Origin of the sequence: Candidatus Vicinibacter affinis, from assembly GCA_016714365.1 — a bacterium.
GTDB classification, from domain to species: domain Bacteria; phylum Bacteroidota; class Bacteroidia; order Chitinophagales; family Saprospiraceae; genus Vicinibacter; species Vicinibacter affinis.
The window spans coordinates 173,015-288,357 of the sequence record JADJNH010000007.1 but is presented as its reverse complement, the minus strand read 5'-3'; the positions used below and the strand labels follow the sequence as shown (position 1 = coordinate 288,357).

At 39.7% G+C, this 115,343-nt stretch carries 66 protein-coding genes (1 of these 66 cut by a window edge); 36 read left to right on the top strand and 30 right to left on the bottom strand.

Features of this window, described 5'->3' with window-relative positions; genetic code table 11:
* The 8 genes from IPJ53_16010 to IPJ53_15975 all read left to right on the top strand — a co-directional run.
* Positions 1-1,296: the final stretch of a T9SS type A sorting domain-containing protein gene (locus IPJ53_16010; protein ID MBK7800608.1), read on the top strand. Its footprint begins 3,129 nt before the window's first position; the window shows 1,296 of its 4,425 coding nt (coding positions 3,130-4,425); the start codon falls outside the window, past its left edge; its stop codon occupies positions 1,294-1,296.
* Between the two features lie 188 nt (positions 1,297-1,484).
* The gene (locus tag IPJ53_16005; GenBank protein ID MBK7800607.1) at positions 1,485-7,004 is read left to right on the top strand and encodes a DUF3494 domain-containing protein; all 5,520 of its coding nucleotides are present in this window, start codon (positions 1,485-1,487) and stop codon (positions 7,002-7,004) included.
* Positions 7,005-7,287: 283 nt separating this feature from the next.
* Complete coding sequence (locus IPJ53_16000) at positions 7,288-10,560, top strand: carboxypeptidase regulatory-like domain-containing protein (GenBank protein ID MBK7800606.1); 3,273 nt, start codon at positions 7,288-7,290, stop codon at positions 10,558-10,560.
* 171 nt (positions 10,561-10,731) lie between these two features.
* Positions 10,732-13,377, top strand: a complete 2,646-nt coding sequence (locus IPJ53_15995; GenBank protein ID MBK7800605.1) for a gliding motility-associated C-terminal domain-containing protein — start codon at positions 10,732-10,734, stop codon at positions 13,375-13,377.
* 73 nt (positions 13,378-13,450) lie between these two features.
* Entirely contained in the window at positions 13,451-17,800 is a 4,350-nt protein-coding gene (locus IPJ53_15990) for a gliding motility-associated C-terminal domain-containing protein (GenBank protein ID MBK7800604.1), read from the top strand.
* Positions 17,801-17,813: 13 nt separating this feature from the next.
* The gene (locus IPJ53_15985) at positions 17,814-18,035 is read left to right on the top strand and encodes a hypothetical protein (protein MBK7800603.1); all 222 of its coding nucleotides are present in this window, start codon (positions 17,814-17,816) and stop codon (positions 18,033-18,035) included.
* Positions 18,036-18,059: 24 nt separating this feature from the next.
* Entirely contained in the window at positions 18,060-21,152 is a 3,093-nt protein-coding gene (locus tag IPJ53_15980; protein ID MBK7800602.1) for a gliding motility-associated C-terminal domain-containing protein, read from the top strand.
* Between the two features lie 337 nt (positions 21,153-21,489).
* A complete protein-coding gene (locus IPJ53_15975; protein MBK7800601.1) occupies positions 21,490-22,644 on the top strand; it encodes an aminopeptidase in 1,155 nt (384 codons plus the stop codon).
* A gap of 39 nt (positions 22,645-22,683) precedes the next feature.
* Here IPJ53_15975 and IPJ53_15970 read toward each other — a convergent pair whose 3' ends face one another.
* Both IPJ53_15970 and kynU read right to left on the bottom strand, forming a co-directional pair.
* Positions 22,684-24,036 carry an FAD-dependent monooxygenase gene (locus IPJ53_15970; protein MBK7800600.1) on the bottom strand — a complete coding sequence of 451 codons (1,353 nt, stop codon included), beginning with the start codon at positions 24,034-24,036 and terminating at the stop codon, positions 22,684-22,686.
* Positions 24,037-24,072: 36 nt separating this feature from the next.
* Complete coding sequence (gene kynU, locus IPJ53_15965; GenBank protein ID MBK7800599.1) at positions 24,073-25,326, bottom strand: kynureninase; 1,254 nt, start codon at positions 25,324-25,326, stop codon at positions 24,073-24,075.
* Between the two features lie 114 nt (positions 25,327-25,440).
* Here kynU and IPJ53_15960 point away from each other — a divergent pair, with 114 nt between their 5' ends.
* Positions 25,441-26,373, top strand: coding sequence for a tyrosine recombinase XerD (locus IPJ53_15960; protein MBK7800598.1), 933 nt, complete (start codon positions 25,441-25,443; stop codon positions 26,371-26,373).
* 152 nt (positions 26,374-26,525) lie between these two features.
* On the top strand, positions 26,526-28,499 hold the full coding sequence (locus IPJ53_15955) for a KUP/HAK/KT family potassium transporter (protein MBK7800597.1): 1,974 nt from the start codon (positions 26,526-26,528) through the stop codon (positions 28,497-28,499).
* A 66-nt stretch (positions 28,500-28,565) separates the two neighbouring features.
* Here the strand turns inward: IPJ53_15955 and IPJ53_15950 are convergent, their stop codons facing one another.
* From IPJ53_15950 to IPJ53_15925, 6 genes are all read right to left on the bottom strand, one after another.
* Complete coding sequence (locus IPJ53_15950) at positions 28,566-29,339, bottom strand: AMP nucleosidase (protein MBK7800596.1); 774 nt, start codon at positions 29,337-29,339, stop codon at positions 28,566-28,568.
* A gap of 50 nt (positions 29,340-29,389) precedes the next feature.
* Positions 29,390-31,186 (bottom strand): tetratricopeptide repeat protein, encoded by a 1,797-nt coding sequence (locus IPJ53_15945; protein ID MBK7800595.1) that lies wholly within the window; start codon positions 31,184-31,186, stop codon positions 29,390-29,392.
* Between the two features lie 107 nt (positions 31,187-31,293).
* Positions 31,294-32,151 carry an energy transducer TonB gene (locus IPJ53_15940; GenBank protein MBK7800594.1) on the bottom strand — a complete coding sequence of 286 codons (858 nt, stop codon included), beginning with the start codon at positions 32,149-32,151 and terminating at the stop codon, positions 31,294-31,296.
* Between the two features lie 53 nt (positions 32,152-32,204).
* Positions 32,205-32,621 (bottom strand): VanZ family protein, encoded by a 417-nt coding sequence (locus tag IPJ53_15935; protein MBK7800593.1) that lies wholly within the window; start codon positions 32,619-32,621, stop codon positions 32,205-32,207.
* Between the two features lie 8 nt (positions 32,622-32,629).
* Positions 32,630-33,022: a glycine cleavage system protein GcvH gene (gcvH, locus tag IPJ53_15930; GenBank protein MBK7800592.1), complete on the bottom strand. Its 393-nt coding sequence runs from the start codon at positions 33,020-33,022 to the stop codon at positions 32,630-32,632.
* Positions 33,023-33,034: 12 nt separating this feature from the next.
* Positions 33,035-34,348, bottom strand: coding sequence for a citrate (Si)-synthase, eukaryotic (locus IPJ53_15925; GenBank protein MBK7800591.1), 1,314 nt, complete (start codon positions 34,346-34,348; stop codon positions 33,035-33,037).
* 240 nt (positions 34,349-34,588) lie between these two features.
* Here IPJ53_15925 and pckA point away from each other — a divergent pair, with 240 nt between their 5' ends.
* The 14 genes from pckA to IPJ53_15855 all read left to right on the top strand — a co-directional run bounded on the left by pckA (position 34,589) and on the right by IPJ53_15855 (position 64,602).
* Positions 34,589-36,190: a phosphoenolpyruvate carboxykinase (ATP) gene (gene pckA / locus IPJ53_15920; GenBank protein MBK7800590.1), complete on the top strand. Its 1,602-nt coding sequence runs from the start codon at positions 34,589-34,591 to the stop codon at positions 36,188-36,190.
* A gap of 206 nt (positions 36,191-36,396) precedes the next feature.
* Positions 36,397-36,693, top strand: a complete 297-nt coding sequence (locus tag IPJ53_15915) for a T9SS type A sorting domain-containing protein (GenBank protein MBK7800589.1) — start codon at positions 36,397-36,399, stop codon at positions 36,691-36,693.
* A 203-nt stretch (positions 36,694-36,896) separates the two neighbouring features.
* On the top strand, positions 36,897-40,190 hold the full coding sequence (locus tag IPJ53_15910; GenBank protein MBK7800588.1) for a VCBS repeat-containing protein: 3,294 nt from the start codon (positions 36,897-36,899) through the stop codon (positions 40,188-40,190).
* Between the two features lie 4 nt (positions 40,191-40,194).
* Entirely contained in the window at positions 40,195-43,497 is a 3,303-nt protein-coding gene (locus tag IPJ53_15905) for a VCBS repeat-containing protein (GenBank protein MBK7800587.1), read from the top strand.
* On the top strand, positions 43,498-46,881 hold the full coding sequence (locus IPJ53_15900) for a VCBS repeat-containing protein (protein ID MBK7800586.1): 3,384 nt from the start codon (positions 43,498-43,500) through the stop codon (positions 46,879-46,881).
* 194 nt (positions 46,882-47,075) lie between these two features.
* A complete protein-coding gene (locus IPJ53_15895; protein MBK7800585.1) occupies positions 47,076-47,984 on the top strand; it encodes an ABC transporter ATP-binding protein in 909 nt (302 codons plus the stop codon).
* A gap of 4 nt (positions 47,985-47,988) precedes the next feature.
* Complete coding sequence (locus IPJ53_15890) at positions 47,989-48,828, top strand: ABC transporter permease subunit (GenBank protein ID MBK7800584.1); 840 nt, start codon at positions 47,989-47,991, stop codon at positions 48,826-48,828.
* The gene (locus IPJ53_15885; GenBank protein ID MBK7800583.1) at positions 48,825-49,514 is read left to right on the top strand and encodes a hypothetical protein; all 690 of its coding nucleotides are present in this window, start codon (positions 48,825-48,827) and stop codon (positions 49,512-49,514) included. The genes IPJ53_15890 and IPJ53_15885 overlap by 4 nt, the downstream gene beginning before the upstream one ends.
* Before the next feature lie 384 nt (positions 49,515-49,898).
* A complete protein-coding gene (locus IPJ53_15880) occupies positions 49,899-50,336 on the top strand; it encodes a hypothetical protein (GenBank protein ID MBK7800582.1) in 438 nt (145 codons plus the stop codon).
* 33 nt (positions 50,337-50,369) lie between these two features.
* The gene (locus tag IPJ53_15875; protein MBK7800581.1) at positions 50,370-50,750 is read left to right on the top strand and encodes a hypothetical protein; all 381 of its coding nucleotides are present in this window, start codon (positions 50,370-50,372) and stop codon (positions 50,748-50,750) included.
* Between the two features lie 33 nt (positions 50,751-50,783).
* Positions 50,784-57,197: an HYR domain-containing protein gene (locus IPJ53_15870; GenBank protein ID MBK7800580.1), complete on the top strand. Its 6,414-nt coding sequence runs from the start codon at positions 50,784-50,786 to the stop codon at positions 57,195-57,197.
* 539 nt (positions 57,198-57,736) lie between these two features.
* Positions 57,737-58,174: a hypothetical protein gene (locus tag IPJ53_15865; GenBank protein MBK7800579.1), complete on the top strand. Its 438-nt coding sequence runs from the start codon at positions 57,737-57,739 to the stop codon at positions 58,172-58,174.
* A gap of 39 nt (positions 58,175-58,213) precedes the next feature.
* Entirely contained in the window at positions 58,214-58,783 is a 570-nt protein-coding gene (locus tag IPJ53_15860) for a hypothetical protein (GenBank protein MBK7800578.1), read from the top strand.
* The gene (locus IPJ53_15855; GenBank protein MBK7800577.1) at positions 58,747-64,602 is read left to right on the top strand and encodes an HYR domain-containing protein; all 5,856 of its coding nucleotides are present in this window, start codon (positions 58,747-58,749) and stop codon (positions 64,600-64,602) included. The genes IPJ53_15860 and IPJ53_15855 overlap by 37 nt, the downstream gene beginning before the upstream one ends.
* 473 nt (positions 64,603-65,075) lie before the next feature.
* On the opposite strand, the gene IPJ53_15850 is transcribed toward IPJ53_15855, so the two are convergent.
* The 4 genes from IPJ53_15850 to IPJ53_15835 form a co-directional block, all read right to left on the bottom strand.
* Positions 65,076-66,050, bottom strand: a complete 975-nt coding sequence (locus tag IPJ53_15850; GenBank protein ID MBK7800576.1) for a deoxyhypusine synthase family protein — start codon at positions 66,048-66,050, stop codon at positions 65,076-65,078.
* 1 nt (position 66,051) lies between these two features.
* Positions 66,052-66,933, bottom strand: coding sequence for an agmatinase (speB, locus tag IPJ53_15845; protein ID MBK7800575.1), 882 nt, complete (start codon positions 66,931-66,933; stop codon positions 66,052-66,054).
* Between the two features lie 32 nt (positions 66,934-66,965).
* The gene (locus IPJ53_15840; protein ID MBK7800574.1) at positions 66,966-68,369 is read right to left on the bottom strand and encodes an arginine decarboxylase; all 1,404 of its coding nucleotides are present in this window, start codon (positions 68,367-68,369) and stop codon (positions 66,966-66,968) included.
* A 128-nt stretch (positions 68,370-68,497) separates the two neighbouring features.
* The gene (locus IPJ53_15835) at positions 68,498-68,860 is read right to left on the bottom strand and encodes a hypothetical protein (GenBank protein MBK7800573.1); all 363 of its coding nucleotides are present in this window, start codon (positions 68,858-68,860) and stop codon (positions 68,498-68,500) included.
* Between the two features lie 143 nt (positions 68,861-69,003).
* Here IPJ53_15835 and IPJ53_15830 point away from each other — a divergent pair, with 143 nt between their 5' ends.
* Positions 69,004-70,899 (top strand): amino acid permease, encoded by a 1,896-nt coding sequence (locus IPJ53_15830; GenBank protein ID MBK7800572.1) that lies wholly within the window; start codon positions 69,004-69,006, stop codon positions 70,897-70,899.
* A 67-nt stretch (positions 70,900-70,966) separates the two neighbouring features.
* Here IPJ53_15830 and IPJ53_15825 read toward each other — a convergent pair whose 3' ends face one another.
* Positions 70,967-73,768 carry a T9SS type A sorting domain-containing protein gene (locus IPJ53_15825; GenBank protein ID MBK7800571.1) on the bottom strand — a complete coding sequence of 934 codons (2,802 nt, stop codon included), beginning with the start codon at positions 73,766-73,768 and terminating at the stop codon, positions 70,967-70,969.
* Positions 73,769-74,228: 460 nt separating this feature from the next.
* On the opposite strand from IPJ53_15825, the gene IPJ53_15820 reads away from it, so the two are divergent.
* On the top strand, positions 74,229-75,068 hold the full coding sequence (locus IPJ53_15820) for a hypothetical protein (GenBank protein MBK7800570.1): 840 nt from the start codon (positions 74,229-74,231) through the stop codon (positions 75,066-75,068).
* Between the two features lie 81 nt (positions 75,069-75,149).
* Here IPJ53_15820 and IPJ53_15815 read toward each other — a convergent pair whose 3' ends face one another.
* The gene (locus IPJ53_15815) at positions 75,150-76,523 is read right to left on the bottom strand and encodes a polysaccharide deacetylase family protein (GenBank protein MBK7800569.1); all 1,374 of its coding nucleotides are present in this window, start codon (positions 76,521-76,523) and stop codon (positions 75,150-75,152) included.
* Between IPJ53_15815 and IPJ53_15810 the strand changes: the two genes are divergently transcribed.
* From IPJ53_15810 to IPJ53_15790, 5 genes are all read left to right on the top strand, one after another.
* Entirely contained in the window at positions 76,524-77,297 is a 774-nt protein-coding gene (locus IPJ53_15810) for a hypothetical protein (protein ID MBK7800568.1), read from the top strand.
* Positions 77,298-77,382: 85 nt separating this feature from the next.
* Positions 77,383-78,258 carry a lipoyl synthase gene (gene lipA, locus IPJ53_15805; protein ID MBK7800567.1) on the top strand — a complete coding sequence of 292 codons (876 nt, stop codon included), beginning with the start codon at positions 77,383-77,385 and terminating at the stop codon, positions 78,256-78,258.
* A gap of 191 nt (positions 78,259-78,449) precedes the next feature.
* Positions 78,450-81,920, top strand: coding sequence for a gliding motility-associated C-terminal domain-containing protein (locus IPJ53_15800; GenBank protein ID MBK7800566.1), 3,471 nt, complete (start codon positions 78,450-78,452; stop codon positions 81,918-81,920).
* A 196-nt stretch (positions 81,921-82,116) separates the two neighbouring features.
* A complete protein-coding gene (locus tag IPJ53_15795; protein MBK7800565.1) occupies positions 82,117-82,656 on the top strand; it encodes a heavy-metal-associated domain-containing protein in 540 nt (179 codons plus the stop codon).
* Positions 82,653-83,624 (top strand): hypothetical protein, encoded by a 972-nt coding sequence (locus IPJ53_15790; GenBank protein ID MBK7800564.1) that lies wholly within the window; start codon positions 82,653-82,655, stop codon positions 83,622-83,624. Before IPJ53_15795 ends, IPJ53_15790 begins: the two co-directional genes overlap by 4 nt.
* A gap of 41 nt (positions 83,625-83,665) precedes the next feature.
* Here the strand turns inward: IPJ53_15790 and IPJ53_15785 are convergent, their stop codons facing one another.
* From IPJ53_15785 to IPJ53_15735, 11 genes are all read right to left on the bottom strand, one after another.
* Positions 83,666-84,211 (bottom strand): hypothetical protein, encoded by a 546-nt coding sequence (locus tag IPJ53_15785; protein ID MBK7800563.1) that lies wholly within the window; start codon positions 84,209-84,211, stop codon positions 83,666-83,668.
* Positions 84,212-84,412: 201 nt separating this feature from the next.
* Positions 84,413-84,952, bottom strand: a complete 540-nt coding sequence (locus IPJ53_15780; GenBank protein MBK7800562.1) for a hypothetical protein — start codon at positions 84,950-84,952, stop codon at positions 84,413-84,415.
* Positions 84,953-85,261: 309 nt separating this feature from the next.
* Positions 85,262-87,982, bottom strand: a complete 2,721-nt coding sequence (locus IPJ53_15775; protein ID MBK7800561.1) for a T9SS type B sorting domain-containing protein — start codon at positions 87,980-87,982, stop codon at positions 85,262-85,264.
* Between the two features lies 1 nt (position 87,983).
* Positions 87,984-89,795: a T9SS type A sorting domain-containing protein gene (locus IPJ53_15770; protein MBK7800560.1), complete on the bottom strand. Its 1,812-nt coding sequence runs from the start codon at positions 89,793-89,795 to the stop codon at positions 87,984-87,986.
* Positions 89,796-89,982: 187 nt separating this feature from the next.
* The gene (locus IPJ53_15765; protein MBK7800559.1) at positions 89,983-92,919 is read right to left on the bottom strand and encodes a T9SS type B sorting domain-containing protein; all 2,937 of its coding nucleotides are present in this window, start codon (positions 92,917-92,919) and stop codon (positions 89,983-89,985) included.
* A 67-nt stretch (positions 92,920-92,986) separates the two neighbouring features.
* On the bottom strand, positions 92,987-94,480 hold the full coding sequence (locus tag IPJ53_15760) for a hypothetical protein (GenBank protein MBK7800558.1): 1,494 nt from the start codon (positions 94,478-94,480) through the stop codon (positions 92,987-92,989).
* 187 nt (positions 94,481-94,667) lie between these two features.
* Positions 94,668-95,165: a T9SS type B sorting domain-containing protein gene (locus tag IPJ53_15755; protein ID MBK7800557.1), complete on the bottom strand. Its 498-nt coding sequence runs from the start codon at positions 95,163-95,165 to the stop codon at positions 94,668-94,670.
* Between the two features lie 125 nt (positions 95,166-95,290).
* On the bottom strand, positions 95,291-97,636 hold the full coding sequence (locus IPJ53_15750; GenBank protein ID MBK7800556.1) for a hypothetical protein: 2,346 nt from the start codon (positions 97,634-97,636) through the stop codon (positions 95,291-95,293).
* 49 nt (positions 97,637-97,685) lie between these two features.
* Positions 97,686-99,200, bottom strand: a complete 1,515-nt coding sequence (locus IPJ53_15745) for a hypothetical protein (protein MBK7800555.1) — start codon at positions 99,198-99,200, stop codon at positions 97,686-97,688.
* A gap of 187 nt (positions 99,201-99,387) precedes the next feature.
* On the bottom strand, positions 99,388-102,111 hold the full coding sequence (locus IPJ53_15740) for a T9SS type B sorting domain-containing protein (protein ID MBK7800554.1): 2,724 nt from the start codon (positions 102,109-102,111) through the stop codon (positions 99,388-99,390).
* A 1-nt stretch (position 102,112) separates the two neighbouring features.
* Positions 102,113-102,415, bottom strand: a complete 303-nt coding sequence (locus IPJ53_15735) for a T9SS type A sorting domain-containing protein (GenBank protein ID MBK7800553.1) — start codon at positions 102,413-102,415, stop codon at positions 102,113-102,115.
* 414 nt (positions 102,416-102,829) lie between these two features.
* Between IPJ53_15735 and IPJ53_15730 the strand changes: the two genes are divergently transcribed.
* The 4 genes from IPJ53_15730 to IPJ53_15715 all read left to right on the top strand — a co-directional run bounded on the left by IPJ53_15730 (position 102,830) and on the right by IPJ53_15715 (position 109,621).
* Positions 102,830-105,262: a TonB-dependent receptor gene (locus IPJ53_15730; GenBank protein MBK7800552.1), complete on the top strand. Its 2,433-nt coding sequence runs from the start codon at positions 102,830-102,832 to the stop codon at positions 105,260-105,262.
* Positions 105,263-105,513: 251 nt separating this feature from the next.
* Complete coding sequence (locus tag IPJ53_15725) at positions 105,514-106,860, top strand: serine hydrolase (protein ID MBK7800551.1); 1,347 nt, start codon at positions 105,514-105,516, stop codon at positions 106,858-106,860.
* Positions 106,861-106,964: 104 nt separating this feature from the next.
* On the top strand, positions 106,965-107,999 hold the full coding sequence (locus IPJ53_15720; protein MBK7800550.1) for a hypothetical protein: 1,035 nt from the start codon (positions 106,965-106,967) through the stop codon (positions 107,997-107,999).
* A gap of 797 nt (positions 108,000-108,796) precedes the next feature.
* Positions 108,797-109,621 (top strand): formate/nitrite transporter family protein, encoded by an 825-nt coding sequence (locus tag IPJ53_15715; protein ID MBK7800549.1) that lies wholly within the window; start codon positions 108,797-108,799, stop codon positions 109,619-109,621.
* A gap of 3 nt (positions 109,622-109,624) precedes the next feature.
* On the opposite strand, the gene IPJ53_15710 is transcribed toward IPJ53_15715, so the two are convergent.
* Entirely contained in the window at positions 109,625-110,707 is a 1,083-nt protein-coding gene (locus IPJ53_15710) for a ketoacyl-ACP synthase III (GenBank protein ID MBK7800548.1), read from the bottom strand.
* Positions 110,708-110,883: 176 nt separating this feature from the next.
* On the opposite strand from IPJ53_15710, the gene IPJ53_15705 reads away from it, so the two are divergent.
* On the top strand, positions 110,884-111,123 hold the full coding sequence (locus IPJ53_15705) for a hypothetical protein (protein ID MBK7800547.1): 240 nt from the start codon (positions 110,884-110,886) through the stop codon (positions 111,121-111,123).
* A gap of 58 nt (positions 111,124-111,181) precedes the next feature.
* On the opposite strand, the gene IPJ53_15700 is transcribed toward IPJ53_15705, so the two are convergent.
* From IPJ53_15700 to IPJ53_15685, 4 genes are all read right to left on the bottom strand, one after another.
* Positions 111,182-111,370, bottom strand: a complete 189-nt coding sequence (locus IPJ53_15700; protein MBK7800546.1) for a cold shock domain-containing protein — start codon at positions 111,368-111,370, stop codon at positions 111,182-111,184.
* A 61-nt stretch (positions 111,371-111,431) separates the two neighbouring features.
* Entirely contained in the window at positions 111,432-112,562 is a 1,131-nt protein-coding gene (locus tag IPJ53_15695) for a DEAD/DEAH box helicase (GenBank protein ID MBK7800545.1), read from the bottom strand.
* A gap of 355 nt (positions 112,563-112,917) precedes the next feature.
* A complete protein-coding gene (gene hppD, locus IPJ53_15690) occupies positions 112,918-114,069 on the bottom strand; it encodes a 4-hydroxyphenylpyruvate dioxygenase (protein ID MBK7800544.1) in 1,152 nt (383 codons plus the stop codon).
* A 39-nt stretch (positions 114,070-114,108) separates the two neighbouring features.
* The gene (locus IPJ53_15685; GenBank protein MBK7800543.1) at positions 114,109-115,284 is read right to left on the bottom strand and encodes a homogentisate 1,2-dioxygenase; all 1,176 of its coding nucleotides are present in this window, start codon (positions 115,282-115,284) and stop codon (positions 114,109-114,111) included.
* Between the last annotated feature and the right edge of the window lie 59 nt (positions 115,285-115,343).

Genomic DNA, 115,343 nt, shown 5'->3' with positions numbered 1-115,343 from the left:
AATACGTCAGTGTGTAAGACCGTGATCATCATCTGGGACAACCCGCAGAGTGAGCCACAATGTCCACAGACGTTGAATGTGAATGTAAACGGACAAATCAAAACAGAAGGAGGAAGTAAAGTAGAGAAAGTAGGAGTGTTGCTGGAACAATCCACGATGCCTGCCACGAGTACGAACTTTGAAGGGGAATATGCATTTGGTCCAATCGCAACAGGTGGATCGTATGCAGTAAAACCGGGTAAGAACGATGACTGGTTGAATGGCATCAGTACAGCGGACATTGTAAAAATACAGAAGCATATATTGGGTACAGAGCCGATCACCTCACCATACAAAATGGTAGCGGCAGATGTAAATAAAAGCAAGACTGTTACGGCGCGAGACATCGCAGATCTTAGGAAGTTGATATTAGGCTTGACACAAGAGATCAGTGGCAACACGAGCTGGAGATTTGTAGATGAGTATTACAGTTTTGGAAGTGCGGAGGGAGCGCTTACGGAGAATTTCCCGGAAGTGTACAACATACCGACGATGTCATCGAATACAGTAGGAAATTTCATCGGGATCAAAGTGGGAGATGTGAATGAATCAGCCAAGACGCGGGGATATCAAAACACAACGAGCCGAAGTGGCAAGGTGATGGATTTGAGTTACCGTGATGAGGAGATGAAGAAAGGAAATGTGTATGAGATAGAATTTAACTCAAGCAACATAGATCAGTTCAGAGGTTTCCAGATGACGTTGGAGTGGAATGCAGAGATGATGGAAGTGATGGAAGTGACCGGCAACAGAAGTAATCATTTTGGAGAAGAACATTACAGTATGCACAAGGCGAATGAAGGAAAAATCACCTTCAGCTGGGATGGCAGTTCAAAGAGTGGAGAGCGACTGTTTACGGTGAAAGTAAGAGCGAAAGCAGACGCACGTGTATCAGATATGATGCACATAGGCAGCAGCATCACACCGGCGCTGAGCATAGGAGAAGGATTGGAGGAAGGCAGGATAGAGTTGAGGTCACAGGGCAAACTGCAAAACGAGTTTGTGTTGTTGCAGAATGAGCCGAATCCATGGAACGGGACGACTGTGATCGGAATGTTACTTCCTGAGAAAGGAGAAGTAAAATTAACGATCTACGACATGACCGGAAAAGTATATTTCCGCAGTGCAAAGGAACTGAGCAAAGGATATCAGGAATGGATCATTGAAAAATCCATGTTGGGTACGTCAGGCGTGTATTATTATCAGGTAGATTTTGATACCAATACACAGACCAGAAAGATGGTTATACTAGAGTAATTCGAAGGAAGAATACATAAGAAAAGCTACAGAAGGCGGGAGATTTCTCCCGCCTTTTTTATGAACATAATATATTAAAATAAATATTAAATATTTTTTATATATTTGCTCAGTATTTCGACAGCCCTCAAATTCAGACTTCTCAAGAATTAAATCGGATTTAGATGTTAATCTAAATTTTGCATTTAATGAAAACCACAACTTTCTTGAACCAGGTCTTGCGATTTGGTACCAAACCAAGTCTTTTTATTAAAAGATTGCATGACCTTAAATTTCGATTGAAATTTTATAGTCAAAGTTTACTGACATTGATTTTGCTTTTAATTGGTACTCGTACTGGTTTTGGGCAAGCCCCCAACTTAGGTACTGCCTCCACTTTTGCTCTCTTTACTGCCGTTGGTGCTTTTAACGGGGATCCAGCATCTAATGTAATTGGTGATATTGGCACAAATGTTGGGGCCTTCAGCCCTCCAGGAACTCATATTGGTGCTGTACATGTGACAGACCCCGTCTCGGTTCAGACTGCAATTGATGTGGCGAATGCATATGCCTTTTTGGCGAGTCTTACCTGCGGGTCAGTTTTGACAACTCCATTGGGCAACGGTCAGATTCTTGGACCTAACATCTATTGCATATCCACTGCGGCCGTATTGAATGCAAATTTAACCTTAGATGGAGGAGGCAATCCGAACGCGATATTTATTTTTCAAATTGACGGTGCTTTGTCTACTAATCCAGGTTCAACTATTACGCTCATAAATGGTGCCGACTTGTGCAATGTGTATTGGCAAATCAATGGAGCGTTTAATCACAATGGCACAATTTTCCGAGGTACTGTTCTTGCAAATGGAGCAATTAACTTTGGCTTTGGAGCATCACTTCTAGGCAGAGGACTTTCCACTGCAGGAGCTATTTCCACCAATACAAACGTGGTAACTTTGTCCAATAATTGCCTGTGCCAGCTAGATGTTACATGCCCAAACCCTTCTGGCGGAACCTTTCAGTCCATCAGCAGCATTCCTGTCGGTGTTCCATCTGATGTAAGGGTGAATACTTCTTGTGGTACAACTTCTGTTGCTATCTCTCAAAGTTCTAGCGGCTCAGGTTGTGTTGCTTCAGCTTATGTCCTGACAAGAACCTATACTGTTTCTGATCAAGGCGGGCATTCAACGTCTTGTGTAGTAACTTATACGGTCATTGATCAGACAGCTCCTACCATCACCTGTCCACCTAATACTACTTTGTATCTGGACAGTATGGATTGTAATAGGGTGTATTGTTACAATGTGACTGCCACAGATAATAGTATACAGACCAGTTTGAATATTCCGGGTTTCCAATTCATCGGACTTTACAATGGGAATACTTATTTTATCTCACCTCCGGGAGCCGGCAATCATTTACATTGGCTTCAAGCCAATGAAATGGCTACTGCTTTAGGAGGACATTTAGTTACCATTGAAGATGGTGCAGAGAATTCTTTCCTCATGAATAATATTCCTTTTACGCCGGGCCTTGCCAACAATCAATATTGGATAGGCATGCGATATAGTCCATCTCAAGATAAATTCAAATGGGTTACTGAAGAACCGGTCAATTATACCAATTGGGGTCCAGGTCAACCGGGTATCATCCCCGGCGATTTTGTTTGGTATTGGGATCCTGTAGGTGGCAGATGGTTTGATTCTCCTTCCTTGTTATTTAGAAGATATGTCATAGAATTTGAAGGTGGACTTCAAGTTAGAAGACTCGCAGGAATTCCGAGTGGAAATCCATATCCTCCGGGTGTAACCACCAACGTTTATCAGGCCATGGATGCATGCGGAAGCATCGCTGAATGTTCTTTTACAGTCAATGTGCTTGGATCATCCAGCCTTTCCAGTAAAAATGTGAATGTATCACTTGATCAGAATTGTGAAGTGACCATTACACCGGAAATGCTGTTGACCGGTTATTACGCTTGTTATGATGTTTTTAAGATAGCATTAAGTTATAACAATCACCCAATTCCAAATCCAGTGGATTCGCATTATTTGGGAAAAACAATTATTGCAACTATAACAGATATCACGACCGGCAATTCTTGCTGGTCCTATATAACGATAGAAGATAAACTGGCCCCAGAGATTATCTGCAGGGATCAAGACATGAGTTGTATTCAATTCAATTTGAATGCAGCCAATCCGGCTGTGATAGAAGATTGCAGCAGATATACGGTGACCCTACTGGATGAATTGACCACGAAATTGGATTGTAATCCGGAATACATAAAAGAAGTAAGAAGAACGTGGATCTCTACAGATACCTATGGCAACATCAGCGATACTTGTGTGCAGCTGATCAGGGTAGAAAGACCGGACATCAATCTTATAGATTTTCCGGATCAGATAGTAGATTTGGAGTGCAGCAGAATCTCGAGATTTGACGCAAACGGGAATCCGCATCCAAGCATTACAGGGATACCTACCTTGGAAGGTTATCAGATATGGCCGAATATAGACTTCATCTGCAACATGTATGTAGATTATGAAGATCAGGATCTGGGAGACATCGGATGTGTGCATAAGATCATGCGAACCTGGCGCGCCAGAGAGTGGTGGTGCAATCAGGAGTTCACGGTTCTGGGCATACAATTTATCCAGATCAAAGACACCGAAGGTCCGATCATTACGCATCGCCCATACGATTTTGATGCGACCACAGGACACAGAGATTGTGAGGCAGATGTATTGTTGCCTGCGATTGATGCTTATGACAGATGTCATGATAAATTGCGAGTTGACATCAGTTATCCTGGAGGATCGTTGATAGGAAAAAATGGCGGAAAAGTAATCCTTCCAGTTGGACGAGATACAGTGATATACCGAATCTATGATGGTTGCTATAATGTAACGACCGATACATTGATAGTGACGGTAAAAGACGATACAGAACCTGTGGCGATATGCGACAGGAGAACAGTGGTGGCTTTGAATGATGCAGGAATCAATTGGGTGCCTGCAGAAGTATTTGACGATGGAAGTTTTGATGAGTGTCACTTACATCATTTTGAAGTGAGGAGGATGGATGCAGATGCGTGTGGCATAGTTGGAGAAGACGATTGGGGTCCGGAAGTTGGCTTTTGTTGTGAGGATGTTGGCAGGACGATCATGGTAGCCTTCAAAGCAATAGACGCAAGCGGAAACGAAAGTGTGTGCATGGTGAGCGTGGAGGTACAGGATAAAGATGTTCCATTGATCAGTTGTCCACCGGATATTCACGTGGATTGCAGATTTGACATAGATCTGAACAATTTGGGAACTTCATTTGGTAAAGTAGTGGACAATGAAGCGGATCGTGAGAAAATAGTAATTGATCCGATTTACTGGCATGAGATATACGGACATCCACAGGATGGAATCGCGTATGACAATTGTAGCCCAAGAGTGAGTGAGCGAATCGATACGAGTGGAATGAATCAGTGTGGGATGGGTTTGATCATCAGAGAATTTACGGTAACAGACGGACAAGGTAACAGCGCAAGCTGTGTACAGAAGATAGAAATATCCAATCATCATCCGATGAGTTATCTGTCGATTACCTGGCCTGCGGATCTGGATACAAATGGCATATGCAATCCTGATCTGTTGATACCGGAGCGATTAAGTGCGCCGTATAATTTCCCAACGTATGTGGATGATGAGTGCAGCCTGATAGGATTAAGCTATCATGATCATGTATTTTCACAGACGGTACCGGGGGATCCATGCTTTAAAATTTTCAGGGTATGGAAACTGATCGACTGGTGTCAGCGTGATGAGTTCAACAACATCGTAATATTCAGCGATACACAGATCATCAAAGTGAGCAATCTGGTAGATCCGATCATCACGAAATTATGTCGTGATACGACGATCTGCAGTTACGATGTACAATGCAGACCGATCCCGATCAGTCTGAGCATAGAAGCGATCGATGATTGTACAGATGTATCGGAATTGTTGTTCCGCTACAAAGTAGATTTGAACAGCGATGGCACGATCGATATAGAAAGAGCCACAATAGGCGACAATACAGCAAGTGGAACATGGCCATTAGGCAGACACATCATCAAATGGGAAGTGGAAGACCGCTGTGGCAATACTGCCAAATGTCAGTCTGAGGTTAATCTGCTGAATTGCAAATCACCGACGGCTTATTGTCACCGTGATTTGTCCATTGGATTGACAGGGATGGATACGGATGGAAACGGTACTCCGGACACGAAGATGGCGGTGGTATGGGCCAGCGACCTGAATGTAAACTCAGGCCACAGCTGCGGTTATCCGGTGACCTTTAGTTTCAGTGCGGATACGAATGATAAATCCAGAACGTATACCTGCGACAGCATAGGACCAAGAAATGTGGAACTGTGGGTAACAGATATCAATGGTAATACGTCCGTGTGCAAGACAGTGATCATCATCTGGGACAATCCTCAGAGTGAGCCACAATGTCCACAGACTTTGAATGTTCGAGTAAACGGACAAATCAAAACAGAGGGAGGAAGTAAAGTAGAGAAAGTAGGGGTGTTGTTAGAGCAATCGACGATGCCTGCGACGAGTACGAACTTTGAAGGGGAATATACATTTGGTCCAATCGCAACGGGCGGATCTTATGCAGTAAAACCGGGGAAGAACGATGACTGGTTGAATGGCATCAGTACAGCGGACATTGTAAAAATACAAAAGCACATACTTGGCACAGAGCCAATCACCTCACCATACAAAATGGTAGCAGCGGATGTAAACAGAAGCAAGACAGTGACAGCGCGTGACATCGCAGATCTTAGGAAGTTGATATTAGGCTTGACACAAGAGATCAGTGGCAATACGAGCTGGAGATTTGTGGATGAGTATTACAGTTTTGGAAGTGCGGAGAGTGCGTTAACGGAGAATTTCCCGGAAGTGTACAACATACCAACGATGTCATCGAATACAGTAGGAAATTTCATCGGGATCAAAGTGGGAGATGTGAATGAATCAGCCAAGACGCGCGGATATCAAAACACAACGAGCCGAAGTGGCAAGGTAATGGATCTGAGCTACAGAGATGAGGAGATGAAGAAAGGAAATGTGTATGAGATAGAATTCAACTCCAGCAACATAGACCAGTTCAGAGGCTTCCAGATGACGATGGAGTGGAATGCAGAGATGATGGAAGTGATGGAAGTGAGCGGCAACAGAAGTAATCATTTTGGAGAAGAACATTACAGCATGCACAAGGCGAATGAAGGAAAAATCACCTTCAGCTGGGATGGCAGTTCAAAGAGCGGAGAGAAATTATTTACGGTGAAAGTGAGAGCCAAAGCAGATGCACGGGTATCAGATGTGATGCACATAGGCAGCAGCATCACACCGGCGTTGAGTATAGGAGAAGGATTGGAGGAAGGCAGGATAGAGTTGAGGTCACAGGGCAAACTTCAAAACGAGTTTGTGTTGTTGCAGAATGAGCCGAATCCATGGAACGGAACGACCGTGATCGGAATGTTACTTCCTGAGAAGGGAGAAGTAAAATTAACGATCTACGACATGACGGGAAAAGTATATTTCCGCAGTGCAAAGGAACTGGGTAAAGGATATCAAGAATGGATAATTGAAAAATCCATGTTGGGAACGTCAGGAGTGTATTATTATCAGGTAGATTTTGATACCAATACACAGACCAGAAAGATGGTTATTTTGGAATAAATTGATGGTAAAAATTAGATTTAAAAGGGGGTTGATTTCAACCCCCTTTTTTTTTGCATTTCCTGTTCTAGACTCATTTATTTATGGGTAAAATTTTATCAATTTGCGAAGAAATTTCAAATAAAATTCATGTAATCATGATGTTAATTAGGTGTTTTGTATAGGTTAAAGTACAGATATTCAATTGATTAATATATTTATAATAATTTTATAATAACTTAATAGATAAGTAATTAGGCAAGGTTACCTTTGTAAACCATATTTTAAAAACTAAACCTTTATTATGAAACGAAGCTTAATTACTCCATTGCTTAAAATCATACCCATGGTAATGATTTTGGGACTGATCACCAAAAACCAGATCCAGGCACAGAGTGTCACCAATGCTCAGATATTGGGTATTGTGACGGACGAAAAAGGAGAGCCTCTCGTGGCTGCTACCGTTCAAGCGAAACACATTCCATCCGGTACCATTTACGGAGTTTATACCCGGGAAGATGGTAGGTTTAACATTCCGAACATGAGAGTTGGAGGGCCTTATACGGTGACGGTAAATTACATTGGCTACAAAAATTATGAGGAAGCCAACATTTATTTGTCCTTGGGTCAGAATTTGAGATACAATGTGAAGATGACTCCTGAAGCCGTATCGTTGGATGAGGTCATCATCACAGCTAAAACAAACGACATCCTCAATTCAGATCGCACAGGTGCCGCTACCAACATTAAAAAAGAAGCCTTGGCGGCTCTTCCTACACTTAGTAGATCTTTAGATGATTTTACCAGACTTACCCCTCAGAGCAGGGCTTCATCCGTGGCTTCCACAACAGGTACTGGAACTTCATTTATAGGACAGGACAGTCGATATAACAATTTGACAATCGACGGCACTATTTTTAATAACAGTTTTGGTCTGGCGTCAACACCCGGAGGGCAGGCAAATTCCACGCCAATTGGTTTGGATGCGGTAGAGGAGATCCAAGTAAACTTAGCGCCTTACGATGTAAGACAAGGAGGATTTACAGGTGCCGGTGTAAATGCGGTAACTAAATCAGGTTCCAACAATTTATCAGGAACGGCTTATTACAATATGCGGAATGAAAGTTTTGTGGGTACAAAGGCTTCAGATAAATCAGTGGTTGTTCAAAACTTCGACATCAAACAATTTGGATTGAGTTTAGGAGGACCCATTATAAAAGATAAATTATTCTTTTTCATAAATGCGGAAGGAGAAAGAAGAGAAGATCCAGTACAATTCAGGGCCTTCAGAGATGGAGATGTAGTAGGTGGAAGTGTAACAAGAGTCAGGGCCTCTGCCTTAGATTCATTAAAGGATCTTTTGCTGAACAAATATGGTTATGATCCGGGTGAATATGACGGTTATACTTTACCAACATTTAGCAACAAGGCTTTAGCCAAATTAGATTACAACCTGGACAGTAAAAATAAAATCAGCCTACGGTATAATTATCTTAGATCATACAGAGATGTTTTGGCAAGCGGCAGTGGTGCACAAGGATTCAGAAACGGAAATACAAACGCTCTGAATTTTAGCTCAGCCAATTATACCATCAACAATGATATTCACTCTGCCATTATAGAATTGAACACCATCATAAATTCAGGCCTTTCAAATCAATTGCAAGTTGGTTATACAGCTAATAGAGATTACCGGAGCAGTCCATCTTCCAGACCATTTCCTTTAGTTGATATACGGGAAGCAGGGAATACTTTTACTTCATTTGGTTATGAAGCATTTACACCCAATAACAGATTAAATACCAATACAATCCAATTTCAGGACAATTTGACCTGGTATAGGAATAATCATACCTTCACTGCTGGAATAAATTTTGAATCATTCACATTTGAAAATACTTTTACCCCCAGATGGTATGGAAACTATACTTATAATTCTTTAAGTGATTTTTATAAGGCAACCAATGGGGATACGGTAACGCTCGCCATTTTTGAGCAACAATACTCTGTATTGCCGGGAAAGGAAATTCCTGTTGATAAAATAACGATACATCAGCCAGGAGTGTATGTGCAAGATCAGGTGAGTGCGTTGGATGATCGGCTTAATGTTACATTTGGCGTAAGAGTGGATGTGCCAATTTATGAAAGTGATGCAGCCTATTTGAACCAGCAAGCTGCAAATCTTAATTTCAGAGATGCAGATGGAAGTACTATTCAGTTAAGGACAGACAAGTTGCCAAAAACACAGGCAATGTTCTCTCCACGAGTTGGATTCAACTATGATGTAAAAGGTGACAGAACTTTTCAGTTGAGAGGAGGTGTAGGCGTATTTACCGGAAGAGTTCCATTTGTTTGGTTGGCCAATCAAATCAGTAACAATGGTGTGACCAAAGGTTCTGTCAGAGATCAAAATGCAGCGACCAGAAAATATATATTCTCTGATGATGTAGCTAAATATGTCCCTGAAAATCCAAAGCTTGCACCAAGTTATAATCTTGCAGTTACGGATGAAAACTTTAAGTTTCCACAATTACTCAGATTTAATTTTGCTGCTGATCATCAATTGATGTATAATGTGGTTGGATCCATTGAAGGTATTTTTAATAAAACCATTAACAATATTTATTACATAGATGCTAACCAGAAAGGTCCGGTTGGAAGTTATGCAGGAGCAGATGCAAGACAATTTTACAGTGGAGGAAGTGCAAATAGAATCAATACTACGGTGACCGATGCTATTTTGTTGAAAAACACCAATCAAGGTTACTCTTTCTCCATCACACCAAAATTGGAAAGACAATTTAAAAATGACTTTTATTTAATGATGGCATACAATTTTTCTGTAGCCAAAGATTTGTTGACAGGAGGATCTATAGCCAATTCTTCCTGGACAGACAATCTTAGTTATGCAGGAAACAATTATCCTGATTTGGCTTATTCCAATGATGATCAAAGACATCGTTTCATAACCGCATTATCCTACAAGTTTAAGTATTCTAAATATACTTCCACACAAGTTTCATTATTCTATCAATATTTCAATCAAGGCAGATTTAGTCTTACTGTAAATGGTGATATTAATCAGGATGGATTAACCCGTAACAACGACCTGATGTATGTTCCTAACGATGGAAGTGAAATTGAATTTAAAGATGCGGCAACTGCTGATGAGCAAAGGGCAGCTTTTATGAATTTTGTGAATAGTAATGAACAGCTTTCAAAATTTAAAGGAGGATATTTTCCTAGAAATGGAGGATTGCTTCCGAACATCCATGGTTTAGATTTTACAGTTATCCAGGAATTTAAATTAAATATCAACTCCAAAGCACATCGTTTGCAATTAAGGGCAGATGTATACAATTTACTCAACATGATCAATCAGAATTGGGGAGGAGGAAACCAAGTGGTGGTGAATACAACCCCTTTAAAGTTTGAAGGAAAATCTGCAGACAATAAACCGTTGTATTCATTTGCAAAAGACAACAACGGACAATACCGTACGAATTTATTAGAAAAGTCTGCGAGATTGGCGGATGTTTGGCAGCTGCAAGTTGGATTAAGATATATTTTTAATTAAGAAAACTTTCATTAAAGTGATGGTTAAATCCTCTCCAATTTTTTGGAGAGGATTTTTTTTTAATATGCAAATCCTTTTTAATATTAAGAGCGAATATTCCTAAAATAGCCAATCTTTTATTCGGTTTAAAAAGGGTAGAAGATCTAATTCATCTCTTGCCTGAGGGTAATAGTGGCAAATATAATTTGGATTAGCCTGGAGAATGCCTATATTTATGCAGAAATTTCAATCTGTAAGAAACTAATGAAAAGAGGGATTTTTCTTTTTATTCTGTTGATTTGTTTTAATTCCTGCCTGGCAAATAACTGTGTAAATTGTTGTGATGTTCCTCTTTTGGAAAAATATTTTAATGTAAATTCCAAATACAATCAGCATTCAGAATTTAAATCCGATCAATTTATCAGTCCTGCGCCCTCCTGTAACATTTTGTGTAATACCGATTTTGAGGATGACAAATTAGTAGCCTTGGGTAGATTTGGATTTTTTCATGAAGATTTGGTTTCTTGCTGGGCAACTACAGCTACTGACAGACAGATCGAGATCTGGGGTAGTGGATTTAATGGTGTGCCTGCCTATTCCGGCAACCAATTTGCAGAATTAAATGCAAACATGGTGTCCACACTTTATCAGGAATTCGATGCCTCACCCGGGAGTTCTGTAACAATTTCATTCGCTCACCGGGGAAGAGCCGGTATAGATGCTTTGCAAGTAGAGGTGGGACCCTTAGGAGGACCTTATATTAATTTGGGAGAGTTTTCTGCAGGTACCACTGCCTGGGTTTACAACACCGTGAGTTATACCTTCCCTCAAAACATTCAAAGTAAGTATACCATTAGATTTAAGTCAGTAAGAGCAGCAGGAGGTGCTACTGTTGGTAATTTTCTGGATGCCATTTCGATAACACTCTCAAAACCTGTAACTGAATTTAAAATTATTTCCCCTCTATGCCCTTTTGACAGTAGTGGTTCTATTGAAGTGAATGTTCAGGGAGGATTACCTCCTTATACATTTAAATGGTTGCCACCCTTAAATTCTTCCGACTCCATAGTGTCCGGATTAGCTGCGGGTATTTATAAAATGGAGCTTAGGGACTTTTATGGATGTGGAGAAGAAATAACGTTTAACCTTACCTCAAAATATAATGTAGATTCTGTAGTTGTGAAGGAGCAAGTTTGCGGTTCCTATTATTGGCCGCTTAGTGATGAAACTTATGATTCAAGCGGAAATTATTCAGTTCATCTAACAAGTGAATTTGGTTGTGATTCAATCGTGATATTGGATCTTAAAGTGTTGCCTACCCATAGATCGGAGTATAAAACTAAATCTTGCGGTTCCTATTATTGGGAAGTGAGTGGAAACCTTTATAGCAAAACTGGCATCTATACGGTATCAAAGCCAAGTGCGAATGGTTGTGACTCGGTTTTTAAACTTGATTTGGAAATCCTTCCTGTTTATACCGAAAAAGTAATCGTAAGTGTATGTGATTTTTATACATCACCTATAAATGGAAAAATTTATACTTCAAGTGGTATATATTTTGATTCCTTACAGACTTCTGAAGGTTGTGATTCTATTATCCAATTAGACCTAATGGTATCCAATAGTTTCCATAAATTAGAGAAAGAAGTTCATTGTGAATTTTATACATGGAATGTGAATCAAGTTACCTATCAGCAGAGTGGAATTTATACGGCCACTTTTAATACAACTTCAGGTTGTGATTCAATATATACGCTTGACTTAACGATATACCCAAAAGTTAATACCATTGAATCCCGCAAATCATGTAATTCATATACCTGGCCAGTAAATGGAATTACTTATGTTGAAACTGGTACATATTCATATACTTTGAGTAGCTCCAATGGTTGTGATTCTGTGATACTACTTGAATTGGAAATTTATGCAAATTATCAGAGGGTGGATACTGTAAAAGTTTGTGAAGAATATCTTTGGCCGGTGAATGGAAAAAGTTATACTACAAGTGGATTATACCATGTTGATTATAATAATCAGTTTGGATGTGACTCAAATTTTACACTTTTCTTAACTGTTCACAATAGAAATTTTGAAAAGCAAATTGTAAAATCTTGTCAATCTTTTAAATGGTTTGTGACCGGATTGAACTATCAAACGAGTGGTATTTATGAAGCAAAATTCATAAACAAATATGGTTGTGACTCCACCATATTATTGGACTTAACCATTTATCCGGAATATTTTCTGGAAGAACAGGTGAGGGTATGCGATGAATATTTCTGGCCTGTGAATGGAAGGAAATATACACAAAGTGGAATATACAAATCACACAATGCTACTAAAGAAGGATGTGATTCAATTTATATTTTGAATTTATCAGTAGATAAATCTTTTATCATTTATGACACAATACAAGCAATAGAAAGTTACACCTGGCCTGTAAATGGCGAAGTTTATAACGAATCTGGTACATACGAATTAAATTTTCAAACAGAAGAAGGATGTGATTCCTTGCATATACTAATACTTGAAATTAAATTGCGGGGAGATATTTTTGTCCCTAATGTTTTTTCACCAAATGGAGATGGAGTAAATGATCACTTTACAATTTATTCAAGTCCGGAAATCAGAATTATTGATAGATTGCGATTATATAACAGGTGGGGTGAATTGATGTTTGATCGATCTAAATTTGAACCCAATGTAGACCACAATGGTTGGGGTGGAAATTTCAAAGAGCAACCGGTAGCGCCCGGTGTTTTTATTTATGTTGTGGAGTGGACAGACCTTAAGAATGATCGACATGTAAAATCGGGTGATGCAACTTTAGTAAGATAATTTGTAGAAAATTAAGTCTTTTAAAACTGGTAATTTATGAAGGAATATTTAGCAAATTCATGACATGCACATAATGAAAAATTTGATTGTGTTGATCGTATTTCTTGTTTTTACAACAGGAAATCCATTTGAAATGAATGCGGTGTATAGTCATGGTTCTGAAGGATACAGAACAAATTTTCTACGAACTAAAGTTGCATGTGATTTAAGAATAAGTAAAGTTGTTGTAGGAGATTGCGAATATGGAATACATACAGGAAATCGCTCAAAAGTTTTGGTGGCAGTTTTTCTTGAGTGGACAGAGCCTATAGCAGGTTCAAAGATTCAAGTTAGTTTAAAAGGTCAGACAAAATTGTACAACCCTTTCATGAAAGGGTGTCCACCTTATGTACAATTTATTCTAGACCCTGATGGAGGTACTTATGTTGTGGATGCTGAGTTTGTTTCCGGAAATTGCAAAGCTGTAGGAGTAAATGCTATTCTTCCTGTTTCTTGTGATCCACCCATCTGCTCAGGGGTGCAATCAATCGGGGGAAAAGTTTATTCAGATTATAATAACAATGGAGTACAGGATATTTCAGAAAATGGTAAGTCTGGGATTGAAATAAGGTTGTACAACGACAATAAGCAACTCGTTGCAATTACGAAAACCATGACAGAAGGGAAATGGTCTGTTAACGGAATCCCACCAGGTACAAAACTAAGGGTGGAATTCCAGGTGCCAATAGGACTTTTTGATGCAATTCCGGGACCTGACAACCATACACGGACTCAGATATCCACAGTAGGTAATTGTAATGTTAGTCTTGGTGTTTTTAATGTTTACGATTTGATAGACGAGAATCCATGGATTGTTACTTCCCGATTTACAAAAGGCAATTCTTTAGATACTACCAGTCCGGCATTTATTGAGCCAGCCATCATTGCAAATAGATATAATACTACTGAAGGCGGACCACGCATAGGACCTAATGGCAATTATCATCCGGCAAGTGCAGGTGAGGTAGGTGCAGTTTGGGGACTTGCCTATCAAAAGCAAACCGGGTTACTTTATTCCAGTGCATTTCTTAAAAGACAATCAGCAGTTGGACCTGCGGGATTGGGTGCCATTTATTATACCGATTTAAACGGTTTTTTGCCGAACCCACCAAACAGCCCAGGATATAAATATTATGGGAACAGTAAATTATTGTTGAACCTCGATGATTTTGGAATCGAAACCGGGGATGAGAACTTAATGGTACGTAATCTGCCGTTAAGTCCAAATCAGGCAACACATGATTCCATTGCATTTGATCTAGTAGGAAAATGGGGAATGGGGGATCTCGACATCAATGACAATGGCGATACGCTTTATGCTGTGAATTTGCATAACAGATCTCTGATTGTTATTGCCATAGGTAATCCATTAAATCTTCCCATTACAGTGGACAGAGTCAAAGAAATTCCAATTCCGGATCCCGGATGTTCAACCGCAGGTGACTGGCGTCCATGGGGATTAAAATTCAAGTATGGTAAACTGTATGTTGGCGGAGTATGTTCAGCAGAGTCTTCACAAAAGAGAGATGATCTAAAAGCAATTGTTTACACCTATGAAAATGGAGCGTTTACAGAAATTGTTTCATTTGATTTGAATTACATAAAAGGGAGTTTATATGATGTCCATTGTAATTATTTCAGACCCTGGACCTTTGACTTTTATGGTGCACATTTGAATGGCGAGGTAGTATGTGGTCCGGTACCAATATTGTCTGATATTGAATTTGATTCAGATGGTAATATGATTTTAGCTCTTGGTGATCGCTATGGTTATCAAACAGGAGGAAGAGATTACGGGACAAAGTCAAATGATAATTTTCGATATTTAACTTTTGCCGGAGGAGATGTTTTAAGACTTTTTCAACTGAAAGGAAATTATTTATTGGAGCAAAATGCAACCTCAGGATTTTATACCACTCTCGGGGCCAACAATAGCCAGGGAATTTGCGATGGAGAATTTTATTATCAGGATGGATTCTCCGGTCATCAGGAAGGTGCCTTGGGAGCCCTTGCAGTGCATCCAAGTTACAACACTGTGTTGTCTACACTAATGGATCCAAGTAGCGTGTGGTCAAATGGCTGGAGTCAACTGGATAATTCCAATGGTACAAAAAAGGTGAACTATAATATTTTTTCCGGAGAGAATGGAACATTTGGAAAATCATCCGGATTGGGAGATATTGAATTACTCATTGGTTCTTCTCAATCAAAAGGCATTGGAGTTTCTGTTGGAAATTATATTTGGAGTGATGCAGATCAGGATGGAGTGCAGGATCCAGGTGAGTTGCCTCTGGAAAAAATTCCTGTGCAACTTTATGACAGTTTGGGGCAATGGGTTAAAGGCACATTTACTGATGCAAAAGGGCTTTATTATTTTTACAACCTCGAGCCATCCACTTTATATTACATCCAGCTTGGAGCAGATACAAATTATGTGAAGAATGTATTAGTCATTGACAGTGTACAATATGTATCAACCACATATAGGTCAAGAATTAATTTTGGAAATTCAGAAAATGATTCCGACGCTTCAAAATCTTTACCAAAACCAGTTTCCTTTGGAGGCAAGATTGTTCTTGATTATAAAACCGGACAGGAAGGAGAGAATGACTTTTCGCTCGATTTTGGATTGCATTCATGCTATCCTGGTATTGTTCACAAGATAAATTTAAAAATATGCATGGCGGACTCCATTCTTGTTGGGAATGTTTGGTTCTCCAAAGACAGAACTTTAGATACTGTAGTCATTCGTGGAATTTTACCAAATGTTTGCGATTCCATTCTTGAAGTGAATGTTGAGTTGTTATCCTCAGTTAATTCTAATTTCGACACGGTGATTTGTGCAGGAGAAAATTTGACCATTGGCAACATGATTTTTGATGAAGCGAATAGCAACGGCTCAGTAACATTGTTTGGTGCAAATCAATATGGATGTGATTCAATTATTTCTGTTCATGTTGGATTTCATCCGATCCCAATGTCTGTTTTTGATACTTCCATTTGCAAGGGGGGTAAACTTATCATTGGGAACATCACTTTCGATGAATTGAACACAAAGGGTTTGGTTAGACTCCCTGGGACAAATCAATATGGATGTGATTCTCTTGTATTGGTACAACTTTTATTTTACGATACACCCTCTTCAATTTTTGATACCACTATATGCTCAGGAGAAAGCTTTAAAATGGGTTCTGAAACATTTGATGAAAAAAACAGAAAGGGAATTGTCATGTTTTCAGGAGCAGGTCAATATGGCTGCGATTCAACAGTTTTGGTCAATGTGTCTTTTTATCCTATACCAGTTGATCAGGTTGATACTGTTATTTGTCGGGGGAAAAGTATCATGATTGGGAACACCCTCTTTGATGAAAAAAATCAAACAGGAAGAGTTGTTTTTCCAGGCGTAAGCCAATATGGATGTGATTCCGTCGCCAATATAAATCTGAGCTTCTATCCTATTCCGGCAGGAGTGCTGGATACGACCATTTGTTACGGTCAAAGTATATCGATAGGGAATACTACTTTTAATGATTCAAAAAGGAGTGGCACGGTTACTTTAAACAGTGCAAGCAGCAATGGTTGCGATTCAGTACTTTCAGTAAATCTAAAATTTTATCCGGAGCCAATTTCAATTTTGGATACGGCAGTTTGCCCTGGAGAAAAAATAATTATTGCAGGAAAGATATTTGATGAAAACACAGGATCTGGTAAGGTTATATTTTCCGGTGCCGGCAGCAGAGGTTGTGATTCTTTATTGCAAGTAAATTTAAAGATTCGTGCAGGTTTTCTAAAAAGCGAAACGGTCGAAAATTGTAAAGAATACACCTGGCCGGTAAATGGGATTACTTATAGAAAAAGTGAGGAGGTGGCTTTGGATTACAAAACTAAATTTGGCTGCGATTCAGTGTATAGATTGAAATTGACTATTTTACCTGAATATACTTTTTACGATACACTTTGTGTGTTTGAAAAATATTTTTGGCCTGCTACCAATGAATTTTATGAAGAAAGCGGTTCTTACATTTCCAATTTAAGCTCCTCCCAAGGCTGCGATTCCCTTCATTTTCTTTATCTGCTGATTCGTAGAAGTGATGATGTGTGGGTACCCAATGTTTTTTCCCCAAATGGAGATGGGGTGAATGACAAACTTTCAGTATTCTCAAGCCCCGAAGTAAAGATGATAGATAATTTTATGATTTTTGACAGGTGGGGAGAGAACGTGTTTAGTTTGAAAAATTTTCTTCCCAATGATCCTCAGCTTGGATGGGATGGAAATTTCCGAGGTCGTGAGTCTAGCCCGGCGGTATATGTTTATTTGGTGGAATGGCGTGACAAAGCAAATGAAAGTCATAAAATTTCTGGCGATGCCACCTTGGTTCGTTAAATAACTGAAACGCATGATCAGTAGAATTTTTGAAACAACTGTGACCAATGTGGAAGAAGGGTTTTGGGGTTGTTTGAAATTTATTCTGACTGATTCATTTAAAAAATTTCATCCAATTTTATTTTTACTGATTGGCACAACTGGAACATTCGCACAAACGGATACTATTTTTTGGTTTGCAGCACCGGATGTTTCTTATGGTTACGCCAATTTTGATAAACCTATATTACTTTGAATCGCAAACCCGGGAAAGACTTCCTTGGTAACTGTAACACAACCTGCAAATCCTGGATTTAATCCCATTGTAGTTTCTGTGGCAGCAGGATCTTCAACCACCATAGATTTGACCCCGTGGCTTGGGCAAATCGAAAATGCACCTCCAGATAAAATACTCAATTATGGTTTGATGATCAAGGCAACCAATCCTGTAACGATCTATTATGAAGTGATGAGTACACAGTGTGCCTGCAATCCTGAAATTTTTGCGTTAAAGGGAAACAATGCTTTGGGAAATGATTTTTTTATCCCCATGCAGAATTTTTTGGATAATGCAAATTACAATCCCACCCCATATTCTTCATTTGATATTGTGGCGACTGAAGACGGGACCAAAATTTCCATTTTTCCTTCCAATGATGTGGTTGGACACCAGGCAAAAAATCCCTTTGTTATTTTTTTAAACAAAGGGCAAACCTATTCTGCCACCGCAGTTTCACAATCTGCAAGCAAACATTTGGATGGTTCACGGGTGAGTTCAGACAAACCGATTGCAATAACCATTAAGGATGATTTGATGTTCGGCGCTCCTTTTGGCGGTGGCTGCGCTGATTTGGGAGGAGATCAACTTATTCCCCTTACAATCCTGGGATCAGAATACATAGCTGTCAGAGGCTTTCTAAATGCGCCTTATGATAAAGTATTTATTCTTGCCACTCAAAATAATACGGTAGTAAATGTCAATCAAAATCCTGTTGCAGTTTTAAATGCAGGAGAGACCTACGTGCACAATATAGGGAATAATATTTCTGCCTACATTAGGGCAAGTTTGCCGGTTTACGCGCTGCAGATGTCCGGATTTGGATGTGAAGTTGGATTAAGTGTATTGCCCCCAATTTTTTGTACCGGTTCCAGAACGGTGGCATTTACCCGATCGCTCAATGAACCAATTTTTATTACACTTTTGGTTAAGTCAGGAGGAGAAGGAAGTTTTTTGTTGAATGGAAAAGTTGGTGAGATCAATGCCAGTCAATTTAGCCTAGTTCCGGGAACCAATGGCAAATGGATGAGTGCACAGATACCACTCACCTCCGCACAGGCCCCTGTTGCAGTCTCTTCCGTGATCAGCAATGATCGTGAACTTTTTCATCTGGGAGTAATTCACGGAACGGTGGGAGGAGGTTGCAGGTTTGGTTATTTCTCTAACTTTAATAAAGTGACAGCAGACTTTGCTGTGAAGGATACGGTCTGTCAGGGTGAGACCGTAAGTTTGTATTATAATGGACAATTTGGGTCAGCCGCAGAAATTGAATGGAAATATCCTGATGGAGAATTGGTTGAACAGCTCGATGAAAGCCATATAAAAATAAAATGGAATACTCCTGGATTGCATTTTGTTACACTGACCATCAATGATGCGGAATGTTTAGACATGATTACAAAACCTGTCTACGTAACTTCTGGTACAACCAATTCTCAAATAGTGTCAGCATGTGATTCTTATACCTGGCCTGTTAATGGATTCAATTATTTCAAATCCGGATTTTACACAGACACCTTCAGTACTATTTATGGTTGCGATTCAGTTGAATTGTTGGACCTCACAATAAGTCCATCTTATTTCATTTCAGAAAATGTGATGGCCTGTGATTCCTTTATTTGGCCGAAAGATGGAAAAATGTACAAAACCGGTGGGGTGTATATTAAAAATCTCCCATCTGCCAATGGATGTGATTCCATCTTGCGTTTGGATCTTAAAATTCTTACATCAACAAAAATAATTGAATCCAAAACTTCTTGTAATTCTTGGTATTGGCCTGTTACAGGATTGGTATATGTGAACAGCGGAACCTATACTGCAACATTAAAAAATCAAGAGGGATGTGATTCCAATATTACACTAGACTTACACATAAACCCAAGCTATAAATTTACTGAGAAGGTAAGCATATGCGATTCATATTTGTGGAAGGTAACTGGTAAAATGTATACAAAAAGTGGAAGGTACATCGATACGTTGTTTACTTCAACCGGTTGCGATTCTATTCACATACTTGATCTTGAAATCCTGTCTTCAGAAAAAACAAAGGAGTACCAAACATCCTGTGATTCCTGGTATTGGCCGGTCAACCAAAAAATTTATAACTCAAGTGGTACCTATACCGAATCATTTACAACATTATCCGGTTGTGATTCCATTCATGTACTTGAATTAATCATCAAACCTTCTGATCAAATTACAGACACGCTGAGTAAGTGTGGATCTTACCTATGGCCAGTGGATGGTGTAGTTTATACAAAAAGTGGCGAGTATAAAAAGTTGTTCATGAATGCAGATGGCTGCGATTCTATTTTTGTTTTAAACCTTACCATTCTGAACAATTCTTCTTCAAGAGCTTCAGTTTCTGCCTGTTCACGATATAAATGGGAGGTGAATGGTCAAACCTTTGAGAAGAGTGGGACCTACTCATGGTCGACGGTGAATACGCAAGGCTGCGATTCTACCATTTATCTAGATTTGGCTATTTATCCTGAATACAAAAATGAAGATACTGCTAGAGCTTGCGGAAACTTTTTTTGGCCGGTGAGTGGAATGAATTATGAACAAAGTGGAACTTATTACAAAAAATTACAAAGCCTTTATGGTTGCGATTCAACTTACATAATTAATTTGAAAGTAGATCCGGAGTTTATCCTCTACGATACAGTCACCAATCTTGAAAACTACTTCTGGCCGGTAAATAATGAATACTACCATGAATCAGGCCAATATCAAGAATGGTTTCATACCGTGGAGGGTTGTGATTCACTTAGAATTTTGATCTTAACGATTGTACGCAGAGGAAATGTCTACTTGCCGAATGTGTTTTCGCCAAACGGAGATGGTATAAATGACCGGGTGACGGTTTTTTCAAGTCCTGAGGTCAAGAAGATTGACAGGTTTAGGATTTATGACCGATGGGGAGAATTGCTGTTTCAACAGTCTGTATTTCCTCCCAATGATGAGTTTTTTGGTTGGGACGGAACCTTGTTGAGGAAATTGGTAAACCCTGGTGTTTTTGTATATCATGTAGAATGGACTGATCAGGCAGGGGACAAGCATATGGAAAAGGGCGACCTGATACTGCTAAGATGAATTTAATTTAGTCGATTAAATAAGCAGGAAAATCATTTAAATGAGTTAAAATGTATCATTCCATATAATTATAACAAAATCATTTACTGAGACTTTGAATTTGCCATTATTGGTATTCCTATATGATTATAATATTTTTTCCCTTATTGTAGAAGGCATGCTTTTCCAGATGATCTTTTTGTTTCAGTAGAATTGGCAGCTGTTTTTATTAACCAAGTTGCCAATGAGGTTGGTCTATTTTAATTCAAACTATATTGAGAAGAGATTTGAAATTTATTTTTAAAATTATTACCAAGTACGAAGAGATTCGTATTACATTTGTAAAAAAATAAATCAAATGCACAAAATTGTTTGTTCAGTATTCCTTATTGTAATGGTCAATTTCATTATTGCCCAGGAATTACCCAATAAAATCAACAACTATAATTTCCAGACGGTCAAACTAGTAGACCGTACAGGAGTTAAAAATCAAAACAAAAGTGGCACCTGCTGGATTTTTTCGACTCATTCTTTTCTGGAATCTGAGCTGATGCGAATGGGTAAAGGAGAGTTTAATTTAAGTGAGATGTACATTGCCCGTGCCGGGTATTTGGAAAGGGGAGAGAATTACATACGCAGGCAGGGATCCACTGCATTCGGTCAAGGTGCGGAAAATCACGATGTCATGAGAATTATTGATGAATATGGTTTGGTGCCTGAAGAAGCTTATGCAGGTTATCCTGATGGGCAGGACAAACCTATCCATGGAGAGATGGAATCGGTGTTGAAAGCTATGGTGGAAGCAATGGTTAAGCTTCCGGATGGTAAACTTTCTCCAAATTGGAAGAAAGTCTATCAGGGCGCTGTGGATGGATATTTTGGAACACCTCCTGCCAATTTTACATTCAAAGGTAAAAGTTATACTCCTCAAACATTTGCCGGCAGTCTGGGAATAAACTCCGGAGATTACATAGCATTGACTTCCTTTACTCATCATCCGATGAACAAACCATTTATTCTTGAGGTGGCGGATAATTGGTCAAATGGTATGTTTTATAATATTGCCATTGATGAATTAATTAATTCTGTGGATCAGGCAATTAAAAGTGGATATTCTGTCTTGTGGGCAACGGATGTAAGTGAAAAAACATTTTCAGCAAAGAATGGACTGGCCATTAATCCATATATGGCATGGGAAGATATGTCCGACACTGAAAGGGACAGTCTTTGGAAAGCGCCGCATCCTGAAAAGTTTGTAACGCAGGAGGAGCGTCAATTGGGATTTGAAAATCTCAGTACCACCGATGATCATGGTATGCACATAGTTGGAATTATGAAAGATCAGAATGGGACGGAATACTATGTCGTAAAAAATTCTTGGGGATCAGCAATTAATAAAACTACCGGCGGATATATTTATGTGTCTAAGGCCTATTTCAGGAATAAGACCATGTCTGTAATGGTAAACAAAAATGCCTTGAACAAGGATCTGAAGGCAAAGCTGGGGTTGTAGTTTATTTTCTTATTTATTGATATTTGAATTTAACCTTCATCATTTTTCTTGAAGTTGCTGGAGCTTGTGGTAGATGGAAGGTAATTCATCATCAGAAATGGATGTATTGTTTTTACAAAGTTCAATGAGCAGATCATCTTGCTTTCTGCCGAGGGTCATGGCTTGATGATAACTGACATCCGGTCTGAAGGTTACCAGTGCATATTTTGAATAATAATTAGGAAACAATTTTTCAAGTCGGGATTCAAGCGATTTCTTTTTTTGAAAAATCGGATCGCCTACTTTATCTCTCATTTCAATAAAATTGTCTTCAGCAAGATCTGAGATGGCATCAGAATTTATTTTTCTAAGTTCGGTAAACTTTGCAAATAATTCTTCGCCTTCCAAATTCTGATCCAGCAATTTGTCCAGCACTACTACATCTTCAAAACCGCAGTTCATACCTTGTCCATAAAACGGAATGATCGCATGAGCGGCATCCCCCAACAACAACAACTTATCTTCAAAATGCCAGGGATCGCATTTGACTGAATATAAATGCCCGGTTGGGTGATCAAAAAACTCTTTTTGTAATTCAGGAATCAGTGGAAGTGCATCGTTGAAATATTTTTCATAATAATTCTGAACATCTTGTTTTGTATTTAAATGCTCAAGGCTGTCTTCGCCTTTATAGGAAATAAACAAAGTGGCGGTAAAGGTTGCATCCGGATTTGGCAATGCAATCATCATAAAATGTCCCCTTGGCCAAATGTGTAAAGAATTTTCTTCTAATCTGAAAGAACCATCTGCAGCTGGTGGAATGGTTAGTTCTTTATATCCATAGTTCTGAAAAAATTGCTTGTAATTAAATCTGATTTGCGCACTTAGATTCATCAGTTCTTTTCGTGCAGCAGAATTCGCGCCGTCGGTTGCAAGTAAGGTGGCATTTTCTTTCAGAATCACTTTTCCATCATTGGTTTGAAACTGACAAGTTCCGGTCTGGTGATCCCAGCCAATTAATTTGGTATTAAAATGAATGGAAGATCCGGGAATTTTTTCCAGCGCGTCCATCAGATATACATTTAGAGTTCGCCTGCTGATTGAATTGATGAATTCTCCCGGACGTTCACTGTAACTTTGGAAAAGTAACTGACCTTCCAAATCATGAATCATCCTGCCATTCATTTGCACTGCATGAGCGAGAATTTCTTTTTCCATTCCCACAATCTTGAGCCCGCCAATCCCACGATCAGACAAGGCAAGGTTGATCGATCTGCCGGCGGAAATATCACTTTTTCGCATGTCCGAACGGGATTCGTAAATGGAAACTTTAAATCCTCTCTGTGCCAATCTTAATCCTAAAAGACTTCCTACCAATCCGGCACCTGCAATGATGATTTCTTTATTTTTCATGGATGATTACTTAAATATATTAAATGCGCTACAAATCTAAACAGCCAATATTTTTTTTAAGGATTGATAAAGCTGCCAGGCATCCTCAAAGGAATTGTAGAGGGGTACAGGTGCAACCCGAATCACATCGGGCTCTCGCCAGTCTGCAATGATTTGTTGCTCGGACAGCTGCTTGTAAATACGCTTATCCCCATTCTTAATTTGAATAGAAAGTTGACATCCTCTTTCTTCTTCACTTAGTGGAGTAAGTATCCGAATAGAGGGATGTTCCAATGATTCAATTAACTGACGCAGGTAGTTGTGCAGACTAATGGATTTCTTTCGCATGGCAACCATTCCGGCTCGCTGAAAAATTTCCAGTGATGCCATTAAACTTGCCATTGGCAGAATGGGTGGATTGCTAAGTTGCCAACCTTCTGCACCGCTCATTAATTTAAGTTGCGGAGACATTTTAAACCGGTTGGCTTTGTCATGCCCCCACCAACCAGCAAATCGAGGGAGTTCAAATGATTCACCATGTCTTTCATGTACAAAACAACCTGCAAGTCCACCAGGTCCTGAGTTTAAATATTTATAACTGCACCAGACCGCAAAGTCAGGTCCGTCATTATGCAAATTCAATAACAGATTCCCGGCACCATGCGCCAGGTCAAAACCCACTTTACAACCATGAGCATGCCCTAATTCCGTAATGTAACGGATAGGATAGGCTTGTCCTGTGTAATAGTTTACGGAACCAATGAGGATGAGTGCAATCTCGTCCCCATGTTTACGGATGGTTTGTTCGATTTTTTCTTTTGTAATATAGACTTCTCCTTCATTCGGGGTAAGAATGATCAAACAATCTTCCGGATTATAACCATGGAACTTTATTTGGGAATCTACCGCATAGCGGTCTGAAGGAAAGGCACTGTATTCAATTAATATTTTATTTCTTTTGGGAGTTGGGTTGTAAAATGATACCATCATTAAATGCAGATTGACTGAAAGGGTATTCATCACAACCACTTCAGAAGGTCTTGCTCCTATTATGTGGGCCATGGGCTCAGTTAAAAATTCATGGTATCTCACCCAGGGAAAATGGGCCATCTCATGGCCATGTACCCCATGTTTGGCCCAATCATCCAATTCCCGATTAATGTATGCCCTGGCTTTGACGGGCTGTAAACCAAGCGAGTTGCCACAGAAATAACTATAAGGAACGCCTTCTTCATCTGAAGGGAAGCAAAATTCTGCACGAAATTGCTGGAGAGGATCATTTTGATCAAGGAATTTATAATCGTTGAGCATGCAAAGAAAAAATTGGGTTACAAATGCAAATGTACTGAAATGAAATCTTTATGAACCACAGTAATATATTATAATAAAATATAATATGTTGTCATAAGATTGTATTTTTGATTCATGGATTGGGTCAGCGCAATTAAAGGTTTTCAAGCTTACTTAAAGCTTGAAAGGTCATTATCTTCTCATTCTTTGGATGCTTATTCAAGAGACGTAGCCAAGCTTTCCAGGTTTGTTGCGGAGGAGTTGGACCATAAAAGTCCGCTTAAAATCGAATTGCAGGATTTGATACAATTTATCTCTTGGCTTAATAAAGTTCAGTTGGACAGCAGATCACAGGCCAGAATCTTGTCCGGCGTCAGGGCTTTCTACAAATTTCTGTTGGTGGAGGATTTACTGAATGAGGATCCTACGGAATTATTGGAAGGTCCCCGTCAGGCTAAATATTTACCTGACTTTTTAAGTGTTGAAGAGATTGATATGGTCCTGCAGGCTGTAGATCTGAGTGTGGAAAGGGGGCACAGGGATCGGGCCATTCTGGAGACCCTTTATGCCTGCGGTTTGAGGGTAAGCGAATTGGTTAATTCAAAATGGTCAGACCTGATGGAAGACCTTGGTATCCTTAAGGTAATTGGAAAAGGCAATAAGGAAAGGCTGGTCCCAATCGGTGAACAGGCCTTGCATCAATTGATCCTCTACAGAGATTCTTACAGAAATAAACTTCCTGTTGTAAAAGGCTATGAGGACTTTATTTTTTTGAATAAATTTGGAAAGAAGTTATCCAGGATATCTGTATTTAATCTTGTGAAAGAATATGTATCCAAAGCTGGTATCCACAAAACGGTCAGTCCGCATACTTTCAGACATTCTTTTGCTACTCATCTTGTGGAAGGAGGCGCTGGCCTCCGGCTTGTGCAAGAAATGTTAGGGCACGAGTCGATCACCACTACAGAGATTTACACGCATCTTGACCTTCATTATCTCAGAGATACCATCATGCGGTTTCACCCAATGAATCAGAGAACAAAATTGGAAACAACATCTGCTGACTGATATATTATACCTGTTAAAAATTGAGCTACAGGCTTAATATGAATTGATCATTACCCACAACTCAATAAATAATACTTTTTATTACATGCAATTTTAACGATCGGCCTATCTTTGAGCCTAGTTTGACTGCACATAATTAATAATTACTTAAAATGAGCGATCCTTCGCATGGTGTCCAAAGGCTAAGTTTAGCGGGCGTTTTAATCACACTGGGGATTATTTTTGGGGATATTGGAACTTCGCCTCTTTATGTAATTCAGGCTATTTTGGATGATAGAGAGGTATCCAAGGAACTGATTTACGGGGGGATGTCTTGTGTTTTCTGGACCTTAATTTTAATCACCACCGGCAAGTATGTTATCCTGGCATTGAATGCGGATAATAAAGGAGAAGGAGGAATATTTGCACTTTACGCTCTTGTCAGAAGATATAAATCAAAATATGTTATTTACCCTGCTATTATTGGTTGTGCAACCTTGATAGCAGACGGATTCATCACACCGCCAATATCCATTTCTTCTGCAGTGGAGGGTATCAAAATGATATACCCCAATGCCCATATAAATACAGTGCCTATAGTTATAGGAATTATCATTGGACTCTTTGCCTTCCAACAAGTGGGAACACAGTTGGTCGGAAAGTTTTTCGGCCCAATAATGTTTACTTGGTTTAGTATGATTGGTTTCTTGGGTCTGCTCCAGATTATAGAGCATCCTCAAGTGCTGCAGGCGCTCAATCCTGTTTATGCAATAGAGCTTTTGGCTAAATATCCGGGTGGATTCTGGATTTTGGGTGCAGTCTTTTTATGTACCACCGGAGGTGAAGCTCTTTACTCTGATCTTGGGCATTGTGGCAAACAAAATGTTAGGATGAGTTGGAGCTTTGTTTTAATTGCTTTGTTATTAAGTTATTTTGGACAATCGGCTTATCTGATTTCTAATCATGAAGGACAAGTTATTGTAGACGCAGCAGGTCATCCAAATTTTAGGGTTTTCTTCGCGCTGATGCCACAATGGTTTTTACCATTTGGAGTAGGAATCGCTACACTTTCTACTGTTATAGCAAGTCAGGCATTAATTTCCGGAGTATTCACTTTAACAAATGAAGCAATGAAACTTCATTTGTGGTTTAGAATGAAAGTAAACTATCCTACCGATTTAAAGGGTCAGGTTTATATTCCCAGCATCAATTGGTTTCTGATGGTGGGATGTATTGTGGTGGTTTTAATTTTTAAAAAATCGGAGAATATGGAAGCGGCCTATGGTCTGGCCATAACGGTCGATATGATTATGACCACTTTATTGCTCGGATTTTTTTACAGAATAAAGTTCCATGCTTTTTATATTCCATTGGTGATAACCTTTCTCGTACTTTGTATAGAGTCAACTTTCCTGATTGCAAATCTGGATAAATTTGCACATGGTGGTTGGTTTTCTTTTTTAATTGCAGCAGGAGTTGCTACCATGGTTTTTGTTTTATACAATGCGCAAAAGATAAGGCAGAAACATACCATGTTTGTAGAGTTGAAAGACTATATACCTGTGTTGCAAGACTTGCAACACGATCTAACAATTCCCAAGGAATCCAGTCATTTGGTTTATCTCGCATTGGCTGATGACAAACGATTGATTGATTCAAACATCATGTATTCCATACTGCGAAAAAGACCTAAGCGAGCCGATGTTTACTGGTTTGTACATGTGGAAATCGGAGATGAACCTTATAGAAAATCATTCCACGTAGATACAATTGTTCCAAAAGAAATCTTTTTTATCCATTTGAAATTTGGATTCAAAGTTCCGCATAAGGTGAATGCGATGTTTTATGAAATTGTTGATCAAATGGTAGCCTCCGGAGAAGTAGATACGGTGAGCACTTATCCTTCTCTTAGGAAGCATCATTTACCTGCAGATTTTAAATTTTTATTACTTCGCACCAGAGTTTCAGCTGATACAGAACTCAATGCTTTTGAACGCTGGGTTGTGCAGAGTTATCGCATGATTAAGAAATTCAGCTTACCTGCGTTTGAAGATTTTGGTTTGGAAGTTTCCAATGTTGAAGAGGAAGTAGTTCCAATTCTCGTTGGTCCAAAAGCCGAGATGAAATTGAAAAGAGAAAACAGTTAATTTTTAGAATTTACTTTTGTTCGGTTTGAAATGGAGGGCATCTAATGACCATCTCCATTGCCAACACTAGAATTTCAAATGTCTTACCGTCTGGGCATTGGTGATGAGTTTCTTCAATGAATCAATTCCAATTTTTAGATGGGTGACTAAAAATTCTTCGGTAACTTTTTTATCGCTTTCTTCCGTTTTTACACCTTCCGGAACCATGGGCATATCGGAGACCAATAAAAGAGCTCCGGCCGGAATTCTGTTTTTAAAAGAGGCAATAAATATGGTGGCAGTTTCCATGTCGATGGCGAGTGCACGAAGTTCTGCTAAATATTTTTTAAAATCTTTACGATGTTCCCACACTCGTTTATTGGTCGTGTATACTGTTCCGGTCCAATAATCTTTTTCATATTCTCGAATCGTAGTGGAAATGGCTTTTTGCAAAGCGAATGCAGGCAAAGCAGGAACCTCTGGGGGTAAATAGTCATTGGATGTTCCTTCCCCACGAATAGCTGCAATGGGTAGTATGAGATCACCAATTTTATTTTTTTTAATTTTCAGGCCACCGCATTTACCCAGAAATAAAACGGCCTTGGGCATGATGGCTGTAAGCAGATCCACAACCGTTCCTGCATTAGGGCTTCCCATTCCAAAATTGATAATGGTGATATTATCTGCTGTGGCATTTTGCATCGGGCGGTCTTTTCCATTGATCTTAACCTTATGCCATTTTGCAAAAAGGTCAACATAATGACTGAAATTGACCAGGATGATGTAGGCTCCAAAATCCTTTAATGGGGTACCGGTATAACGGGGTAGCCAGTTTTCTACAATTTCCTGCTTGGTCTTCATTTGATAAAGATACTTATCAATTGGATTAAAAATAAATCCAGAAGAATTTATTACTGAACGGCATCCCCGCGAAGTTTGCGGAATCGTTGTCTTGCTTCAATGGCGAGTACGCTGCCGCTGTAGTCCAGGAATAATTTTTCATAAAGAGACATGGCTTTCTCCTTTTGGGACAATTGGTAATCATAAATTTTGGCAAGTTCAAACAAGGCATTGTCTGCCCTGATTTCCTCTTTATGATTTTCTATAATCTTATTGTATTTTTGGATGGCCTCTTCTGTTTTTTTCTGCTTGTTCAAGATGTTGGCCTGAAGATATAGTACATCATCCAGCAAACTGTTTTCCTTGTATTCAGAAAGTATACTGTCCAACATCACCATTGCTTCATCATATTTATTCTGAAACACTTTAAGCTCCGTCTGGGCGTAGTCAGATAAAGCCAATCCGAGGGTATCCTGATTGAGATTGTCCAGAATAAAGACTGACATATCAATGGCATCGTTGCTGATCAATCGGGTAGTGGCTTGTTTGAGAATGTCAAATTGCTCTTGTGCCCAATTGAAGTCACCGGCAAAATAGGAAAGTCTGGCATTCTTGAATCTCGCCAATTCACCGAGCTGATCCTCCTGAAAATCTTTATCTACTTGAGAATACAATAAGGTTGATTCCCATCGCTCTCCCTGAATCAAATAATAATCTGCCAAATCAAGTTTGGCCATTGCCTTTGTGTGTGGTTCTATTACCGGGTTTTTTACAATGGACAATAGAATTTCAATGGCTTTGTCTACATTGTTGAGATATCTTGCTTCGAGTTCCGCAAATTCAATCAATATGGGGGCAGCCAACCGACTCCCGCTGTATTCAAGGCTGAATTGTTGGTAATCTGCTTCCAGCGCTTTTAGATCAGTAACAGTGTAGTTATTTTGTTCTACAATTTGCTTGCGGCGGTTGATCAATAATTGTCTGTAGGCTTCCAAATAATAACCACCGGACTGACCTAGATTTTTTATATAACCATAACCATCAATGGCTGTTTTGTAATCGCCTTCGTTTGCGGCAATGTTGGCAATGTACATAACCCTGGAACCATTTTCGCCGGTCCTTTTGTCAAGGGCTTTTGCCTGCCTTAAAGCGTTCAAAAAATCTTTAGACTGGATAAAGGTCCACTGAAGTATTTCAATGATTGGAATAAAGTCGGGTTTGGATTCTAATTTTTCATAAAGAAGGGCTTGTAAATCTTTATGTTTATCCGGTTCCAGATAGGCTGCCAGAACATTTTGCAGGCTCATGGAATTAATACTTCCGTCTTCCAACCCATCAACATAGTACTTTAACATAGTCAGGGTCTCACCTTTCCTTCGATATAAATCTGCAAGGTTGTAGGTAAAATGAAACTGACCTTTCATCAGTTTTTCACCTTTTTCATAGGTGGCAATTGCCAGATCAAATTCAGATTGTTCGATAAATGCATTGGCAATCCGGTGGATACCGATTACATCTGCAGGAAGGTTGTCAATGGCATTTTTATACTGTTTTTCTGATTTTCCTGCTTCACCCCGCTTACTTAACATTTTGCCGTAAACGAAATACAAGTAGGAATCCTTTGGTCTACGGTTCAATTCTTTTTTTACCAGAGTTTCGGACTCTTCAGTTTTTCCCATCGCTTCCATGCAACTCAACAGATTGGAAAAATAAGATTCACTTTCCGGAAATTTCTGATAAAGAGTCTGGTACAGCACCGCTGCTTTCTCAAACTCACCGTCATTAAAATACTGTAAGGCAAGTCTTGGATCCTGAGCATCCATCATGCATGGAGACAGAAGTATAGCCAGACCAATTAAAAATCTCATGGTGTATAAACTGATTTATTGTAAAAATAGTTTTTGGAGCGGTATAAATTTGAACGGTAAAGATAAATACAAGAATCGGCTAATAAATAGCAAAGCTTTGCACAACTCTAACGTGCTGTAAAAACAACGGGCAATGTGTATTGAACCCTCACGGCTGATTGACCCTGAAGGCCAGGTGTCCATTTACGATTCATACCATTCATCAGTTCGATCACCCGCCGGGCTTCCTGACCGCAACCATCACCGATATCCTGTAGGATTTTAACATTGCTTACCGTCCCATTTTTCTCTACTATAAATTGCACCATGACGGTTCCTTCTGTTTTATTTTGGACAGCGAGATTGGGATATCTCAGGTTGGTTTTGAGGAAATCTCTCAGACTTTTTTCTGCACATTTTCTTCGTTCCGCATAACTGATATCCAGTTGCTCACATCCCGGGAATAAAGGCATGTGACTGACATATCGAAAGACTTCTTCAGATCCTGTTCCCGCCCCAACGGGCCCCGGTGATTCTTCCTTTCCAGCACTCTGGCCAGTTTCATTGCTGCTTTCTTCCACAGGTGGGGTTTCTTCTTTGACAACTTTTGGAGTTGAAGAAATACTTTTAGTTGGGTTCTTTTTTAAGGGAGATTTTGGTGGTTGAGATTTGGGTTTTTCGGATGGATTGGATTTTGTTCCTGAGGGTTCCGGTAAATTAAAATTTGGGGTTCCTATGGAGACTTCCCTCATCACTAAATCGGATTCTTTCAGCGGTTCTTCGTTGTCCCAAAGCTGTGCAATCTGTGGCCAATACAGGAAAAAAGCAATGAACAAGATGGCTATCAATATAGCTTTGGTCATGTGGCGGTTGTACCGGCGTCTCAGCAAATAGGCACCATATTGTTTGTTGCGATGTGCAAATACAATGTCGTCCATTTCGAGATTCGAGATCCTGGGTGAAATTTTATGCTCAAAATGGTTCATTACAAGGACTTAACGCAAAATAGAAGGGCTTCTTACCTAAAAATATTAATTTCTTATAATTGTTTCGGGTTCTCTTGATTTTCAGGAAAGCTGGAATTATAAAACCTAAAAAGCGCGATGGCAAGAATTACACCCAAAGTATTGGCCAACATGTCAAAATAATCAAAATTTCTCCCCAGCAGCATGGCTGCCTGAAATAACTCCATCAGCAACCCCAGACCAACCAAAGGAATACAGGTGCTGAGAAATAAATGCACCCCATAAATTTTGGAAGATCTTCCCAGTAAAAAGAAAAAGCAGGCATTTCCATAAAAGAATAGATGACCCAATTTATCTATTCCGACAAGGTCTTTGAAATTCAATTTGGGTAAACTATTGCTGGGAATCAGCGACAAAATCACAATGGCCACAGTAAATGACCATGCAATTTTTAATGAATATTTTCTGATTTTTAAAAAATGAACAAGCAAGGCAAAGTTTATTTGCCCAACAAGGATTTATAGGCCGCGGCATCCATTAAATCATCCATTTCTGATGGATTGGTTAATTGAATTTTTACAATCCATCCTTTTCCGAATGCATCTGAATTAATCAAAGTGGGATCGTTTCCTGCTTTCTCGTCCAGGTCTGGATTGAATTCAAGTATTTTACCACTTACCGGCATAAAAAGGTCTGAGGTAGTTTTTACGGCCTCTACAGTTCCAAAAATTTCATCCTTTGGAATTTCTTCACCAACGGTATCCACCTCGACATAAACGATGTCTCCTAATTCGGATTGGGCAAAATCAGATATGCCTACATAAGCAGCATCGCCTTCGACTCTGACCCATTCGTGTTCTTTGGTATAGCGGACATTTTCAGGAAATTGCATGATGGTTTTGTTTTAGTTTGAAGAATTTTGAATAAACTTTTGAATTTCCTCAGTGGTGAGGGATTTTGGTCTTTCCAGTGGTAAGTTAAGGGCTCTGTCCCAGCACAATTGTGCAAGTACACCCAGTGCACGGGATACGCCGAACATTACCGTATAGAAATTGTGTTCCTTGATGTTAAAATGCTCTAACAAAGCGCCTGAATGGGCATCCACATTTGGCCAAGGGTTTTTAATTTTACCAATGCTGCCGAGTATGGGTGGTACCACTTCGAAAACATTCCAGACAATTTTTACCATGGGATCATCCGCGCAGTATTCTGCAGCAAATTCTTTCTGTGCAGTAAATCTTGGATCCGGCATTCGCAACACGGCGTGGCCATAACCTGGAACTACGATTCCCTGGGCAAGTGTTTTCTTAACGTAGTCTGCAATTTGTTCTTTGGTAGGCTCATTGGTTCCCAAATCCCGGATCATGTCATAGATCCAATCCATCACTTCCTGATTGGCAAGACCATGCAGGGGACCTGCAAGAGCATTCATACCTGCTGATAGCGAAAGGTAAGGATCGCTCAAGGTGGAACCTACCAGGTGAACTGTATGAGCAGAGGCATTCCCGCCTTCATGGTCAGCATGAATGGTAAGGTATAACCTCATCAGATCTTTAAAAACAGGAGATTCAACTCCCATCATGTGGGCAAAATTCGCACTCCAGTCCATACTTCTGTCCGGATATAGGAATTCGCCTTTAAAAAATACTTTCCTGTAAATGTAGGCCGCCACAATAGGAACCCTGGAGATCAGGTTCATGGCATCCTCATACATATATTCCCAGTAGGAAGATTTGGATACACCCTCCTCATATTTATGAGCAAAAATACTGTCGCATTGCATGGCCATAATGGCGATGCTGAATTGAGTCATTGGGTGAATGCTGTTGTCCAGATGATCGATCGAGTGGATCACATGATCGGGAACCTCAGACCTTCTCATCCATTCACGGCTGAGCCATCTCACGTCGTCGTCTGTGGGAATCTCTCCTGTCATCATCAGCCAGAACAAACCTTCGGGAAGGGGTTCTTTAGCGCCATCAATGCATGGAAGCTTTTCTCTTAACTCAGGAATGGAATATCCCCTAAATCGGATGCCCTCCTGGGCGTCCAATGAAGAAGTCTCCCAAATCATGGATTTTATACCACGCATCCCTCCGTAAACCTGTTCGATTTGAACCTGGTCTATCACTTTGGTGCCGTGCTCCTTTAAAAGTGTCTTAATCTCTTCGGATGCAACGGTAAACTTTGCCTTAAATAACTCTTTTAGCCTGTCCATAGGACTCAATAATTCTGGTAAATCTATTTTCAAAAAAACGTCTGCAAAACTATAATTTTTTATTCCAAACCAAATAAATTTTGGTTCATTAACAAGATGTTAGCTCAGAGAGTTTAAAAAATCGCTAATTGGACTCATTTTTACCCGAAAGTCATATGTAGGTTAATGATTATTTAATCCCAGGTAGGAATCCATAAAAAAGCTAACTTTGCCCACCATTTAATATCAAAATCAGGTATTATGAACCTTCAAGGTATCTTACCCAAGCAGGCTTCAGTAGAGTCTTCCGGGGTTCAATGCAAGAAAACAGTCTTTGCCAACCTCAGCCCGGCCGAGTTAGTGCAAATCAGTTTGGACCGCCAGTTGGCAGTTTTAAGTGATCAGGGAGCGCTGGTGGTGAAAACCGGAAAATTTACAGGACGTTCACCGGAAGATAAGTTTACCGTTGACAATGAGATAACCCACCACAGTGTTGACTGGAACAAGTTCAACAAAGCCTTTCCGGAAGACAAATTTAACTTTCTCTATACAGACCTGGTTTCTTACCTGGAAGACAGAGATATCTTCGTTCAGGATAATTTTGCCTGTGCAGATCCTGAATATCGCATTGGGGTACGCGTCATCGCAGAGATCCCCTGGAGCGCGCAGTTTGCCGGCAACATGTTCATCAGACCCAAGGCAGGGGAATTAGATCATTTTGTACCGGATTGGACCATATATTGTGCGCCAGGATTTCACGCTGAGGTAGAACTTCACGGCACACGTCAGGAAAATTTCAGTATCATTGATTTCAAATCCAAAAGAATACTCATCGGGGGATCTGCTTATACCGGAGAAATCAAAAAATCCATTTTCACCATCCTTAATTTCATACTCCCTCATGACAAGGGTGTTTTGTCCATGCACTGTTCAGCCAACAAAGGCAAGGAAGGAGACACCACTATTTTCTTTGGCTTGAGTGGTACGGGGAAGACGACCTTGTCTGCAGATCCTGAGCGAAGTCTGATCGGCGATGATGAACATGGATGGAGTGACAAAGGCGTTTTTAATTTTGAAGGAGGATGTTATGCTAAATGCATAGACCTAACCGAAGAAAAAGAGCCGGATATCTACCGGGCCATTAAGCCCGAAGCCATACTGGAGAATATTGTATTTCACGAAGGCACCAACATACCCGATTTCAGCAAGGCACACATCACAGAAAATACCAGAGTATCCTATCCTCTGGGGCATATCAGAAATTCTTTGATCCCCTCCATAGGTGGCCATCCCAAAAACATCTTTTTTCTGACCTGTGATGCTTATGGCATTTTGCCTCCGATCTCCAGGCTTACCAAGGCTCAGGCCATGTACCATTTCATTTCCGGCTATACTGCAAAGGTAGCCGGGACTGAAGCCGGAGTTACGGAACCAAAGGCAACTTTCTCTGCCTGTTTTGGCGCTCCGTTTTTACCCCTTCATCCTACTTTTTATGCAGAGATGTTGGGAAATAAAATAGAAAAACACAATCCGCATATTTGGTTGATCAATACCGGTTGGACCGGTGGGCCCTATGGCGTTGGATCTAGAATGAAACTTTCCTATACCCGTGCCATGATCACCGCGGCACTGAAGGGTGAGTTGGATCATTTGTCCTACGACACCCACGGAATTTTTGGCTTGCATTATCCAAGCCATTGTCCGGGAGTGCCTGCAGAAGTTTTAAATCCACGAAACACCTGGACCGATCCTGCAGAGTATGACAGGAAAGCTACAGACCTTGCCAGAATGTTTGTGGAAAATTTCAGCAAATACAGCAGCAAGGCATCAGAAGAAATTCTAAATGCGGCTCCGAAGGTTTGATTAAGTCCTTTGATTCATTAATTGGGAATATTGCTTGTCCCGTGCAACTTACATTTATTCACTTTGATTACAGTGAGGTGGATTTAAGTTTTATTTGAGTTTTTATCAACTAGGATTTTTTTCAAATAAAATATTTTTTTTGTCCATTTAGGAAATTGATTTCACTCTTTAGGAAATGCAATATTTGCTAATTTTTATTAGGCCCTTTGATAGGTTCCTCCTGCGACAGTTTGTACAGAGTGGACCTCGGTAAATCATTTTTGGTAAGCCCGAATCCGGTACGGGAATATTTGCACATTGAATTTTTATATGAGTATCCATTCAGGATTGATTATGAGTTTGAATTGTTTAATCTGCAAGGTGTCCGCACATTCTACAAAGAGTTGGACAATTCCACCAGAACACATCAAGTACCCACAGAACAATTACCTGATGGCATGTATCTGTATCGGATTGTTTCGGAAGGCGTGACTTACCAGTCCGGCAAGATATTCAAAGGCTGAGTATTTTCTGTTTGGGTGCAAAGGAAGGAATCTTCTATCCCCAACAGTTTGCTTTAGTCAACTGGAAAAAATTACATTAGGCAAAGTACTCATGTATAAAGGCGCTGTCCCTCAATCATAATGTTGAAAATCAGGAGATTGTATTGTTTTGGTCATGATTTTTGATGCTTTCTAAGTATTTTTGCTTTTTAAGACAACCATCCATGAAATCCGGCCATAGCCTAAGTCACTGCTTGTTTTTTTTATTTTTGTTGATTTCCTGCAAACAAGGGAATCAATCCGGCCCTGCCGGCATTCGATTTACCAAATTGGAAGCGGGGCAGACGGGCATTTTGTTCAACAACAGCATTCAAGAAACCATAAACGAGAACATTTACTATTCTACTTATATGTTTAATGGTGGTGGAGTTGCCATAGCAGATTTCAACAACGATGGTAAGCAGGATTTGTACTTCACAGGAAATCAAGTGGCCGATAAACTCTACCTCAACAAGGGGGATTTTAGATTTGAAGATATTTCTGAGTCTTCAGGAATTTCAAAATTTAAAGGTTGGAAAAATGGCGTGAGTGTGGTAGATATCAATGCAGATGGATGGATGGACATTTATGTGTGCAGGGGAAATCATTTTCAGGACCCGATAGAAAATACAAATTTATTGTTCATCAATCAGGGCGATTTAACTTTTATCGAAAGCGCCGCAAGCTACGGGATAGAAAACAATGGTTACGCCATTGCCTCTGTTTTTTTTGACATGGACAACGATCATGATTTGGACCTGTATGTCACCAATCGTCCGGAGCGATTCAATAAAACTTTTGCACAGTTTGAAGCAGAGAAAAGTGTGAACAGTCCGCTTTCCCGACACCGTCTTTACCGCAATGAGGGGAATGGTAAATTTTCTGACATTTCATCTGCCGCAGGAATTCATCCCAATTTTGGTTACGGACTGAATGTAATTGCCGGAGATTTTAATCAGGATGGATTTCAGGATCTTTATGTCTGCAATGATTTCCGCTGGCCGGATTTTTATTTTGTCAATCAGAAAAACGGAACCTTTAAAGAATCCATCAATGAATTTTCCAATCACATTTCTTTCAGTTCGATGGGCGCCGATGCTGGTGATGTGAACAACGATGGACTGGAAGATCTCATGGTCCTGGAGATGAGACCGGAGGATTATAAACGGTCCAAGACTTCCATGCCGGCCATGAATCCTGCGGTGTACGATACGATGAGTCGGATGAACATGCATGTACAATACATGCACAACACCTTGCAATTAAATCGTGGCAACGGATTTTTCTCCGACATCGCACAGATGACGGGACTTGATAAGACAGATTGGTCCTGGTCACCTTTGATTGTTGATTTTGACCATGATGGTCTGCGCGACATTTACATCACCAATGGTTTCCGGCGAGACTTGAACGATCAGGATGGTGATAAAATCGTGGATGCACTTATTCAAAAGGGTGAAAAATTTAATACGGTGGAAGAATTGTTCAGTCACTTTCCTACGGTTAAAATTGTGAATTATATGTTTCACAATGATGGCAATCTACATTTCAAAAAAGTGATGAAGGAATGGGGAATGGATGAACCATCCTACTCCAACGGAGCAGCAGCCGGGGATCTGGACAACGATGGGGATGTGGATTTGGTGGTCAATAATCTGGATGGCACTCCTTTTGTTTATCGCAATGATTTGAAAGGTGATCAACATTATCTGAGGATTCAATGCGAAGGGCCCTCCACAAATGCACAAGGAATTGGCGCAAAAATAAATCTTCATATAAAAGAAAAAGTATTCGGTGCGGAAATGCGCACTACACGTGGATATCTCTCCAGCAGTGAAGCCTTTGTACATTTTGGTTTGGGAAATGAAAATTCTGTAGATCAGTTGGAGATCATTTGGCCTGATGGGCGGATGGAAAAATTGAAAAATGTTAAAGTGGACCAGGTATTAAAACTGAAGTATAAAAATGCCAAAGAAAAATTTACTTTCAATCATAATATTAAAAGTCTTTTTAAAGAAAAAACCATGGAGCTCATCCAACCTGTTTTTAAGCATCAGGAGAACGAGTTTAATGACTACCGCACACAAATACTCTTGCCACAACGCATGAGCAGACTGGGGCCATTTATGGCCGTCGGGGATGTAAATGCAGACGGTCGCGAAGATTTTTTTATTGGCGGTGCAAAAGGCCAGGCAGGAGCCTTGTATGTGCAGTCTGTTGATGGAAACTTTTCCCAAAGTTCTCAGCCGGCATTAGCAGCCGATCAGGCGTTTGAAGACATGGCTGCTTTATTTTTTGATGCCGATGGCGACATGGATCTGGATCTTTATGTAGTGTCAGGCGGTAGTGAATCTCCGGAAGGAAATGCTTATCAGGATAGATTGTATTTGAATAATGGAAAAGGGAACTTCAATGCCTCCAAAAATCTTCCTGCCATTTCATCCTCTGGTTCCTGTGTGGTGGCCGGAGATTTTGATGGGGACGGTGATCTGGATTTATTCAGGGCGGGGCGATTGGTACCCAACCAATATCCTATGGCTCCTGAAAGTTACATCCTGATCAATTCCGGAAATGGAAACTTCATGAATCGTACCCAGGAATTTGCACCCGGATTAAAAAAAGCAGGGATGATTACCAGTGCCGTGTGGTGTGATGTGAACGGTGATAAAAAAAATGAATTAGTGATTGCCGGTGAATGGATGCCCATACAGATATGGGAATTTTCAAATGGACAATTTCAATTGGCATCCGCTGAAAAATATCAGTTACAAAATACGGAAGGTTGGTGGAATAAGTTGGTGGCAGAAGACATAGATGGCGATGGTGATGTGGATTTGTTGTGTGGAAATCTGGGTGAAAATTATAAGTTTCATGCCTCACAGAAAAAACCTTTTTCTGTCTATGCAATGGATTTTGATGGAAATAAAACCATGGACATTGTGTTGGCAAAATTTGATGGTGACCGTATGGTACCTGTTCGAGGAAAGCAGTGCAGTTCTGAGCAAATGCCTTTCATCTCAAAAAAATTTCCCAGCTTTCATCAATATGCTGATGCAACTTTGGAGGAAATCTACGGAGACAATCTAAAAAAAGCCATGCATTTTCAGGCAAAGGAATTTAGTTCCATAATACTCATGAATCAAGGAGGAAAATTTGAGCGACTGCCATTGCCTGTGGAGGCACAATTTTCCGCGGTAAATGGCATAGTGACAGGAGATTTTGATGGGGACGGAAAGCAGGATGTGCTGCTTGCGGGAAATCAGTTTGATACAGAGGTAGAAACCACCCCGGCAGATGCGTCCATCGGATTGCTGCTGTTGCAAAAAAGTGGAAAATTTATACCACAGACGGTTTTGAATTCAGGTGTATTTCTAAAAAACAACGTACGCGATGTACAAAAAATTAAAGTGAATGGACAGGATATGATATTGGTTGCCAACAACCATGGTAACCTTCAGGTACTGGCTAAAAAAAATTAGAAAAATGATCAGGTTAAATACATTAATTATTTGTGCTTTGGTTACAGCTTTTGCAATGAGCATCTTCTCTTGCAACCAGAAAAAAAGCAGTTCCTCAGGCCCCTTATTTGAATTGGTGGATCCTCAAAAATCAGGTGTGTTGTTTGAGAATAAATTATTTGAATATGCAGAAGAGCATATTTTCAATTTCAATTATTTGTACAATGGCGCTGGAGTAGGATTGGGAGATATCAACAATGATGGTTTGCTGGATATTTATTTTACGGCCAATCGTGCCAAAGACAAACTTTATCTAAATAAAGGAAATTTTAAATTTGAGGACATCTCGGAATCTTCCGGTATTTCGGCTTTCAGTGGATGGCGAAGCGGGGTGGCCATGGCGGATGTAAACGGAGATGGCTTGCTGGATATTTATGTCTGTCGTGGAGGTTTTAAAAATGAACCAACCAATAATGCCAATCTGCTTTTTATAAATAAAGGCAACAATAAATTTTCTGAAGAAGGTTCGCGATATGGAATTGCGGATATAGGATTTTCGATAGCGGCCTCTTTCTTTGATTACGACAAGGACAATGATTTGGATTTGATCGTGACCAATCGTCCTGAAAAATTCTACCTGAACATCGATCAGGTTATGGAGGGAAAGAAGAATGGAAGTTTGCTGAGCAGAAATAATTTGTACCGCAACAACGGTGACAATACCTTCAGCATGGTTACGGAAGAAGCCGGTCTTACAGGAGGATTCGGTTATGGACTCAGCGTGACCACAGGAGATCTTGATCAGGATGGAGATGAGGATATTTACATTTCGAATGACTTTGTCGAAAACGATTACTACTATCAGAACCAGGGGAATGGAACTTTTAAAGAAGCCATCAAAGACATCGTTAGGCATACTGCTTATTATGCGATGGGAACAGATTTTGGAGATGTAAACAACGATGGTTGGGAAGATATTTTCAATGTGGAGATGCGTCCGGAGGATTATAAAAGGTCCAAGACATCCATGCCGGTCATGAATGCAAAACTTTTTGATACCATGGCCCTCAATAATATTCACATGCAGTACATGCACAATTGTCTTCAGCTAAACAATGGCAACGGTTCGTTTTCTGAGATTGCACAACTTGCAGGCATTGATCGTACGGATTGGTCCTGGGCAACTTTATTGTGTGATCTCGACAACGATCAGTATAAAGATATTTATGTTGCAAATGGAATAAAAAGGGACTTGTACAACCGTGATGCATACGGAAGCCTGATGTACGATTTGCAGCACAACAATATGAAAAAAACCACAGAGGAAATTATGCGAAATCTTCCCTCTGTAAAATCCGTCAATTATACTTTTAGAAACAATCACGATCTGACTTTTAGTAAAGTAATGAACGATTGGGGACTTAATCAACCAAGTCATTCCAACGGCGCGGCGGTGGGAGATCTGGACAATGACGGCAACCTTGATCTGGTGGTCAATAACATCGATGACCCTGCATTTATTTATAAAAACAACGGATCCGGAAAAAACTACCTGAGGGTTTCATGTGTGGGTCCTGAGAAAAATATTTCCGGTTATGGAGCGAAAGTAAAAATTAAATATGGAGATCAGATTCAGTACAGTGAAGTAAGAACTTCGCGTGGATATTTGTCCAGTTCAGAAGCTGTTGTTCATTTTGGAATGGGCGATGCAAGCATCATTGACGAACTTGTAATCACCTGGCCGGATGGCAAGGTGAATAAAATGGAAAAAGTAAAAGTCAATAAAACCATAGAAATAAAATACAGTGATGCCACCGGAGCAAGTACTCAGGAATCAATTGCAGTTAAACCATTATTTGCAGATAAAACAGCATTAATATCACCTCCATTTGTTCACCGGGAAAACGAATTCGATGATTATAAAGTCCAGATTTTATTGCCACATAGGATGAGCAGATTGGGGCCATTCATTTCAGTGGCAGACGTAAATAAAGATGGATTAGAAGATTTTTTTGTCGGCGGAGCTAAAGGCCAGGCAGGAGCGCTGTATTTGCAAACCACTTCCGGTGAATTTAAACTTATTTCTACATCAGCATTTGAAGCCGATAAAAATTACGAAGACATGTCTTCTTGTTTTTTTGATGCAGATCAGGATGGAGATAATGATTTATATGTTGTGTCCGGTGGTAGTGAGAATCCGGAGGGAAGTAATTATCAGGACCGTTTGTATTTGAATGATGGGAATGGGAAATTTAATAGATCGGTGAATGCCTTACCAAAAATCACTTCAAGCGGTTCCTGTGTGGTGGCAGAAGATTTTGATGGAGATGGTGATGTGGATATATTTAGAGGAGGAAGACAAATTCCACAGAAATATCCATTTGCACCCAGGAGTTATTTACTTGAAAATAAATCCGGTGGAAAATTCTCAGATGTGACAGAAACCAAAGCGCCCGATTTAATGTCGCCGGGGATGGTTACTACAGCAGTTTTTGCGGACCTTGATAAGGACAATAAAAAAGAATTGCTTGTTGCAGGTGAATGGATGCCGATTCAGATTTATAAAATCGATGCCGGACAATATAAATTGCAAGCTTCAGAAGTTTATGGGCTTTCCAATACTGAAGGTTGGTGGAACAGAATTGTGCCTGCAGATGTAGATGGCGATGGAGATCTGGATTTTGTCTGCGGCAATCTGGGCGAGAATTATAAATTTCATGCAAATGCTGAAAAACCTTTTCAGGTTTTCTGCAATGATTTTGATCAGAATGGAAGTTATGACATTGTGTTGGCAAAATACAACGGAACGGATATGGTACCGGTAAGAGGTAAACAATGTTCGCAGGAGCAGATGCCATTTATCAATCAAAAATATCCAAGCTTCAATGCATTTGCGGATGCCAAACTTAAAGATATTTACGGAGAAGGTCTTGAGAAAGGGCTGCATTTGAACGCCAGATATTTTAAGACAATTATATGGATGAACAACAACGGCAAATTTGAAAAGAAGGAGTTGCCTCATCAGGCACAATTCAGCACCGTCCAATCTGCCATTGTACTGGATCTTAATCAGGATCAAAAACCGGATATTATGGTTGCAGGGAATTTTTTCAATACAGAAGTGGAGACTACACGTGCAGATGCAGGAATCGGCTATTTGTTTTTTCAAAATCCGGATGGCACATGGAAAAATTTAACTTGCAGAGAATCCGGAGTGTTTCTTCCCTATGATGTTAAAGACATCAAAGCCATTAAGTCTGGAAACAAAACAGGCGTTTTAGTGGCAAGCAATAATGGAAAATTAATTTATTTGGAAAAATCTGAATAGGTGAATTGGAAGAAGTATAATATTTATGGAGGAAAAGAATTCACTATGAAGAGAAGTTTATTAATCTTTTTTTTGCTGTTCATTTTTGTTTTTATTTCTTGTTCCAATAATAAAGAAGAAACAACAAAAGAAAATTCTAAGGACAAACAATTATTTAGTCTTCTCGACCCCAGGGAGACCGGTGTAGATTTTAACAATAAGATTCTTCAGACGGATGAAGAGTACATCATTAATTTTAATTATATCTTCAATGGTGGTGGTGTTGCCATTGCAGATTTTGATCAGGATGGTTTGCAGGATCTCTATTTTGCAGGAAATCAAGTTTCAGATAGACTTTATCACAACAAAGGGGAGATGAAGTTTGAGGATCTTAGCGTTTCTTCTGGTATTGCAAAATTTCCCGGATGGAAAAATGGGGTCAGCATAGTGGACATCAATTCAGATGGTTATCCCGATATCTATGTATGCAGAGGAGGATTTAAAGATGATCCTGCAAAAAATAAAAACCTGTTATTCATCAATCAAAAAAATTTAAGCTTCACGGAAGAAGCAGAAAAGTATGGCATTGCCGATCCTGGTTTTTCGATCACCGCCAATTTCTTTGATATGGACAATGACCATGATCTCGATCTTTATGTGTCCAACAGACCGGAGAGATGGGAAATTGGAATAACAGATATTTTACGCTTTAAGTCTAGACCATATACAGAGGAAATGGCCAAGGTGACACACCAACTTTACCGAAATGAAGGGAATGGACAATTTACAAACATTACAAAGGATTGTGGTATTCAACCAACTTACAGTTATGGATTGAGTGTAACCGCTGGAGACATTAACAACGACGGTTTTCAGGATATTTATGTTGCCAATGATTTTATTGAAAATGATTATTTGTTTGTAAACAATGGCAAGGGTGGATTCAAAGAGGAGATCAGAGATCATTTTCCACACGTTTCATTTTATTCGATGGGTGCGGATTTTGGAGATCTTGATAATGATGGATTTGAAGAATTGTACACAGTTGAAATGAGGCCAGAAGATTATAAAAGATCTAAAACATCAATGCCTTTAATGAATGTATCTTTTTTCGATTCCATGTATGCACAAAATTTTCACAGGCAATATATGCACAACATGTTGCACTATAATTACGGCAATGGAAAATATGGTGATATTTCGCAGATAACCGGTATGGATAAGACTGATTGGAGTTGGGCTGCATTGATGAATGATTTGGACAATGATGGGTATAAAGATGTGTTCGTAAGTAATGGCTTTCGAATGGATGTGTACGACCGTGATGGCAATGAACGTCTTAAGCAAAGAGCAGAAAAAAATGCAGATAAGGGATTGAGACTGGAAGGCCCACAAAGCCTTTTTGAATTTTTGCCGGCTGTTAAATTAGCAGATTATGTTTATCAAAATCAAGGAGGTCTAAAGTTCGTCAACAAAATGAAGGATTGGGGATTGCGGGAGCCGAATTATTCTAATGGCGCAGCAATGGGTGATCTGGACAACGATGGGGATCTTGATCTGGTGATCAGCAACATTGATGAAGAAGCTTTTATATATCGAAACAATGAAGATGGAGATCATCCATATTTGAGAATACAATGTGAAGGCCCAGGTCAAAATAAAGCGGGGATTGGAGCCAGGATAAGCATTTGGACTTCTCATGGTATGCAGTTTGGTCAAATGAGAACCAGTAAGGGATATCTTTCAAGTTGTGAGCCATTTCTTCATTTTGGATTGGGGAATGCAAACAGAGTGGATCGAATAAAAGTAGTTTGGCCGGATGGAAAAGTTTCAGAATACAAGGATGTACAATCAAACCAAATTTTTAAAGTAAAATACAGTGATGCGTTGAATGATCAATCTGAAAAAATCCATTCAACTTTTCTTTTTTCAAATCTCACCAAGGATTTGTTAGACCATCCTTTTGTTCATCGTGAAAATTATTTTAATGATTATCGGTCTCAAATTCTATTGCCTCATAGACTCAGCAGACAGGGACCTTTCCTTGCCGTAAAGGATGTAAATATGGATGGACTGGAGGATTTCTATGTCGGTGGTGCAAAGGGGCAATCTGGGATATTGTATGTGCAGACTTTGGATGGAAAGTTTATTACCGGAAAAGTGAATGATTTTGAAATTGACAAAAATTTTGAAGACGTAGGTGGAGAATTTTTTGATGCTGATGGCGATGGCGATGTTGATTTGTATGTAATTTCTGGTGATACGGAAGCCAAGGAGGGCCCAGCTTATCAGGACAGACTTTATCTTAATGACGGAAAAGCTAATTTTCGTAAAGCAAAAAACTTACTTCCTGAAATTACTTCTTCCGGATCTTGTTTGGCGGTGACTGATTTTGATGGGGACGGCGATCTGGATATATTTAGAGGAGGCAGGACTATTCCAGATAAGTATCCATTTTCTCCAAAAAGCTATTTACTAGAAAATACAGGCAAAGGTCAATACAAGGATGTCACTTCTGAAAAGGCAACAGCACTTTTAAAGCTTGGGATGGTTACCTCCGCTGTATGGATGGATTTAAATAAGGACCAAATTCTTGAGTTGATTGTGGTGGGAGAGTGGATGCCCGTATCTGTATTTGAATGGAAGGACAAAAATTTAATTCCTGCCGATCCAAAAAAATATGGCTTTTCAAATACGGAAGGCTGGTGGAATAAAATTTTAGCTGAAGATTTAAACGGAGATGGCGAACTGGATTTGATTGGAGGTAATTTGGGAGAAAATTATAAGTTTCATGCTTCCGTTGAAAAGCCTTTTCAGGTTTATTGTGATGACTACGATCAGAATGGAAGTTATGATGTGTTTCTTGCAAAATATCAAGACAAGCTTATTGTTCCCGTTAGGGGTAAACAATGCGCATCTGAACAGCTTCCTTCGATAAGTAAAAAATTTCCAACCTTCAGATCTTTTGCTGATGCCGGAATCAATGATTTGTTACCCAAGGTTTCTGATAAGGGTATTTTACTGCAAGCAAAATTATTTAGTTCTGCATTTTTTATTAAAAAACAAAATGACTTTGAGCTATTGAAATTACCTGTTGAAGCTCAATTCACCCCTGTTCAATCCATTTTGGTGCAAGACTTAAATGGAGACGGGATTAAGGATATATTGGTAGCGGGTAATCAACTTCATTCAGAAATAGAAACTACACGAGCAGATGGCGGTATCGGTTGTCTTTTGATGCAAGACAAAAATAAGAAATGGGAAATTGTTCCTGCACACAAAAGTGGGATTTCAATTCCGTATGATGTGAAGGATATGAAATTATTGAATTTAAAAGGGAAAAAGCATTTAATAGTAGCATCCAATGCAGATTCATTAAGAATTTTTGAGGTAAGTATCCATTGACAGGTAATTTGAAATTATATTACTTTAATACAAGTAATATAACTGACGATTTTGAAATCCTGTAGTTATCTTGCTTGCTATACAGCTGACCAGTCCATCTTGTTAAAGAGAAATTGTTAAAACAACTTTGAATGGATTTAGAATTTTATTCAATGTTTTCAAAAACCATCTAGTGATATGTGCGTTATTACTAAATGGATTCCGGGATAATCGAGATAACCCAACTCAGTAAAACATACAAAGATATTTTAGCGGTCGATCATCTTGATCTGGTAATTCCAGCTAATTGCATTTATGGATTTCTCGGACCGAACGGTGCGGGCAAAAGTACTACCTTGAGAATGATGTTGTCCCTGATCAGTCCTGACAATGGAATGATCAAGGTTTTTGGAAAAGATTTAAATCAACATCGCAAGCAAATACTTTCACGGATCGGAAGCATTATTGAGAAACCGGATTTTTATCTTTATCTCACCGGTATTGAAAATCTAAATTTACTTGCAAGGCTTAGCGGCATCCGTCCGAATTCAAAAAAAATTGAGGAATTGCTTGATTTAGTAGGATTGTCTTCTCGGGGCAAACATAAAGTTGGAACCTACAGCCATGGAATGAAACAACGGTTGGGTATTGCTCAGGCAATCATTCATAATCCCGATTTGGTAATTCTCGATGAACCTACGACTGGTCTTGATCCAAGCGGGATTCTTGAGTTGCGCCAGATGATTCTTAATTTAAAACATTCTGGAAAGACTGTAATTCTTTCTTCGCACATCTTGTCTGAAATTGAACTGATTGCTGACCATATGGTCATTATGAACAAAGGGAAGGCGCTTGTTCAGGGCAACGTTCAGACTTTGATCAATGATCAGGAATTGGTGGTTGTAATAGAAACAAATAATACACCCCGAGCTGTTGATAGGATCCGTAATAATTGGCCGATTGTGGGGGCGGTGGAAATTTCACCATCGGAACTGCAATGCCAGGCGCCAAAAGCTTTGATAGCTGACATCAACAAGGTTTTAATTGAAGAGGGAATTAATGTTTACTCCATTTACTATAAACGTAAGCTGGAAGATTATTTTTTCAAACTAACCAGCAATTGAAGAGATGTTCACATTGATCAGGACCGAATTATATAAAATCGCCAGACGACCTAGAAGTTATATTGGTTTTGCAGCAATATTGCTGATCGTAGCCATCATTGAATTTGCTTTGTACATTGATGGTGCTTCCTACATCGATTTTATTTTTCAACAATTGGAAGGGTTCTTAAGCATTGAGGGAAAAGTGTTGAATGGTTATTTGGTTTGTTTCATCATCCTCCAAACCCTCATTATTCAAATGCCGCTATTAGTTGCTTTGATTACAGGTGATTTGATAAGTGGTGAAGCCGCCAACGGAACTTTGCGGTTGCTTTTGACCAGGCCGGTTTCAAGATCCGAGTTGGTATTTGCGAAATTTACCGCAGGCAGTTTTTATGTACTCATATTATTGCTTTTATTAGGTGTTTTGTCCTTAGGTGGTTCATTGCTTTTATTCGGCGAAGGTGATCTGATTATTTTAAAATCGGAAACTATAAATGTTTTAAAAGCGAGTGACCTTTTGTGGCGATTTTATGGGGCTTTTGTCATTGCTTTTTTGAGTCTGAGTGTGGTTTCCTCTTTCTCCCTGATGCTTTCTTGTTTTACTGACAATTCTATAGGCCCAATTATCATTACAATGGCAGTCATTGTCATTTTTACCATTATCGGTAGTTTTGATTTGCCGCTTTTTGATTACATCAAGCCTTTTCTTTTTACAAGCTACATGATCGTCTGGCGCAACATGTTTGATCAACCAATTGATTGGGGATTAATGGGGACCTCAATTGCCATACTTGTATTTCATATAATTTTATTTTTGAGCATTTCATTGTATTATTTCAACCAAAAAGACATACACTCGTGAGCAGGACTTTGATTACCATGATATTTGGCCTTTCAATTTTAATGGGCAAAGCAATTGGTCAAAAGGCTGAGGTTTTGGTACAAATGATCCAAACGGATTTTAAAAAAATTGAAAGATATACAGCCGATATAAACATCAGTTTTGAGATCCCTTATATAAATATTGAACCCGTCAAGGGTAAAGTGTATTTCAAACAACCTAATTTATTTAAAGTCAAGACACAGGGAATAGCATTTATGCCTAAGCAAAACCCCTTTTATTTGATGGAGCTTTTAAATGATCCTTCCAGTTATTTATGCATTGATTCTGGTAGTGAAACCAATCCGGGTTCAATCATCAGAATTATTCAGTTGGTTCCAAAAGAACATGAGGAATTGATTCTGGCTAAAATATGGGTCGATGCAACAAGAAGAAGAATTGTTAAATCTTCACTTACTACAAAGTCAAATGGAACGGTAGAAATCCAATATCTATATGACGAGAAACCCGGGAGCAAGCTTCCTGAATTGATGGTTTTTGGAATAGAAGTGGGTAAATTCAAAATTCCCAAAATGATGTCAGCAGATCTGAATTCAAGGTCAAAAAATTCAGGGACCCCCTCTCAATCCACCCATGGGAAAATACGACTAAAGTTTACTAACTACAGGCTGAATCAAAGCTTTGATGAGAAAGTTTTTTATAAATAGACTTCTATCAGTATCAAATTATGATATTATCTAATATAAAAAATACATATTTTAAGGTAATATATAACTTTTATTCATTCGTATCTTTGGGCTGAAAAGTTTCCACTTACCATGGAAGCTTTGATTTATTTACCAAACTCAGGACTAATTACCTCCAGGACGAAGCATCCAAAAAGATAATTAAGTCATTATTAAGTAGTTGCGTTTCTTTTTAAATCCTATTTAGAGTTTAAAAAGAGGTTCTATCAGCAATTTTTTCTATTTAAATCTGTGTTTTGGTACATAAATGGCATTTGCCGGATTTGGCTCTATTCTAACAGATATTGACATTTTTGGTACTTGGTACATATTTGATTTGATTGTTTTTCAATATAACCAAAACTCATGAAACAAGCGAATTTACATTCAAGGAGTCCTTTTGTTAAGTTCTTGTTCTTTGCAATCTTGACCATATGTATGGCCTCCTCCACCCGGAGCTTTGCTCAAACACTTTCTTACGGACTACCCACCTTAAAATCTGCTACACAGGCCTATCAGGATCTTAATTTAGAGTATGGTACGGTGCTGGCAACAGCAAAGCAACAAGGTCCGAATTCTACACTTTGGCCAACTGTAAAGGTTTACCAGAGGGTATTGGATGCATTACTGAACAGATCTGATCCGAACATGAGCACTTATGATGTAGTCCTCAGTAGCATGGATATGCAGGAATACAGCCATCTGGTAGTTAAAAATGGCAACCAATTGGACATGGATGCCACCATTAAGGCCTTGCTGGCCACACAGGAATACCAATCCCTTATAAGAATCATAAAAAACTAATCTCACAATCATTAAATTATTAAATCAATCCTTATGAAGATTACCAAGCTTTTCTTTCTGGCAATTTTCGCTTTGATCTGTATCACAGGAAAATCCCAAAGCGTGTATCCTGCCCTTAAAGACAATTTGACTGCTCAAACGATAGTCAGAGAAGAATTAGAATTTGCTGGAGAAGCATACAAATCAAATCCATCTCCCCTTAATGAGAGAAGATTGGACTTGTACATGTCTATTCTTGATTTTTTAAATGAGCCGACACAAATCAAGCCCACTACAGAATATGCACTTACCTCTGCATTTCTGAACACTTCGGTTAAGTGGGATAGAATTACAGATACCGAGGCTTTCCAATTGTACAAAACTAAAAGTTGGACTAGTGATTTTTCATACATTCTAAATAGACTTAAGCTTTAAAATCCCTTTCAAGAACAAAAAAAAATGAATCTCATGAAGCAATTATTTACAAAAACTTCATTGGCCGTCGTAATCTGCCTGCTGTTTGTTGTTGGTCTTATCCAAGCTCAACCGGTAGTTACTGTTGCTGGAAGTATTATAAACAATGGGGGTAACAGCATTATTCCTTATACCGGAACCGGTGGATGTACAGTGGTCCCTCAAAGTAATGCAAACGGTGGTGGAGCCCCTGGTGCCGCGTGGACAGGTGGCACTGTTTTTACATTAACACTGCCTCGTCCATTAGGAGATGGCACGTGTGGCAGCTATGTCCTTTCTAGTGTGAATGTTAACTTCAACCATACATTCGATTCAGATGTGGATTTTTACTTGAGAAACAGAACCACTGCTCAGGTTATAGAGTTGAGTACAGACAATGGTGCTGGTAATGATAACTATACCAATACAAAATTCTGTGACAATTTGGGATGCCCTTTAGTCTCTGCAGGTACAGCTCCCTTCACAGGAACTTTCCGTCCTGAGGGCTTAATCAACTCTTCTCAATGTGCTAACGATCCCAATGGAACCATTTCCACTTTGGCTGCAATGACCATACAGCCAGGAGATGTTTTGGAATTAATATTTTATGACGATATTGGTGGTGATACAGGACCGATGTTGGCTTGGTCAGTTGTTTTGGCATCTGCACCAACTTTGCCGGCTATTCCTGCACCTATTACTGTATCTATGGCCCCGGGAACATGTACTCCTTCGCCGGTGGCTTGTCTTGGGATTGGCAGTTGTGCCAGTTCAATTAGATATTCAACTACTTTGGTTGATGCAACTACTGTTTGCAGCCCACTCACAATTGGTAATGCCTGTACAGCTCCAGGAATTGTATTTCCTGCAGCAGGAGTTTACAATATCTATTGGATAGTGGCCAACGATTGCCTATTTGCAGTCGGAGGTCCTCAACAAGTGACTGTTTTGGATACAGAATTACCTACTTTCCTACCGGCATGTCCTAAAGGAAATAGAGTGAATCTGAATGCTGGTCCGGGAGAATGTGAGGTCTCCTGGGATGCTCCAAATTTCATGGCCATGGACAATTGTCCAGGTAATAGCTTCTTTGGCGCCAGTACCCGTGCAGTCGGTTGTACTCTTAATGCAAACAATGGTTTGGCGGGTACCGCAGGATTCTCTGTTGGATTGCTATTTAATGTGATCAATACAAGCGGTAGAAGTATGGCATTGACCGCCCTACATTTTATGCCTTGGACTGCTTCCGGAAATATGTACCGGATTTATATGACCAGTGCTCCGGGATCCTATGTTCCGGTAACTAATAATGCCTCTGCATGGACACAAATTGCAGGAGATTCTGCCAAAGTAGGACAACCTGTCTTTCCTCCGGGAAATCCAAGGTTACTTGAAAAATTTGGTATTGGAACACAGAATATTGTTTCCAGAATTAATTGTCAAGGACAAACTATTTTCGACACTACTGTTGTAAGTAACGCCATCATTGGCCCTGGTGAAACCAGAGGTATTGCCATCTATTCACCGAATGGAGGATCTTACTTTTATGTAAATCCGGCAGCACCATGTTCCAATACAATTCAGGGAGACCCGAATCTTGGTATTGACGTGCGAGCCAGTCGTTGTCAGTTTGGTGCAGCTAATACACCATTCAACGTTGCAGGTACTTTTTCAGTAAGGATGTTTAATGGTGATTTTGAATATTTGTTTGCCAACAGTGTTGTGCCTGTCGTACAAACTTGCGGAGCACCTTATGGTCCTGGCTGCTTCTTCCCAATTGGATGTACCAGATTATGTTACAGAGCTACTGATGCCGCCGGTAATGTGGCCACTTGTGAATTTGATGTTTGTGTAAATGCTTATGCCAATCCGTCAAGAGCTTTAGCGTGTAACGATGAGATTCAAATTAGTTTGGATCAGAATTGTTCTGCTACCATCACTGCTGATATGGTACTTGAGGGAGGTCCTTATGCTTGTTATGACAGTTATATCGTAGAAGCAAGATACTGGACAGGTGGTGGTTTGATAGACCGCAATCCAAATCTTGCAGGAGTACAAATAAATGGCAATGACATTGGAAAAGAGTTAAAATTAACTGTTCGTGATCCTGCTACCGGCAACAGCTGTTGGGGACATGCGACAGTAGAAGATAAACTTGCTCCTGTTCTTACTTGTCCTCCAGATAGAACTTTCTCCTGTGCGATTGATCCAATCCCTGCAAATACAGGAACACCATCTATAGTAGAAAATTGTGGTGGTGTAAATCTTTCTTACAGAGACAACAGCACACAAGGAAATTGTGCTTTAGGTTATTCAAGAAGAATTTTGAGAACCTGGACTGCAGTTGATGGTTCCGGAAACAGAGGAACTTGCGTTCAGACCATTACAATAGGATTAGGTGACTTATTTGAAGTTACTGTTCCACCAAATTATGACAACCTTGACCAACCAATGTTGGCTTGCGATGAGAAGATTGACAGAAATAAAAATGTTACTCCACACATGGCAGATTTCCCTGAGTGCGTGGATGGATATATTCTGGATTCTGCATTCTGGTTGGCTAATCCTAACCAACCTGACCAATATCCAAACAGAAGATTACCAAGAGTATTGGGATGGAACTGTATCGATGATGTAAACAGCCCATGGTTTGGACATCCAAACCCTGATCCTGTATACTATCCATCACACAGACAGTGGTCACCAACAAATCCATTGTGCTGGGGACCTGACCGCCACATTATGTGGGTTGGAACAGGAAAACCAGGCGGAGCTGAGTGCTTCAATCTTGCTGTTTCCTATAAAGATGTGGTAATTGATTTAGCAACCCCTGGTTGCGATGCAGGTCCTATAGGATGCTACAAAGTGTTGAGACAATGGACTGTGATGGACTGGTGTACCAGTATCGTTGGAGGTCATAATCAAGTAATTAAAGTTGCAGATACTGAAGGACCACAGGTTCTTTATCCGGATTCTTCAAGAGTAAACATGGAATCTTATGCATGTGTAGGCCGTTGGGAAGTTCCACCAGCCTGGATTATAGACAACTGTTCAAATGAAGTACATTACACTGTTGAAGTTGAGCAAGGAACTGTTCTTGGCGACGAAACCAGTGGATATGTAGTAGTAAACATGCCAGAAGGTATCCAAATCGGTTACATCATTGCAACTGATTGCTGCGGAAACATTACTAAGAAAAGAGTCGTGTTGAACGTAGTAGACCGCGTACCGCCACAAGCCATCTGTCGTTCAATCACCACAGTGAGCATCAACGGTAACCAAACACCTGGATCAAATTTTGCAAAAGTATGTGCAGAGTCATTTGACGAAGGATCATTTGACAACTGTCAACCGCACATCTACTTCAAAGTGATCAGAATGGCTGAGTTGTTGGGAACCAACAACGGTAGCAACTCTAACAACGTAGTAGCATGTAGCGGAGTAAACGGAGATGACAACAGCATTTTAGCTGGAAATCAAGTTTACTTTGACGATTGTACTTATTTCTGCTGTGCAGATGTAGGAACCAAAGTAATGGTTGTGTTAAGAGTATTTGATGTGGATCCAGGTCCAGGCCCGGTTACACCAATCAGAATGACCAGCACAACAAGTGTGTTGAACGGAAGATTCAGCGATTGTATGATTGAGGTGGAAGTACAGAACAAGAGTGTACCTACAGTAGTAGCACCACCAAATATCGTAGTAAGCTGCTGGTTCTGGTTTGACATTACCAAACTTACAGATCCTAACGATGCAACTTTCGGACGAGTAGTAACAGACTTAGGCGACAGGAAGAAAGTAGTAACTAAAGACTTAGTATGTTACAAATTCTGCGAAAGAAATGACTATACAGGATATCCTGGATATGTACAGACCAACGCAGTTCCAAAACCTGCACCAAATCAAGCATGCGAATACTACTATCAGTATTTCGACACTGCACATTGGGACAGAAAATATGAGTTAGTATGGGGATTTGACGGATATGTGTTAAGTGGCTGCGGAAACGCACCAACCATCACCGTAAATGACCTTAGAGAGTGCGGACAAGGAGTGATCCAAAGAATTGTATCCACACAAGGACCAAACAACATCAACGTAACTGCAATCCAGACCATCTGGTTTGTAGACTGCGATCCATTCTATGTGGATGATGTAACTTGTAACGATCCAAGATACACAGACTTAATGTGGCCAAATGGCGTATGTACACAGACACCTGTAACGATCGACGGATGTGGTGCTGACATCAGCCCGGATAATCCACAATTAGGAAGACCACAAGTAATCAACAATGCAGACGACAACTGTGCATTATTGTCTATCGAATACTTCGATGAGATCTTCAACATAGAGCCGGATGCATGTTTCAAAGTATTGAGAAGATGGGTAGTTATTGACTGGTGTCAGTACGATCCATTCATCGATCCAAACTTTGGAAGATGGGAAGCATTGCAAGTGATCAAAGTAAGAGATCAGGACAGACCTGTAGTAACATGCAACGTAGGCCCATGTGAGCCGGCAGTGATTGACCCAGCATTGGGAATCTGTGTTGGACACATTTCACTTACAGCAGATGCAACAGACAACTGTAGCCCATTGGATTGGTTGTTCTGGGAATACAAAATTGACGCCTTCAATGATGGCAAAGGAGTACACGGAGGATATGACTTCCGAGTAGGAACGTTGACCAGAAAACAATATGCAGCTGGAGACACTGTTGAATACAGCCACAATCCATTTGCAGATGACGATCACAATCCATTCGATGCAAGCGGAACTTATCCAATAGGTATCCACAAAATCAAGTGGTTTGTAGAAGATGGTTGCGGAAACGTTGGAGTATGCGAAAGCTTATTTGAAATCAAAGACTGCAAAGCACCAACACCATACTGCTTGACAGGCGTAATCACAGTACCTATGCCAGCTTCTGGTTGTGTTGAGATCTGGGCAAAAGATCTTGATCACGGAAGTTATGACAACTGTACTGCAAAAGAGAACTTGAAGTTCTACTTTGACGGAGACGATACCAAAACATTCATCAACGTATGTTGTGCAGATTTCGTAGCTCAGGGACAAAACGATGAGTTAAGAATCGAAGTTGAAATGTGGGTAGAAGACGAAGAAGGCAACAAAGATTACTGCAAGACAGTAGTAATTGTACAAGACAATCAAGACATCTGTCCTAACACAGGATCATTCGGAAAAATCACCGGAAATCTTAAGACAGAAGGTGGCGATGTAGCGAACCCAGTAGACATGCAATTGTACAACAATGGCAACATGATGGCACAGAGAGTAGGAAGCCCATACAGCTTCGGCGATCTGAAGTTAAATGTAAACTACATGGTGAGTCCAAACAGAAATGATGAGCATAACAATGGTATCACAACACAGGATATCGTTAAGATTCAAAAACATATCTTGGGTCAGACACCATTGAATAGCCCATACAAAATGATAGCAGCAGACGTAAACAACAGTGGAAGTATAACTGCAGCGGATATGTCAGAATTACGTAAGTTGATCCTTGGTTTAACAAGTGAGTTCAGCAAAGTAAAATCCTGGACATTCGTACCAAGCAGTTATATGTTCCTTGATCCAAACAACCCATGGAATGCACCAAGAACTAGTTCTTTGATGTTGGACAACAACAAAGTAGTAGACTTTGTAGCTGTTAAAATGGGAGATGTTACCAATGATGCAAGAGCGAGCAATGCAAGCAACACACAAAGCAGAACCAATGGCGTGTTGAACATCGAAGTTGATGAGAAGAGCGTAGTAGCTGGAGAAAGCTATAAAGTAAGCTTCAAGTCAAGCGATTTCAACAACATCAGCGGTTACCAGTTCACATTGAAGTATGACAAGTCAAGCTTGATCTTCGAAGGAATGGAAGGTGGCGTGTTGAAAGCAACAGAAGCAAACTTTGGAACGAACAGATTAAACGAAGGAATCATCACAACCAGCTGGAACTCTAGCAAGGGAGAAAGCTTCGGAAAAGATGCAGAATTGTTTACGTTGGTATTCAAAGCGACCAGAAATGGAAAAGTAAGCCAGATGTTTGCGATCACAAGTGATGTGACCAAAGCACAGGCATACAATGCATCAGAAGAAGTGAAAGAGGTAAGAATGGGCGTACGCACAGACAAAGGAGTTGTGGAAGGTGGAGTATTTGAGTTGTATCAAAACGAGCCAAATCCATTCTCTAAAGAAACTGTAGTAAGATACCGTTTACCTGAAGCAAGTGCAGTAAAACTGACCGTATACGATGTTACTGGAAAAGTAGTAAGAGTGTACGAGTTGAAAGGACAAAAAGGCTTGAACAGCTACCAGATCAGCAAAGGCGATTTGAATGCTACAGGACTGTTGTACTATCAGTTGGATGCAACAAACCACACCGCAACAAAGAGGATGTTAGTAGTTGAGTAATCAACACACTAAAGTCTTCATGAGACGATAAGACAAAGCGGGTGCCTCCTCTAGAAATAGAGGAGGCCCTGTCTAAGTAAAATCGGTTTTTGGGATGGCCTCTCATCAACTCTCTGCAAAGAGAGCAAAATGAGGGGCTTTTTTTATTATAAGGACATTTGTGGATAAAAATTTCTGTATTCAAATTACAATAATATATAATATTTTAAATACTTATATATTGGTATTAGCTGTAATAGCAGCATTTGTATCTTTGAGCCGACTAGTGCCTTAGAATTAGGGTGCTATTTAATATTTACCAAACTCAAGACTTTCATTCCTCTCGGACGAAGCATCCAAAAGAAATTTAAGTCGTTTTTAATGTAAAATTCAGATGATTCCTGAACCAGGAGTTATTTTGATGTCCATAATGCAACGTGCATTTTGGTTTGATTTTTAGTTTGGTAATTATTATAAAAAGTCTCATTTGGAATTCCAAATGATTAGTTGTAAAGTATTGAATTATAATATATTATTAACATAAACCAAAACTAAATCTCATGAAAAAAACGAAATTTTCTCTTAAAGGGTTCATTTCAAGGCTGGCCATGGTGGCTATTTTTATGTTTGTTGCAGGACTGGTAGGAAAAGACCAAGTTGTTGCCCAGACTTATAATATTCCAAACCTAAAGCCTGTACCGCAGGCGATACAGGATTTGACGACAGAATTTGCTAAGGTGCAGGGGGAGGCACAACAGCAAGGAAAAGGATCTGCTCTTTGGTCTACGGTGAAGATCTATCAGCGTACATTGGATGCTTTGATAAATCGTCCGGACCAAAACATGAATACTTACAGTGTATTCTTGAGTAGTTTAGACTTTGATACATTTGGCAATTTAGTTGTAAGAAATGGGAATTCTATTGATATGAATTCCAGTATTGAAGCAATATTAAACACAGCTGAATATAAATCATTGATACAAGTTCTCAAATCGTAACCTAATTTCAAAATTTTATAATCAATTAACTCATATCTCATGAATCAACCATTTTACAATCGGCTTTGCCAGTTGTTTGTGATAGTGATGGTGATGGTTACCGGGTTGTATGCACAACCTGTAGTAACGATTCCCGGAAGCACAATCAACAACGGTGGAAACAGCACAATTCCTTACTCAGGAACTGGAGGATGCGGGGTTGTACCCCAAACCAATTTTAACGGAGGAGGTTCTCCGGGAGTTGCCTGGACTGGGGGAACTGTATTTACAGCCACTGCGCCTGCATCATTTGGGAACTGTAGTGGATACCAGGTATCCAGTGTAAATCTTAATTTCAACCATACTTGGGATAGTGACCTTCTAATCTATATTAGAAACAGGCGGACTGGACAAGTACTGGGACTAAGTTTCGCTAACGGTGGAAGTAATGACAATTTTACCAATACCAAATTTTGTGATAATGCAGCTTGTTCACCTATAACAGCGGGAGCTGCTCCTTTTCTAATACATTTAGACCTCAAGGGGCTGGTGGTTTTATATGTGGAACATCACCAACAGCAACCTTATCAACTGTGGCCTCGTTGGCAGTGGTGCCAAATGATGTGTTAGAGTTAATATTTTATGATCAAGCGGGTGGGGATAGTGGTCCTATGTTGAGCTGGTCAGTGGTAATGGCAGCTAATCCTGTATTGCCGGTAATACCAGCAGCGGTGACAGTATCTTTTGCGCCAGGGACTTGTGTGCCGTCACCGGTAGCATGTCTTAGTGTAGATCCTACATGTACATCTGCCGTTAGATATTCAACTACGCCAATAACAGCTGCTAGTGTTTGTGATCCAAATACAACGGGCAGCGCATGTACATCCCCTGGAATATTGTTTCCAGCAGCGGGAGTGTACAATTTATATTGGATAGTAGCCAATGACTGTCGATTTGTAATTGGGGGTCCTCAACAGGTGACTGTTAGAGATTTAGAGGCACCAACTCTAGTGCCAGCATGTCCTAAAGGAAATCGTGTTACTTTGAATGCGGGTCCTGGAGAATGTGAGGTTTCTTGGGACGCACCTGCATTTATGGCGATGGACAATTGTCCTGCCGGTGCTTATTTTGGGAACAGAAGTACAGCTACTGTTTGTTTACCACCTGCATCTTACTGGTCAATTACAGGAGGAGCAAATAGTTGGGGTGTGATGTTTGACTTGATCAACACTTCTGGAGGGCCATTAAATCTTCAGTTACTGGGAGAACGGGCTTTTGCTAACGTTCCCCACACAATCTATTATACAACTGCTCCAGGTAGTCACGTACCTGTACAGGCCACTCCTGGTGCCTGGACTCAGTGCGCTACCAGAACTCCTCGATTTGGTGGACAGTTTACCAATACCATTGACAGTTTCGATCTCTTGACCGGCACTCGTTCAGATACCATTAAGAGATGCGCGCCTATCCAAACTGAGACAACTGTTGTAGGTTGCTTAACGATGGGTACTGGTGAGAGAAGAGGTATTTACATTCATGCTGCGGGTACCGGAGGTACCAATGCATCCTTATTTTCAGGTTGTGGAGGTACAGCGATGGGTGATGCAAATATCAATACACCAATAGATGGTGCTACTTATACCGGTGGACAGTTCGCTGCTCCTTTCATCAACAGTTCATTTGGATTTGGAGGAGCTAACTGGATTGGAGTTATAGGATACAATTTGTCAACCTCTACAAGGGTACCACTTGTACAAACGTGTGGTGCGCCATATGGTCCCGGATGCTTTTTTCCTATAGGATGTACAAGAATATGCTATAGAGCAACCGATGCAGCTGGAAACGTAGCTACTTGTGAATTTGATGTATGTGTAAATGCATATGCAAATCCAACAAGAGCTTTAGCTTGTAACGATGAGATTCAAATAAGTTTGGACGAGAATTGTTCTGCTACCATCAATGCTGACATGGTACTCGAAGGAGGTCCATATTCATGTTATGATAACTACATTGTGGAAGTGAGATACTGGACAGGTGGTGGTTTAATCGACCGTAATCCAAATCTAGCCGGTGTTCAAATTAACGGAACAGATATTGGTAAAGAATTAAAACTTACTGTACGTGACCCTGCAACCGGCAACAGCTGCTGGGGACATGCTACTGTTGAAGATAAAATTGCTCCAAGACTTACTTGTCCAGCCGATGCAACTTTCTCTTGTGCGATTGATCCGATCCCTGCTAATACAGGAGTTCCTTCAGTAGTTGAAAATTGTGGTGGTGCAAGTCTTTCTTACAGAGACAACAGCACACAAGGAAATTGTGCGCTTGGTTATTCAAGAAGAATCTTGAGAACCTGGACTGCTGTGGATGGTTCCGGAAACAGAGCGACTTGTGTACAAACTATTACGATAGGTTTGGGTGATTTGTTTGATGTTACCGTTCCACCAAATTATGATAACTTAGACCAACCAATGTTGGCTTGCGATGAGAAGATAGACAGAAACAAAAATGTTACCCCACACATGGCAGATTTCCCTGAGTGCGTGGATGGATATATTTTGGACTCTGCATTCTGGAGAGCTAATCCTAACCAACCTGACCAATATCCAAACAGAAGATTACCAAGAGTATTGGGATGGAACTGTATCGATGATGTAAACAGCCCATGGTTTGGACATCCAAATCCTGATCCTGTATACTATCCATCACACAGACAGTGGTCACAAACAAATCCATTGTGCTGGGGACCTAACCGCCACATCATGTGGGTTGGAACAGGAAAACCAGGTGGAGCTGAGTGCTTTAACTTGAGTGTTACTTACAAAGACATCGTTTTCAACCTTGCAACTCCAGGCTGCGATGCAGGTCCTGTAGGATGTTACAAAGTGTTGAGACAGTGGACTGTTATGGACTGGTGTACCAGCGTTTTAGGTGGACATAACCAGATCATCAAAGTTACAGATGTAGAAGGACCACAGGTTCTTTATCCGGATTCTGCAAGAGTAAACATGGAATCTTATGCATGTGTAGGCCGTTGGGAAGTTCCACCAGCCTGGATTATAGACAACTGTTCAAATGAAGTACATTACACTGTTGAAGTTGAGCAAGGAACAGTTCTTGGCGATGAGACTACTGGTTATGTAGTAGTAAACATGCCTGAAGGAATCCAAATCGGTTACATCAATGCAATCGATTGCTGCGGAAACATTACTAAGAAAAGAGTAGTGTTGAACGTAGTTGACCGAGTTCCGCCACAAGCTATCTGTCGTTCAATAACTACAGTGAGCATCAACGGAAATCAAACTCCTGGATCAAATCTTGCAAAAGTATGTGCAGAATCATTTGACGAAGGATCATTTGACAACTGTCAACCACACATCTACTTCAAAGTGATCAGAATGGCTGAGTTGTTGGGAACCAACAACGGTAGCAACTCTAACAACGTAGTAGCATGTAGCGGAGTAAACGGAGATGACAACAGCATCTTAGCTGGAAATCAAGTTTACTTTGACGATTGTACTTATTTCTGCTGTGCAGATGTAGGAACCAAAGTAATGGTTGTGTTAAGGGTATTTGATGTAGATCCAGGCGCAGGTCCGGTTGCACCAATCAGAATGACCAGCACAAGCAGTGTGTTGAACGGAAGATTCAGCGATTGTATGATTGAGGTGGAAGTACAGAATAAGAGTGTACCTACAGTAGTAGCTCCACCAAATATCGTAGTAAGCTGCTGGTTCTGGTTTGACATTACCAAACTTACAGATCCTAACGATGCTACCTTCGGACGAGTAGTTACAAACTTGGGAGATAGGAAGAAAGTAGTAACAAAAGACTTAGTATGTTACAAATTCTGCGAAAGAAATGACTATACAGGATATCCTGGATATGTACAGACCAACGCAGTTCCAAAACCTGCACCAAATCAAGCATGCGAATACTACTATCAGTATTTCGACACTGCACATTGGGACAGAAAATATGAGTTAGTATGGGGATTTGACGGATATGTGTTAAGTGGCTGCGGAAGCAACCCAACCATCACCGTAAATGACCTTAGAGAGTGCGGACAAGGAGTAATCCAAAGAATTGTATCCACACAAGGACCAAACAACATCAACGTAACTGCCATCCAGACTATCTGGTTTGTAGACTGCGATCCATTCTATGTGGATGATGTAACTTGTAACGATCCAAGATATACAGACTTAATGTGGCCAAATGGCGTATGTACACAGACACCGGTAACGATCGACGGATGTGGCGCAGACATCAGCCCTGACAATCCACAATTAGGAAGACCACAAGTAATCAACAATGCAGACGACAACTGTGCATTATTATCTATCGAATACTTCGATGAGATCTTCAACATAGAGCCGGATGCATGTTTCAAAGTATTGAGAAGATGGGTAGTTATTGACTGGTGTCAGTACGATCCATTCATCGATCCAAACTTTGGAAGATGGGAAGCATTACAAGTGATCAAAGTAAGAGATCAGGACAGACCTGTAGTAACATGCAACGTAGGCCCATGTGAGCCGGCAGTGATAGACCCAGCATTGGGAATCTGTGTTGGACACATTTCACTTACAGCAGATGCAACAGACAACTGTAGCCCATTGGATTGGTTGTTCTGGGAATACAAAATAGACGCATTCAATGATGGAAAAGGCGTACACGGAGGATATGACTTCCGAGTAGGAACGTTGACCAGAAAGCAATATGCAGCTGGAGACACTGTTGAATACAGCCACAATCCATTTGCAGATGACGATCACAATCCATTCGATGCAAGCGGAACTTATCCAATAGGTATCCACAAAATCAAGTGGTTTGTAGAAGATGGTTGCGGAAACGTTGGAGTATGCGAAAGCTTATTTGAAATCAAAGACTGCAAAGCACCAACACCATACTGCTTGACAGGAGTAATCACAGTACCTATGCCAGCTTCTGGTTGTGTTGAGATCTGGGCAAAAGATCTTGATCACGGAAGTTATGACAACTGTACTGCAAAAGAGAACTTGAAGTTCTACTTTGACGGAGACGATACCAAAACATTCATCAACGTATGTTGTGCAGATTTCGTAGCTCAGGGACAAAACGATGAGTTAAGAATCGAAGTTGAAATGTGGGTAGAAGACGAAGAAGGAAACAAAGATTACTGCAAGACAGTAGTGATCGTACAAGACAATCAAGACATCTGTCCTAACACAGGATCATTCGGAAAAATCACCGGAAATCTTAAGACAGAAGGTGGCGATGTAGCGAACCCAGTAGACATGCAATTGTACAACAATGGCAACATGATGGCACAGAGAGTAGGAAGCCCATACAGCTTCGGCGATCTGAAGTTAAATGTAAACTACATGGTGAGTCCAAACAGAAACGATGAGCATAACAATGGAATCACAACACAAGATATCGTTAAGATTCAAAAACATATCTTAGGTCAGACTCCATTGAACAGCGCATACAAATTGATAGCAGCAGACGTAAACAACAGTGGAAGTGTAACTGCAGCGGATATGTCAGAATTACGTAAGTTGATCCTTGGTTTGACCAGTGAGTTCAGCAAAGTAAAATCCTGGACATTCGTACCAGCCGGTTATGTATTCCCTGATGCAAACAACCCATGGAATGCACCAAGAACAAGTTCTTTGATGTTGGACAACAACAAAGTAGTAGACTTTGTAGCTGTTAAAATGGGAGATGTTACCAATGATGCAAGAGCAAGCAATGCAAGCAACACACAAAGCAGAACCAATGGCGTGTTGAACATCGAAGTTGATGAGAAGAGCGTAGTAGCTGGAGAAAGCTATAAAGTAAGCTTCAAGTCAAGCGATTTCAACAACATCAGCGGTTACCAGTTCACATTGAAGTATGACAAGTCAAGCTTGATCTTCGAAGGAATGGAAGGTGGCGTGTTGAAAGCAACAGAAGCAAACTTTGGAACGAACAGATTAAACGAAGGAATCATCACTACCAGCTGGAACTCTAACAAGGGAGAAAGCTTCGGAAAAGATGCAGAATTGTTTACGTTGGTATTCAAAGCGACCAGAAATGGAAAAGTAAGCCAGATGTTTGCGATCACAAGTGATGTGACAAAAGCACAGGCATACAATGCATCAGAAGAAGTGAAAGAGGTAAGAATGGGCGTACGCACAGACAAAGGAGTTGTGGAAGGTGGAGTATTTGAGTTGTATCAAAACGAGCCAAATCCATTCTCTAAAGAAACTGTAGTAAAATACCGTTTACCTGAAGCAAGTGCAGTAAAACTGACCGTATACGATGTTACTGGAAAAGTAGTAAGAGTGTACGAGTTGAAAGGACAAAAAGGCTTGAACAGCTACCAGATCAGCAAAGGCGATTTGAATGCTACAGGACTGTTGTACTATCAGTTGGATGCAACAAACCACACCGCAACAAAGAGGATGTTAGTAGTTGAGTAATCAACTGACTAAAGTCTTCATGAGACGATAAGACAAAGCGGGTGCCTCCTCTAGAAATAGAGGAGGCCCTGTCTAAGTAAAATCGGTTTTTGGGATGGCCTCTCATCAACTCTCTGCAAGGAGAGCGAAATGAGGGGCTTTTTTTATGCCCTAAAAGTCAATAAAATATTAGTCCATTTTTAAGGCTTATTCATACATAGTAAAGGCCAACGAAATATTATTTGTGAAATTCAAACAACGAAAAATCGATTGCAGAATCTTTGGTCTTTAACTAGACCGGAGCATTATTAAGTAATTATGAAATGAGTGATACTTAGGTAATAAGAATTAATTGGTCTGGTGGAGACGCAAGAGGTGAATGGCAAGTAGCACATGAATAAAAGTCTGATCGAAAACTCAAACGAATTTCAAATAAAAGAACGCTATGAACCCTTCAAACTAGAAAGGAGAAATTAAAGGATAGAGGATTTAATTTACCAACCTAAAATCCAGGCAAAAATCAGAGGGGCTACAATGGTCGCATCACTTTCTACAATAAACTTTGGCGTATGGATGTCCAATTTACCCCAGGTTATTTTTTCATTGGGAACGGCACCAGAGTAGGAACCGTATGAAGTTGTAGAGTCTGAAATCTGACAGAAATAAGACCAAAACGGAACATCGTGCCATTCGAGATCCTGATACATCATAGGTACTACACAAATTGGAAAATCTCCTGCAATTCCTCCTCCAATCTGGAAAAATCCCACCCCTTTTCCGGCAGAATTTTTTCTGTACCAATCAGACAGGTAAACCATGTACTCTATTCCACTTTTCATTGTGCTGGCCTTAATTTCAGCCTTGATGACATAGGAAGCAAAAATATTTCCCATAGTGGAATCTTCCCAACCCGGGCATACGATTGGTAAGTTGCGTTCAGCGGCTGCGATCATCCAGGAATTTTTCGGATCTATTTCATAATATTGTTGAAGCACACCACTGAGCAACATTTTATACATATACTCGTGCGGGAAATATCGCGCTCCTGAATCATCTGCTTCTTTCCATAAATCAAAAATGTGTTTTTGGAGTCTTCTAAAGGCTTCCTCCTCCGGAATACAAGTATCCGTAACTCTGTTGAGGCCTTTTTCAAGAAGCTCCCATTCTTCTTTTGGTGTAAGGTCACGGTAATTTGGAATTCTTTTATAGTGACTGTGGGCCACAAGATTCATGAGGTCCTCTTCAAGATTGGCACCTGTACACGAGATAATATCTACTTTTCCCTGGCGAATCATCTCAGCCAGCGAAACCCCCAACTCCGCAGTGCTCATAGCTCCTGCAAGTGTCACCATCATCTTACCTCCTTCCAGTAAATGAGTTTCATACCCTTTGGCTGCATCCAGGAGTGCGGCTGCATTAAAATGTCTGTAATGATGAGCAATAAATTGAGAAACAGGACCCTTGTTCATTTTAAGATCTTTTTTTGTCAAATAAATAAGCAAGCATTTTGTAGTAAAGCTTAGCTGTCAAAAAATCTGGCGCAGGATTATTAGGATTGGGTGCGAGTTCGACAATATCAAATCCAACCACCTCTTTCCTTTGGAATACCATGCGCAAATATTGCAACACCTGGTACCATTCCATCCCCCCGGGTTCCGGAGTCCCGGTACTGGGCATCAATGATGAATCAAATACATCGAGATCCAAAGTGATGTAAACTTTATCAGTCATTTTTTTGATGGATTCTTCCATCCAGTAATCATTGTCCATGATGTTATGTGCAAAATAGACTTTGGTAGGCTCTAGGTATTTTTTTTCTTCAATGTCCATACTTCGGATTCCAACTTGGATAAGATTGGTATCTCTCTGAGCTTCAGCGACGGCACAGGCATGGTTGTATTTGCTTCCATGATATTCTTGTCTTAAGTCAGTATGTGCATCCAACTGAAGTACGGTAAGATTGTCATACTTTTCAGCGAATGCTCTTAATATTCCTATGCTGACTGAATGTTCTCCGCCAAAAAAAGTCAGAAACTTTTCTGTTTTCAATAAGTCCTTGGTTTTTTTGTAAACCTTCTTAACCATTTGTTCCGGACTGTCATTTTTTACCTCTAATGGCTTTTCGAGAAATACTCCGTGCTTGTATGGCTCTGAGTTGGTTTCTATATCAAACAGTTCCATATTCTCTGATGCAAATAGAAAGGCCTTAAAGCCCTTGTCAGCACCCTTACCCCAGGTACTCGTTCCATCATAAGGAATAGAAGTAAGAATTACCTCTGCTTTATCTGCTTTCGCGAATTTATCTGGAATGCCTGCATATGTTTTAGTGGCAAGCTTATAGGATTTATTCATATGTTGAAAACCGTTTTTAAAAAAAATAAGTTCTATTTGTAACCCAGAATCTTTAGCATATCTTTTGCAGTCTGCTCTTCACTGTAGACCCAATCTACCAGATTTCCATTTTCATCTCTATCCACCAACAAATGTTTTGGGGAAGGAATGAGGCAATGTTTTATACCTCCATAACCTGACAAAGCATCCTGATAGGCTCCTGTATGGAAAAAACCTAAATACAAAGGCTCTTTATCATCACGTTCGTATTGAGGTAAAAACAATTGTTGATTTTGTGCTTCCGTATTATAATAATCTGAATTGTCACAACTCAATCCTCCAATGTTAACTCTGCGATATTCGTTGTGCCACTTGTTGACCGGCAGCAAAATAAAACGTTCTGCAATCCCCCAGCTATCGGGCAAAGTGTTCATCAAGGAGTTGTCCACCATGTACCAGATTTCAGAATCGTTTTGCTGCTTTTGTTCCAACACCGAGAATATGGTAGCACCGCTTTCTCCAACTGTATATTTTCCAAATTCAGTATAGATATCCGGTTCTTCAATGTTTTCTTCTTCACAGGCTTCCTTGAGCAGTTGCACGATTTGGTGGATCATGTACTTGTAATCAAATTCAAAACCCAGTGAATTTCTAATGGGAAGTCCCCCTCCAATATTAATGGCCTGAAGAGAAGAAAAATTCTTTTTTAATTCAATATATGTTTTAATTCCTTTCTTAAGTTCGCCCCAATAATAAGTAGTATCCTTAATACCGGTATCAACAAAAAAATGCAGCATGTTCAATTCAAACTTCGAATGGTTGGTGAACCTGTCTTTGCAAAACTGCACAATTTCAGATGATCTGATGCCCAGTCTTGAAGTATAAAATTCAAACATTGGTTCCTCTTCTGTTGCAACCCGAATGCCCATTTTGGTTTTTTTATGAACCATTTGTTCGTAGGAATCAAATTCAAATTTATTATCAATAACGGGGATTACATTTTTGAACCCGGAATTAATCAGATTGGCAATGTTGTGAAGATATTGTTTGGTTTTAAATCCATTGTTGACAATGATTCTTTCTTTATCTATTTTGCCGTTTTTGTATAAATTCAGAATAAGGTCGATGTCAAAAGCAGAAGATGTTTCAAGCTGTACATCATGCTGCAGCACTTCTTCCAACACATAAGAGAAATGGCAGCACTTGGTGCAATAGCAATAAAAATATTTGCCTTTGTAACCCACGGACTTCATGGATTTATTGAAGAAATTTTTGGCTTTTTTAATTTGGTCTCCGATTTTGGGGAGATAGGTCATTTTAAAAGGGGTGCCATATTTCTCAATCAGCATCATGAGTGGAATCCCGTTAAAGATCAATTCATCTTTTTCCAGATCAAAGCCATCCTGGGGAAAGTAATAGGATTGATCTATGAGATCAAAGTATTTATTGTGTACCATTTAGTCGAATCGTATAGTAGAGGCCAAAAATACTATTTATGCCCGTTAATGTGGTAAATTCTTAATCCTGATTCAAATATATTATTGATCGAAAGGGTGTACAACTCAGATTGCGAGCCATTCAATTATTATTGAGGCGCACCGGCGTCCACCCAGCAGGTTATTAGCTTTATAGTGGTGGCCTCCAGTTTACTGTCTCCTTTAGGCATTGGAGAACAATTGCCGCTTTGATTAATGGCACAAAGAATTTTTTCTCCTGAGGTGGTGGCTACAGATTTTGCGCCCGCATAATTGGAAAAATTAAAACCGTTGGCCGGATTGGCACCTGAATGACAACCTGCCAATGCACAAGATGCATCCAGTACAGACTTTACGGTAGTGCTGTAGGTGGCAACGATGCCGGCACAATCATTTGAGCTGCCTGAATCATCGGTGCAAGAAGCAATGGTCAAAATCAAACCTGAGATCAATATCAGTGCGGAAAGTTTCATGAGGTTAATAGTTAAAGATTTTAATAAAGGAGCTCAAAAATAGACAATTATGAAAATTATCAAACCCTGAATTCAAATTTAGGTCTGTAATAACTAGTTTTTGTATGTTTACTGATCAAATTTCAGATTAAAACGGCCAACCAATGTTCAAGGGTATATTCAGACGAAAAAAAATCAGCCAAATTGGAGATGAGAGTTTGCATGATGATCATATGCACAAAGTCCTTTCTGTAAAGGACCTTACAGCATTGGGCATTGCAGCAATAGTGGGTGCGGGAATTTTTAGTACCATAGGTACCGCTGCAGCTGAAGGAGGTCCTGGCGTAGTGTTTCTATTTTTGTTTACTGCGGTGGCTTGTGGATTTGCTGCATTTTGTTATGCTGAATTTGCCAGCATGATTCCGGTTTCCGGCAGTGCATACACGTATTCATATGTTGCCTTTGGCGAAATATTCGCCTGGATTATTGGATGGGCTTTGATTATGGAATATGCCATTGGCAACATCACAGTTGCCATCTCATGGAGTGACTATTTTTGCGGATTTCTATCCGGACTTGGTATCCATCTTCCACAATGGATGCAAATGGATTATTTTACTGCGCACAATGGCTATATGGAAGCAGAAGGCTTGATGAAGGCCGGCACCCCATTGGAGAATCTCGGAATGAATATGCAGCTTGCCTATCAGGCCTATCTGTCAGCGCCTGTACTGGGTGGATTCCACTTTGTCGCGGATCTTCCGGCTTTGTTGATCATTTTTATCATTACCTGGTTGGTTTACATAGGGATTAAAGAATCCCGCAATGCTAGTAACATTATGGTGGTGATAAAAATACTCATCGTTATTGCAGTCATTATTGTGGGGGCATTTTATGTTAATCCACAGAATTGGGATCCATTCATGCCGAATGGAATTGGAGGGGTTCTTAAAGGAGTGTCTGCTGTGTTTTTTGCCTACATCGGATTTGATGCCATTTCGACTACCGCAGAAGAGTGTAAGAATCCTCAACGAGACCTACCAAGAAGTATGATGTATGCCATCATCATTTGTACCATCTTGTATGTCCTGATTGCGTTGGTGCTGACCGGAATGGTTAAGTATTCTGAACTTGCAGTGGGCGATCCTCTGGCATTTGTTTTTGCAAAGTTGCACCTTGATTGGATGAGTGGAATTATTGCAGTGAGTGCAATCATTGCCATGGCATCCGTATTGTTGGTATTTCAGCTTGGACAACCACGGATCTGGATGTCCATGAGTCGGGATGGATTATTGCCACCGGCTTTCAGCAAAATTCATCCACGATACAAGACGCCTTCATTTTCAACCATCGTTGTCGGTTTTATAACAGCAGTGCCGGCATTATTTTTTAATCTTACCACCGTCACAGATTTATGCTCCATCGGAACGTTGTTTGCTTTTGTTTTGGTTTGCGGCGGTGTATTGATGATTCATGGACGAAAGGACTTGCCACCTGCGAAATTTAAAACACCTTACATTAATTCTAAATGGATTATTCCTGCTTCCTTGGTGCTGATGATTATTTTTCTATACCGAAATCATCACGATGATTTTATATCCTTTGTAAAGAATGAGCCACAGGCTGTAGAAGCTACCGATATTTTATTGGACATGGACAGCACACAAGTGGACATGCTTCGCAATCATGTAATGTATTATCATCCTAAGGATTATACAGCAGCGGGCTCTGATCTTGTATCTTATTTGAAAGCTATGGAACCTGAAGCATATACTAAGCTCATGAAACAAGTGGCACTTCCGGTGCATATGATTTACGAGTCCCGCTGGGAAAGATTTACACACAATATTCCCATGTGGATTTTTACGCTCATTCTTTTAATCATGACCGTGTTATCCTTCTTGAAAAATCTTTCCCTCATTCCGGTCCTGGGTGTCTTGAGTTGTTTGTATATGATGGCCCAGATTCCGGTGAAGAATTGGATAGGATTTGCCAGCTGGTTGGTGGTGGGATTATTTATTTACTTTTTATACAGTAGAAAACACAGCAGGTTGATTTGAACATCAAAAGAAGTATAATTTTCTGGCAAAAATTTGCTTAGATTGATATAAGATCGATAAAGCCAGTTTATTTACTTACCAATATTTTGTGGGTAAGTGTAGTTCCATTGTCACTAATTATTTTTACAAGATACAATCCATTGTGCTCAAATCTAATTTCATGCTGAATACGACCATCCGAAAGATTTATTAGTTGGCGATTGGTTAACAGGCCACCTGCATCATAGATATCCATTGTGCAATTCGAAGTACTTTCCATTTTACCTACAATAGAAACATTTTCCGTAGTTGGATTGGGAAAGCAAAAAATGTAATTAGCTTCGGACGCACTTTCATGATTTTGATTGATGTCGGAAAAATCAATTTTAATTGGACGCACTTTGGAATTATTATCCATCGCAAAATTGCTAATTGACTGGTAGTCGTCCCTTATGGCATCACTGAGTTTAAAATCATTCTTTGCAGTGAAACCCAAACTTAGGCTTGGAGCAATACTTCCAAGTGTTGGATTTAAAAAATTCACCCATGCTATTTTTACATCCCCAATACTTTTATGGTAATCTCTGGACCTCAAGTTCAAATTTGAATAAATGGTATCCAAAATAAGTAAGGAAGAGTCGTAGGGAATATTTAACTGTAATCCGCTGTACAGCATCGAATCAGACATCACAAATTCAATATTATAATGCTGGCCGGATTGACAATTAATATTTTTTGTACTTAGAAATAGCTTGTCTCCGTCAAATACCCTAATTGGGTTTAGTTTGTTGGCAGTATGTCCAACTTCTTCCTTGTAAAGGTTTCCGATAATACTAAGAACCACGCTAGAGGTATCTGATTGTGAAGTATTAAATTGAATTGAATTTCCAAGTACATTTCCGGATTTATCTATGAACAGACCTTTAAAAAGTCCAATACAGCTGTCATTCAAAAGTTTGCCTAGTTGGAATTCACGCTGTTGATAAATATCTAAAATATTTATTTCTCCATTGCAATCAGAATCGGCCAACACAAAATTATAAGGTTGGTTGAATTTGGAAGTACCAAGGATGATGGATTGAACTTCAAATCTGTCAATGGTCCTTATATAAAAGTTCTCAAAACTATCCTTTGGAAAATCTATAGCAAGGTTGATAATTTTTTCATTTTCATGAACGTAGAAATTAATATATGGACTTGGGTCTTTTTTTATATTGGTAATGGTTTGGTTTCCTGTCTCAGTTGTAACGATAATTTTAACTTTTTCAAAATCTTCATCTTCAAAATTGGAAAATAATTTTACCGGTATTTTAAATATATATGGCATTTTTATTCTTTGATATTTACAATTTGCCACGGATAAATTCCCTAAAGCATCTTTACCGTATATGGATATTTCTCCAAAACTTGAGTGAATGCCATACAAATCTGAATAATTGGACAGAAATTTTACTTTTCCTTCCAGATCAAAGCTCAAGTTTACAGCTGAACAATGGTCATAAGCTACATCCAAAAAGTTGGACATAAAAATTTTTTCATCATAATCTGAAAAATAAACAATAGGATTCGGTCCACACTTTAAAGTAGGAGGAATTGAATCCCCAAGGCAATGAAATAGAGGGATATACCTTACATGGGTAATGCATTGAGATTGATTTTTTGATTGATCATTGGCATAAACAATCAGTTGTTCTGTTGTGCCGGCTTTATTTTTTGGGATCGCAATAGAAGACAGAATATTATTTTCTGTAAAAGACAGTACAGGATTGGAATCACAATTGTCAGACAATAAATTTATAAAGTCATCAGGTCGCAAACTGTCATTCTTACCCAGTAAATAGATATCCATTGATTCCTTGCATTGAAGGAAAGGTGCTGAATGATCGTTGTTGCAGTCCGGAAGGGAGGATTGAATGTTTATCTTGAACGTACAGTAGCGTTGATTTCCAGAATTGTCCGTACAATATAAATTAAAGATTCCATTGCCATTAAATTTGCCGATTACTACCTTGTCGCTCATACCATTTGGTGAAAATGAAGTAAAAACTTTAGAACAATTGTCCGAAGTTTCTAATAATACTTCATTTATTTTGATTTCTTTATAGGAATTTTCACCCATGTCAACTGTAATTTCTTTTTTACACTTCATAACTGGAGCAACAGAATCCAGCGCGCAAGGATCAACGACATTGATATAAGCTACATTAATCAAACAAGAGTTGATGTTTCCGGCTTCGTCTCTGCAAAATACTTTTATTAATTCATCCTTATTTATAAATGTTTGATCTCTAACCAGCGTGTCACTGATTTGGAGGGAATCAAAGGAGAAATTTACACCGCCACAATTCTCCCAATATTCCGGAAGGACCAAATCCTTTGCAAGAATTTTAACAGAAATGTCTATCACAAATTGAGCATATTTTTTGCAATTGACTATGGGTGGTATCTTGTCATTTGCACAATCCGGAGAAATTACATGAAGCAATGTATTAGATACAGCTCTGTTTCCGGTTTTGTCAAAAGCATATATTTGTACATATTCTTTTTTTCCTATGTTGGCGTAGTGGATTGGATAAAATTTTGAGGTAATGGGTTTTCTAAAATGGGATCTTGGAGAAGAGTCACAATCATCATCAAGAGATTTGATGAGATCTGCAGTAGTCAGGTATGGTTGAGATGGATTCATGATCCACTCCAAGTCCTGAAAAAGATCCAATTTAGGCGGAGTAGTATCTTTGAGGCATGGTTGGCTAAATGATGGTGAGCTCATAGCCAATAGGAGGAGAAGCCCCATCATACTTGAGAAACTCAAAATTTTACAAAATTCTGAAATCGCTGACTCCAAAAAGATGAACAGCTGGACAGTTAAGCTGTAGATATTTTTACTCATGGGGAGATAAGTTTATCAGCGAATATACAACAAAACATTTAATTTTTCAACACTATAAGAGTTAATGAAGAAATTGAGTGTTATATGTTTTATTTTATTTGATGAATTCAACATGACATTGAATGTGAAATTTGTACTTTCTTCTATAAGAATAACACCATCACCGTGAATCTTCGGCTGAAGATATTTGCATAACAAAAATTCTAGTTGTTGGTATCAATTGGATTTACAAACCTGTGATCAGGATTATTTTAGGTGAGCCATTTAAGGTGTGGGATTGAAGAGATAAAAGCCTTTTCTAATGCTGCTCCAATTTATATTATTCCCCTTGGTTGGATATATTGTAGAAAATTTAATATGAGTTTCTCCATTTTAGAGAAATATCGAATATTTTATTCAAACATCTTTGTCAGACATTATTGGAAAAACTAAACAAATTCATCACATTAAAACTAAATTTATGAACGTTAAATTTAATTCACTTGGAATTTCATGGTTGATGTTAATTTTCACCCTAACACAATCAATTGCACAGGACAAAGTTGCTTTTAAAGATCCATCACCCAATACTCTTTCCATTGACCTTGCCAGTTGGTTTTCCAACATCCATAAATTCTCCAAATTGGCTCGTGTTCCCGGAAATTCGATCCAGCAAGGTAAGAAATTGGAGCTTGTATATGATCATAAAGTGACTTTGCGCTCTTCTTTCAGTTTTCGTTTGATGTTGGATTACAACCAAAGTTCAACTTATTTCAAACAACAGAATCCGATCTTTATAAATGACACAATTAATGATGCAGATTACTATTTCTTTCTCCTTAGCATAAGTCAAGGCAAAGCGCCCAGCCCGTCCGATTACTACAAGGAAAGTTATTATCCTGATGGTGGATATGAAATTGGTGCGCGTTATAAGAATTTGCTGTATCAGCAAGCTTTGTCTTTATTTTGGTCTTGCGGAATTAATTTGGGAGCGGTCAATTATTTGAAAAGCGAAGAACGTTTTATAGGAAATATATCAACCATTAAATATACGGTTGAAAACAGTGGTTTTCCCTGGTGGAATTCAATAGAAAGGGAATATGCTATTCATGGCAAGGTGGTAAATTATGGAAAGAAAATGAAGGCAAATTATTCTACATTTAGTGTAGGTTTTGGAGTGAACTATAAGATCCCTAAGTCTAAAATATCATTGGGTTATGAAATGGATTTAAATAGAAGGATTACAGTTTCTCCAATGTCAAAAGGAGATTTAAACAAAGTCTGGACCAATCATTCAGTGCTCCTCTCGTATAGTTTTTGATTTGGAAAGAAGTTTTAAAGCTAGGATTTGGTAATCTTTTAAATAAATAAATGGGGAGTTGTAAATAAGAAAAACAAAAAATTATGAATGTTCTTCAGAAAAGTGAACTTTCATTATTTCATCCAGTACATTTTCCCAGCCGTTCCATTCTCCTTCAACGTCAAAGCTGCTGTTGTGCCACAGTAATTGAAAAGTGCCACCAAAGTGTTTACAGTTCTGATAAAGTAAAATCATATCATCAATTGCTTCCTGTGGACGGAGCTTCATATAATTGAGATAAGTTCTGTCCATCGCAATTAATGGATGAATTCTTAAACTGCTGACTTCATCTTTGATCAGATCATACCATAAGAAACTGTGGCAAGTCCCGGCTCGGAATCCTGTTTCATCTGAGAACCCCATGGTGTAATCTTCGTTTATTCCGGCATCAATGAGCATGCGATAAGTTTCCGGAAAGGTGAGCTTGAGATAGTGTTGTCTGCTGCGGGTAATTTTTTCACCGGACACTTTTTCAAGTAATTGCTTTTCATTTGAAAGTTCCGTTTGATTGGTAGAAGCCGAATAGGAAGGATGAATACCAATCAGGGCTTTTGACTTAATCTTTGCAATCAGTTTTTGAATGGGCCGTGTCCGTATATCCAGGTGTGTATCAAATTTACTCGTGCCACCACAAAGGAAGAAAAAGTATAAGGAATTTTTTGGTAAGTCAAAATTTAGTATTTGATTGTAGCTATCAAAGGGATCAATTTTTTTTTGTGATAAAATCGAAAATCTGTTTGCCAATTCATCCCATTCAAAAGTCAGGAAATCCATCAATAAAGCCCCAAGATTTTTCCAGACCGGTTTATGAATAAATTTATAAGCCTGATCAATATCAACTGTCAATTTAAAAGTTTGCTTCTGCGGATTTCTTTGAAAATCTTTTTCAAATAGTTTATTAAGGCTTTTAACCAATTCACCTACCCAATGATCTACTATTGGAAGTTTGAGAATTCCGGCCAGGTGAGCGGCAGAATTATTGGCCTCAAATCTCCCGTGTTCATCAGTTTTAATGGGGCCATATTCTTCTGTTCTGGAAAGCATCCAGAATATGGCTGCGAAAATATCAAAGCCGAAAAGGTCTTTGTGTTGCGCAGGAAAGATATAGGGCATCGGAAAACTTTTGACTAGCTTTGATTTTGGCATATCGGCCCCATCCTTCAGATAGCCACAACTGGCTATGTAGATGCCTTCTGTCGGTGGAAGGTCAGAATAAATCAGCAAGGGTTCACCCGGTACGGAGATAATAGGAATCTGTACCGCAACCAGTCTCAGATCGGAATATTGGCTATTAATAAAATCGAGCACATAATTCAACCTGCGGGAAGGTTGTTCTGTTAATATGGGGATGTCTGTCATAACGATGGTAAAAATAAACATTTCGAATAGAGTAAAAAGCTTATTTTGTTGCTTCATATGAGCAGTTCAAGTTATTGTATTGGTCTGTTTTGTCTATTTACGGTTTGTGTGCATGCACAGAATCAAGGTTCTGTAGTACAACAATCTGTCCGGAAGGGGGTGATTTACAACAAAGAGAAGTCTATTGACATGGCCATTCAAACCAATGGTTTTTTTGTTGGCTACAATTCCGGTAAGCTAAGAACTTATTACCTCACCAATTATTTTCATTTGGATTTTGGGTTGTTGGAGCATCCAAGAGAGGTGCGTTTGAATAAGAATTTTAACCAGGGGGGTGGTTTCTTTAGCAGTTTTACTTACGGTAAACGTAATTCATTGTGGAATTTCAGGGCTGGTAAGGGATTTGTTCGTTATTTCTCAGAAAAGGACCGAAAGAAGGGAGTTGCTCTTGGAATCAGACTGGAAGGTGGCGTGTTGATGGGAATTTTAAAACCCTATTACCTGAGGGTCATTAAGAATCAGGATGGAATTCTGTTTATTGAAAACATAAAATATTCAGAATCAACCAAAGATGTGTTTCTAGACCTAAATTCTATCGTTGGGGCCTCCTCATTTGGAGTTGGGCTGACGGAGTTGAATTTTGCACCCGGTGCTTACGGCAGAATGGGTATTATGATAGATCCGGGCGCTTTTGAAAAATATCTCAGAGCCCTGAATTTTGGACTACAATTAGACCTTTACCCCAAAAGAGTACCCATAATGGCTTCAAGGCAGAATCCTTTCGCTTACCTGAACTTTTATTTAAATTTGCAATTCGGAAGCAGGAAATAGTACTTTTCAGAGACTTGTTTGCCAACTGTTATAACTTTGCATTTCCACGAGCTTTCACAATTTTCGTTATCATATTTTTACCCAAATGTTAGATTTACCATTAGTTTCAAAGCCGGAGCCCAGACCTAGAAAACCTGATTGGCTCAGGGTAAAATTGCCTATTGGTGAAGAATACCGTAAGGTCAGGCAGTTGGTGGATGAGTACAAGTTACATACCATCTGTCAAAGTGGCAATTGTCCCAATATGGGAGAATGCTGGGGTGCTGGCACTGCAACCTTCATGATTCTTGGGGATGTCTGTACCAGATCTTGTAGTTTCTGTGCCGTCAAAACAGGAAGACCAAAGGAATACGATACCGATGAACCATTAAGAGTGGCGGAGGCAATTCGGTTGATGGGTGTAAAGCATGCAGTTTTGACTTCAGTCAATCGGGATGAATTGGCAGACAGGGGTGCAGAAATTTGGTATCAAACCATCGTAAATATAAAATCCTTGTGTCCGGATACCACCATAGAAAGCCTCATACCGGATGTTAAGGCCAATTGGCAAGCCCTGGAGCGTATGATCAGTGCAGGGCAAGAGGTGGTCTCCCATAACATGGAGACGGTTGAGCGACTCTACCGATTGGTACGACCACAAGCGAAATATTCCCGAAGTCTGGAACAAATCAAACGAACAAAAGAATACGGGAAACGCACCAAGACCGGCATCATGCTGGGCCTGGGGGAGACCAAAGAGGAGGTGGCAAAGGCCATGGATGATCTTTTGAACCATGGATGTGAGATATTAACATTGGGGCAATATCTCCAACCAACAAAAATGCATCTGGAGGTGGCAGAATTCATCCACCCGGATACTTTTAGTGAATACAAGGAAATGGGTATGAATAAAGGATTTCTGTATGTTGAAAGTGGTCCATTGGTCAGATCTTCTTACCATGCAGAGCGACATTTGCTCTAAGAATCAGGGAAGTATTGTGATCTTTTGGCTATTTTGTGCGCCTTTAATAAATAAATCAGGTAATACCCTGATGTTTTTTCCAAAAAAAAGCAATCTTTTTGCAGATGTTTAGGAATTCCAAAAATTTGAATCATATGAGGTTGGTTGTAATTGGGCTTATCTTCTTCTTTTTTTGCTTCAGTCAAGGCCTGATGGCCCAGTATATCGTTAACAGTGCCAATGATGTGGATGACGGCGTTTGCAATGCAGTGCATTGTAGTCTGAGGGAAGCGGTAAATGCAGCGGAAGCGGATGGCATGCCCAGTACGATACAGTTTAACATTCCAGGTGCTGGACCCCATGTCATAAATCCTTCAGGGCCATTCCCAACGATCAATCGAGGGCAGACCAGGATTATCGGAGAATCACAACCAGGTGGATTAGGTTCATTGGTGATCAATTTTAACAACCGGGATTTTTTGGGTAATACTTTTTGGAAGATACTTGGGGATACTTTTAACATCAGTGGCATATTTTTTAACCGCTTTAATTTTGTTTCGCCAAATGATCACGTTTTTGAATTTGGTGATGCCACGAATGCTTCAGACAATTCCGTTATTTACAATTGTGCTTTTAGTGAGGATCAGCCGGTAGCGCCCGTCTTTAACCCAACTTACATTCAGATTAATCGGGGAATGGACATTTTATTGAGAAAAAATATTTTTGGTTCCGATTTTAGTGGAAATATCAAGCAGACAAATGGGTCAATCAGGCTCATGGGTACTTTGGGTTTAAGCCCTGTTCTAATTGACTCCAGTTTTTTTGTAAATACCAGGACCTGTATTGATGTACAGAGCGGCAATTGCACCATCACAAGAAATGTTTTCGGTGGCTTGGATACTTTGCAGGGAATCCCATTTTTGAATCCATCTAATGCCATTACACTGAGTGGAGGAGGAGTATATGATGTCAATACCAATTGGTTTTTTGGCCAACGGGTATTCAGCATTCAGGCCAATTCAATCAGCAGACCTTTGACTATAAGATCCAACCGATTCAGTGGAGGAATTCTTGATGTTGAACTTAATGGGAGCAGCAGTACAGACTTGATTATTCAGAACAATACAGGGAGGTCAGGTACTGATTTTATTACAGTCAACACCATGGGTACCTATAATCTCCGTATTGAAGGAAATAACGTCAATCAATACAGTAATTTTTATACCAATAATCTGGAGCCTCTTATCAATCTTGCCAGGCATGCCAGTAACAGGATGACCTGTATTTCAGGCCAGGTAGTATTTCTTAACAATGCACGGGCTCCGAAACCTCCGGTGCCAACTATTACACTGGTCAACAGAAATCAAATTCAGGGTACCGGTAGACCCAATGATTCAATTGCCGTATATGCAAATCCCACCAACGTTTGCCCGGGACTTAATTGTCAGGGAGGATTTGAGTTGGGGCGAACAGTTGCGAATGGTGCAGGTAGTTGGACTTTAAATGTTCCATATCCCAACAGACATACCATTTCAGCCTATCAATATTTAAGTAATCCAGCTGCACCTTCTAATGTGTATTCAGAATTTTCTCCTTGCTATGTTTGTCCTGGAAATGTACGCACCGTGTTTACTGCAACTATATGTGCCAACCAAACCGTAAGTTTTAGAAATAAAATTTACGGTGCTGCCAATCCAAAGGATTCTTTTAATGTGAATGGAGATGGTGTCAGTATTTGTGACTCTGTATTCATTGTAGATGTAAAAGTGGGAAGTGGCTCAAGAGAAATCAGACAATTGAATATTTGTTTGGATGACACTTTGAATGTTGGTGGAAAACTTATCCACAAATTCAATCCGGTGGATTCTCTCAATTTAAAAACTTCAGCGGGTTGTGACAGTGTAATTGTCTTGGTTGGAACAGAAAGAGGATTATCAAATTTTTCCAGAACCATTTGTTCCAATGATAAAATTACGGTCGGAGGTGAAGTATTTGATCAGAACCGAACACAAGGAGTGGTGGTCATTCCGGGTGGTTCAGTATTTGGTTGTGACAGCATCATTAATGTAAATATTACGATCAAGAATTTTGCAGAATTTAACTTAGATACAGGGATATGTTTAGGTCAGAGCATTATCATAAATGGTGAAATATTTGATGAGAATAAAACTGATTCCCGACAAGTTTTGACCGGACAATCCTCCACTGGTTGTGACAGTGTGATCAATGTAAAAGTGTTTATTGCTGATCCGAACAGTACATTCACCACTACTATTTGTCCCGGTGACAGTGTTCTGGTAGGCGGTGCGCAAGGAATGTATTTCAGCGATCGTAAACCGAGCGGAAAGTTGGTATTGCCGAATGCATCTTATTTGAAATGTGACAGCATTATCACAGTCAATATGATTGTATTGCCCAATGGTATGGGTACTTATCGGGCAGAGATTTGCAGAACAGATACCATCACGCTGCATGGTCAGAAATTTTCATCCGGCAGGACACAAGGAACTATTCTGTTGGCCAATTCTTCCGCCAATTTATGCGACTCTGTTGTCCAGGTTGAACTCACCGTTCTTCCTGATGCATTGGGGCAACTGGATACTGCTGTATGTGTCAATGATTCAGTGGTTTTGTTTGGGCAGGTATTCAATTCATCCAGGCCAAGTGGCACCATAAAAGTGTCTAAATTTTCTCATCGTCTATGCGACAGTTTTATCATGATAAGAGTAAATTTTATTCCTGAAAAATTAGGAACTTTTACCACCACCATTTGTGCAAAAGACAGTATCAGAGTAGGTAACCAATTTTTTTCAGCTGCTCGTCCTAATGGGACAGTAGTTATAGACCGTCCATCTTCGGCAGGTTGTGATTCTGTGGTTACGGTGAGTTTAAATATTGCGCCTGCGATTGTTGCAAACTTTACTACAGAAGATTTAAAATGCAATGCAGCGAATACAGGAGTCCTCCGAATATCTACCATAGGTACAGGCATTGGGCCATTTATGGTCTCCGTGGACAACAAAACACCGATAAATTTTACTCCGGATCTGGAGGTCAAGAATCTTGCCTTGGGTGCACATACATTAAGGATAATTGATCCTTTTGGATGTGATGTAGTTAATAATTTTACCATTAATCCATCGGCAGTTTTGGTACTCAACCTTCCCGCAGATACTACGATATTCAGAGGAAATCAGGTAAACATTGTCGCCAACGCGAGTTTTGTTCCAGCTAAAATCACCTGGGATCCTGTTGACTTTTTATCCTGTACCAATTGTCTGAATCCCGTGTCAGCACCGGACAATACCATCAATTATATGTTGACCCTGGAAGATGCAAATGGATGTATCATAAAAGACAACATGACCATTACCGTCAAAGTGGAAGAATCAGATGTATATATTCCGAATGTATTCAGTCCTAATGGAGATGGGTTGAATGATTTTTTTGAAGTAGTCTTTCGTTTTCCTGACCGCAGCAAGATTAATATTTTAAGAATTTATGACCGCTGGGGGGCTTTACTTTTTGAAAGGACTGGAGCGAATATCGGCGAACCGGTAAGATGGGATGGAAGATTTCAAGGCAGGGATTTGAATCCGGGTGTTTATGTCTATGCTTTGCAGTATGAAGCCCAGGATGAAGAACCTAAATGGAGAAAAGGAGATATCAACATTGTGCGTTGATCGTTTCGATATTGAATTCTGTAAAAGAATAGAAAGTTGTTTTAATTTGACTTTGCATAATATAGTGCAAGTGCTTTTTAATGAAACTTTCAGGAATCCAGATCGTTAAGAATTATATTGCTTAGATATTTATTAATTGAATAGCAAGTTCAGGTCCATTAGCCAAGTAATAAATTAGACGAATTAATTAAACAAAATGGAGTTGAGATTCATTAATTCTAAAAGTTTCAAATTCGGAATTTATGGGAACCTTCTGAATATTTTACTTTTATTTTTTTTGGATAATCAAATATTTGCACAAAGTGAGATTCAAATAGGTATTAATGGCCTGACCTGTTCACTGTGTTGTAAGACGGTTGAAGAAAGTATACGTCGCCTCCATTTTGTGGAAGATGTCAAGATGGATTTAATCAATACAGTTGCTTCAGTCCGTATTACAGATTCAGTCAGTGATTTGGATAAGTTGGTAAAAGCGGTAGTAAATGCAGGATTTTCAGTAAGGATGGTAAGGGGAAATTTGATGGGAAGAAATTGGAAAATGTTAGAGGAAATTCAAATTTCATTAGGGAGTCTTACATTTAAAGTGTTGAATTCAGAAGCGTACAAGCCTGCAACACAAATGCACATTCAGTATATCTCAAAGAAATATCTACCTTCTAAAGATTGGAAGAGCATTTCAAGAACATATCCGGATATAAAAATGCAGACATCCGGACATTATATTTTGATTTTATGATTTTCAGAACAAATCTGGTCACAGGATTTATTTTATTTTTTACGCTGGTGCAGGGACAAGAGTTATTTCCACTGGCAGAATCAGCCAATACTGTCCCAAAGGGTGTAATAGGTTTACGTGGATTTGCGGAGGCAAATTATGAGATTAAAACAGTGCGTGCATGGACCGGATTTAAATTGATGTACGGTCTGACCTCCAATTTCAGCATTGCCTTGACAGGAAGTATTTCCAATCACCATGCAAAAAAATTACCACCGGATCTGATAGGGCACAGGCATACCGGAAGTACAGGTACCTATTATTTTACGAATTTTCCGCAACGTGGAGTCACCTATCCTTTTAGTTGGAACGGTTTTCATGCACTTGCCAAATTCAGAATTTTTAATTTGGATGGGAAAAACAGGCATCTGAGGTGTGCCATTATAGGAGAGTGGTCAAATGTCAAGCAAGCACATGATGAAGCCGAACCAAATCTAATGGATGACAATAGTGGAGTTGGTGCCGGAATAGTATTAAGTGTGTTGGAAAAAAGATTTGCTTTGAGTTTAACTACCGGAGGGATTTTTCCGACTGCCTATTCAGAATCAGAACCTGATCCGGTCAACGGACAAGAAATTCAACGTAAACTTATTTATGGAAATGCAATTTACTATCATTTATCATTTGGTTATTTGCTGCAAGGAAACAGGATGAATACCTATGAAGAGACCAATACAAACCTATATGTGGAATTCCTTGGAAAGCAATATCAAAGTGCCCAATTCTTATATAATAACCGAGAATTGGAAAATAAAAATCCTGCATTTAATAAAGGGCATTATTTAGAAATTTATCCCGGAATTCAAAGAATTTTTAATTCAAATCTGCGGGTAGATGTTTCACTTGGATTCTCTCTTTTGGGAAAATCATACGTGCATTTTTATCCTTTATACAGAATCGGAATTCAGAAATATTTTTTTCTGAAATAGAAATATTATTTTTATTCGCAGAATATTTTTTCTCAAATGCTTTACCATTCCTTGGGTCTGAAGTCGTCTTTGTTTACGAGAATGGCAGAATCGCCGGTTGCTTTGATCACAAATAAACCTTGACGTTCTGAGAAAAGAGGGCTTTCTTCATCGGCAGTCAGAAAAGCAACTGCGCCGTAAAGTTTAAAGTCCTTGTATTCTTCCAGCCAATCTCTTACCTGACTGAGTTCGTCCAGGAAATCTTTAACGACCTGCACGTTTAGGGTGGATTTAACTTCTACGATGACAATTTCGGAACCATTTTTTGCAATGATGTCAAATTCAAACTGGCGACCGTTGTGTTCTCCTTTTCTTCTTTGGGTAGTGTCGTGTACATCGATTCCTTTGGATCGGAGAATGTGGATCAGATTTCCATTGACCAGACTTTCTACAAACTTGCCCCACTGACTTTCGAAGAGGTGAATGGTTTTATTGATTTTACGGTCAGTGTCCTTAAATTGTCTGTCAGTTTCCTTAAATCTCCGATCCGTTTCCTTGAATTGTAAATCCGTTTCCTTAAAAAGTTTTTCCGTTTCTTTTTGACTGATGACCAACTCCTTGATGAGTTGTTGTAATTCCTGAATAGTTACTTGAGGTTCCATAATAGTTATTTTAAAACAAAAATAATAAAAAGTCAGTTCCGATGGCAGTACTTATTGAATAAAACTATTTGTTTAATCGGAGTTAAATAGTTCGAGTAAATTCACGAACTACTCTAAATGTCAACTTAAATTTTAACAATGGAAAGATTACCACTCCTTGGGTCTGAAGTCATCTTTGTTTACGAGAATGGCAGAATCGCCGGTTGCTTTGATCACAAATAAACCCTGACGCTCTGAGAAAAGAGGGCTTTCTTCATCGGCGGTCAGAAAAGCAACTGCGCCGTAAAGTTTAAAGTCCTTGTATTCTTCCAGCCAACCTCGTACCAGACTGAGTTCGTCCAGGAAATCTTTAACGGCTTGAACATTCAGTGTGGATTTAACTTCCACGATAACGATTTCAGATCCGTTTTTTGCAATGATGTCAAACTCAAACTGACGACCATTGTGTTCTCCTTTTCTTCTCTGGGTGGTATCGTGTACATCGATTCCTTTGGATCGTAGAATGTAGATCAGATTTCCATTAACCAGACTTTCTACAAACTTACCCCACTGACTTTCGAAGAGGTGAATGGTTTTATTGATTTTGCGGTCAGTTTCCCGAAACTTTCGATCCGTTTCCTTAAAAAGTTTTTCAGTTTCTTTCTGACTGAGGACCAACTCCTTGATGAGCTGTTGTAATTCTTGAATAGTTACTTGAGGTTTCATAATAGTTATTTGAAAACAAAAATAATAATAATGAGGTTCCAAAGCTAATCTGAATGGTTACGATTTTTTTTGGGTCAAGTCAAAAATTTGTAGAGAAATCAGTTTTAGCTAAAATGAAAAAGGCCGAACTGAATTTCTTTTACGATAATATATGATGAGGTATTTGAATCTTTTTAATAAAATTATTAAAGATGTTTAATTTCTACTTAATCCCCTTAAATTTACATGACACCAATTTTAAGAGATTTATGGATTTTGCAAGCTTCGAATGGAAGGAATTATAACAATCTCTTATCTCACCAAAGTAAGATCTCCAGAGAAAGAAGTAGAGGTACCTTGCGCATCATAGAGAACGATGTGGAACAGATACACACCCGGGATGCAAGGCATTCCATGGTGATTGCCATCCCAGCCCTGAGTGGCGGGAGGGGAAGCCATGAGCGCCCCCCACCGGTCATAGATTTTGATTTCTGCCCGCGTCCAGGAGCTGCCCCAGGAAGGCAACCAAAAGTCGTTGATGCCATCGTTGTTTGGGGAGAAGATCAATGGGGCAAAGAATTCATTGTTTTGTCTGACAGAGACTTTGAGCGTTTTGGTAATCTCACAGCCGTTGTCGTCGATGAAGGTGAGGGTATAAATTTGGTCAGTGGTTGCGGAGATGCGCAGCCCACCCTGATCCAGAGCGATTCCTTCACCGGGCTGGAACAAGATGTTTTGAATGGAGCCTTTGAGGAGTCTGTATTGCACCAGGACGGAAGACCCTGCATCGAGGATAAGGGAGTCTGTCATGTCGACTTCAAAGAGTGGCGGAGACAGGATGAGGACTGTGTCAGAGCGGGTACAACCCAGCGCATCTGAAAAAGTGGCAATGTAAGATCCCGGAGGCAGAGAAGAAAAGATGCCCGAAGGATTGGTCAGTCCATTGAGGGAATATTGTATGGGAGGAATTCCACCTGAAGAAACCTTGAGGAGGACGCTTCCCAGCTCATCGCTGCAAAGGGGGTCGTAAGAAGTGATGACGTAAGAAATGGGTGGTGCCTGATCCACGCGGAAGGAAGAGCTTGCGGAGCAATTGTTGGCATCCGTGACGGTGAGGGAATAATTTCCCGGTGCTGCGGGAATGGCTCTAGTGATATCGCCGGTGGACCACAGGAGGCTTCCGGAGGCTGAGGTGCTGAGCAAAGCAGTATCCCCTTCACAGAGGAGGGTATCTCCCAAAATGCTTACAGCGGGCAAAGGAAGAGGTTTTAGCCACAATTCCAGTAAAGTATCGCAACCTGAGGCGGCGTAGAGGGTATCTCTGATGAGAGAACCGGGAGGATAGGAGATATTTTTGTAGATAAAATTTTGATTCTGACAGATAGATTTTGAATTGGTTAAAGTAGTATAATTGTTTTGAAAAACCTGAATCGAATCATAAATAAAACAACCCTTGTTATTGGTTATTCTTACTTTGTAAATTCCTGGATTCGTGACAACATATTTTGGTGTTGTATTCTTGTCTTGCCATTCCACAGTAAAAAGGGCAGGAACTTCAAAACTAACACTGTCTCCAGGACAAATATATTGATCCGATCCTAAATCAAAAGCAGGTAGATCAAGCAAATCAACTTTGATAAAAGAAGCATCTATTCCACAAATAGAATCACCTACTGTATAAGAGTAAATTCCACTGGTATCTTTTGAAGGATTTAAAATTCCTGTTGAATTGCTCCAGATGCCATTAGAACTAAAACAAGTTCCAAGGAAAGAAGATAGATTTATAACAGTGTCAATTTTACAAATTGAAATTTGATTATTGCTGCCTGCATTAAAATAAGGCCCGATAATATTTAGATTACAAATAGCAGTATCTGTTTTTCCATTTTTATAAGCTATAAACCTTATCTTTCTTAAGCCTGGAGAAACCGGGCATGCATCATTGACGTAATAAATATTTTTTAAAGCTAATTCATAATCTTTGTTTGAAGTAAAACCGGATGGAAAAATTCTTACAAAAGTATTTGAACTAATAGCCTTAAAATTTCCAAAAGTATCCAATGATAATCGCTCAAAGTTGTTGTCAACAGTATTTAAAAGCTCAACGTTCAATGAATCCATGCTTCCAAAATCAGAAAATACATCTAAATCAGCATCGGTTATAAGTGATTTATTTTGACGACATTTCAAAAATTTGTTAAATCCATTAGTCTTATCTCCTGAGTTTCCATCCAAATCCAAATCAATAAAAACATCACAATCATTTGGATTGTAAGGCCAGGGAGAAGCTCCATTCGATATAAAAGTATTTGGTGCATTGAGCTGTACATCACACATTAAACTTAGATTTCCTGAATTAATATCCAAATAGTATAACTTGTTATGGATAGTACAAATTAAGTGGCTTACCCCACAACTTATATTCAATGGAAATAGTGAACCAGGAGTGGTTTCATAATTTTCAAAAGTTCTAATTTTTCTTATTACTTTTAAAGTTGAAGTATCGATTTCAAATATGCTTATTTTGTTTAGAGGGTCATTAATTTCAGTGCCGGTAGTATAAATTTTTCCATTGTAAATTGTGGCTTTTGTGTCAAACTTAAATAGATTTAGGTCTGCATAATTTTGATATGCAAAATAAAGACTAGGCGGATTTACTTTGCCAACACCTAAATCATCAAATAACCAGATAATCCCATCTTTGTCACTCTCTCTGGAATAACCAATTTGTCTTGGGATAGATGGTTGAATCCATGATTCAATTTTGGTGCCCTGATGGCAGGAATCTAATAATTCCCAAGTAATAACAGCATTTATAGTTGTTAAAAAATAATATTTTTGAGGGAATGGTCTTATATAATAATCATGACTTGGTATATCATCACACCATAAGGCATATGTACAGGAATTTATGTCTAATTCAAAAATATCGTTTTGATGTGCTTGACTATCCTGAGCGAGGAAATAGAGTTTCTGAGATACTGATGGTAACCCAAAGATTACCATCAGTAAACCAATAATGCAATGTTTCATTCTAATGAACTTTGGAAATAAATACTTTTTTAAAAATGGACTTTGAATTGGAAAACAATTCTAAAAAGTAAATTCCTGGAGGAAAATTTGAGGTGTTTATTGTTTTTTCAACCACTTTACCAGAATAGACCTCGATTCCATTTGAAGAATAAATTTTAAGTTGGTGCTCTTCGGGAATTTCACCGAGGAAGCTAAGATAATTTGTAGTGGGGATTGGGTAAATGGTAAAACCGGAATCATGATTGAACACAGGTTGATCAAAATATGAATAGGATCCGTTTTCACCGATTATTAAATTATGAATTTTGGGATCGCCATTGACCAATCGCATGCAGGAACCATTGATTTCCAATTTGGATTTATAAATTATATTAATTTTAAAATTTCTTTTTGTAAAAATTGAGTTTGAAACATAAGACATTCTTAACTGATTTGTCTGTTTCTCATAATTCCAGGCAAAGCTATTGGATTCTTTGTCGTCTTGGTACACTGCGACAATTTCATTTTGAAGGGCAAGGTTCTGAAGAACCATGGACCATACATTTACTTTGAAAGGACAATCAAAATGTAAAACTAATTCATTTGTATTCGTGTGATTAATTAAAATATTTTGAAAGTTTTCTCCCAAAGTATAAGATCGTGACACCGGGGCAGACGCAAATTCACAAGAGGTGCAGGAATAATTTACATCTCCTACCGGAAAACCATACCAATCTTCCACAGTGGGATTGGAGGAAATTGTTATTTCGGCACAATTGTCAGCAACAGGAATATCTGCATTACAATTGTCATTTTGGTTTATTAAAACCTGAGCAACATATTCTGTGTAATTGATGTATTTCCACATCAATGGCATTGTAGCAGATACATTGTTAAGTATATTTTGGATTTGGAGCACATCTGCTGTTGAAATGGAACCATTATTATTTACATCTGCAGCATAAAGTTGCCAAACCCAATCAAAACAATCTGTTCCAAGGATGTGATCCCTTATGACATCAAGATCAAATTCATCAATTCCACAAGCTTGTTCATTTTCATGCGTTACACAAACTTTATACTTACACCCATTTCGAAGTTCCTCACATTCATAAAAACCATCTGAAGGAGTATCAGTAATTGTACAAATGTTGTAATACGGATTATAGTTCATATCAATTGCAATATCACGCTCCGGTAAACCATGATTGGTGCTTCCGGAAGTGCAGCTAAACTCACTTGGAATAAGTACATTTCCCTCTAGTGTACGCTGAGCAAGAGAGATACTCTCAGAGCTGGCATTTCCTCCAGTCGTACATAAAGTATAACCACCCGGAGCTCCTGGGTCGACAGCAGTCACACGGGTAAAAGTAGTTACAGCTGATGCGGAATTTCCTGTCATCAAAGTGTAGGTTATTGTTGCAAGGGAAATTGCAGTGCCACTTGTAATAGATTTATTGTTCAAATTAATTGTAAAATTATAGTCTCCAGAGATGCTGGACGTAACTCCACTTGAATTTGAAATACTAAGAATTTTCACATTAGAGGAAAAGTTTCCATTGACTATCCCTGTATAGGCTGTGAAGTTATTAGAAGTATTCATTAATACGTCTATTGTATTAAAACCACATGGAGTATAAGGTTGATTATTTCCCATCTGTCCAGAATAGCTTGATGGACATTGCCCATTGACCAATCCAGGCAATGCGATGGTAAAAAGTGTAGCCATGATGGAGGCGATGACGGGTTTAAGAAAACCAAATTTCAGTAAAGAAAAATGGGGGGGGTAGGAATTTAATTTTGCTGAAACAGTAGCAAAAATTTTAGTTTTCATAGATAAAAATTTTAGATGAATAAAAAAGTTACATAGCAAGTTTTAAATCGGTGTCTAAAAAAATGTGGTGTAATAAAAATTAAGTGAATATAGCAAAGGCTGATTGAGAATTCCAAATTTTTGGACATTTATTTTGAATGCAAACTAAATTTTCTCAGGCAGGTTAAAGGAAGCTGAATGATGTGCTTTACCTCACCAAAGTAAGATCTCCAGAGAAAGAAGTAGAGGTACCTTGCGCATCATAGAGAACGATGTGGAACAGATACACACCCGGGATGCAAGGCATTCCATGGTGATTGCCATCCCAGCCCTGAGTGGCGGGAGGGGAAGCCATGAGCGCCCCCCACCGGTCATAGATTTTGATTTCTGCCCGCGTCCAGGAGCTGCCCCAGGAAGGCAACCAAAAGTCGTTGATGCCATCGTTGTTTGGGGAGAAGATCAATGGGGCAAAGAATTCATTGTTTTGTCTGACAGAGACTTTGAGCGTTTTGGTAATCTCACAGCCGTTGTCGTCGATGAAGGTGAGGGTATAAATTTGGTCAGTGGTTGCGGAGATGCGCAGCCCACCCTGATCCAGAGCGATTCCTTCACCGGGCTGGAACAAGATGTTTTGAATGGAGCCTTTGAGGAGTCTGTATTGCACCAGGACGGAAGACCCTGCATCGAGGATAAGGGAGTCTGTCATGTCGACTTCAAAGAGTGGCGGAGGCAAGATGAGGACTGTGTCAGAGCGGGTACAACCCAGCGCATCTGAAAAAGTGGCAATGTAAGATCCCGGAGGCAGGGAAGAAAAGATGCCGGAAAGATTGGTCATCCCGTTGAGAGCATATTGAAAGGGAGGAATTCCACCTGAAGAAACCTTGAGGAGGACGCTTCCCAGCTCCTCGCTGCAAAGGGGGTCGTAAGAAGTGATGACGTAAGAAAGTGGCGGTGCCTGGTCCACGTGGAAGGAAGAGCTTGCGGAGCAATTGTTGGCATCCGTGACGGTGAGGGAATAATTGCCCGGTGCTGCAGGAATGGCTCTTGTGGTATCGCCGGTGGACCACAGGAGGCTTCCGGAGGCTGAGGTGCTGAGCAAAGTAGTGTCCCCTTCACAAATGAGGGTATCCCCCAAAATGCTTACAGCGGGCAGAGGAAGCAGTTGTAGCCACAATTCCAGTAAAGTATCGCAACCTGAGGCGGCGTAGAGGGTATCTCTGATGAGAGAACCGGGAGGATAGGAGATGTTTTTGTAGATATATTTTTCATTCAGACAAAGAGGTCTGGTAACTCTGGTAAGGTTCAGATCAGAGGGGATGAGCGAGATGGAGAGGAGGGTGTCACAGGAAAGAGCAGCATACAAAGTATCAAGAATAGTTTGACCCGGGAAGTAAGTTTTATTTTTGTAGACCAAGGAACCGTTGCGACACACCGTCAAAGAGTCAAAACGAGATAGGAGCCTGGAAGATTTTTGAATGAGGAGGGAGTCGTAGGACAGGCACCCGTCCTTAGACTTGAGCGTCAGGAAGTAGGATCCGGGCTTGCGGAGAATGATATGAGGAGAGGCAGGAGATCCATTGATCCACAGGCTGTCCAGTGCCGGGTGGTTGAGAAGGAGGGAGAAGGAATCGCCGTTGCAAAACTCCAGATCGGGTCCCAGATCAGCGGGAATGGAATGGGCTTCAGAGAGGAGTATCTGTGCCGTATCGGTACCACAGAAGAGATCGGTAGTGATGTACCGGTAGAGGCCATAGGAATCAGAGCCGGGCACAAAGACCTTGTTGGCGGATTTCAGTGGAGGATAAAAAAGTCCATCTGAATCTGCGTTGGAGAGGAGAGGAAGAAGATCAACGGGATCAAGAGCCGGCAAGCAGATGTGAATGCTGGTATCGGGACCACTGTAAGGCTTGTTTCCCAGACGGAGGAAAGCACGGGCCAGAGAACCTGATTTCAGGGAATTGTGACCCTGAAAGGAGATCTGTCTGGAACCTGAAATTCTGAAGGGAGCATTGTTGACATATCGGAGTGATTTAAGTGCCAGGGTGTATTCTGCATCGGATGCGGATGATCCGGACAAAGTCCAGGTAGAATCAGAACGCCTAAGCAAAGAAAATCCCGGCGGGAGACCTGTGGAAGCAATGAATTCCAGCGGGAGATTAAGAGCGTTGGAAAGGAGGATGGAGATGCTGTCCAGAGGAAAAGAAGTGTGGAGGTAAAGATCGTCGTCGCAAAGAGTAGCGGAATCATTGGGCGCACAAAGCGCAAAGGGAATATCAAAATCATAGGGATAAAGACCGGAAGAATTATTGCGGTCCAGATCGAGCAGGAGATCACATTGGTTTTCTGAATCCAGAAATTCCAGAGGGTTTAGGATGCCGATATATGTATTTTTAAATGGCAAAATAACTTTGCACAGCTCTTTTATCTCTCGATTAGATTTCAAATCATAGGCAATAATTCTGGTGTGTTCTGTACTAAAGGAAAATTCAAAAAAATGGTTATTTAATGAATCTAAATAAACATCCATTGGCATGTCCAGTGCTGCGGCCAAATAATAACTAGAGTCGCAATCAATTATTAATTTTGTCAAATTGACAATGGGAACAGAAAACTGGACATTTTGTATAAAATTGTAATTCTTGTCATATCTTGAATATGTTTTAGTATAGTTGAGCAGGAGAATTTCATCATTATCTAATAAAATATATGATGGTCTTATTTGCCAGTTTAATAAATAATGAAGCGAGTCACCAATGAAATTAGAAACCACAATACTGCTGTCTTTTGTGTTATTGGCATACATTCTGCCCAAATGATCAATTTTTAGTGGAGCGCCATTTTGAGAATAATTATATTTTACAAATGAATACATAAGGGTTGTATCACAATTAATAAAATCCCTAATATAATATGCAACTCTTGAGAAATTTCCCGGAAGCGGTGTTGACCTCATCCAAACAATATTTCCATTTGGGTGAAAAGCATAAGCTTTGTTTGAAATAGGTTGACAAAAAGTTGTATTAAGAGAACAACTGGCTGCATCCCATTCTACTTGAAATCCACCGGACCAAAAAATAATATTTTGAGCAATTCCAATTGGTTTAATTAATATAATTAGAATTACAACAACAATTGCTCTGAACATAGATTGAATGATAAAAATTTGGAGAACGGTTGGGTTTTAATCTGATACCCAACCGTCAATAAAAATTTTATTTAGATAAAAATTTTGCAGAGAATACCTTATCTAAGGTAACCAGTTTGGCAAAATAGATTCCCGGCGTTAAATTTTCAGGAACCTTATAATTTGCCTTTCCTTCGAACAATTCAATTTTATCCCCTGATATTAAGTTTCCATTGGAATCAAAAAACATCAATTCTCCAAAACCTGAATTGTTGCTGTGAATTTGAATTTCATGGAAGTTATGATTATAAATCATGCTTAAATTACCTTGAATTACATCATCCAAAATTATCCGTGCATTAGTGTTTATAAGATGACCTTTCATATTGGTCGCTTCTACCTGCCTTTTAGGATCCCAAATAATTTCATTGGTTAAATTGTCAATCGATTTATTTGCAATCAAAGTAAAATTCAGAATTATTGATTCTCCATTTGTTTTTAATTCTTTTAAATTAGCATCCACCCATAAGATGGTGAGGCGATTGGTCAGTTCACTGTAAGCATAATTGATCGGGAAGTTTCCGGTGGAACTGATGTCTTTTATGGTGAATAAACTTTTATCAATTCTAATGGGTAATTCTAAACTAACAATGGGTTCATTGATTTCTACGGCCACACTAAAGCGTAATTCTGAATTTGCGGGCACTTTTAGATTTTGGATATCTGTGCCGGATCTTGCAGAAACAGCAGGTGATTTAAAAGTGTAGGTATCACATACCCAGGTATTGGCAGTGGTGTTGTCAATTTCACCAACTTTTGTAGTTCTGTAATGGAGGTATCTGTTTTGATAATTTACGAGTGTACTGTGACTCATGCTGGGATAGATGATGATCTGGTCAGTCCATAGATCCCATAATGAATAAGCAAAAGGATTGGAATTAAAGTGAGAAGAATTATTTGCCACCTGATATTCATTAAACCAATCCCAGCTGGTTCTATTAAAGAGGGTATTGTATAAAATGAGATTATAAATGGCAACTCTATCATTGGAATCAATAATTTGATTTCCTGTAGGATCAGCAGCAACAATTTTATAAGGATCAGTGATGTATTCAATACCCAATACATGCTTATTAATGGCGGCCACATCTGCTGCTGTAACACCATCCTGATAATCATATACATCATTATCCGTGTAAGGGGTTACCTCGACTACGCTTAAAGTAGAGTTGATGCTGCTAGGAATTTCAGTATAATCTTCGATTTCAAAAATCCCATATTCACACCCAGTTGAAGTGTGAGAGGTTTGGCCTTCGCATTGGGATCCAGAAACTTGGTATACTAAAATACTAAAAGAATGGTTACTAACTCCAAAGCTATAATTGCGAAACAAACAATGACCTTCTAAATTAACAGTTTCACATGAATCTTGTCCAACCACAATTCCAGGCAAACCAAGTGTCAAGAGTGTAGCCATGATGGAGGCGATGACGGGTTTAAGAAAGCCAAATTTCAGTGAAGAAAAATGAGTTGGGGAGGAATTTAATTTTGCTGAAACAGTAGCAAAAATTTTAGTTTTCATAGATAAAAATTTTGGATGAATAAAAATGTTACATACCCAGTGTTAAATCGGTGTCTAAAAAAATGTGGTGTAATAAAAATTAAGTGAATATAGTAAAGGCTGATTGAGAATTCCAAATTTTTGGACATTTATTTTGAATGCAAACTAAATTTTCTCAGGCAGGTTTAAGGAAGCTGAATGATGTGTTTTACCTCACCAAAGTAAGATCTCCAGAGAAAGAAGTAGAGCTACCTTGCGCATCATAGAGAACGATGTGGAACAGATACACACCCGGGATGCAAGGCATTCCATGGTGATTGCCATCCCAGCCCTGAGCTGTGGGAGGGGAAGCCATGAGCGCCCCCCATCGGTCATAGATTTTGATTTCTGCCCGGGTCCAGGAGCTGCCCCAGGAAGGCAACCAGAAGTCGTTGATGCCATCGTTGTTTGGGGAGAAGATCAATGGGGCAAAGAATTCATTGTTTTGTCTGACGGAGACCTTGAGCGTTTTGGTAATCTCACAGCCGTTGTCGTCGATGAAGGTGAGGGTATAAATTTGGTCGGTGGTTGCGGAGATGCGCAGCCCACCCTGATCCAGAGCGATTCCTTCACCGGGCTGGAACAAGATGTTTTGAATGGAGCCTTTGAGGAGTCTGTATTGCACCAGGACGGAAGACCCTGCATCGAGGATAAGGGAGTCTGTCATGTCGACTTCAAAGAGTGGCGGAGGCAGGATGAGGACTGTGTCAGAGCGGGTACAACCCAGCGCATCTGAAAAAGTGGCAATGTAAGATCCCGGAGGCAGGGAAGAAAAGATGCCTGAAAGATTGGTCATCCCGTTGAGAGCATATTGAAAGGGAGGAATTCCACCTGAAGAAACCTTGAGGAGGACGCTTCCCAGCTCCTCGCTGCAAAGGGGTCGTAAGAAGTGATGACGTAAGAAAGTGGCGGTGCCTGGTCCACGTGGAAGGAAGAGCTTGCGGAGCAATTGTTGGCATCCGTGACGGTGAGGGAATAATTGCCCGGTGCTGCAGGAATGGCTCTTGTGGTATCGCCGGTGGACCACAGGAGGCTTCCGGAGGCTGAGGTGCTGAGCAAAGTAGTGTCCCCTTCACAAATGAGGGTATCCCCCAAAATGCTTACAGCGGGCAGAGGAAGCAGTTGTAGCCACAATTCCAGTAAAGTATCGCAACCTGAGGCGGCGTAGAGGGTATCTCTGATGAGAGAACCGGGAGGATAGGAGATGTTTTTGTAGATATATTTTTCATTCAGACAAAGAGGTCTGGTAACTCTGGTAAGGTTCAGATCAGAGGGGATGAGCGAGATGGAGAGGAGGGTGTCACAGGAAAGAGCAGCATACAAAGTATCAAGAATAGTTTGACCCGGGAAGTAAGTTTTATTTTTGTAGACCAAGGAACCGTTGCGACACACCGTCAAAGAGTCAAAACGAGATAGGAGCCTGGAAGATTTTTGAATGAGGAGGGAGTCGTAGGACAGGCACCCGTCCTTAGACTTGAGCGTCAGGAAGTAGGATCCGGGCTTGCGGAGAATGATATGAGGAGAGGCAGGAGATCCATTGATCCACAGGCTGTCCAGTGCCGGGTGGTTGAGAAGGAGGGAGAAGGAATCGCCGTTGCAAAACTCCAGATCGGGTCCCAGATCAGCGGGAATGGAATGGGCTTCAGAGAGGAGTATCTGTGCCGTATCGGTACCACAGAAGAGATCGGTAGTGATGTACCGGTAGAGGCCATAGGAATCAGAGCCGGGCACAAAGACCTTGTTGGCGGATTTCAGTGGAGGATAAAAAAGTCCATCTGAATCTGCGTTGGAGAGGAGAGGAAGAAGATCAACGGGATCAAGAGCCGGCAAGCAGATGTGAATGCTGGTATCGGGACCACTGTAAGGCTTGTTTCCCAGACGGAGGAAAGCACGGGCCAGAGAACCTGATTTCAGGGAATTGTGACCCTGAAAGGAGATCTGTCTGGAACCAGAAATTCTGAAGGGAGCATTGTTGACATATCGGAGTGATTTAAGCGCCAGGGTGTATTCTGCATCGGATGCGGATGATCCGGACAAAGTCCAGGTAGAATCTGAACGCCTAAGCAAAGAAAATCCCGGTGGGAGACCTGTGGAAGCAATGAATTCCAGCGGCAGATTAAGTGCATTGGAAAGGAGGATGGAGATGCTGTCCAGAGGAAAAGAAGTGTGGAGATAAAGATCGTCGTCGCAAAGAGTAGCGGAATCATTGGGCGCACAAAGCGCGAAAGGAATATCAAAATCATAGGGATAAAGACCGGAAGAATTATTGCGGTCCAGATCGAGCAGGAGATCACATTCCGGATCGGAACCAAGGTATTCATACTTACTGGTGAGATTTCCAGCCCACCCAACAACGTTTGTATCAAAAGCAGGAGTGTAGCACATGCTGTCCAATAAAATACCATTTTGCAAATCAAAACGGAACTGATAAATACCTAAATCCCAAGGTTTATCATTTAATGTTTTAATATCCTTTTTGCTTCCAAAACAAAAAGTATTAAAACTGTCACAATCGTAATAAATGTTTGTAAAACTACCTAACGAATGTGATAGATAATTATAAGATTTAATGAATTTAAAATTTTGGTCAAATTGGTCGATTTCACCAGAAAAATTATCATAAGCAAAAAGCAAGCCTTTTATGTAAGTAAAATCATCAAAATAAATCCCCTTGTTTGGTAGAATACTAATAGTTTTAAAAGTATCTCTTAGACTTTCCGCGAGTAGCAATTTTTCATGCATCCCAATTCCACCTCTTGATATAATACGACCTAAATAGTCAATATAAAATAAACGAGGATACAGCGAAAAATTATCTTGTGAAAAGGATCTGATTATTTTTACCTCGCAATTTAATGGATCAATCTTAAATAGGACTATGGAGTCTTTTGGACAGTTAGATACGGGACCAAGACATTGCTGCCAAATTCCGATCAGATCTCCATTGGGATGATAACAAATTTGGTCAATAGCAATGTTCAAATTATCGCAGATAATTAAAGTATCCTTGCAATCAAAATTCGTGTGTAGAAAAGCATGCTTACGGTCAATGTATAATCTTGTAACAGCAAGTCTTTCCTGACTATATACAGTCTGAATAAAAATTAAAATGATGGTCAAAGAAATTAAATTCTTCATAATTAAAATAACCGGTCACAGATAAAATCCATGACCGGTAACGGTATAATTAAATTTTGATAATTTTTTTTGTTAAGATTTGTTGCTCCTTTTGGATGACCAAATGGAATAAGCCCGGGGTTAATTGCTCATCAAAATTCACTTCCTGATATCCGGCCTCCAAAGATAACTTTCCGGAAATAATTCTATTTCCCAAAGCATCAAAAAGATCATAAGAAACCGTTCTTTGAATATCGTTGGCAAAGGAAATTCTGCTTGTATTTCCTATTTGTCCAAAATCAAAATTATCCGGCGTATGCTTAATTAAAATCAGTGATAAATCGTTGGAAGTTAAAAGGTCCGGAAAACTGATGAGTTCAGGATTTCGGTTTTGATCCCAGGCTACTATTTTGCCCAGATGCAAGTGATCAGATTTGGCTTTTAAGGTAAATTTCAATAAGGGAGTTTGTGCTTCATAGTTGTGCTTCTCCAGTTTAGAATCCAGACCAAGAGCAGTTAATCGCTTATTTTTTTGCTGGAAGTTTGTTTTAACATTTAATTCTGGTATGGTTTCAATAGTTAAAATTTCAAGATACTTGTCATCTATGAAAACAGGTAATTCTAAACCATTTATAGAACTGTTTTGATCAGGGACCACATAAAATTCCAATAAATCCCCTTTATGAATTTTGATGTTACTTATGTTGCTGGTGTTGCTTCTTGAACTAATTTTTTCATTGCAATTAAAACAACTTGGATAGCTTCCTGCTCCACACACCCAGGTATTTATAGAACCTCCATTTTCGGTTTTGTCAATGTCCCCAACTTTGGTAGATCTGTAATCAAAATATTTATATTGATTATTATCAACTTCTGAATAAGTAAGTCGAGGGAAAATCACACCTCCCGGCCACTGATCTGAAATGACATACCTAAAAGGATATGTACTAAAACTTCCATAGGTAGATAATGAAATCATGTATGGATTAACCCATTCCCAACTTTGACGGTTAAATTCATCAATATAACCAAGAATTAAATCACTCAATTGATCATAGTCATCCCAATCTATAGTCTGGTCACCATCTGCATCGGCAGAAATTATTTTATAAGGGCAAGAAATATTTTCCAAACTGTTGAGGTGAGCGGAAATTCTCGCCATATCGTAAGCAGTAACTCCGTTGGTATAATCCGCATAATCATTTTCGCTGGAGGGCAGAACTTTGATAGTATTATTATCACTGTTTTGGCCTAATAAGTAAATTGTTCCCTCGTATATTTCATCCCCACAAGATTGAGTAGTAAAAGCTCCTTGAAAATTCCATTGAGCCCCGTTATCATCCGGATGGATTACCCAGATTGAAAAATCGTGGTTCTCAACGCCATAACCTGCAGTTCTAAATAGACTAATACCACTGATGTCTAATGGATCCTGTCCAACCACAATTCCAGGCAAACCAAGTGTCAAGAGTGCAGCCATGATGGAGGCGATAAAGGGGTTAAGAATGCCAAATTTCAGTGAAGAAAAATGGGGGGGGGCGGAATTTAATTTTGCTGATACAGTAGCAAAAATTTTAGTTTTCATAGATAAAAATTTTAGATGAATAAAAAAGTTACATAGCAAGTGTTAAATCGGTGTCTAAAAAAATGTGGTGTAATAAAAATTAAGTGAATATAGCAAAGGCTGATTGAGAATTCCAAATTTTTGGACATTTATTTTGAATGCAAACTAAATTTTCTCAGGCAGGTTTAAGGAAGCTGAATGATGTGTTTTACCTCACCAAAGTAAGATCTCCAGAGAAAGAAGTAGAGTTACCTTGCGCATCATAGAGAACGATGTGGAACAGATACACACCCGGGATGCAGGGCGTTCCATGGTGATTGCCATCCCAGCCCTGAGCTGGGGGAGGGGAAGCCATGAGTGCACCCCACCGGTCATAAATTTTGATTTCTGCCCGGGTCCAGGAACTGCCCCAGGAAGGCAACCAAAAGTCGTTGATGCCATCGTTGTTTGGGGAGAAGATCAATGGGGCAAAGAATTCATTGTTTTGTCTGACGGAGACTTTGAGCGTTTTGGTAATCTCACAGCCGTTGTCGTCGATGAAGGTGAGGGTATAAATTTGGTCGGTGGTTGCGGAGATGCGCAGCCCACCCTGATTCAGAGCGATTCCTTCACCGGGCCGGAACAAGATGTTCTGAATGGAGCCCTGGAGGAGTCTGTATTGCACGAGGACGGAAGACCCTGCATCAAGGATAAGGGAGTCTGTCATGTCGACTTCAAAGAGTGGTGGAGGCAGGATGAGGACTGTGTCAGAGCGGGTACAACCCAGCGCATCCGAAAAAGTGGCAATGTAAGATCCCGGAGGCAGAGAAGAAAAGATGCCGGAAAGATTGGTCAGTCCGTTGAGGGAATATTGTATGGGAGGAATTCCACCTGAAGAAACCCTGAGGAGGACGCTTCCCAGCTCCTCGCTGCAAAGGGGGTCGTAAGAAGTGATGACATAAGAAAGTGGCGGTGCCTGGTCCACGTGGAAGGAAGAGCTTGCGGAGCAATTGTTGGCATCCGTGACGGTGAGGGAATAATTGCCCGGTGCTGCAGGAATGGCTCTTGTGGTATCGCCGGTGGACCACAGGAGGCTTCCGGAGGCTGAGGTGCTGAGCAAGGCAGTATCCCCTTCACATAGGAGGGTATCTCCCAAAATGCGCACAGCGGGCAAAGGAAGAGGTTGTAGCCACAATTCCAGTAAAGTATCGCAGCCGGAGGCAGCGTAGAGGGTATCTCTGATGAGAAAACCGGGAGGATAGGAGATGTTTTTATAGATAAAATTTTGATTCTGACAGATGGATGTGGACCTGGTTACAGTTGTATAATTGTTTTGAAAAATCTGAATCGAATCATAAATAAAACAACCCTTATCATTGGTTATTCTTACTTCGTAAATTCCTGGATTCGTGACAACATATTTTGGTGCTGTACTCTTGTCTTGCCATTCCACAGTAAGAAGGGCAGGGACTTCAAAACTAACACTGTCTCCAGGACAAATATATTGATCCGCTCCTAAGTCAAAAGCAGGTAGACCAAGCAAATCAACTTTGATAAATGCAGCATCTATTCCACAAATGGAATCACCTACTGTATAAGAGTAAATTCCACTGGTATCTTTTGAGGGGTTTAAAATTCCTTTTGAATTGCTCCAGATGCCATTAGAACTAAAACAAGTTCCAAGGAAAGAAGATAAATTTATAACAGTGTCAATTTTACAAATTGAAATTTGATTATTGCTACCTGCATTAAAATAAGGCCCTATAATATTTAAATTACAAATAGCAGTATCTGTTTTTCCATTTTTATAAGCTATAAACCTTATTTTTCTTAAACCGGGAGAAACCGGGCATGCATCATTGACATAATAAATATTTTTTAAAGCCAGTTCATAATCTTTGTTTGAAGTAAAACCGGAGGGAAAAATTCTTACAAAAGTATTTGAATTAATAGCTTTAAAATTTCCAAAAGTATCCAATGATAATCGCTCATAGTTGTTGTCAACAGTATTTAAAAGTTCAACGTTCAATGAATCCATGCTTCCAAAATCAGAAAATACATCTAAATCAGCATCGGTTATAAGCGATTTATTTTGACGACATTTCAAAAATTTGTTAAATCCATTGGTCTTATCTCCTGAGTTTCCATCCAAATCCAAATCAATGAAAACATCACAATCATTTGGATTGTAAGGCCAGGGTGAAGCTCCATTGACTAAAAAGTTATCATTTGGTGCATTGAGCTGTACGTCACACATTAAACTTAGATTTCCTGAATTAATATCCAAATAGTATAACTTATTTTGAACAATACAAATTAAATGGCTTACCCCACAACTTATATTCAATGGAAATAGTGAACCAGGAGCGGTTTCATAATTTTCAAAAGTTCTAATTTTTCTTATTACTTTTAAAGTTGAAGTATCGATTTCAAATATGCTTATTTTGTTTAGAGGGTCATTAATTTCAGTACCTATGGTGTATATTTTTCCATTGTAAATTGTGGCATATTGGCCGAACCTAAAAAGATTAAGGTTCGCATAGTTTTGATAAGTATAAAAAAGACTAGGTGGATTTACTTTGCCTACACCTAAAGGATCAAATAACCAAATAATCCCATTTTTGTCACTCTCTCTGGAATAACCAATTGATCTTGGAATAGATGGTTGAATCCATAATTCAACTTTGGAGCCCTGATGGCAGGAATCTAATAATTCCCAGGTAACAATTTCATTTACACAAGTTATAAAGTAAAATTTGTAAGGGAAAGGTCTAATGTAAAAATCACTATCTTGATAATCATCGCACCATAAGGTATAAGTACATGAATTTATGTCTAATTCAAAAATATCATTTTGTTGTTTTTGACTATCCTGAGCGACGAAATAGAGTTTCTGAGATACTGATGGTAAACCGAAGATTACCATCAGTAAACCAATAATGCAATGTTTCATTCTAATGAACTTTGGAAATAAATACTTTATTAAAAATTGATTTTGAACTTGATGACAATTCTAAAAAGTAAATTCCGGGAGGAAAATTTGAGGTGTTTATTGTTTTTTCAACCACTTTACCAGAATAGACCTCGATTCCATTTGATGAATAAATTTTAAGTTGGTGATCTTCGGGAATTTCACCAAGGAAGCTAAGATAATTTGTAGTGGGGATTGGGACTTCAATATTATTGATATTAAATGTAAAATTATTTGTTTTACGAACGCATGTGTCGATTAATTTACCAATATATTTATTGCTCATGAGTTATATTTTTAAACCATATATAAATGCTACATACCCAGTGTTAAATCGGTGTCTAAAAAAATGTGGTGTAGTAAAAACTGAGTGAATATAGTAAAGGCTGATTGAGAATTCCAAATTTTTGGACATTTATTTTGAATGACTTGAGGTATCAACGGCGATTTAAATTTTTATGAGATACATTTGGAGGAACAGGCTTTGCAAATTATGAATGTGTTTCCAAAATGACTGACCAATAAAAAAAAGGATTGCAATGACCCAATCATTGGCAAATGTTAAATTGTTCTTAAAGTACGAAAGCTTTCGTATATGTTTGCCAAAATGTTTACTTTTGTTGGGCGAAGAGGCCGGGGGGAGTTCTACATTCCTCTATGCGCTGACGCAAGTTTTAAATTGATGCAATTTTAATAGATTATGAAGAGAGTTTGGTTTTGGTCGTTATTAATGTTTGTAACTGGAAGCTTGATGGCCCAGGAAGGCCGTATTTACGGAGCTTTAAAGAGCCCGGAAGGCGGGGCAGTAGAGTTTGCCAACGTAGTCCTGTATCAGGCTGTGGACAGTTCGATCGTAAAAGTGGAGCCTAGTGATGCAGAGGGTAAATTTGCCTTTGCGGGTTTGAAGGAGGGGGTTTATGAGGTGATGGCGAGTTTTCTTGGCATGGACAATCTAAAGATCAGTAAGTTGTCATTAAAGCCAGGACAAGCCATGGATCTGGGTACCCTGACCTTGCAATCCGGTAGCATTGCCCTGGATGCAGCCACCGTAAAAGCCACCCGTGCATTAATTGAGATCAAACCTGACCGAACGGTCTTTAACGTACAGGGAACCATCAACAGTGTAGGCTCCGATGCCTTGTCCTTGCTACGCAAAGCTCCGAGCGTTACAGTAGACAACAATGACAACATCAGCGTACTGGGGCGTACCGGTGTTTTGGTTTACGTGGATGGAAAACGTCTTCCGCTGAATGGAGAGGAACTGAGTAATTATCTGCAAAGTCTTCCCGCAGAGCAAATTGATCGCATAGACATCATCTCCAATCCCGGAGCCAAATATGAAGCAGAGGGGAATGCGGGTATTCTGGACATTCGCCTGAAAAGAGATAAAAGTCTTGGTGCCAACGGTACAGTGAGTGTGACCAGCGGTCAGGGAAAATACAACCGGACCAACTTAAGTAGCAATGCTAATTATCGAAACAAAAAATTTAATTTTTTTGGACAATTGGGAATTGGGCAACAAAAGGGATTCAATACCCTCGATTTCATCAGTTACCAAAATGGACTTTACCTTGAAGAGTTAAATGTGCTGCGCAACCGTGGACGATTTGCAAATCTCCGACTCGGTGCAGATTATTATCTGGATAAAAATCAAACCATTGGATTCCTCTATTCGCCTGGCTTGCACATGGGAAGACAACTTGGATACAATCGCATTACCATCGCAGAGGCAACCAGCCAATCGTTAGTGGACAGCATACTGGTAGCCCAGACGGTTAGTAAAAATACCCGACATCAGAACACCTACAACCTCAACTATCGCTACGATGCAAAAAAAGGAAGAAATTTCAATATAGACCTTGACTATGGGCATTTTACCAATGACGGCAGGAGATCACAACCAAATGCTTATTGGAATGCCACAGAGGATTCTGTATTGAGCAGAGTCATCAATAATTTTGAGACTCCGACGGACATTAAAATTTACACTTTCAAAGCTGATTATGAGCAAAATTTATTTGGCGGAACAGTTGCTGCAGGAACAAAAATCAGCAAGGTGGTTTCTGATAATACTTTCCTGGTTTTTGATGAAATAACCGGACTGAATATTCGGGATGACAGACGATCTAATTTGTTTGAATACGATGAAAATGTTTATGCGGTTTATTTAAATTACCAAAGACCTTTGACAAAAAAATGGAACGCCAGTTTCGGAATGCGCACCGAACAAACCAATGCAACAGGAGATCTCCGTGCTTTTCTTCCGGAACTTCAGGAGCCACCTGTTTTACTGGATTATCTCAGTTGGTTTCCCAGTGCCGGACTCAACTTTACACCTTCCCCAAAACATTCCTTTAATCTCAACTATGGTAAAAGAATCAATCGTCCGGATTACAATGTACTTAATCCATTCAACAATCAGTTGAGCCAACTTTCCTTTGAAAAAGGAAATCCGTTTCTCAGGCCGGAGATTGTCAACAACATTGAATTAGGATATACCCTTGGTTCCCGTTATAATTTTAAAGCGGGATACAGTCTCACAGAAAATCAAATCACCCGTCTTATTGGGCCCGATGATTCTGATCCAAGAGCCAGCTTCATTTCCTGGGATAATCTGGCCACTCAAAAAATTTGGAGTACCAGTGTCAGCATTCCGGTAGAAATTTTAAAATTCTGGAATGCCTATTTCAACCTCAGCGGATCACACATCGACAATCAGGCTGATTACGGTGAAGGCGCTGTCGTGGATGTACAAGCTTTTACCTACAACATTTACCAACAGCACACTTTCGAACTTCCCTGGAAACTTAAAGGAGAAGTGTCCGGATATTATTCCGGCCCGGGCGTCTGGGGAGGTGTTTTTGTCTATGAGTCCAGTTGGAGTCTCGACCTTGGGTTGCAACGTAAATTCTTAAACGATCGCATGAATGTGCGATTGGGTATCTCTGATTTGTTTTATGAATCGGGATGGGATGGCGTTTCCAGTTTTGATGGATTGGAATCTGAAGGAAGCGGCCGTTATGATACAAGAAGGGCAAGCATCAGCGTCAGCTATTTGTTTGGAAACCAGAATCTGAAATCGAGTAAAAGAAAAACGGGGATGGAGGAAGAAGCGGGGAGGATAAATGAATGAGCTAATGTAATAATTAGCTAATGTGATAATGAGTTAATGTGCTAATGAGTGACTGAACGATCTCTGCTTCGGCAGAGTATCGTGCCACAGCACGATAAGAGAAGGAACCCTGCCTGACTGCGTCGGCAGGCAGGCGCGAAAGCGGCTAACGAGAGAATTAGGAAATTTGAAAATGAGCTAATTAGTTAATTGGTTGATGATTGAATTGCTCTTGATCGTTTAAAAAATAATAAGAAATAAAATTAATTGCAATGAAAATTCAATTTCTAATCATTGGGGTCATGATGGTGAGTGCAAATGTTTTCACTCAAGATGTGAATACGGTCATGTTTCAAAAGCTGGATTCACTTTTGAGTGATGCATATGACAAAGGAATATTTACCGGACAGGTAATTCTGTCCCACCGCACCAAACAAATTTATTACAGGAAGTATGGTTATGCAGACTGGAATACAAAGAGGGAAATGGACCCCAAAAAATTATTCAATATTGGTTCGCTGAATAAGCAATTTACAGAGGAAATAATTCATCAGCTGGTGCAAGAGGGTCATCTCCAATATCAAGATAAACTTAGTAAATATATTGATGTAATTGCTGCGGATAACGAAGATAAAATTACTGTTGAGATGTTGCTTGACATGAAAGCTGGATTAGGAGATTATCTGAGAAATCCGAAATTCAGAAAGATTCAACAAACCGATTTTAGTCTGAACGAATTGATTGAAATTATAAAAGTGGAGCCATTGCTTTTTGAACCGGGGACGCAACAAGAATACTCCAATTCAGGATATGCAGTCTTGGGTGCACTGATTGAAAAAGTAACAGGAAAAAGTTATGAGGAAAATCTTTTAACCAGAATTGCAAAACCATTGGGAATATCGGAAATCTATTATGCCAGAGATCAGAAGTCAAGACAAGTCAATCGGGCATTTGGCCATTTGATAGATTTCGATGGGAAAAAGAGAAGTGTGGATGAAAGCAGTAACAGTACACCTGCCGGCGGAATTTATATGAACATCGGCGACATGTTGAGGTTTGCCGAAGCTAAGATGAATGGCCAATTGGCTTCCGGCAGAAAATATGGCAATGGAATGTTTGCCGGTGGGACTGATATTTGGAATGCGACCATTTACTATCATGAAAAAAGTGGCTTTTCTTTTGCGGTGATGGCCAACACCGGTGAAATTGCCGATGAATTGTCACCAAGAATCAAGGCAATTTTGAATGGTGAATCATATCCTCCGCTTGAGTTGCCATTTCAAATGGTATTGTATAAAATTATCAAGGAGAAGGGAATGGATTATGTTAAACAACATGTGGAGGATTTGGCCATGCAAGCTAAACTTCCCTATGACGATCGATTTTTAAACTACTTCGGCTATCAGTTTCTCAGAGGAAATAAAATGGAAATCGCTTTGGATCTATTTAAAATGAACGTATCGCTTTTTCCTAAGGTGGTAAATACTTATGACAGTCTTGCAGAAGCCTATTTAAAAAGTGGAGATAAAATGAACGCCCTCAAGTATTACAAACTGGCTTTGGAATTGTCTCCAAATGACGATCAGCTTAAGGAAAAAATTCTTGATTTAGAGAAATAATCGTCATACTTTTTATTGATATTTAATTAGAACAAAGCTGTCCAATACTGCAATAAATTTGTTCTTCTTTAATTTAATTGAAATTTATTTTTATAACTTTGAAAATGAAAATTTATCAATTAAAGACCCATATTTTAGTTTTTCTTTTAATGGCCTCTTTCTCACAAGCCAGCCATTCTCAAGCCGTAAATCCGGAAAAATATGGATTTAAAAATCATTCCCTCGTAACGAAAGATCTGGGTACTGTAAATTATTATGTGAGCACTCCCAAATCTTCTCAAAAGAAACCACTTCTATTGTATGTAGATGGTTCGGGACCTATGCCACTTTTTCAATTGGTAGAAAAAGGGACAGCGAGTACAGTCCCATTTGATTATAGAAAATTATCAGAGTACTACCACATCGTCCTCATCAGTAAACCCGGAGTGCCCTTTGCAGACAGTGTCAAAAGAGATCCCGAACATGGTTATCCCATTTACCCGGAGCCTGCAGAATATACCAGAAGACTCTCTTTGGACTGGAGGGTTGAAGCAGCTCAAGCGGTGCTGAAAAAAGTGATTAAAGATTATCCCGTTGATCAAAGCAAGGTTGCTGTGATGGGAATTTCAGAAGGATTTCAGGTTGGGGCCAAGTTGGCTGCAAAATGTAAAAAGATTACCCATTGTGTATTATTAGTAGGGAACGGCTTAAGTCAGTTTTATGATTTTATTATCCAAAATAGAACGGATGCTGCTTGTGGGATCATTGCAGAAGAGGAAGCTCAGAAAAATATTGATTCACTTAAATTGATTTTTGAAGATATTTATAAAAATGCAGCTGCGACCGATCGGGAATGGTTTGGGCATACCTATCTTCGCTGGAGTAGTTTTTGCAAGAATCAGCCAGTGGAGGACATTATTTCTTTAAATATTCCTGTCTATTTGGTTGCTGCGTCAAAAGATCGAAATACTTCTGTTCTCAGTTATGATTATATACAGATCGAGGCGCTCAGAAAGGAAAAGAAAAACATCACATTCAAAGTTTATCCGTATGATCATTCTTTTTCGGAATGGAAAAAAGATGCAGAAGGAAAGAGCGTTTTTGTAAGCAATCACATGAACGAGGTTATTGATGAGTCATTGAGGTGGCTGGGTCGTTAAAGTGTAAATTATTATTGGGATCTGTATTTGTACGTTGATGCACTTTAAAAATTATTGTTTGCTGATTTAATTGACTCTACTTTTTAAAATTCGAACAGGAAGATTGAAGTTTTGAGATATTTCGGGTCAAGTCAAAATTTTTAGGGAGAAACCAGTTTTGCGGAACCAGTTATTCACTAAAGTTGTCCTAAGTTTCATCCTATTGTCATTGTTCTTTTTTGTCTTGATAAACCCATTCTATGCATTAGAATTTCTATTCCAAGTCAAAACACCTACAAATACAAGTACTTCCTCGATTTTTCTCCTGCACCATAGAATCCACTATGCCTTGTCAAAAAATCTTGCGGGAGCACTTGTCTTTTTTGGTCTTTTGCCTTTCATAACGAAACCCTAATGCATAGTATGGGTTAAAAAAAGAACCAAAAAAAATCAAGGCTGTTTTCATTTCTTAACGCTAAAACTGTTTTAAAAAGCTAAACAAAATAAACTCGCCATAAGCAGTCAGAATAGCTTCAGGCCTTACTGTCATAAATTCATTAGCATATCTGCATGTGAGCTCAAACAGTATTTTGTTTTGAACGCTTTTTAAATCAGTTTTAGCTAAAATGAAAAAGGCCGATCGGAATTTCTCATTCGATAATTATATAAGGTATCCGAATCTATTTAAACCATCTATTAATGCTGCTTAATTTCTAATTAATCCCCATAAAATTTATCTGACCAGTTATTTCAATTTGGAAAGTTAAGACTTCTCTTCTGGCTTTGTATTACATTTGAAAATAATATAAAGCCATTTTATGCAGGAAATTTTTGGATTTGATGCTTTTTCACCAAAGGAAATTGCAGAACGGGTAGAAAATGTCGGTGTTGTTAAAGCGAGACTTCCTTTGCTATCCATGTTTATGTTGGGTATTCTTGCTGGGGCATTTATTGGATTGGGTGCGATGTGTTTTGTGTTGGTTCAATCTGAAACAGGATTGGGTTTTGTTGCAGGAAGGTTTATTGGAGGGCTGGTATTTTCATTGGGATTGATATTGGTGGTCATAGCCGGTGCCGAACTTTTTACCGGAAACAATTTACTGGTGATGGCCTGGGCAGATGGTAAGTTGAAGTTTTCAGAAGTATTGCGCAACTGGATTGTAGTAGCTTCCGCAAATTTTATAGGAGCTGCAGGCATTGCATTATTGGTTTACTTTTCCGGACATCCAGACATGAATGGAGGTGCGGTTGGAATGACTTATGTTAAAATTGCTGCAATGAAATGTAATTTATCCTTTCTGCAGTGTTTTTTCAGTGGCATGTTGTGTAATGTGTTGGTTTGTTTGGCGGTTTGGATGGCACAGGCAGGTAGGAGTGTAGTGGATAAGGTGGTGGTGATTATTTTCCCCATCACTGCATTTGTGGCTTGTGGATTTGAGCACAGCATCGCAAACATGTTTCTGATTCCGATGGGTTTTTTGTTGAAGGAAGCAAATCTTTTAGTTCCCGGTGCAGAGTCGATCAACTTTGCAGGATTTATAAAAAATTTGGTTCCTGTAATTTTAGGAAATCTTGCAGGTGGAAGTTTGTTTGTTTCTTTTTTTTATTATATGATCTATGGAAGAACGCCTAAAATTAGGTAGTCATCAAGCAAATTTATAGGTAAACGCATTGATGTTCATTCCTGCGCCTACAGATGCAAAAACAGCATAGTCGTCTTTATTCAGATCGTGGTCCTTCATTTTATTTTTTAGGATCAGATCGAGGAGTGTTGGAAGTGTAGCCGTAGAGCTGTTTCCCAGTTTATCAATGGTCATGGGCATCAGACTGGCGGGATCAGATTTTTTTCCAAAAAGTTGGCATATTCTGTGAAGGATGGCTTCATCCATTTTGCCATTGGCCTGATGGATGAGTACTTTTTTGATTTGGTCGAATTGAAGATCAGATTTTACGATGCAGTCTTTAACCAATTGCGGAACCTGATTCAGCGCATATTCATAAAGTTTGCGTCCCTGCATTTTGAGATAAAGCTCAGATCCAGAATAATCCGGGCTGTTAGACTCCTTCATTTCGAGATAGTGAGCTTCATTAAAGGCATCTGTCCGGACGGAGTGGGCGATCATTCCGATCGGTACTTCACTGCGTATAGCTTTAAGAATGGTTGCGCCTGCACCATCAGAGTAGATCATACTGTCCCGATCATGTGGATCGGAGACCCTGGAGAGCATTTCAGAGCCGATGACCATGATTTGTTGTGCATTGCCTGATTTGATCTGGTAATCCGCCTGGATCATGCCTTGGAGCCATCCCGGGCAGCCAAAGATGAGGTCAAATGCGACTGTGTTAGGATTTTTAATGCCCAGGTGATATTTAACCCTGGAGGCAAGGCTCGGCACTAAATCAGATTTGCGGTTATTCTTTTTGACATTCCCAAAATTATGTGCAACGATGATCAGGTCAAGACTTTCCGGATCGATGCCGGAAGATTCCAAGGCATCCTTTGCAGCCAGGTAGGCCATGTCAGAAGTAACCATGTGATCGTCTGCGTAGCGCCTTTCGCTGATGGTGGTTATTTTTTGAAACTTGCTGATTAAATCTTCATTGGGCGTATCTATATTCTTTTTATCCTGATCATAAAAAGTACTTTGCATGAAATCGCTGTTGAGGATAACATTTTCGGGAATAAAACTTCCTGTACCTGCGATAACGGAGTAGATATTTTCTTTCATAAATACAGCATCTGATGAGTTGGCTTTTGACAAAATGGAATATCAACACTGCCATGAGAAAATCCATTCGTCTTCAAAGGACTGAATCACAAGTCAAATTTAAGATAAAACTTGATTATGAAAAGGGATAAATCATGAGGGTCCATGTAGATTATTCCTGATCTAAAGATGGTGCGATGCGGACACTTGAATTTGGGTGCATCAAAGTTGTAATTCTGTACCAAAAAGGGGCACAGTTGCAGCAGAAAATGCAATCAAAAAAGAAATCAAGGAGTACTGAGTACTCCTTGATTTTTGTAAGACTTCAATTGATTTTGGATGAATTTCATCGATCCTTCTATCCACCTGGCGAAAGCCCGGCGCCTGATTCTAAAAAAATATTTAATCAGAAAACACTGATGGAAAATCCATCTTAAATTTTAAAGAAGCAGGACGAAAAACTATAGAACGTCTGTTGGAATTATAGCCTTAAGCTTAAGCTAACTTTACGTTAACCGCGTTAAGACCTTTTTTTCCATCCTGAACGTCAAAGGTAACCTTATCGTTTTCGCGAATCTCTTCTTTTAATCCGGAAGCATGAACAAAAATTTCTTGTCCATTATCTTCTTTAATAAATCCAAATCCTTTGGCTTCGTTGTAAAATTTTACTACACCGTTTTTCATGCTTTTAATTTAATGATTGTTTAATATAATTATTCTTGTAATAGATGTTGAAGAAAAAGTCCTACAGGTAGGGATGTTTTTTAATGACTTCAATATCTTTTTTTATTAATTTTTGTATGCCTCTAAAATAAGCCATTTCTTCTGTACTGCAAAGGGAAACAGCTTCACCTGTTTCACCCGCTCTACCGGTCCGGCCGATGCGATGTACGTAATTTTCAGCTTGTTCAGGAATTTCATAATTGATCACGTGGGTGAGTTTGTCCACATCAATTCCTCTTGATGCGATATCGGTAGCAACCAATACACTTACTGTCCTGTCCTTAAAACCTTTAAGGGCTTTTTCGCGGGCAGTCTGAGACTTATTCCCGTGGATGGCTTCTGCTTTGATGTTGATTCCTTTAAGGTCTTTGGCAACTTTATCAGCACCTCTTTTGGTGCGGGTAAAGATCAACACGTGATCGATTTTATCTGTCTTCAGGATATGTTTCAGTAAAGCACTTTTTTGAGGACGTTGTACAAAGTAAACACTTTGTCTGATCGCAGGTGCAGTAGAGGAAACAGGATTGACGGAAACGCTTACCGGATTTTTAAGAATGGTATTGGCGAGTTGCATGATATTTGGTGCAGCTGTGGCGGAAAAAAACATGGTTTGTTTTTTTGCCGGCAACTTGGCGATCACTTTTCTCATGTCATTGATGAATCCCATGTCCAGCATGCGGTCAGCTTCATCCAAAACGAAATATTCCACATGATTCAGATTGACAAATCCCTGTTGCATGAGATCCAGCAATCTGCCGGGCGTTGCAATCAGGATATCAATTCCTCTTCTCAATGCATTGACTTGTTGTGTCTGGGACACTCCTCCGAAGACAGTTGCATGTGTGAAATTTAGGTTAGCTCCATAATCTCTTACATTTTCGCTGATCTGGGTTGCCAGTTCGCGGGTAGGTGCAAGAATTAAAGCTTTTATGGTCCTTCTTATTTGATTGGTTTTAGAGGCTTCCATCATTTGCAAGATAGGAAGTGTAAAAGCAGCGGTTTTTCCTGTACCGGTCTGGGCACAGCCAAAGATGTCTTTCCCTGCGAGCAGGTGTGGGATACTTTTGGCCTGAATGGGGGAAGGTTTTAGGTAATTTTTTTTATCGAGCGCCGAAAGTAGCGGCGTAATTAAATTCAAATCAGTAAACGTCATTAAAGTTTTTTAATGTTAGGCACTTTAAAGAAAAATGTAATGTGAAACCGACGGTAATTGAATTTTACCAGTAGATTGAGATACAATCTTCAGACAAAGTACCACAAAGATACGTGTTTTATTTCATAAATGCCATAAATTTTATGATACAGCCTGTTTTAGCTTACTTTGACCTTCCCATTGGGAATAAATTTGCTAACTTAACAAGTTGTTCGCCAATCAGTTGCAATTTAATGGGAGGAAAGCATCGAATACAGAGCCTTAACCTAAATGGTTTTCTAATAATCGCACAATATGTCTCTAAAATCTAAGCACCAGGCCACCAGACCGAGCAAATGAAACGGCCTTTTGATGACTATAAAGTTCCGCGACGAGCTTGTTCGGCTTCTATGCTCTCGAACAGAGCCTGAAAGTTACCTTTCCCGAATGACTTTGCTCCTTTGCGTTGGATGATTTCAAAGAACAGGGTCGGACGATCTTCCACCGGTCTGGTAAATATCTGCAGGAGGTAACCGTCTTCGTCACGATCCACCATGATGCCGAGTTTTCTCAACTCTTCCATGTCTTCTTCTATGATACCCACCCTGGATTTGACCGTATCATAGTAATCACCGGGCACATGAAGAAATTCAACACCTCTCTTTCTCATTTCACTGATGGTGAAGATGATGTTGTCGGTGGCAACTGCAATGTGCTGACAACCCGGACCTTTATAAAAATCAAGATATTCCTCGATCTGTGATTTTTTTAGCCCCATTGCAGGTTCGTTGATGGGGAATTTGATTCGGCCATTCCCGTTGGTCATCACCTTGCTCATCAAGGCGGTGTATTTGGTAGAAATGTCTTTGTCGTCGAAGGTAATCAGATTGGCAAAACCCATCACTTCTGCATAGAATCTTGCCCACTTGTCCATTCCACCAAGTTCGACATTACCCACCATGTGATCGATGTATTTGAGACCAGTCTCAGAAGGTTGATAATCTGAATGCCAGGCTATGTATCCAGGCATAAAAGGACCGTGATAATTTTTTCTTTCTATGAACAGGTGAACGGTATCACCGTAGGTATGTATTCCTGATTTAACAATTTCGCCAAATTCGTCTGAAACACTTACCGGTTCGAGGAATGATTTTGCACCGCGCGACACAGTTTCCTCAAATGCTTTTCTGGCATCATCTACCCACAGTGCAATGTACTTAACACCATCGCCATGCATTCTAATGTGTTGTGAAATTTCACTGTCCGGATTGAATGGAGAGGTTAATACCAGGCGTATTTTTCCTTGTTGGATGACATAGGAGCACTTTTCTTTATTGCCGGTCTCCAATCCTGAATAGGCAACAGACTGAAATCCGAAAGCAGTTTTATAAAAATGCGCTGCCTGTTTGGCATTGCCTACGTAAAGTTCAACAAAATCAGTTCCATTAATGGGGAGAAAATCCTGAGCTTTTTCGAAAATCTTTTCTCCGCTGTAGGAATAATTCTGTACGGTGGTCAGATCTTTCATCATCTTAAGTAATATTAAATTTTAGCAAAATAGTTTTTATTAATGTGCGCTCACCGGTTCTTCCAACCATGATTTGTAGTAATCCTTGACCTCAATTTCCATGGCATCTTTGGTGATGCTTACAGGACTGAAAGGATCAATCATCACGGCCAGTTCTTTGGTATCTTTTTGTCCAATACTTCTCTCAATCGCTCCCGGATGTGGTCCGTGCGGAATGCCGGCAGGATGTAGGGTCAGCTGACCTTTTTGAATGTTGTTTCTGCTCATAAAATCGCCATCCACATAATAGAGAATTTCGTCGGAGTCAATATTGCTGTGGTGGTATGGAGCCGGAATGGCGTCGGGATGGTAATCATACATTCTTGGAACGAAAGAACAAATGACAAAGCCACGACCTTCAAACTGTTGGTGAATGGGTGGAGGCATGTGGATGCGTCCTGTAATGGGTTCGAAGTCAAAGATCGAAATTCCATAAGGATAGTTATAACCATCCCACCCAACTACATCAAAAGGATGATTGGAATATACGAAAGGGTAAATCATCCCACGTTTTTTTATTCGCAGATGAAACTCACCTTCCTGATCGATGGTTTCCAGATCCGTAGGAAGTTTGAAGTCACGTTCACAAAAAGGGGAATGTTCCAGATATTGTCCCATGGCGTTGCGGTAACGACCAGGCGTTCGGATAGGTCCATGAGACTCCACAATCAGGTGACGGTTAAGGCCTGAATCAAATTCAATCTGGTAGACAGTTCCCCGTGGTATGACCAGATAATCGCCATACTCAAAACGTACATTGCCATAACTGGTACGCAACACACCAGCACCTTCATGGATGAAAATCATCTCGTCGGCATCGGCATTTTTATAAAAATAACTTCTTAGGGATTCGGTAGGAGCTGCAAGACTTACGGACATATCCGCGTTGAGAAACAAAGTCCTGCGGCTCTCTATGTAATCGGCTTTTGGAGTGGCCTTGAATCCAGAAAAACTCAATGCCTGTAAATTATCCTCGAACGCTAATTCCGGTTTGATGGACCATGGCTTTCCGATTTGACGGACACGGGTAGGCGGCCTCAGATGGTACACCAGAGAGGATGTTGACGAAAACCCTTCGGTTCCGAAGAGTTCTTCATGGTACAACTCACCCGTTTTTTGTCTATAGGCGACATGCCTTTTATGAGGAATCTTACCCTGAGAATGATATACGGACATACTGCTTAAAATTCTAAGCACGAAGGAAAGAAAATATGCGCTCAGAGGTCTTGATGGGA

Bases quoted from the DNA above. Each gene is read 5' to 3' on its own strand.
- IPJ53_15790 (MBK7800564.1), top strand. From the start codon at position 82,653: ATGATTTTCAGAACAAATCTGGTCACAGGATTTATTTTATTTTTTACG.
- IPJ53_15890 (MBK7800584.1), top strand. From the start codon at position 47,989: ATGTTCACATTGATCAGGACCGAATTATATAAAATCGCCAGACGACCT.
- hppD (MBK7800544.1), bottom strand. From the start codon at position 114,069: ATGAAAGATCTGACCACCGTACAGAATTATTCCTACAGCGGAGAAAAG.
- IPJ53_15810 (MBK7800568.1), top strand. From the start codon at position 76,524: ATGAGCAGTTCAAGTTATTGTATTGGTCTGTTTTGTCTATTTACGGTT.
- IPJ53_15715 (MBK7800549.1), top strand. From the start codon at position 108,797: ATGCAGGAAATTTTTGGATTTGATGCTTTTTCACCAAAGGAAATTGCA.
- IPJ53_15735 (MBK7800553.1), bottom strand. From the start codon at position 102,415: ATGAGCAATAAATATATTGGTAAATTAATCGACACATGCGTTCGTAAA.
- speB (MBK7800575.1), bottom strand. From the start codon at position 66,933: ATGAATAAATCCTATAAGCTTGCCACTAAAACATATGCAGGCATTCCA.
- IPJ53_15925 (MBK7800591.1), bottom strand. From the start codon at position 34,348: ATGGACAGGCTAAAAGAGTTATTTAAGGCAAAGTTTACCGTTGCATCC.
- IPJ53_15685 (MBK7800543.1), bottom strand. From the start codon at position 115,284: ATGTCCGTATATCATTCTCAGGGTAAGATTCCTCATAAAAGGCATGTC.
- IPJ53_15955 (MBK7800597.1), top strand. From the start codon at position 26,526: ATGAGCGATCCTTCGCATGGTGTCCAAAGGCTAAGTTTAGCGGGCGTT.
- IPJ53_15800 (MBK7800566.1), top strand. From the start codon at position 78,450: ATGGCCCAGTATATCGTTAACAGTGCCAATGATGTGGATGACGGCGTT.
- pckA (MBK7800590.1), top strand. From the start codon at position 34,589: ATGAACCTTCAAGGTATCTTACCCAAGCAGGCTTCAGTAGAGTCTTCC.
- IPJ53_15745 (MBK7800555.1), bottom strand. From the start codon at position 99,200: ATGAAAACTAAAATTTTTGCTACTGTATCAGCAAAATTAAATTCCGCC.
- IPJ53_15870 (MBK7800580.1), top strand. From the start codon at position 50,784: ATGAAGCAATTATTTACAAAAACTTCATTGGCCGTCGTAATCTGCCTG.
- IPJ53_15960 (MBK7800598.1), top strand. From the start codon at position 25,441: ATGGATTGGGTCAGCGCAATTAAAGGTTTTCAAGCTTACTTAAAGCTT.
- IPJ53_15725 (MBK7800551.1), top strand. From the start codon at position 105,514: ATGAAAATTCAATTTCTAATCATTGGGGTCATGATGGTGAGTGCAAAT.
- IPJ53_15975 (MBK7800601.1), top strand. From the start codon at position 21,490: ATGCACAAAATTGTTTGTTCAGTATTCCTTATTGTAATGGTCAATTTC.
- IPJ53_15850 (MBK7800576.1), bottom strand. From the start codon at position 66,050: ATGAACAAGGGTCCTGTTTCTCAATTTATTGCTCATCATTACAGACAT.
- IPJ53_15775 (MBK7800561.1), bottom strand. From the start codon at position 87,982: ATGAAACATTGCATTATTGGTTTACTGATGGTAATCTTTGGGTTACCA.
- IPJ53_15875 (MBK7800581.1), top strand. From the start codon at position 50,370: ATGAAGATTACCAAGCTTTTCTTTCTGGCAATTTTCGCTTTGATCTGT.
- IPJ53_15830 (MBK7800572.1), top strand. From the start codon at position 69,004: ATGTTCAAGGGTATATTCAGACGAAAAAAAATCAGCCAAATTGGAGAT.
- IPJ53_15705 (MBK7800547.1), top strand. From the start codon at position 110,884: ATGCGGACACTTGAATTTGGGTGCATCAAAGTTGTAATTCTGTACCAA.
- lipA (MBK7800567.1), top strand. From the start codon at position 77,383: ATGTTAGATTTACCATTAGTTTCAAAGCCGGAGCCCAGACCTAGAAAA.
- IPJ53_15820 (MBK7800570.1), top strand. From the start codon at position 74,229: ATGAACGTTAAATTTAATTCACTTGGAATTTCATGGTTGATGTTAATT.
- gcvH (MBK7800592.1), bottom strand. From the start codon at position 33,022: ATGCAATTTCCTGAAAATGTCCGCTATACCAAAGAACACGAATGGGTC.
- IPJ53_15840 (MBK7800574.1), bottom strand. From the start codon at position 68,369: ATGGTACACAATAAATACTTTGATCTCATAGATCAATCCTATTACTTT.
- IPJ53_15865 (MBK7800579.1), top strand. From the start codon at position 57,737: ATGAAAAAAACGAAATTTTCTCTTAAAGGGTTCATTTCAAGGCTGGCC.
- IPJ53_15755 (MBK7800557.1), bottom strand. From the start codon at position 95,165: ATGACAGACTCCCTTATCCTCGATGCAGGGTCTTCCGTCCTGGTGCAA.
- IPJ53_15945 (MBK7800595.1), bottom strand. From the start codon at position 31,186: ATGAGATTTTTAATTGGTCTGGCTATACTTCTGTCTCCATGCATGATG.
- IPJ53_15730 (MBK7800552.1), top strand. From the start codon at position 102,830: ATGAAGAGAGTTTGGTTTTGGTCGTTATTAATGTTTGTAACTGGAAGC.
- IPJ53_16005 (MBK7800607.1), top strand. From the start codon at position 1,485: ATGAAAACCACAACTTTCTTGAACCAGGTCTTGCGATTTGGTACCAAA.
- IPJ53_15740 (MBK7800554.1), bottom strand. From the start codon at position 102,111: ATGAAACATTGCATTATTGGTTTACTGATGGTAATCTTCGGTTTACCA.
- IPJ53_15770 (MBK7800560.1), bottom strand. From the start codon at position 89,795: ATGAAAACTAAAATTTTTGCTACTGTTTCAGCAAAATTAAATTCCTAC.
- IPJ53_15700 (MBK7800546.1), bottom strand. From the start codon at position 111,370: ATGAAAAACGGTGTAGTAAAATTTTACAACGAAGCCAAAGGATTTGGA.
- IPJ53_15985 (MBK7800603.1), top strand. From the start codon at position 17,814: ATGATCAGTAGAATTTTTGAAACAACTGTGACCAATGTGGAAGAAGGG.
- IPJ53_15905 (MBK7800587.1), top strand. From the start codon at position 40,195: ATGATCAGGTTAAATACATTAATTATTTGTGCTTTGGTTACAGCTTTT.
- kynU (MBK7800599.1), bottom strand. From the start codon at position 25,326: ATGCTCAACGATTATAAATTCCTTGATCAAAATGATCCTCTCCAGCAA.
- IPJ53_15825 (MBK7800571.1), bottom strand. From the start codon at position 73,768: ATGAGTAAAAATATCTACAGCTTAACTGTCCAGCTGTTCATCTTTTTG.
- IPJ53_15895 (MBK7800585.1), top strand. From the start codon at position 47,076: ATGGATTCCGGGATAATCGAGATAACCCAACTCAGTAAAACATACAAA.
- IPJ53_15720 (MBK7800550.1), top strand. From the start codon at position 106,965: ATGAAAATTTATCAATTAAAGACCCATATTTTAGTTTTTCTTTTAATG.
- IPJ53_15990 (MBK7800604.1), top strand. From the start codon at position 13,451: ATGAAAAATTTGATTGTGTTGATCGTATTTCTTGTTTTTACAACAGGA.
- IPJ53_15750 (MBK7800556.1), bottom strand. From the start codon at position 97,636: ATGAAGAATTTAATTTCTTTGACCATCATTTTAATTTTTATTCAGACT.
- IPJ53_15765 (MBK7800559.1), bottom strand. From the start codon at position 92,919: ATGTTCAGAGCAATTGTTGTTGTAATTCTAATTATATTAATTAAACCA.
- IPJ53_15815 (MBK7800569.1), bottom strand. From the start codon at position 76,523: ATGAAGCAACAAAATAAGCTTTTTACTCTATTCGAAATGTTTATTTTT.
- IPJ53_15880 (MBK7800582.1), top strand. From the start codon at position 49,899: ATGAAACAAGCGAATTTACATTCAAGGAGTCCTTTTGTTAAGTTCTTG.
- IPJ53_15760 (MBK7800558.1), bottom strand. From the start codon at position 94,480: ATGAAAACTAAAATTTTTGCTACTGTTTCAGCAAAATTAAATTCCTCC.
- IPJ53_16000 (MBK7800606.1), top strand. From the start codon at position 7,288: ATGAAACGAAGCTTAATTACTCCATTGCTTAAAATCATACCCATGGTA.
- IPJ53_15910 (MBK7800588.1), top strand. From the start codon at position 36,897: ATGAAATCCGGCCATAGCCTAAGTCACTGCTTGTTTTTTTTATTTTTG.
- IPJ53_15695 (MBK7800545.1), bottom strand. From the start codon at position 112,562: ATGACGTTTACTGATTTGAATTTAATTACGCCGCTACTTTCGGCGCTC.
- IPJ53_15860 (MBK7800578.1), top strand. From the start codon at position 58,214: ATGAATCAACCATTTTACAATCGGCTTTGCCAGTTGTTTGTGATAGTG.
- IPJ53_15970 (MBK7800600.1), bottom strand. From the start codon at position 24,036: ATGAAAAATAAAGAAATCATCATTGCAGGTGCCGGATTGGTAGGAAGT.
- IPJ53_15710 (MBK7800548.1), bottom strand. From the start codon at position 110,707: ATGAAAGAAAATATCTACTCCGTTATCGCAGGTACAGGAAGTTTTATT.
- IPJ53_15950 (MBK7800596.1), bottom strand. From the start codon at position 29,339: ATGAAGACCAAGCAGGAAATTGTAGAAAACTGGCTACCCCGTTATACC.
- IPJ53_15835 (MBK7800573.1), bottom strand. From the start codon at position 68,860: ATGAAACTTTCCGCACTGATATTGATCTCAGGTTTGATTTTGACCATT.
- IPJ53_15940 (MBK7800594.1), bottom strand. From the start codon at position 32,151: ATGAACCATTTTGAGCATAAAATTTCACCCAGGATCTCGAATCTCGAA.
- IPJ53_15795 (MBK7800565.1), top strand. From the start codon at position 82,117: ATGGAGTTGAGATTCATTAATTCTAAAAGTTTCAAATTCGGAATTTAT.